Genomic DNA, 112,343 nt, shown 5'->3' on the forward strand with positions numbered 1-112,343 from the left:
GTGCAGGGCCTGCACGGCGCGGGCGATCTCGGCACGGTCGGGCACGCGGCCGCCCAGGGCCTCCAGCGCGGCGTCGTCCACGCGCACCAGCAGCAGCGGCAGCTCGGCGCCCGGCGCCAGCGGCCCGCGCCAGCCCATCTGCCAGTCCAGCTGCCATTGGTCGGGCCGTTCCAGGACGGGCATGTCGGCCCGCCCCGCCAGCATGGCGAAGCCGAGCAGCGCGGCCGCAAGGCCGATCAGCAGATAGCCCAAGCCTGCTGCGCGTCTCAATCCAGAGACCCCAGGCGCTGTTCAAGGCGCTGCACCTTGTCGGCCGTCCAGGCCACGGCGGAAACGCACTGGCTGGCGTCGCAACGGGTGCCGTTGAGGGCCTTCTGCAGACGCACCGGGTAGCGCGGCTTGATGCCCCGCGTCTGCGGGCCGGCGGGCTCGACATCGACCTCGCCGGTCTTCACATGCACGGCGGTGGCGCGGTCATCGCCGACCTCGACGCTGAACTCGGTGCCGCGCACGGCCGTCACGGCGGTCGGCGTGCGGACCCGCCAATTGCCACCGACGGACGGCGTCACACGCTGGCCGATGAGGCCGGTTTCCAGCAGGAATTCGGCGGTGCGCGGTTGACCGGCGGAGGCGCTGAAGACCTCGATGCGCAACTGGCTCTTGTCGGCCAGCACGAGGACGGAACCGTCGGTGAACTTCAGCCGCACGCGGCCGGCGGCGCCGGTGCGCAGCGTGGTGCCGACGTCGAGCTTGTCGCCCACCGCCAGCGCCTTGCCGTCGACTCGTTGCGCCTCGCCACTGACGGCCAGCACCTCGCAGGCCTGCTGGGCAAAGGCCGCTGAACTCAGCAGGGAAAGACACAAGACCAGGGCACGCATTTCAAGACTCCTATCGACTCGGATCACCAAACAGGGCGTATCCGGCCCAGTAGAACGGATGCGTCCAACGGCCGCCACCGAGAGTTCCCTCGATCATCCCCATTTGAGCCATGCGCAGGGCCTCGGCGCGCGGGGCCTTCGCGGAGAAGGTGGCTGACGTCAGCGCCGCGGCCGACGAGGTCTCGACGGCCCAATGCGTGGCCAGCACGGAACGGCTGCCGGCGAAGAAGAAGCCGCGAACCAGGCCCGACATGGCCGCCCCGCCCTGCTCGCCGGCGGCGGTGTTGCAGGCCGACAGCAGCACGGCCTGGGCGTTCAGGCGCAGCGTCAGCACATCGTCGAGTTCCAGCAGCGGCGACGCGCCCGCGTCCTTGCCTGGAGCCAGGGCCAGCGCCGGCTTGGACACACCGGGCAGCTCGCCCGGCATCAACCCGTGCGTGGCGAAGGCGACCATGCGGCGGTCGGCCAGCGGCGCGGCCAGCACGGCCTCACGCGTGGCGGCGGCGCCGAGCAGCAGATCGGCCTGGGCGTTCGCGCCCAGAGCCTTGGCCAACGCTGTCAGCTCGGCGCGAGTCTCGGGCAGGGGCGGGATGTCGCCATAGCTGAAACCCCAGGCGGCGTCGTACTTGGTGGCGCCGCTTCCCAATGCCGCGCGACCGGGCTTGGCGCTGGACTTGAACTGCGGGTCGCCGACGCCGAACAGCGGCTTGGCCGCCGACGCCGGTGCAGCCGCACGGCGCAGCGCGAACAAGGCGCCGGCCGAAGGCAGCTGGGTGACGGCCATGCGGCGGGCGACGAAGGCAGCGGGCTCGGCCGAGGTCAGCGCGGCGGCAAACGGCATCGCGGCCAGCGCGCCGTCGGCCGCGACAAGCAGGCTTTTCACGTCGGCGCCGGGCTGCAGCGGCGCGACGAGTTCGCGCCAGACCTCCTGCAGTCCCGCCACCGGCAAGGTCGGCGACCGTCCGGTGCTGAGGTCCAGTGCCGCGCGGATCTGTGCCACCTTGTCGGCCCAGCCGGCCGCGCCGATGCTGGAGGCCGCGAAGCGTGTCGGCGCGCCGGGCGTGACCCACCAGGCCAGCGTCGCGCCCTCCAGCGGCTGCAGGACGAGCAGGGCCTCGCCGGGCGACATCAGCTTCTGCAGCGTGGCCGGCCCCGGCAAGGTGGGCGTGACGAGATCGGCGTAGGCCGGGTAGGCCTTGGCGACGCGCTCGCGCTGCGCGTTCAGCGCCTCGCGCGCGGCCTGGGCCTGCTCACGCCCCGCCGTCACCTGCTCGCGCAGCGCAGCAAGCTCGTCGGCCATGGCCTTCTGCCTCTTCTTGCGCTCGGCATCCGGCAAGGCCTTCAACTCGGCCTTGGTCTCCTCGCTGCCGTTGCGGCGACGCAGGCGGTCTTCCTCGCTCAACTGGGTGGCCAGGGCGCCGTTGCGCGAGCTGGCGGCGGCGCGCAGATTGGCCTCCTCTTCCAGCAGGCCGCGCAGGGCCGGCGTGGCGGCCAGCAGGCGAGCGGTCGCATCGGTCAGCGCGCGGTGGGCGGCGCCGGCCTGCAGGCGGTCGGCCACCTGCATGGCGCGGTCGGTCCACGCGGGCTCCAAGGTCTCGCCACGCAAGGCCCGGGCGCCGACTTCACGCAGGAACTCGTCGAAGGCCAGGCCCAGCACGAAGCCGCGGGCGCCGTTGAGGTCCAGGTCCTGCCAGCCGCCGGGGCTGTCGAGCAAGGCCGTGAACAGCGGCTGGTAGTCGCTCCACGCGCCGGCCATGTCACCCTTGAGCAGGCGCACGAGGGCGCGCACGCCGCTGGCCTCCTGCGTCTGCGGGTGGGCCTCGCCGTAGAGACGCTGGCGGTAGCGCAGGATGCGCTCGACGGCGTCCATGGCCTCGTCGAAACGGCCGTTCTTGGCGGCCAGCAGCGCGCGCAGCCGCCAGTCGCTGGCGCGGTCCCTGGCCAGGCTGTCGGCCGGCAAGCTGGCCAGGAAGTCGCGGTAGAAGGCATCGGCCTCGGGCCAGCGGCGCAGGCCGATCAGCGCCCTCACCTGCTCCTGGCGCGCCAGCCAGCGCGTGTGGCTGGCAGCACTGGCGCCGGAGCGCTGCAGCATGTCGTCGGCCCGCTGCGCGTTCTCCAGCGCCGCAGCGTATTGGCGGGCGGCCACCTGGGCCTGGCCGAGGCGGTAGCTCCAGCGCGCACCCAGCGCCTCGCTCAACTGGCCGGCCCGCCACAGCGCGAGATTGCCCTGCGCCACCTGGATGGCCTCGGGCGCGCGGCCGTGGCGCACCAGGGCATAGACCAGCATGCCCTGCGAGCCGTCATACCAGCCATAGGCATCCTGCACGGCCGGGTCGCGTGGCGGGCGCTGGCCACCGCCGGGAAGCTTGCGTGCGTCCTCCACGCCCTTCTGCGCCAGGCGCACGGCCTCGCGCATCGTCGCCACGGCATCACCCAGTCGCCCCTCCCAGCGTTCGATCTCGGAGCGCACCTGCAGGTGGTCGACGCGCAGCCGCAGCGTCGCCGCCGGGTCGCGGTCTCCGAGTGCTTCCTGCGCCTGCTTGACCAGGCTCTGCGCGCGCGACCACATGCGCTCCATGACCGCGCGGTCGCGCGCCTGAGCCAGCGCGTAGACGTGGCGCAACGCGGCCGCCGCCCTCGTGGGCAGGCTCAGTGTCGTGTCGCTGGCGAAGGCGTCCGCCGCCACCATGGACTGGCCCGAGCTGCCCCAGATGAACTCGGCGCTGAGGTATTGGCGGATCCAGATCTCGCCGCCGGGCTGGCTGCGGCCCAGCGTGGCGAGTTCGCGCAGCAGCTCTACATATTTGCCGCGCTGCTCCAGCGCCTGCGCCGCGCGGGCCTGGCGCTGCAGCAGCGCATAGCGGGCCGCGGGCTCGGCGGGCAGCGGCTGGTTCAGCAGGGCCTGGGCTTCGGCCGCGGCCATGGCGACAGGGGCCTCGCCGTCGTCCTCGTCTTCCACCTGGGCAAGGGCCAAGGACGCCGCGGCCAGCAGCAGGCCGCCCAGCCAGAACTTGTAAATCCTCATGCCCCCACCTCCTGCGAAGGAATGCTAGGGCTTCAGCGGAAGCGGCGGCAGGCGGTCTGCCCGGATACTCGCGCCGCAAAAAAATACTTCAGGGAGTTCCCATGACGCTTTCCGACTTGGCACGCCGGCTGCGCAGCTGCGCCCTGCTGCTGCTCGTCACGGCCTGCGGCGGTGGCGGTGGCGGTGGCGGCGGCACGCCACCCCCTCCGCCTGTGCAGGCCACCGCGCCCAGCATCACCACCGCGCCTGCGGCACTGACCGTCGACGATGGCGCCGTCGCGAGCTTCAGCGTGTCGGCCCAGGGCACGGGCACGCTGAGCTACCAGTGGTCGCGCAACGGCGCGCCCATCGCCGGCGCCACATCGGCCACGCTGTCCCTGTCGACCGCGCAACTGGCCGACCATGGCGCGCAGTTCAGCGTCACCGTCAGCAATGCTGCCGGCAGCACGACGAGCACGGCCGTCACGCTGAGCGTGCGGGCCATCGCGATCAGCCTGCAGACCGACCTGCCCGCCACCACGCAGGCCGAGGCGGGCGCCAGCCGCAGCTTCAGCATCGAGGTGCGCGGTTCGCAGCCGCTGACCGTGCAGTGGCTGCGCGACGGCGCCCCCATCACAGGCGCCACGGCGTCCAGCTATACGATGGCCGCCCTGCATTACGGCGACGACGGCGCGCGCATCTCGGCCCAGATCAGCAACGCCGCCGGCTCGGTGCAGAGCCAGGCCAGCCGCATCACCATCGCCGCCAAGTCGCCCAAGCTGATCACGAGCTGCCAGGAGATCACGCAGCCCGGCAGCTACACGCTGGACCGCGACATCGCCGCGATGCGCGACGACGGCAAACCCTGCATCGACATCCACGACACCAGCGATGTGCTGCTGGACTGCGCCGACCATGAGATTGCCAACACGATCCACGCGCTCGGCGTCCACGCGCTGCACATCACCAACGCGGACCGCGTCGCGCTGCGGCATTGCCGTATCCGCGCGGGCTGGAACGACATCCGCAAGAGCCGCGACCTCAGCATCACCGACAACGCCATCTCGCCCGGTGACCTGGCGCAGCCAAGCATCTTCAACGTGCAGAACGTCGAACGCCTGCGCTTCGACGGCAACCAGCTGACGGGCTCCTACCAGCACTACTACGCGAGCAATTCCACGATCTCCAACAACAAGGTGAAGACGGTGCCCAACGAGGTCGTGGCCGCGCTGCTGGTGCTCAATATGGGCAGCAACAACCGCGTGATCGGCAATCAGCTAGACGGCAGCTGGGACTCCAAGGTGGCCAGCTGGAATGGCGCCGACGATGGCATCGTGCTGGGCGACGAAGCGTCGGCCGTGGTCAGGAACAACCAGATCACCGACGTCTGGGATTGCGGCATCGAATGGGTCGGCGACATGAACAACGCCGTCATCCAGGGCAACCGCATCACGCACGCGGCCTATTGCGGCATCGGCGGCTGGTATTTCTCCAGCCTGCACGACACCCAGTTCCTCGACAACGTCGTCGAGCGCAGCGGCCAGCTCTTCGCCTTCTTCCGCGCCTACTGCCTGCGGCCGGCCGGCTGGGACCAGGACAAGATCTTCCCCGCCGACACCGCGGTGCGCCTGGAGAACAACCGCTTCGAGAACAACAGCATGCGCGATGCCATCTCCGGGCCGCAGGCCTGGGCGGCCTACTTCAACCTCAGCTTCGCCTTCGGCGTGAAGGAGGCTTGCAGCCAGGGCATGCACGACCAGTTGCCCCAGCCGGCCGACTTCCACCTGACCAACAACATCTTCAAGAACAACGACTTCGGCACGGCACAGAAGCCGCCCTACTTCGACCCCTCGCTGCGCAACGCCATCGTGGACGGCGGCGGCAACATCTGCAGCCCGTCCAGCGAGGCCGGCTTCCCGCTCAAGTGCAACCCGGCGCCGAAGAACTAGCCCTGGCGCAGATGCCTGGCCGGCAGCTGCGCCACCAGCAGCAACGACGCCATCAACCACATCGGCGCGACCAGGGCCGTGGCGGCGGCGAGGATGCCAAAGCCGGCGGGCATCGCGACCGTCGCGCCGTTGACGGTCAGCATGCGCAGGCCCAGGGCCTGGCCGTGACGGTCGGGCGGCGTCACGTGATGCAGCATGGCCAGGATCATGGGCTGCACCGAGCCCAGCGCGACGCCGAGCACCGCCGAGCCCAGCATCAGGCCGCCCGTGCCGGGCAGCCAGGCATAGGCCATGAAGGTCAGCATCGCGACGACCATGGCCGTGCGCAGGGCCTTGACCTCGTCGAGGTCGTCGGCAAAGCGCACGATGGCCAGGCGCACGCAGGTGGCCGCGGCCGCGAAGCTGCCCAGCACGATGCCGATGCTGACCGCCGACAGGCCGCGCGCATGGCCCACCACGGGCACGACGAAGCTGTGCGCATCCCAACAGGCCGACAGCACCAGGTTGACGAGGATCAGCCGCCGGAAGGCGGGCAGCCGGAACAGTTGCCAGGCGGCGCGCTCGCGAAAGCTCTTGGTCAGCGGCTCCGGCAGATGGCGCGGCACCTTCTGGGCCAGGCCCCAGGCCAGCAGCGGCAGCAGCGCCGCAAAGCCAAACGCGGCCGTCATGCCGGCATGGTCGATCAGCAGGCCCGCGATGACGGGGGCCAGCGCGTTGGACAGGGCCGGGCCCAGGGCCATCCAGCTGAAGATGCGCTTGAGCTCGCCCGGTTCGTCGGCCATCAGGCCGGCCTCGCGCTGCATGGCCACGGCCGCCACCGCGACCGCACCGCCGCACAGCAGGCAGCCGGTGGCAATGGCCCAGAGCTGCTGCACCGTCAGCGCCAGCAAGGCGCCCACGCCGGCCATGATGACGCCCATGCCGACCGGGCGATGAAAGCCGTGCCGGTCCGCCAGGCGGCCGGCCCACAGCGACAGGCCGATGGGCGCCACGGCAAAGAGGCTGAGCAGCAGGCCGACCGAGGCCTCGCCGTAGCCGCGGTTGAGCACCCACAGGCTGGCCGTCACGCGCGTGACGGCCATGCAGGCATGCACGCAGATCAGCGTGGCGATCAGCCACACGAAGGCATGGCGCAGGCTCTTGGGGTTGGGCGTGCCACCGCTGCTTGCAGTCACTCGGCGTCCTCGCCGAGGCTGAGCTGCAGCAACTGCTGGGCCGCGTCATCCGGCAGGGCTTCCACGCCCTTGAGCTTGCGCGTCATCGCCCGCGTGCGCACCTCGGCGTCGTTCAGCGTGTTGCCCGCTTCATCGAGTTTCTTCTTCACCTTGGACAGCACGTCGCCGAACTTGCCGAACTCGGTCTTGACGGCACCCAGCACTTCCCAGACCTCGGCCGAGCGCTTCTCCAGCGCCAGCGTGCGGAATCCCATCTGCAGGCTGGTCAGCGTGGCCAGCAGCGTGGTCGGGCCGCAGAGCATGACCTTGTGTTCGCGCTGCAGGGCCTCCATCAGGCCGGGGCGGCGCAGCGCCTCGGCATAGAGGCCCTCGGTGGGCACGAACAGGATGGCGAAGTCGGTCGTGTGCGGCGGGCCGATGTATTTCTCGCGAATGGTCCTGGCCTCCAGCCGCAGCCGGCCCTCGATGGCCTTGCCCGCGGCGTCGGCAGCGGGGGCGTCGGCGCGCTCCTGGGCATCGAGCAGGCGCTCGTAGTCCTCGCGCGGGAACTTCGCATCGATCGGCAGCCAAAGCGGCTGGCCGTCGTCGCGCTGGCCGGGCAGCTTGACCGCGAACTCGACCCGCGCACTGGAGCCGGGCAGCACCGCCACATTGGCCGCGTACTGCTCGGCCGTGAAGACCTGGTCCAGCAGGCCTGCCAACTGCACCTCGCCGAAGACACCGCGCGTCTTCACATTGGTCAGCACGCGGTTCAGCGAGCCGACATCGCGCGCCAGGTTCTGCATCTCGCCCAGGCCCTTGTGCACCTGCTCCAGGCGATCCGCCACCTGCTTGAAGCTCTCGCCCAGGCGCTGCTCCAGCGTCGCGTGCAGCTTCTCGTCAACGGTGGCGCGCATCTGCTCGAGCTTTTTCTCGTTGTCCTGCTGGATGCTGGTCAGGCGCAGCTCGACGGTGTGGCGCAGCTCGGCCATGCGCTGCTCGTTGTTCGTCGACATGGCCTTGAGCTGCTCGCGCATCGCCTCGGTCAGGCGCTGCATGGCCTCGGTCTGGGCCTGGGCACTGCGCAAGGCGGCGGCGTCCTGGGCCTCGCGGGCGGCCAGCGCCTGCTGGGCCTGCGAGTTGCTGTTGCCCTGCAGGCCTTGCGCCAGCACCTGCTGGAACTGGGCCAGGCCCTGCACCAGCTCCTGGCGCGTGCCGCTGGCGCTGCGGCCCAGCTCGTCGCGCAGCTCGCGCTCCAGCCTTTCGTTGCTCTGCAGCAGCTCCGGTGCCACGCCGGTTTGCGGTTTCTGGCGAGCCCAGATCAACACCAGCAACACCAAAACCAGGGCCATCAGGCCCAGCAGCAACACGTCGAACAGGCTCATGCGGCCCATTGTCGCCCGGTCCGCAATCGCTTTCATTGGTATGTTATTGGTATCACGTAAAGTCGACCATCTGGTATTTCATTGGCATCTTGAGGCGACGATGGAAAGACGGCGTTTTGTTTTGGGCCTGGGTGGTGCAGCGACCTTGAGCGGCTGCGGAGGCGGTGGCAGCCCTGCACCGGCGCCCTCCCCCGCACCGGCACCGGCACCGGCACCACCCGCCGGGCCGGATTGGGACAGCCTTTCGCGGCAGATGCAGGGCCAGCTGCTGCTGCCGGCGCAAAACGATTTCGACCGCCTGCGTCGCGGCGCCAACRCCCGCTACGACGCCCAACTGCCACTGGCCGTGGCGCGCTGCGCGAGCGCGACCGACGTCGCCAGCGCCCTCGCCTTCGCCAAACAGCAGAAGCTCGCCTTTGCCGCCCGCAGCGGCGGCCACAGCTATCTCGGCGCCAGCATCGCCAGCAATGGCCTGCTGCTCGACGTGGGCGCCATGGACGGCGTGCAACTGGACGGCGAACGCGCCACCGTCGGCGCCGGCGCCAAGCTGTCCGACGTCTACGAAACGCTGATCACGGCCGGCCGCTGCATCCCCTCGGGCAGTTGCGTCAGCGTCGGCATCGCCGGCATCACGTTGGGCGGCGGCATCGGCGTGCTGGATCGCGCCCACGGCCTGTCCTGCGATGCGCTGCTGTCGGCCCGCGTCGTCACCGCCGACGGCCAGCAGCTCGAATGCAGCGACACGCAGCGGCCCGACCTCTTCTGGGCGCTGCGCGGCGGTGGCGGCGGCCAGGTGGCCCTCGTCACGTCGCTGACCTTCCAGACCCATGCCGTCGCGCCGCTGACGCAGTTCGGTGCCAGCTTCGCGCTGAGCGAGCTGCCCGCCGTCATGGCGGCCTGGCAGGCCTGGCCGCAGAGCTTGCCGGACACGGTCTGGTCCCAGCTCGCGCTGTCGGGCCAGGGCGCCTATCTGTGGGGCATCGCCATCGGTGATGCGGCCGGCGTGCAGCCGCACTGGAGCGGCCTGCTGGCCCGCATCGGCCGCACGCCGCCGGATGCCACGTTGCAGGCGCGCACGTATCGCGACGTCATGCTCGGCAGTTGCGCCGCGCTGAGCCGCGCCCAATGCCATCTGCCCAGCCAGAACGCCAGCGGCCGGCTGGGCCGCGTCGCCATGGCCGCCAGTTCCGACTACTTCGACACGCCGCTGGACGCCGCCGGCATCGCCGCCCTGGGCACAGCCCTGCAGCAACGCCGCGACAGCGGCCGCGCTGGTGCGGTGCTGCTGAACCTGATGGGCGGAGCGATCGCCCGCGTCGCGCCCGATGCCACGGCCTTCGCGCACCGCCGCGCCCTCTTCAGCGCCCAATACCTGGCCGAGTTCCCGGTGACGGCAGCGGCGGCGACGCTGGACGAGGCCGCGACCTGGACCCACGGCATGCGCACGACGATGCAGGCCTGGAGCAGCCGCGGCGCCTATGTGAACTATCTGGACGGCCTGCTGGCCAGGCCGTCCGAGGCCTGCTACGGCGCCAACCTCGCGCGGCTGCGCCAGATCAAGCAGGCCTGGGACCCGGCGGGCCTGTTCAAGGCCCTGCCCGAGCTAGTTTGAGACCAGCGGCAACACCACGCGCGGCAGCTCGGCCTCGATCAAGGCCTCCAGCGCCTTCACGCGCTGCTCGGTCGTCGTCGCGGCCCAGGGGTTGGCAGCCGCCTCGGCGGCCACCGCCAGGCGGCTGGCCACGGCGAGCGACTGCTCGCGCTTGAGCTTGAGGTCGCTGAGGTCGATGAGGGCGACGCGGATGGACACATAGGGCGCGAACACCGGCTGGCCCGGCTGTCCATCGAAGCCGATCTGGGCACCGGGGCGCTGATCCAGCACAAAGCCCGGGCCTTCCAGCGTCGCGAGGATGCGCGCCGGCAGCGCAGCGGCCAGCGCCGGCTCCTGGCGGCTGCGGGTGACGAGCAGCAGCTTGGCCGCGCCGCTCTGGCGTACCGCCTCGCCCAGCTTGCCGGGCAGGCTGAGCTTGCCATCGACGAAGAGGTTGGCCGGATCACCGAAGAGGCTGCGCGTGCCCGAGGTGTAGAGCTTGACCTCGCGGTCCTTGCCCGAGGCCGTGATGGCGCCGTTCAGGGCCTGCAGCACCGCGTTGTCCAGGCCGCCCGCGGGCGAGGCCGTCCAATCGCCCGACTGCACCGTGTCGCCGCGCGCCGGGCTCAGGGAGATGAGCTGCACGTTGTCGCCGAGCAGGGACAGCACCGCGAACTTGTTGGGGTCGCGCGGCGTCTTGTCTTCGACGACGGGCTGGGTCGGCAGCGGGGGCTGCTTGTTCTTCAGCGACTGGCCGAAGGCCAGTGCGGGCAACAGGGACAGCAGGCAGATCAGGCGGCGGTTCATGCAGGAATGACTTGGGGGTTCAGCGGCGTCAGCGGCGCGGCGCCAGTGAGGGCCGCGACAAGATTGTCGGCGGCCAGCATGGCCATCGCATTTCGCGTGGGCATGGTGGCGCTGGCGATATGGGGTGTCAGCACGACATTGGGCAGGGTCAGCAGGGCCGGGTTGACCTGGGGCTCGCCCTCGAAGACATCGAGGCCGGCGGCGGCAATGCGGTTCTCGCGCAGCGCCTCGGCCAGTGCGTTCTCGTCGACGATGCCGCCACGGGCGATGTTGACGAGGGTGGCCGTCGGCTTCATCAGCGCGATCTCGGCCGCGGCGATGCAGTGGTGGGACTCGGCCGAGTACGGCAGCACGAGGATGAGGTGGTCGGCCTGGCGCAGCAACTCGTCCTTGGACAGGTAGCGCGCACCGAGTTCGGCCTCGGTCTCTGCCGGCAGCCGCGAACGGTTGTGATAGACGACCTTCATGCCGAAGCCGAAGCGGCCGCGCCGCGCAATGGCCTGGCCGATGCGGCCCATGCCGAGGATGCCCAGCGTCGAGTTATAGACGTCGGAGCCGGCCAGGAAGTCCCAGGCCCAGCTCTTCCAGCGCCCATCGCGCAGCAGGCGCTCGCCCTCGCTCATGCGGCGCGCGGTGGCCATCAGCAGCGCGAAGCCGAAGTCGGCCGTCGTCTCGGTCAGCACGTCGGGCGTGTTGGTGACGAGCACGCCGCGCGCCGTGCAGGCGGCCAGGTCGATGTGGTTGTAGCCGACGCTCATCGTGCAGACGACCTTCAGCCCAGGGCAGGCGTCGAGCAACTCGGCCGTGATGCGCTCGGTACCGGTGATGTAGGCGCCGGCCTTGCTTGCCAAGCGTGCGCGCAGCTCGTCCGGGCTCAACGGCGCCTCGCCCTGATGGAAGTCCACATCGAAACGAGCCGACAGCTTCTGCACCACATCCGCGGGTGCCCGCCGGGCAATCAAGACCTTCAATGCATCCATATCCACGCCATCACGCAAAGTAGCGGCAGCAGCACCGCGCCCGACCAGAGCAGATAGCCGCCGAAGCTCGGCATCTTGACACCTCGCTCCTCGGCGATCGCCTTGACCATGAAATTGGGCGCGTTGCCGATATAGGTCATGGCGCCCATGAAGACGGCGCCGCCGGAGATGGCAGCCAGCACTTCTGCGCCCTCGCCCATCAATGTCTGGGCGTTGCCGCCAGCGAGGTTGAAGAAGGCGAGATAGGTCGGCGCGTTGTCCAGCACCGAGGACAGGCCGCCGGTCAGCCAGAAATAGGCGGTGGGCGAATCCAGCATGGCGGCCAGCGGGGCGAACACGCCGGCCGGGCCGGCCTTGAGCATGGCGATGACGGGCACCATGGTCAGGAAGATGGCGATGAAGAGCTTGGCCACTTCTTCCATCGGCGCCCAGCTGAAACGGTTCTTCTCGCGCACGCCGGCAGGCGTGATCCACAACGAGAGCACCGTCACGCCGGCCAGGCCCAGGTCGCGCACCAGGGCCTGCAGCGGCAAAGGCGTACCCCAGAGGTCGAAGACGATGCCGGGCTTCCAGGTGCCGCTCATCAGCACCAGGCCGACGGCTGCAGCCAGCGGCAGCAGGTTGATGGTGCCTTCCAGGCCAAGCTTCGGCGCATCGGGCGTCGGGTCGGCCGGCGTGATGCCTTCCTTGCGGTAGAGCCAGGCATCGATGACCCAGAACACCGCCAGCAGGCTGGCCAGCAGGAACAAGGTCTCGGGCAGCAGCTGGCCGGCCGTCCAGAAGAAGCTGACGCCCTGCAGGAAGCCGAGGAAGAGTGGCGGATCGCCCAGCGGCGTCAGCGAGCCGCCGACATTGCTGACGATGAAGATGAAGAAGACGACGACATGGGCGTTGTGGCGGCGGTTGTCGTTGGCGCGGATCAGAGGCCGGATCAGCAGCATGGACGCGCCGGTCGTGCCCATGAAGCTGGCCAGCACGGCGCCAAGCAGCATCAGGCCCGAGTTCAGCGCCGGGCTGCCATGCAGATTGCCGCGGATGAAGATGCCGCCAGCCGTCGTGTACAGCGCGCCGAGCAGGATGGTGAAAGGCAGGTATTCCTCGACCAGCGTGTGCACCAGCACCCCGCCTGTCTCCCCCAGTCCAAAGCTGAGCGAAAACGGGACCAGCAGGGCCAGCGTCCACGCCCCGGCGATCTTGCCGAAGTGGTGGTGCCAGAAGGCCGGCGCCGCCAATGGCATGACGGCAATCGACAGCAGCAGGCCAGCGAACGGCGTGGCCCAGGCCAGGCCGAGTTCAGCACCTGACAGCGCCATCAGTCTTCCAGGAAACGGGTGAACTCGGCCACCGGCGCACGCTCGGTGACGAGGCTGTTCTCGACAGCGTCCGGGTCGGCATAGCCCATGGACATGCCGCAGACCACCATCTGCTCATCGCTCAGCTGCAGCTCCTCGGCAATGACGCGGTGGAACTGCGTGAAGGCCGCCTGCGGGCAGGTGTGCAGGCCGCGCGCGCGCGCCGCGACCATGATGTTCTGCAGGAACATGCCGTAGTCCAGCCAGGAGCCCTGCTGCATGACGCGGTCGATGGTGAACATCAGGCCCACCGGTGCGTCGAAGAAGATGAAGTTGCGGCCATGCTGGTGCTGCATGCGCGCCTTGTCGGTCTTGGCAATGCCCAGCAGGCCGTACAGATCCCAACCCACCTTGCGGCGGCGGTCGATGTAGGGGCTGCGCCACTCGGTGGGGTAGTAGGCGTACTCCTCCTTGTGGGCGGCGTTCTGCGCGGCGTCGAGATAGGTGGCCTGGATGCGGCCGGCCGTGCGTTTGAGGGCCTCACCGGTCAGCACATGCACCTGCCAGGGCTGGGTGTTGGTGCCCGAGGGCGCCCAGGACGCGACCTCGAGGATGTCCTCGACGGTCTGGCGCGGCACCGGCGTCGGCAGGAAGGCGCGCAGCGAGTGCCGGGTCTTGATGGCGGCATCGACCGCGGCGGTCTGCTCGGGAGTCGGCTGGACAAAACGGCTCATGGCGTCAGGGTCTTCAAGGCAGTGAGGTAGGAAGCGGGCAACTCGGCCACCGGGCGGCGGTTGTCGCGGTCGACATAGACATGCACGAAATGACCCCGCGCCGCGCAGGTGGCGGAGCCTTCGGCGAACAGGCCGATCTCATAGCGCACGCTGGAGCGGCCCTGCTGGGCCACGCGCACGCCGGCCTCGATGCGCTGCGGGAAGGCCAGCGACTCGAAGAAGTTGCAATGCGTCTCGACGACGAGGCCGATGACCGCGCCGCCGTGGATGTCCAGCGCGCCGGCCTCGATCAGCAAGCTGTTCACGGCCGTGTCGAAGAGGCTGTAGTAGACGACGTTGTTCAGGTGACCGTAGACGTCGTTGTCCATCCACCGGGTGGTCAGGGAGACGAAGCGCGGGTAGGCGTCGCGCGCGTCGGGCTGGGGGCGGGTCGTCATGGGGGGCATTCTTCCATGCACGTCCGCGGGCTCTGCTTTACTGGGCCGATTGCGGCTTATGCACTTGCACGATGTGAATTTCCGGAGCGACACTGGGCCGTTAGACAACGATTTCACAACGGCTGGCAAGGAGCTCGCATGAACCGATTCCGAGTAGTGGGTTTTGCATTTGCACTGGCGGCCGTTTTCGGCGCCCAGTCCGCGCTGGCCGACAACGCGACCAAGGACGACGCGGTGGCCACCGTCAAGAAGGCTGTGACCTTCATCAAGGCCAACGGCAAGGACAAGGCCTATGCCGCGATCACCGCCAAGGACCCGCAGTTCGTCAAGGCCGACCTTTACATCGTCGTCTACGGCATGGACGGCAAATGCCTGGCCCATGGTGCGAACGAGAAGCAGGTCGGGCGCGACCTGATCGACCTCAAGGACATCGACGGCAAGGCCTTCATCCGCGAGCGCGTCGAACTCGGCAAGTCCAGCCCCAAGGGCTTCTGGCAGGACTACAAGTTCACCAACCCCGCAACGAAGAAGATCGAGCCCAAGCAGATGTACTGCGAGCGACTGGACGAGACCATCGTCTGCGGCGGCATCTACAAGTAAAGCGCGCCGCATGGCCGGCCATTGCTGCCCTGCCGCCGGGCCCGCCCCGGCGGCCATTGACTAAGGCTGAAGATGAAGCTGGCTTCAAAGATGTTGCTGCCGCCGATGGCGGCGCTCGCCGTGGTGCTGGCCATCGGCCTGGGCAACAGCATGCTGTCCCTGCGCGAGGTCGTCGCCTCCAACGAAGCCGGCCAGCAGCGCAATGACGTCTTCATGACCACGGTGGCCGTGCAGACCCAGGTGGGCGAGATGCACGGCGGTGTCTATCGCACCATCGCACTGATCGCCTCGCTGGACGATGCCAAGGTCAAGGTGCTGCGCGCCCAGCTGAAGACCCAGGTCGACGGCCTCACCCGCACGCTGACCACGCTGGCCGAGATGGAGGCCACGCCTCCCGAAACCGACGTCCACATCAACGCGACGCTGCCGCTGCTGAAGGCCTATCTGGCCAAGGCCGATGCCGCCATCGACCTGGCCTCGGTCGACCCCAACACCGGCGTCGCCGCGATGCAGGACGCCGAGGCGCGCTACAAGGAAGTGGCGGCGCTGACCGCCAAGATCGTGCAGAGCATGGGGGCCGACCAGCAGACCGCCGCCGATGCCCAGCAGGCCTACGCCAATAAACGCGCCTGGCTGTTTGCCCTCGTCTCGCTGCTGGCCGCCGGCATGGGCATGGGCCTGCTCCTCGTCAACCAGCGCAAGATCGCGGCCGACGTCAACGCCTCGCTGGCATTGGCCGAAGCCGTCGCGGCGGGTGATCTGACGCAGCGCGCCACACCGCAGGGCAAGGACGAACTGGCCGGCCTGATGCGGGCGCTGAACCAGATGTGCGAACAGCTGGGCAGCACGGTCGGCGAGGTCATGCTGGTGGCCGACTCCATCCGCACCGCATCGGCCGAGATTGCCTCAGGCAACCAGGACCTGAGCCAGCGCACCGAGCAGACGGCCTCCAGCCTGGAGATCACCAGCTCCTCCATGACCCAGCTGACCGGCACGGTGCGCCAGAGCGCCGACAGCGCCCAAACCGCCAACCAGCTCGCCACCAGTGCCGCGACGGTGGCCCATCGCGGCGGCAGCGTCGTGCAGCAGGTGGTGGACACGATGAACGACATCACCGCCTCCAGCAAACGCATCGGCGACATCATCGGCGTCATCGACGACATCGCCTTCCAGACCAATATCCTGGCGCTGAACGCGGCCGTGGAAGCCGCGCGCGCCGGCGAGCAGGGCCGCGGCTTCGCGGTCGTGGCCGGCGAGGTGCGCAGCCTGGCAGGCCGCAGCGCCGCGGCGGCCAAGGAGATCAAGACGCTGATCGGCGCGAGCGTGGAGCGCGTGGAGTCCGGCGCCCGCCTCGTGCAGGACGCGGGCTCGACGATGACGGACATCGTCGGCGCCGTGCAGCGCGTGAGCGACATCATCGGCGAGATCAGCAGCAGCGCCGTGGCCCAGAGCCGAGGCATCGACGACGTCACCCAGGCGGTGACCAAGGTCGACGACATGACGCAGCAGAATGCCGCCCTCGTCGAAGAAAGCGCCGCGGCGGCCGAGTCGCTGCGTGAACAGGCCCAGCGCCTGGCGCAGGTGGTCAGCCGCTTCCGCGTGCGCTGAGCCAGCTTGCCCAGGACTGGGCGGCCAGATTCAAGGTGTTCACCTGCACGGCGACCGTCGTCGCCAGGTCGTGGCCATAGCCTCCCGCCATGCTCAAGGCGACCGGAACGCGGCGCTCGCGCAGCGCGTCCAGCACGCGGCTATCGCGCTCGGCCAGGCCYGCGTAGCTCAGCTTCAAGCGCCCCAGCCGGTCACCCTCGTGGGGGTCGGCCCCAGCGAGGTAGAAGGCCAGGTCCGGCCGGATGCGGCACCAGACCTCGTCCAGGGCGGTGTCCAGCGCGGCGAGGTAGTCGGCGTCGCCGCAGCCGTCGGCCAAGTCCACGTCCAGGTCGCTCGCCTCCTTGCGGAAGGGGAAGTTGCGCGCGCCATGCATGGAGAAGGTGAACACCGTGTCGTCGTCGCGGAAGATGGCCGCCGTACCATTGCCCTGGTGCACGTCCAGGTCGATGACGAGGACGCGCAGCAGGCTGCGATGCCCCCTCGCCCATTCGGCCTGCATCAGCCGCGCCGCCACGGCGACGTCGTTGAAGACGCAATAGCCCGAGCCCTTGTCGGCATAGGCATGGTGGGTGCCGCCGGCCATGTTGGCAGCGACGCCCTCCTGCAGCGCCGTCCGCGCCGCGGCGATGCTGGCACCGACCGAGCGGCGGGAGCGTTCGGCCATGGATTCGGACCAGGGGAAGCCGATCTCGCGCTGCTGGGCGGCGCTGAGGCGGCCGAGCAGCACCGCGTCGACATAGTCGGGCGTGTGGGCCAGGGCCAACTCGCCCTCGGTGGCGGCCGGCGCCGGCTGCATCCTCAGCAGCCCCGGCTCGCGCTCGAAATGCTCCCGCAACAGGCGGTACTTCGATTGCGGGAAACGATGCCCAGGTGGCAGCGCCAGGCTGTGGGCGTCGGAATGAAAGGCCAGCATGTCCGCCACGATAGCCCGGGGCCTTTGTCACAGGTCGACACCCCTAATTTGCTGCACTGCACAAAATAGTTCTTGCAATCTGGCGCCGGACCCCTATCATTCAGTTCATGTTGCAGTGCAGCAAAAGAAGCACAGCAAACGGTTCAACCACCTGAAATCGGAGTAACACCATGCTGACCGCTGAACAAGTCCTCGCCGCCCACAAGGCCAATGTCGAAACCCTCTTCGGCCTGACCAACAAGGCTTTTGAAGGTGTCGAGAAGCTCGTCGAGCTGAACCTGCAAGTCGCCCGCACCGCCCTGAGCGAAGCCGCCGACACCACCGCTGCCGCCCTGTCCGTCAAGGACGCCCAAGAGCTGCTGTCCCTGCAAGCCGCCCTGCTGCAGCCGACCGCCGAGAAGGCCGCTTCCTACAGCCGCCACATCTACGACATCGCTTCCAGCACCGGCGCCGAAGTCGCCAAGGCTGCTGAAGCCAAGTTCGCCGATGTGCAGAAGAGCTTCACCGCCGTCGTCGACAACGCCGCCAAGAACGCCCCGGCCGGCACCGAGAACGCCGTCGCCCTGGTGAAGTCGGCCGTCGCCGCTGCCAACAACGCTTTCGAGTCGGTCCAGAAGGCCACCAAGCAAGCCGTTGAAGTGGCCGAGTCCAACTTCCAGGCCGCCACGTCGCAAGCCGTCAAGGCCACGCAGACCGCGACCCGCGCCAGCAAGCGCGCCGCCTAAGCCACAGGCTTCTGCCTCCCGAAAGCCCGGTGCACACGCACCGGGCTTTTTCTTTTTGGCGTGCCGTTCACGAACGGGCCTGTCGATTCGTCGGCGGCCGGCGTCGATTCACCGATTCGCGGCCGCGACCGCCCGCAAGCCGAGGTCTACTGACGCCCAGTTCAAAGACAAGACCGGGAACCGCCTCATGCACGCCCAACGCATCCGCAGCCGTCATCACCACGCTGGCCACCGCATCGTCTTCGGCGTCGCCGTCGTCGGCGTTGGCATCCTGGCACTGCTGGACAACTTGCACTTCTTCGACCTGCCGCTGCTGAAGACCTTCTGGCCGCTGGCCTTGTCGCTGTTCGGCTTGGGCCGCATGGTGTCGGGCCGCCACGCCGGGCAGTGGTTGTTCGGCCTGGCGCTGGTCGTGTTCGGCGTCGTGATGACGGCCAACCACCTCGGCTATATGCAGTTCCGCCCACGCGACTGGTGGCCCGTCATCATCATCCTGGCCGGCCTGTCCATCCTCATGCGCGGCCTGTTCCCGCGCTATCGTCGCCAGGCAGCCGACACGCCCGACACCTCCTCGCTGGAGCATGGCGACCGCGTCAACATCGACGCCAGCTTCAGCGGCGTCACCCAGCAGAACGACTCCCGCAGCTTCAAGGGCGGCCGCATCGACGTGCACTTCGGTGGCGTGGAGCTGGACCTGCGCCAGGCGGTCATGGATGGCCCCGAGGCCGTGCTGGAGATCTCGGCCCGCTTCAGCGGCGTCGAGCTGCGCGTGCCGCGCGACTGGCAGGTCGTCGTCGACATCGCTCCCACGCTGGGTGGCGTCGAGGACAAGACCGTGCCGCCGATGAACCCGACCCAGCGCCTGGTGGTGCGCGGCGAAGCGACCTTCGGCGCCGTCGAGATCAAGAACTGACGCGCACCGCGTGCACCCTCTGCTGACCCACTGGCGCGGCCTGGCCACCTATCTGGTGGCCGCAATGCTGGCCGGCCTGGCGCTGGCCGGCCTGCTCGCGGCCACGGACCGGGCACCGCTGGGCTGGGCACTGGTGTGGGCGCTGCCGCTTACCGTCCTGCTCGCCTTTGCGGCGCTGTCGCTCTATTACGTCTGCCGCGCCCAGGCTTTCGGGCCGGGCCGTTGGCCGGGGGCCATCGCATCGCGCGCGGCCGCCATGCTGCTGCTGGCCGGTGCCGCGGTGGCRCTGGCCGCGGGCTGGAATGCAACGGGCCTGGCCCTGGGTCGCGATGCCGGCCTGGTCGCCCTGCCCCCCATCGGCTGGGTGATGACCTTCGTCGCCTGCCTGGGCTGGTTCCTGCTGGCCATGCTCGCCCACGATGTGCTGCTCGCCGTCGAAGCCACGCAGGCGGCGACGCTGCGCGAGACCGAGGCGCGGTTGCTGGCGCGCGACATGGAGCTGCAGCTGCTGCGCCTGCAGATCGACCCGCATTTCCTGTTCAACAGCCTGAACTCCATCAGCGCGCTGACGAGCTTCGACCCCGCGTCCGCAAGGCAGATGGCCATAGCTCTGGCTCACTTCTTCCGCCAGACCCTGGCCCTGGCCGGCCAGGAGCGCATCCGCCTGGAAGACGAACTGGGCCTGATCGAGCACTACCTCGCCATCGAGCGCCAGCGCCTGGGCGACAAGCTGCGCAGCGCCGTCGATGCCGCGCCCGACACGCTGGCCGCGCTGCTGCCGCCGCTGACGCTGCAGCCCCTCGTCGAGAACGCCTTGAAGCACGGCCTGCGGGCGCTCAGCGACGGTGGCTTGGTGCAGATCCAGGCCCTGGTGCGCGATGGCTGGCTGCACCTGGCCGTGCGCAACCCGGTGCCCGCCGAACCCACTCGCGAGCCCGGCCTCGGCCACGGCCTGCGCCATCTGCGCGAACGCCTGGCCGCGCAGTACCGCGACCGCGCCCGCGTCAGCTGGGGCCCGACACCCGAGGGCTTCGCGGTAGAAATCAGCATCCCCTTCGAGAGCCAGACCCCATGACGCTGCAAGTCCTGATCGCCGACGACGAACCCCTGGCCCGCCGTCTGCTGCGCGAGTTTCTGAAGTCCCATGCCGACATCGCCATTGCCACCGAGGCCGACAACGGCCTGGACGCGGCACGCGCCATTACGGAACTCAAGCCCGACCTCGTCTTCCTCGACATCCAGATGCCACGCCTGACCGGCCTGGAGGTGCTGGAGCTGACCGGCCGCCGCGATGGCGTCATCTTCACGACGGCGCACGACCAGCATGCGATGCGCGCCTTCGAGCTGCACGCGGTGGACTATCTGCTCAAGCCCTTCACGCAAGCCCGCTTCGACGCCGCGCTGGAGCGCGCCCGCCTGCTGCGCGGCCAGCCGCAGCCGGGGCTGGAAGCGCTTGTCGCGCCGCAACCGCTGGCCCGCGTGCTGGTGCGCGATACCGAACGTGAGGGGGGCATGCAGGTGCTGGCCGTCGAGGCCATCGACTACATCGAGGCCCAGGCCGACAACGTCGCCTTCCACAGCGCCGGCCACGAGCATCTGAAGGCACAGCGCATCTCGGAGCTGGAAGAGCGGCTGGACCCGACGCGCTTCGTGCGCGTGCATCGCTCCTTCATCATCAACCTGGGCGCGCTGCAAGGCCTGGAGAAGACCGACAGCGACGCCCATGTTGCACGCATGAAGAACGGCAAGCGCATTCCCGTCAGCCGCAGCGGCTACGACAAACTGCGCGGGGTGCTCTGAAGGCTGCGGCGGGAAAACACGGAGCTGATCCGGAGGGTCTTCGCAGTAGGATAGCGCTATCCAAAAGTCCTGAATCCGCCCGCGTTCCGCCTCCCCATGACTCACTTTGCGCCCGCTTCCCTCGTCTTCATGGGCGTCGCCGGCAGCGGCAAATCCACGCTGGGCGCTGCCGTCGCTGCGCAACTGAGCCGCGTCTGGCTGGAGGGCGACGATTTCCATGGTGAGGCCAACCGCCGCAAGATGGCCGAGGGTCTGCCGCTGAACGACCAGGACCGCGCCGCCTGGCTGGCCAGCCTGTGCGAGCAACTGCGCCACCACAGCGACGGCGCCATGGCGGCCTGCTCGGCCCTCAAGCGCAGCTACCGCGACCAGCTCCGCCAGGCCTCGCCCGGCCTGCGCTTCGCCTTCCTGGACATCGACAAGGCCGAGGCCAGGCGCCGCATCGAGACACGCGGCGGCCACTTCTTCTCGGTCACCCTCGTCGACAGCCAGTTCGACACGCTGGAATCGCCCGTCGGCGAGCCGGGAGTGCTGCACCTGGACGCGCTCGCGCCGCTGAGCGAGTTGCAGATCCAGGTCTGCCAATGGCTGCAGACATGAATGCCAAGCCGCTCACCCGCCGCGAGATCGTCGGCTACGGCCTGGGCGACATGGGGTTCAACTTCTACTGGACCAACATCTCGACCTTCCTGCTGATCTTCTACACCGACACCTTCGGCATCACGGCGGCGGCCGCCGCGACCATGCTCTTCGTCGTGAAGATCTTCAACGCCTTCACCGACCCCATGATCGGCGCGCTGGCCGACCGCACGCAGACGCGCTGGGGCAAGTTCCGGCCCTTCCTGCTCTTCATGCCGCTGCCGCTGGCCGTGGTGGGCGTGCTGACCTATTCCACGCCCGACTTCGGTCCCACGGGCAAGCTGGCCTGGGCCTATCTGACCTATCTGCTGCTGATGACGCTCTACACCAGCGTCAACCTGCCCTACAGCGCGCTGTCGGGCGTGCTGTCGGGCGACGCGAAGGAGCGCAACGCCATCAACGCCTCGCGCTTCGTCGCCGGCTTCGCGGGCGGCACCATCGTCACGGCCGCGTCGCCGCGCCTGGTGCATTGGCTCGGCGGTGGCGACAACGCCCTGGGCTGGTCGCTGACCATGGTGTTCTGGGGCCTCGCAGCGGCCATCATCTTCGCCATCACCTTCAGCGCCACCACCGAGCGCGTGCAGCCGACGCAGGCCGAGCCCTCCAGCGTGCGCCAGGACCTGGCCGACCTGCGCAGCAACCGGCCCTGGATCCTGCTGTTCTTCCTGGCGTTGATCATCATGGGCGGCATCACGCTGCGCATGACCAGCGCGGCCTACTACTTCAAATACGTGGTCAACCGGCCTGAGCTGCTCGCCACCTTCGTGCCGGCCTATCTGCTGGCTGCGGCCGCCGGGACGGCCTGCACGCCGCTGCTGACGCGCTTCATCGACAAGCGCCGGCTGATGATCGGGCTGATGTTCGCCTCCACCGTGCTGTCGGCCGCCTTCCTGTTCGTCGACGCCGACCAGATAGCTCTGATGTACGCGCTGCAGATTGCGCTCGGCCTGGTGCTGGGCCCCAAGTCGCCGCTGTCCTTCTCCATGCTGGCCGATTCGGCCGACTACAACGAATGGCGCAATGGCCGCCGCGCGACGGGCATGACCTTCGCGGCCAGCTCCTTCGCGCAAAAGCTCGGCACGGCCGTCGCCGTCGGCGTCATCGGGACGCTGTTCACGACCCTGGGCTATGTGCCCAATGCCGCGCAGTCCGCCGACTCCCAGGCCGGCATCGTCTGGCTGATGTCCGTCATCCCGGCCAGCTTCACGCTGCTGGCCGCCGTCATCATGATGTTCTACACGCTGGACAACCCGACCATGGCGCGCATCCAGGCCGACCTGGCCGCCCGCAAAACCATCACCGCCTGACCCATGCTTGGCCCCATCGACAACGGCGAGCGCTACCAGCTCACCAGCCCCACTGCCCTGCCCCAGGCCGCCGGCTTCCTGTGGAACCGCCGCATGATGATCCAGGTGACCTGCCGCGGCTATGCCGTCGCGCAGTTCATGCAGCCCGAGCCGGCCAAGTACGCGCATGCCCCCAACCTGGAGGCCAAGACCTTCATGCAGCCGGAGCAGGCCTACTACGCCCACCACCCCGGCCGCTTCGTCTACGTGAAGGACGAGGACAGTGGCGAGCTGTTCTCGGCGCCCTACGAACCGGTGCGCGCGCCCGTCGCGTCGTTCGCCTTCCGCGCCGGCCGCCACGACCTGGGCTGGACGGTGGAGCATCTGGGCCTGCGCGTTGAAATGAGCTTGAACCTGCCGACGGATGACGTCGCCGAGCTGTGGGAGCTGCGCGTCACCAACCTGTCCGGCCGCCGGCGGCGCATCAGCGTCGTGCCCTATTTCCCCATCGGCTATATGTCGTGGATGAACCAGTCGGCCCAGTGGCGGGCCGACCTCGGCGGCATCGTCGCCAGCAGCGTGACGCCCTACCAGAAGGTGGCGGACCACTTCAAGAACCTGCACCTCAAGGACAAGACCCACTTCCTCTGCGAGCGTGCGCCGGATGCCTGGGAGGCCAGGCAGGCGGCCTTCGAGGGCGAAGGCGGGCTGCACAACCCGAGCGCCCTGCAGGCCGGGGAGCTCGCAGGCGGTGATGCGCGCTACGAGACGCCGGCGGCCTGCGTGCAGTACCGCCTCACGCTGCAGCCCAACGGCAGCGAGACCTACCGCTTCCTCTTCGGCCCGGCCCTGGACGACGCCGAGATCGCCCGGATGCGAGCGGACTATCTGAGCGAAGCCGGCTTCGCCCGCACGCGCGAGGCCTATGCCGCCTACGTCGATGGCGGCCGGGGTTGCCTGCGCATCAAGACGCCCGACGCCGAGTTCGACAACTTCGTCAACCACTGGCTGCCGCGCCAGGTTTTCTATCACGGCGACGTCAACCGCCTCTGCACCGATCCGCAGACCCGCAACTATCTGCAGGACAACCTCGGCATGGCCTATATCGCGCCGGCTGTCACGCGTGGCGCGCTGCTGCATGCGCTCAGCCAGCAGGCCGCCAACGGCTCCATGCCCGACGGCATCCTGCTCATCGAAGGCGCCGAGCTGAAGTACATCAACCAGGTGCCGCACACCGACCACTGCGTGTGGCTGCCGGTCTGCCTGCGGGCCTATCTCGACGAGACCGCCGACTTCGCTCTGCTCGAAGTTGAAGTGGCCGGCATGACCGTGGCCGAGCGGCTCGATGCCGCCATGGCCTGGCTGCAGCAGGACCGCGATACGCGCGGCCTGAGCTTCATCGCCCAGGGCGACTGGTGCGACCCGATGAATATGGTGGGCTACAAGGGCCGCGGCGTGTCGGGCTGGCTGACCGTGGCGGCCGCTTACGCGATGCGGCTGTGGAGCGGCATATGCCGCGATGCCGGCCGCATCGGGCAGGCCCCACGCTGGCAGGCCGCCGCGGACGAACTCAATGCCGCCGCCAACCGCCATCTGTGGGACCGCGACTGGTTCGCCCGCGGCATCACCGATGACGGCGTCGTCTTCGGCGTGCAGAGCGACACCGAAGGCCGCATCTACCTGAACCCGCAATCCTGGGCCATGCTGAGCGGCGCGGCCAGCGCCGAGCAGCGCGCCAAGATGCTTGTCGCCATCGATGCCCAGCTCGAGACGCCGCATGGCGTGGCGATGTTCAACCCACCCTACTCCGGCATGCGCGACGACGTCGGCCGCGTGACGCAGAAGCACCCGGGCTCGGCCGAGAACGGCGCCGTCTACAACCATGCGGCCAGCTTCTATGTGCACGCCCTGTACGACGCCGGCGAGGGCGACCGTGCCTACAGCGCACTGCGCCGCATGATTCCGGGGCCGGATCGGGGCGACTATCTGCAGCGCGGCCAGTTGCCCGTCTTCATCCCCAACTACTACCGCGGCGCCCACCGCGAGGTCCCGCGCACGGCGGGTCGCTCCAGCCAGCTCTTCAACACCGGCACCGCGGCCTGGGCCTATCGCTCGGTCATCGAAGGCCTGTGCGGCTTGCAAGGCGATGCCATGGGCTTGCGTGTGAAGCCGCAACTGCCCTCGGGCTGGAACGAACTGAGCGCCGAGCGCGAGTTCCGCGGCGCGCGCTTTTATCTGCAGGTGCGCCGCAGTGGCCAGAGCCGCGTGCTGCTGGATGGCCGGCCCTTGCCCGACGGCCTCGTGCGCGACATCGAAGCCGGTCGCGAGTACCGGCTGGAGGTCGAACTAGCTTGAGCCCCGCTGCAGGATCTGGAAGCCCAGGTCCAGATGCGGCTGCTCCACCGCCTGGTTGCGCATCAGCGCCATCAGCATCTGCGCCGCCTGCTCGCCGATCTCCACGCGCGGCGTGGCCACGGTGGTCAGCGGCGGCAGCATCTGGTCGCTGCCCGGCAGGTTGTTGAAGCCGGCCACCGCCACGCGCTCGGGCACCTTCACGCCCAGGCGCAGCGCCGCCAGCAAGGCGCCCTGGGCCAGGTCGTCGTTGCAGAAGAAGATGGCGTCGGTGTCGGGCGCTTCCGCCAGCAGCTTCTCCAGCAGCGCGCCGCCCAGCGCCATCGACGACGGCTCGGGGCTCAGCAGCTTGCGCACCTGCGCGCCCAGCCCCGCCTGCTGCATCGCCAGCTCATAGCCTTCGCCGCGTTGCAGCGTGCGCGGGTCGAGCTGGGCGGCCACATAGGCCACGCGGCGCCGGCCGCTGTCCAGCAGATGCTGGGTGATGGCCCGGCCGGCCTCGCGCTGCGAGAAGCCGACGCTGTAACTGCCGGGCTCCGAGGCCAGCTCCATCACATGCACGCAGGGCACGCCGCTGCCATGTATCAGGGCCGCCGCGGCGGGGCTACGGTCCAGGCCCGTGACGATGAGCCCGGCCGGCCGGTGCGCCAGGAAGCTGCGCAGCACGGCCTCCTCTTCGGCCGGGTCGTAATGGGTGACACCGATCAGCGTCTGGTAGCCGGCCAGCATCAGGCTGCGCTGCAGCGCGTCCAGCAACTCGACGAACAGCGTGTTGCTGAGCTTGGGGATGAGCACCGCCACATGCGAGCTGCGACTCGAAGCCAGGGCCCGTGCGGCCGGGTCGGGCACATAGCCCAGCGCCGTCGCGGCGGCGTGCACGCGCTCGCAGAGTTCGGCCGCCACGGCCCGTTCGCCGCGCAATGCGCGCGACACCGTGATGGGGCTGACGCCGGCCTCGCGGGCCACATCCGCGAGGGTCACGCGGCCGGTGGCGCGGGGGCGGCGGGCGGGTTCCTCGGAAGTCGGCTTCGAGTTGGGCATGGCTACATGTTATCCCCCATATCAAGCCTTCCGATCGGCGCCTAGGATAGCGCAATCCACCCATGAAATACCTGTTGAACCGACAGGCGATTGCAGCGGTGGATTGCCCGTTGTCTCACGGACCTGGGGGGAGCCATCTCCCCCCTTTTTTAGCTCGACGGGACAGCGCTATCCAGATTTGTTTTTCACCACCACCGGCCCCGACCAGAGCCGTCCCACGACAAGCAGCGGATCAAGCTGCAACAACAGGAGACCTTCATGCACAGCCCCGGCCATAAGACCCTGATCCACCTCGCCGTCCTGGGCGTCTGCGCCAGCATTGCGCTGCCAGCCCACGCGCAAGCCGCCGACGCGACCACGCCGCCGGCTGCCGGCCAGCAGAACGCGCCCGCCAGCACCGACAGCAATGTGCTGAACACGGTCGTCGTCACCGGCTCGCGCATCTCGCAGCGCGGCTTCACCCAGCCCACGCCCACCACGACGCTGACGGCGGTCGACCTGGAGAAGTCGGCCCAGCCCAACCTGTTCAACACGCTGATCGAGCTGCCCGCACTGCAAGGCAGCACGGGTCGCACCACCTCCACCTTCAGCACCAGCAGCGGCGTGCAGGGCCTCAGTTCCCTGAGCCTGCGCGGCCTCAGCCCCATCCGCACGCTGACGCTGCTGGACGGCCAGCGCGTCGTGCCTGCCAACGTCACGGGCGTGACTGACGTGAGCCAGTTCCCGCAACTGCTCATCACGCAGGTGGATGTGGTGACCGGCGGCGCCGGTGCCTCCTACGGCTCCGACGCGGTGGGCGGCGTGGTCAACTTCATCACCGACAAGCGCTTCACCGGCTTCAAGGCCAATATCGAAGGCGGCCAGACGAACTACGGCGACGACCAGAACGCCACCCTTCAGGCTGCGTGGGGCCGCGGCTTCCTGAACGACCGTGCCCACCTGATCGTCAGCGCCGAATACGTGCGCGAGAAGGGCGTGCCTTCGCCCCGCTTCGGCGGCGCTGGCGCCAATGGCCGCAGCTGGTTCCAGAACCCGGCCTTCCAGGTCCGCAGCCTCGGCAGCACGACTGACGGCAAGCCGCAGATCTACGACATTCGCAACGCCCAGCAGTTCCAGTACGCCAAGTACGGCCTCATCACCAACGGCCCGCTGCAAGGCACGGCCTTCGGCAAGGACGGCGTGCCCTACAAGTTCAACTATGGCTCGACCGGCGTGCCCACCGGCACCGGTGCCGTCACCGGCTGCATCACGCCCTTCTGCGTGGGCGGCGACCTGGCCGGCACCGTCGGCGGCGGCACGTCCATGGGCATGGACCTCAAGCGGCAAGTCTTCTACTCGCGCGGCAGCCTGGACATCAGCGACGACGCCGAGATCTATTTCACCGTCAATCTCGCCAAGGTCAACGCGCGCTTCAACCCCAACCCCGGCGCCGCCAAGAACGACAACCTGACGATCCAGTGCGACAACCCCTATCTGCCGGCCTCCATCGCCACGGCCTGCGCGGCCAACAACATCACCAGCTTCAAGTACGGCACGGCCAACGGCAACTTCGAGAAGGACATCGAGGTCAATCCCGTGCGCGAGCAGAAGCGCTTCGTGCTCGGCACCAACGGCAAGGTCGACGCCCTGGGCACGGGCTGGACCTATGACGCCTATTTCGAGCACGGCATCAACGACATTGAGATCAATGTCGCCAACATGATGCTGAACCCGCGCTACAACGCCGCCATCGACGCGGTGCGCAATGCGTCCGGCCAGATCGTCTGCCGCAACGCGGCGGCCGCGGCTGCGGGCTGCGTGCCGCTCAACATCATTGGCGACGTCAAGCAGGACCCGGCCGCCCTGGCCTATGTGTTGCCCGCCAACGGCCCGCGCCAGCTTTCGCGCCAACGCCAGACGGTGGCCAGCTTCAGCGTCAACGGCCAGCCCTTCTCCAACTGGGCCGGCCCGGTGGCCGTCGCCTTCGGCGCCGAGGCCCGCAAGGAAGGCTATTGGGTCACCGGCGATCCCTACGGCAATGGCGTCTACCCCGCCACGCCCAACACCACCGCCTACCCAGCTGATCCGGTGCTGAACACCACCGTGGGCAACAACTGGTTTGCCGGCAACTACCACGCAGCCGCGGGCGCCTACAACGTCAAGGAAGGCTTCGTCGAGCTGAACGCCCCGCTGTTCAAGTCCGCCAGCTTGGGCGAGGCCAACCTCAACGTCGCCGGTCGCCACACCCAGTACAGCACCTCGGGCGGCATCAACAGCTGGAAGGTCGGCTCGACCTGGAAGACCGGCATCGACGGCCTGCGCCTGCGTGCCGTCACCTCGCGCGATGTGCGCGCCCCGAACCTGTCGGAGCTCTACGCCGCGCCGGTGGTCATCAACCAGAACGTCAACTACCTGGGCAGCACCTTCACCGCCCAGCAGCGCACCGTGGGCAACACCGCCCTGCGCCCCGAACTGGCCAACAACAAGGTCGTCGGCATGACGCTGAGCCAGCCCAGCTGGGCGCCTGGCTTCAGCGCCTCCATCGACTACTTCGACATCAAGGTCAAGGACGTGATCTCCACGTTCTCGATCCAGCAGGAAGTCGATCTCTGCGTCGCGGGAAACCAGGTGTTCTGCGCTGCCATGGACCTCGTCAGCCCGACGAAGTTCGTGACGCTGCAGGCGTTCAACCTCGCCAAGATGCGCAACAAGGGCGTGGACATGGAGGCGCTCTACCGCTTCAACCTCGCCGGCATCAACCTGCCCGGCAAGCTCACGCTGCGCGGTCTGGCCACCTACACCCAGAGCTTCCTGACGGAATCCGGCGTCGTCGGCACCATCCCGGTCGAAAGCGCGGGCGTCAATCTCGGCAACACGCCGAAGTGGAAGACCCAGTTCTCGCAGACCTGGGAGTCCGACAGCGCCAGCTTCTTCATCGGCCAGCGTTGGATCAGTGACGGTGTCTACAGCAAGGAGTACATCGAGTGCCAGACCGGCTGCCCGGTCTCGACGTCGATCCACCAGACCATCGACAACAACAAGATGAAGGGCGCGCTGTACTGGGATCTGGGCGGAACCTACAAGCTCAACAAGGACGTCAGCCTGTACTTGAAGGTCGACAACGTCACCGATGTCGCTCCGCCCGCTGCGCCGTCCACCAACACCAGCTATGGCGTCAACCCCGCGCTGTTCGACGTGCTGGGCCGCCAATACCGCATCGGAGCGCGCATGACGTTCTGAGGCCGGCCGCGTCCTACAGCGGCGGCCAGCGCAGGCCGCGAGACTTCGCGACATGCGCTGGCTTGATCAGATCCGCCCGCTGGGCCGCGTGCTGCAGCTGACCTTCGATGGCTTCCTGGCCGACCGCGGCCCGCGCATGGGCGCCGCCCTGGCCTACTACACGCTGTTCTCGCTGGCGCCGCTGCTGCTCATCGTCGTGTCGGTGGCCGGCCTGGTCTGGGGTGGCGAGGCGGTGCGCGGCGAACTCTTCGACCAGCTCACCGAGCTGCTGGGCAGCAGCGCGGCCACGACAGTGGAGAGCATGCTGAAGACGGTCTCCTGGCCGGTCGGGGGCTGGCTCAGCACCGTCATTGGCCTCGGTCTGATGTTGGTCGGTGCGACAACGATGTTCGCCGAACTGCAGGACGCGCTGGACACCATCTGGCGCGTGCCGGCCCGACCCGTTCAGGGCTGGCTGAACTGGCTGCGCGCCCGGCTGCTGAGCTTCGGCCTCATCTTCGGCCTGAGCTTTTTGCTGCTGGTGTCGCTGCTGCTGGACGCGACCATGGCCGCCGCGCAGGCCTGGTGGCAGCCCTGGTTCGGCGACTGGCTGCGCGTCGCCGCGCTCGCCAACACCGTCTTCAGCCAGGGCCTGGTCGTCGCCGTCTTCGCGCTCATCTTCAAGCTGATGCCGCGGGTTCACGTCGCCTGGCGCGACGTGCTGCTCGGCGCCTTCGTCACAGCGGGCCTGTTCGCGCTCGGCCGCTACGGCATCGGCAGCTATCTGCAGCGCAGCGGCGTGGCCTCGGGCTTCGGCGCGGCGGCCTCGGTCGTCGCCCTGCTGGTCTGGGTGTACTTCTCGGCCCAGATCCTGCTGATCGGCGCCGAGTTCACCTGGGCCTACGCAAGAGTGTTGGGTTCGCGGCGGGATTCGGAGGCGGCTGGGGCAAACTTGCGCCCCGACGCCACCTCCCCACCACCGACGCGATGACGACCACGACCACCGACGACGGCCTCAAGCTCCATCTCCGCCACTGGCCCGCCCCGGCGGCTTCACGCGGGCAGGTCCTGATCTGCCACGGTCTGGGCGAACACATCGAGCGCTATGCCCATGTCGCGGCCGCGCTGAACGCCGCTGGCTGGGACGTGCACGGCTGGGATCACCGCGGCCATGGCCACAGCGAGGGCCGCAAGGGCGACATCCCCGACCACGACGCGCTGCTGCGCGACACGGCTCGCGTCATCGACGCCGTGCGCCAGCCGGGCAAACGCTTCGTGCTGCTCGGCCACAGCATGGGCGGCCTCGTCGCCGCGCGCTTCGCGGCCGAGGCGCTGACCGGCCAGCCCGCCGCCTGGAGCCGGCCGCTGGACGGGCTGGTGCTGTCCTCGCCGGCACTGGACCCGGGCCTGTCGGGTTTCCAGAAACTGCTGCTGGCCGTGGCCGGCTCGCTCTTCCCGGGCCTGGCCGTCAGCAACGGCCTCAAGCCGGCCTGGATCAGTCGCGACCCCGCCGTCGTCAAGGCCTATGCCAGCGACCCACTGGTGCACGACCGCATCACCGCCCGGCTGACGCGCTTCATCGTCGACGGCGGCGCCCGAGCGATTGGCGATGCGCCGCGCTGGCAGCTGCGCACGCTGCTGATGTGGGCCGGCGCCGACCGCTGCGTCACGCCGCGCGGCAGCGAGGCCTTCGCGGCCGCCGCGCCCGCCAACGTCGTCGCCACCCAGCCCTGGCCGGGCTTTTTCCATGAGATCTTCAACGAGCCCGAGAAGGCCGAGGTGTTGAAGACGCTTACGGATTGGCTGAACGCGTGAGCGCGTCGAGCCGATCGACGATCAGCTCCAGCCTGAGCAGCGGGTTGTCCATCGCCATCAGCCGCTGACGCGCTTCGACCGGCATGGGCAGCAGTTCGGCCCAGCGATTGGCCAGCCAGCCGGCGTCTTCCCATTGATAGGGCGGCTGCAGAGGCAGATCTTCAGCGGGGGCGCGCGCCTTCCAGCCGGCCAGCAGGTCCTGCAGTTGCTTCGCGGCCTGGCGCAGGTCGTCGGGTACCGGCACGATCTGGTCGTCGGGCAACAGTTCCAGCTCGCCGACCCACAGGCCATGGCTGAGGCAGCGTGGGCCCCTCACCTTGAAGCGCTGCGTGCCACGCGTGCGGATGCTGATGAGGCCCGCCTGGGCGTGCTCGAAATGCTCGATGCGTGCCAGCGTGCCGACGTCGTGAAACGCTTCCGCCTGGAAGCCCTCACCTTCGCGCCGCCGCACCTCGTCGCCCGAGGTCAGCGCGACGATGCCGAAGGGCTCGCCACGCGCATGGCAGCGCTGCACCATGTCCAGATAGCGCGGCTCGAAGATGCGCAGCGCCAGATGACCGCCCGGAAAGAACACCGAGCGCAGCGGGAACAGCGGCGTTTCGGTCGTGTTCATGGCTTCAGTTGCCCAATCCGAGACAGGACCCCGCGGGCCGAGCGCCGGGCCGCTCCCTAGCCGGCCCGCTCTGGCGATGTGCTTGCCGGTCACGCCGGCAAGCATCGCCGTCCCCGCGGGGGACCGGCCAAGGTACTCCTTGGACGAGGGGTTTCATTTTCAGCGGGTTTTTTCTGCGATGCGCTGGCGCAGGATGGGCAGGATGGCCTGCGCCGCTTCGCGCCCGGCCTGCACCGCGCGGCGCCGTGCCGTGAAGTCGGCACTGCCGACGCCGTCCAGCTTGGGCCGGATGACGACGTCCGCATCCCTCAGCTCGAACATGTTGATGCTGCGGCCCATGATGGAGAAGGTCTGCATCAGCATGCGGAAGGCATCGCCGGGCGGGTCCTTCTCGGGCGGCGAGGTGATGTCCACCGCCACGACGAGCTGAGCACCCATCTCCTTGGCAAAGCGCACGGGCACCGGCGACACCAGGCCGCCGTCGACGAACTCGCGCTGGCCAATGCGCACCGGCTGGAACACGGCCGGCACGGCGCTGGACGCCCGCACGGCCGTGCCGGTGTCGCCGCTGCGGAACAGGATGGACGAGCCATCGGACAGGTCGGTGGCGACGATGCCCAGGGGCAGGGCCATCTGTTCGATGTTCTTGCCGCCGGTCTTGTCGCGGATGAAGCGCGCCAGCGCCTCGCCGCGGATCAGGCCGCGCAAGGGGAAGGACCAGTCGGTGATGGCCCCCTCGTCCATGGTTTCGGCCAGGGTCTGCATCTCCTTGCCGCTCTTGCCAGAGGCGTAGAGGGCCGCGACCAGGCTGCCGGCCGAGGTGCCGGCGACGAAGTCGACCTTGATGCCGTTCTCCTCGAACACCTGGATGACGCCGATGTGGGCAAAGCCACGCGCGGCGCCGCCGCCCAGGGCCAGGCCGATGCGGGGCGGCTTGGGCGCCGGCCGGATGACGGGCGGCGGATCGGGTGGCGGCGTGGGCACGACGACGACCGGGGGCTGAGGCGGCTGCGTCGGCAGCACGGAGCAGCCGGCAAGAACCGTGACCAGGGCGGCAAGCCCGGCGCGGCGGATGAGAGYAGGAGTCATGTCGTAAGCGGGAAAGCGCGGCGCACGATAACCGAGGGCGTTCACCCGAGCTTGTAGCTTTGCAGATGTATGGAGGTCTCGGTGCCGGCAATGCCCTTGATGAGGCGCACCCGCTCCAGCACATCGGCCAGCTCCTGCAGGCTGGAGCTGCGGATCTCGGCCAGCAGGTCCCAGCGGCCATTGGTGTCGAACAGGCCGGTGATGCCGGGCTCTCCCAACAGCATGGACACCACCTCCCGCGTGCGGTTGCCCTCCACCGTGATGCTCATCCAGGCGGTGATCTGGTCGGGCACCGAGTCCGGCCGCAGCCGCACCGTATAGCCGGTGATGACGCCGCCGTCCTCCAGGCGCGCGATGCGGTTTGTGACGGTGCCGCGCGACACCTTGAGCTTGGCCGCAAGCAGGGCGACGCTGGCCCGGGCATCGGTGCGCAGCAGGGCGAGGAGTTGCTGGTCGAGAGCATCCATTTTTGATCAAAACGTCAATTTCAATTGCCATTCTGCCAAATGGCGATGCATTACGTGGCAAGAGTTGCGCTTCTGTTTGGCAGGCCGCCCCGGAAGAATCCACTTCAAGAACTCCGGAGACCCTCATGACCACCGTCCTCACCACCCAAGACGTCGCCCGAATCGTGCAGCGCGTGGGACTTCCCGATTTACTTCGCCGCCTCGTCGCCTACCTCGAAGCCGACTACCTGCGCTGGGCCGAATTCGACAAGACGCCCCGCGTCGCCGCCCACTCACCGGACGGCGTCATCGAGCTGATGCCCATCGCCGACGCCAACCTCTACAGCTTCAAATACGTCAACGGCCACCCCAAAAACCACCGCTTCGGCCTGCCGACGGTGATGGCTTTCGGCGTGCTCGCCGACGTGTCGACCGGCGCCCCCGCCCTGCTCTCCGAGCTGACCCTGACGACCGCGATGCGCACCGCCGCCACCTCCGTGATGGTGGCCAAACGCCTGGCCCGCCCCGACAGCCGCGTCATGGCCCTGATCGGCAACGGCGCCCAGAGCGAGTTCCAGGCCCTGGCCTTCCACCACCTGCTCGGCATCCGCGAGCTGCGCCTCTACGACATCGACCCCGCCGCCACGGCCAAGCTGGTGCGCCACCTCGGCAGCACGCCGGGCCTGACACTGACCGTCTGCGCGTCCACCGCCGAGGCCGTCAAGGGCGCCGACATCGTCACCACCGTCACCGCCGACAAGACCAACGCCACCATCCTGACGCCGGACATGATCGAGCCCGGCATGCACATCAATGGCGTCGGCGGCGACTGCCCCGGCAAGACCGAACTGCACCGCGGCGTGCTGGAGATGGCGCGCGTGATCTGCGAATTCGAGCCGCAGTCGCGCATCGAAGGCGACATGCAGCAGATGCCGGCCGACTTCCCCGTCACCGAGTTCTGGCGCGTGCTCGCCGGCCAGGCCGCAGGCCGCGAAGCGGACAGCCAGGTCACCGTCTTCGACTCGGTCGGCTTTGCGCTGGAGGACTACTCCGCGCTGCGCCTGCTCAGCGACATGGCCCAGCAGCTCGGCCTGGGCGCGCCGCTGAGCCTGATCCCGCAGATGGATGACCCCAAGGATCTGTTCGGCGAACTGCATCTGACCCACCAGCTTCAGGCGGCCTGACGTCCGCAACTTTCACGACGCTCTGCGGCAGCAGCAGCCACCAGAATCGGTGGCACACGCTGACGGAGGGCTCGCATGGGATCTGCCGCTCGACTGACCCGCCGCCTCTGGCCGCTGGGTCTGCTGCCCGCCCTGGCCTGGGCGGAGCCCCTGCCCGCCGACCCATTGGAGCGCCAGTGCTGGCTGGCACACACCGCCCAGCGCACGGCCGTCGACGTGCGCGAGCCGGTCTCGGTGCACTTCAGCAACCTCAAGAGCGGCTACCGCGTGCGCACGCCCTTCTGGGTCGAATTCGGCATCCGCGGCATGGGCGTCATCCCGGCCGGCAATGCCAACGAGAAGGCCGGCCACCACCACATCCTCATCGACACGCCGCTGCCGCGCGACCACACGGCGCCCATCCCCTTCTCGAACACGCACAAGCACTTCGGCAAGGCCCAGACCGGCACCGAGATCGACCTGCCGCCGGGCCGGCACACGCTGCGCCTGCTGTTCGCCGACCACGCCCACAAACCGTATTTCGTCTTCAGCAACGAGATCGCCATCGAGGTCGTGGGCAAGCGCGCCAGCGACCCTGCACCCAGGATCGTTGCGGGCGATCGCGACAGCTGCGAGGCCTGGTACGCAGACCTGCGCGCGGCACCGCGCACCGCGGCCGGCCGCGAGGTCTATGTGAAGAACCTGCGCGACGAGGAGGCCGTGTCCAGCCCCTTCACGCTGTCACTCGGCGTGCTCGGTGCCGGCCTGGGCGTGGCGCCAGCCGGCACCAGCATCAAGGACACCGGCCACTTCCGCCTGAGCTTCACTCCCAAGGGGGGCGGCAACACGGTGCGCCAGAACCTCGTCGATGGCCGCAGCGAGGCCATCGTCGATCTGCCGCTGGGCGAGTTCGAGGTCGTCGTGGCCCTGCATGACGGCGCGGGCGAGCCACTGCTCAAGGCCGCCCCGATCCGCTTCAGCGTCACCCGTCATGACAGGTAGGCGCTGACGTCCTCCACATCGATCAACGGCGCCGCCATGAAGCGCCGCGCATAGGCCAGGCAGACACCCGAGCGCAGGAAGAGATCGAACAGCGCCGGGTCGAGGTGGCCCTCGCCCACCATGCGCTTCATGATGGACAGCGCCTCGGACAGGCGCTTGCCCGGCTTGTAGGGCCGGTCGTCGGCCGTCAGCGCCTCGAAGACGTCGRCAATCGCCATCATGCGGGCCTGCGGGCTCATCTGCTCGCCGGTCAGGCCACGCGGATAGCCCTTGCCGTCCATGCGCTCATGGTGGCCGCCGGCGATCTCGGGCACATCCTGCAGATGCCTCGGGAAGGGCAGCTCGTGCAGCATCTTCAGCGTCTGCACGATGTGGTCGTTGATCTTGTAGCGCTCTTCCTCCGTCAGCGTGCCGCGCGCGATGGCGAGGTTGTGCAGTTCGCCGCGGTGATAGAGGTGTTCGGGCTGCCTGAGCTTGAAGCCCCAGCGGTTGTCGCCGGCCAGCTGATCCGTCGGCGGGCGCGGCAGGATGTGCTCGGGCCGGTCCTGCAGCAGGCGCTCGGTGGCTGGCAGCGAAGGGCGCGGCTTGGGCAGACGGCGCAGTTCCTCGATGGACAGGCCCAGCGTGTCGTCCAGCGTGCGCGACCAGCGTTTTTCGCCCACGCGGCGCAGCCGTGCGACGGCTTCGGGGTCCAGGGTCTCGCCGCCCACATTGCTGGTCGCGACGAAGGCGTAATCGGCGTCCAGCTCGGCCTGGGGCCCGGCCGCCGCCGCGCGGGCGCGCTGCACGCCGGCCTCGCCCAGTTCGGCCTCCAGATTCTCGATCAGCGCATCGCGCTTGAGCACCTCGAAGCGGCTGCGGATCTCGTGGATGCGGTTGTAGATGGTCTCGAGCTTGGTGGCCTTGTCGACGACGTACTCCGGCGTCGTCACCTTGCCGCAGTCGTGCAGCCAGGCGGCGATATGCAAGGCCTCCCACTGCTCGGCATCCATCGTGAAGCCGGCGAAGCGGCCCTCGGTCGCGTCGCATGCGGCCTGGGCCAGCATCTTGGTCAGCTCCGGCACGCGCTGGCAGTGGCCACCGGTGTAGGGGCTCTTGGCGTCGATGGCGCCGGCGACGAGCTGGATGAAGGCCTCCAGCAGCTCCTTGCGCGCGCGCAGCAGCAGCTGGTTGTCGATGGCAATGGCGGCCGTGCCCGACAGCGCGCTGACAAAGGCCACGCGGGCAGCGCCCAGGGGCTCGAACGGCCGCTCGGCGGAGCGCGGGAAAGTCAGCGTCAGCGTGCCTATGGTGTCGTGCTGGCTGTTCTTCAGCGGCACGGACAGCAGGCGCATGCGCGAAGCGCCGAGGGCGGCGAACAGCCGCTCATAGGCTGCCAGGTGGGCGGGGTCGTCCCAGCTCAGGTCGACTTCCACCGGCCCGTTGGCACGCAATGCATGCACCGGCGCGGCCACGCTGTCGGGCGCGTTCACCTGCCAGGTCATGCCACGGCGCGCCGACGTCTCGCCGCCGACGCGCGAGGCCGCCGGCTCCAGCGTCAGGCCATCGGCCGACAGCAGGTGGACGGAGCCACCGCTGGCGCCGGCCACGGCGATGGTCTCGCGCAGGATCAGGTCCAGCAAGGTGTCGAAATCGCGCTCGGCGCTCAGCGCGTCGCTGATGTCGAGGAAGCGCCGCAGCGAATGCTTCATCGCCGTCATCGCGATGGCCAGGCGGTCGACCTCGCGGATCAGGCTGCGCTTGGGGTCGGCGCCGTCGAACTCGAAGCGCTCGATGGCCTCGGCCTGGCGCGCGAGATTGCGCAGCGGGCGCGACACCCGGTCGGCCAGCAGATGCACCAGCGGCAGCAGCAACAGCATCAGCGCCAGCGAGATGTAGAAGCTGTGGCGGCGGCTTTCGAGCTGGAAGGCCTGCAGCTCCTCGCGCGGCGCGGCCATCAGCAGCAGCAGCGGCGCGCCGGCCTCCACGGTACCCGTCAGCGGCAGCGCATGGCTGACCCACTCGCGGCCGTCTATCGTCTGCACCGACGTGAGATGACCCTCGCCATCGCGGCGCTGCCACAGCTCGCGCATCAGCGGCGACGCCGACTCACCCACGCGCGGCAGGCTCTGGCCATCCTTCAGCGCCGGGCCGCGCTCGCGCCGGGCCTCGGCCAGCATCTCGCCTTCCTGCGTCGCGATGAGCAGCTCGGCCGAACGGCTGATCTGCGGCCGCATCAGCATTTCGCTCAAGGCCTTCAGGCTGACGTCGGCACCAACGATGGCGCCGCCATGGGCCTGGGCCAGCGTCACGCCAGGCTCGCCCGTCGTGAAGAAGCGGTAGGGCGCCGACTGCACGAGCTGACCCTCGCCGGCCTTGCGGGCCAGCGCATACCAGGGCCGTGTGCGCGGGTCGAAGTCGTACTCGGCGCGGTCGCGCTGCTGCAGCTCTCGCAAGGCCTCGTCGTAGAAGCGGTAGCTGCCCCGCGGGGCGGCGCCGCCGTCGCGGTTGACGCTCTGCAGCCCGAAGGCCGCCTCGGCCGGGGCATCCATGCGCTTGCGCGTCGCCGCGTCGCTGAGGCGGCGCAGCAGCACGAAGGAGCCGCCCGAGTTGCCGGCATAGACGGCCGACACCGAGGCATTGACGCGCAGGGCCGCCGCCATCTGCGGAAGGGCCGCCAGGCGCTCGGCTTCATTGCCCGCGCGACCCAGGGCGCCGGTCGCCAGCAGGGCCACGCTGACGCGCGCCGGCCTCAGCTCGGTCTCGACGGCTGCCGCCGCCTCGCGCCCGATGCGCTTGGCCGCCGCGCTGGCCTGTTGAAGCATCAGCGCGTCGCTGCGCGAGCGCTCGTGCAGCAGCAGCACGCCGTACACCAGGGCCACCAGGCCCACCATCAGAAAGCTCAGCGTGATGTAAAGCGTCTTGGGCTTGAGAAGCGGCATGGAACCCGTGAGGCAGCAGCGTTGCAGCAGTATCCCCGTGTCACGGCTACTTTGCCTGCGGTTACCGGTTGGAGTGGCCGGGGGCGCCAAGTCCTACAAGTTCGCGCCCAGTCGACAACCAGGATGGCCTGGCGACGACCGGTCGCAACTCGTCGCAGGCCCCACCCGGCGCCTGCGCTGCCATGGATGAAGTAGGAAAGCAGTCCCATGAAAAAGATCGCACTCAGTCTTGCCGTTCTCGCCCTGGCCGCCAGTGCCCAGGCCCAATCCACACGACCGAGCGGCAGCATCACCGCCGCTCACACCTATGGCCTGGTGTCCCTGGGCCAAAGCCATCTGAATACCGATTGCACAGGCGGGCACGCGTGCGACCGCAACGCCCTCGGCGGCAAGGCCGTGTTCGGCTATGGCTTCGGCAACGGCCTGTCGCTGGAAGGTGGCTACACCAACTTCGGCAAGTTCCATGCCTCGCGGGGCCTGCTGGGCTTGAGCGCCAGGCCCGAGGCCCTGCACTTCGGCGGCGCCTACACGGCCAACCTGACACCGGATTGGGGCGTGGTCGGCCGTCTGGGCGTCGCCCGCGTGCGCACCAAGCTCGATGCCGAGGCCGGCACGATGAGCGGCTCGGACAGTCAGAGCAAGACCCAGCCCATCGTCGGCGTCGGCGTCAACTACGCGGTGACGCCATCGACCCGCGTCGAACTCGGCGTGGACACCACCCGCGCCCACTACCTGGGCGAACGCCACAACGTGCGCATGGTGTCGCTGGGCGCGCGCATGGCCTTCTGATGGACATATTCACCTGAGCCTGATTCCCGTGACAAGGGCACCCGGATGACACGCATGTCGTAGTTAGCATGCGGGCCGCCTCAACCGGGCCGGGCCGGTCATACGGCCGGCCCCTCCAAGTCACAGGGAATCTCTCATGAAGACACATGCCTTCGTTCTTGCCGCACTGTTCGCAGCGACCGCCGCCCAGGCCGCGGAGCCCGCTCCCAGTCCGTTCTATGTCACAGCTGCAGCGGGCTCGACCCGCCTGAGCGCTGACTGCTCCGGCACCACGTCCTGTGACAACAGCGGTACCGGCGGCAAGCTGGTCTTCGGCTACAGCTTCGGCAATGGCTTCAGCCTGGAAGGCAGCTACATCAACTTCGGCAAGGCCCACGCCGGCATTGCCAGCATCGCCGGCACCCCCGCCGGCACCGTCACGCTCAAGCCCTCGGCCCTCGTGTTCGGTGGCGCCTACGCGCTGCCCCTGGGCAGCGACTGGGGCATGACRGTTCGCCTCGGCGTGGCGCAGGTGAAGACTCGCACCAACTTCTCCTTCGGCGCCCAGAGTGGGGATGCGGCCGAGAGCGAGACCAGGCCGGTGGCGGGCCTCGCCGTCAGCTACGCACTCAACAGCAGCGTCAAGCTCGAACTCGGCGTGGACGCCAGCCAAGCACAGATGAGCGGACAGAAGGGCAGCGTGCGCCTCGTGTCGCTCGGCGCGACCTTCTCTTTCTGATCCTTCCGCGCGAGTCATTTCCCAGGCCGCCTTGTGCGGCCTTTGTCGTTCCTACACTCGCGCCATGAACTACGCCCCGCTGATCAAGGAACTGGGCCGCGGCGCCCGGGGAGCGCGCGACCTGAGCCGCGAACAGGCCGAAGAACTCTTCGGCGAGATGCTGGACGGCCAGGTGCCCGACATGGAGCTGGGCGCCATGCTGATCGCGCTGCGCGTGAAGGGCGAGAGCGCCGACGAGGTGGCGGGCTTCCTGGCCGCCATGCAGGCCCGCACGGCCTCGCTGGCCGCGCCCCCAGGGCCACGCACCGTGCTGCTGCCCAGCTTCAACGGCGCCCGCAAGCAGGCCAATCTGATGCCGCTGGTGGCCCAACTGCTGGCCCGCGAAGGCGTGCCGGTGCTGATCTTCGGCCGGCATGACTTCGACAGCCGCCACAGCCCCTTCGAGTTGCTGGACGCCCTGGGCTTGTCCGCCAGCGGATCGCTGGCGGACGCCGAGGCGAGGCTAACAAGCGACAGACTGGCCGTCCTGCCTTTGCAGATGCTCAACCCTGGCTTGAACGCGCTGATGGCCCTGCGCCCCCGGTTGGGCGTACGCAACAGCTCGCACAGCCTGGCCAAGCTGCTGGACCCCTTCCCCGCCGGCCGCGGCGTGCGGGTCGTGGCGGTGACGCATCCGGAGTACCTGGACAGCATGGGCAACGCCCTGCCCGGCCTGACGGCGGGGGGCGGCCGGGCCCTCTTGATGCGCGCCAGCGAGGGCGAGGCTTATGCCCATCTGCGCCGCAAGGCCCATCTGATCGGTTTCCAGGACGGCCAGACCGCCCCGCTGCACCCGGCCGACACCACCGATCTGGACTGGCCGCTGTCGCCGGCCTGCGCGCCGGCCGAGAACGCCGCCCTGATCCGCGCCATGCTGGAAGGCACCGAAATGGTGCCTCCACGCATCGCCGAACAGGTCGCCGCCCTGCGGGTTTTGGCCACAAACTGAGGTTGCTTATTCACCTTGGGCATATGGCCCGAAAAAGAATGTAGTTCTGCGGCACTGCAACATTCCCTAGAGTCGCGCCCTCGGGTGGCATGGGGCCGCTCCTGGAGCGTGTGTGCTGGACGGAATTGCGATTGCGAGCGGATTGGCCGTCGGCCTCATCGTCGGGATTACCGGCGTGGGCGGCGGCTCGCTGATGACGCCGCTGCTGCTGTCCGTCTTCAAGCTCAGCCCGGCCGTCGCCATCGGCACCGACCTGTGGTTTGCCTCCCTGACCAAGATGAGCGGCTCGGTCGCCCATGCCCGCCACGGCCATGTGAACTGGGCCATCGTGCGCCGCATGCTGATGGGCTCCATCCCGGCCTCCATCGCAACCATCGCGCTGATGCACCTGACCGGCGTCACCAAGGGCTGGGCCTCGGCGCTGACGTTTTCGCTGGGCATCGCCCTGCTGTTGACGGCTGTCGTCGTCGCCTTCAAGCAGAGCTGGCAGCCCCTGGGCCTGAAGCTGGAGCGCTGGATTCCCGAATCGCGCAAGCCGACGCTGATGGTGGCCCTGGGCCTCATCCTCGGCGTGCTGGTGTCGCTGTCCTCCATCGGCGCCGGCGCCATCGGCGCGACGCTGATCCTGCTGATCTACCCCCGCATGAAGGCCCGCGACATCGTGGGCACCGACATTGCCCATGCCGTCCCGTTGACGCTGGTGGCGGGCCTGGGCCACGCCAGCCTCGGCAATGTGAACTGGGAACTGCTCGTGTCCCTGCTCATCGGCTCTTTACCTGGCATCTGGCTGGGTGCCCAATTGACCCGTCGGCTGCCCGACGGCGTCGTGCGCAGCCTGCTCTGCGTTTCTCTTCTGATGGCCGGCTGGAAGGTCATCCACTAATCATGTATCGCTACACCGACTTCGACCGCCGCTTCGTCCACGCCCGCGCCGCGCAGTACCGCGACCAGCTCGAGCGCCACCTCGCCGGCACCCTCGGCACCGACGAGTTCCGCGCGCTGCGCCTGCAAAACGGCTGGTACATCCAGCGCCACGCGCCCATGCTGCGCGTTGCCGTGCCCTATGGCGAGCTGTCCTCGCGCCAGCTGCGCCAGTTGGCGCGCATCGCCCGCGACTACGACCGCCAGCCCGACGGCCCGTTTGCCGGCCAGGGTGGTTATGGCCATTTCACGACGCGCCAGAACCTGCAATACAACTGGATCCCGCTGGTGGACAGCGCCACGGTGATGGAGCTGCTGGCCGAGGTCGACATGCACGGCATCCAGACCAGCGGCAACTGCATCCGCAACATCACCAGTGACGCCTTCGTCGGCATCGCGCCGGACGACATCGTCGACGCCCGCCCCTACTGCGAGATCCTGCGCCAGTGGAGCACCCTGCACCCCGAGTTCGCCCACCTGCCGCGCAAGTTCAAGATCGCCGTCTCGGGCGCCAAGGAAGACCGCGCGGCCATCGGCTGGCATGACATCGGCCTGCAGCTGAAGAAGAACGAAGCGGGCGAGGTCGGCTTCCAGGTGCTGGTGGGTGGCGGCATGGGCCGCACGCCGATTCCGGGCGTCGAGATCAACGCCTTCGTGCCCTGGCAACAGATCCTCGTCTACATCGAGGCCATCGTGCGCTGCTACAACCTGGCCGGCCGGCGCGACAACCTCTACAAGGCCCGCATCAAGATCCTCGTCAAGGCCGAAGGCCAGAAGTTCTTCGACGCGGTCAACGAGGAATACCGCCGCATCCTGGCCGACGACAACGGCGGCCACGAGCACATCATTCCCCAGGCCGAGCTGGACCGCGTGGCGGCCTGCTTTGTCGACCCTGAGGGCGTCGCACTGGTCGCCGAGCCGACGCTCGATACCAGCGATCCGGCCTTCGCACGCTGGCTGGCGCGCAATGTCGACGGCCACCGCGTCGCTGGCTACCGCGCCGTGACACTGAGCCTCAAGCGCGTCGGCATCGCGCCCGGCGACACCAGCGCCGACGTGATGGACACCGCCGCGGCCCTGGCCGACCAGTTCAGCCACGGCGAGCTGCGCGTCACGCACCGGCAGAACCTCGTGCTGCCCTGGGTCAAGGCTTCGGACCTGCCCGAGCTCTTCCAGGCCGCCCGCGCCGCCGGCTTCGCCACGCCCAATGCCCGCCTGCTGACCGACCAGATCGCCTGCCCCGGCGGCGATTTCTGCGCGCTGGCCAATGCCCGCTCGCTGCCGCTGGCCGCCGAGATCGCCGAGCGTTATCAAGACCAGGACGAGCTCGAAGATCTCGGCGAGATCGACCTGCACATCAGCGGCTGCATCAACTCCTGCGGCCACCACCACAGCGGCCACATCGGCATCCTCGGCGTCGACAAGGACGGCGACGAGTGGTACCAGCTGACGCTGGGCGGCAGCGACGGCACCAAACTGTCGGGCACGACCGTGGCCGGCAAGGTCATCGGCCCCAGCTTTGCGGCCGACGAAATCGCCGACGCCATCGACGCCGTCATCGAGACCTTCAAGCGCGAGCGCCAGGCCGGCGAGCATTTCGTCGACGCGGTGAAGCGCCTCGGCCTCGACCCCTTCAAGACCGCGGCGAATGCCGTTCGCGTCTCGACCGCGAAGGCTTGATCGATATGAAATTCATCAACGCCACCACCTGCCCATGGAAGCACGCCATCGGCGAAGACGGCCCCAAGCCCGATCCCGATCCGGCGCCCAACCGCCTGCTGTCGCTGGAGCAATGGCATGCCGTGAAGACGCGCTGGCCGGCCGGCACGCCGGTCGCCATCGAGTTCCCGAACGACGCCGACATCAACCAGCTGGTGCCCGACCTGGGCCGCATCGCCCTCGTCGTGCTCGACTTCCCCAAGTGGACCGACGGCCGCGCCTACAGCCAGGCCCACATCCTGCGCAGCCGCTTCAAGTTCAAGGGCGCCATCCGCGCCCGCGGCGAAGTGCTGGTCGACATGATGCAGTTGCTGGCCCGCACCGGCTTCGACGAGGCCGTCATGCGCGGCGACCAGTCCCAGGCTGCCGCGCAGAAGGCGCTGGACCTGTTCGCGCCGGTGGGCTTCTACCAGGGCGACGTCGGCGAGACGCGACCCTGGTTCCAACGGAGCGCAGCGTGAGCACCGAAGTCAGCAGCCTGCCCTGGGCCGCCGCGCCTGCGGCTGGCAACGCCATCGGCCTCTACGCCAAATGGACGCCGGCGCTGGACGCCAAGATCGAGGCCGCGCTGCAGCGCCTGCGCGACGCCAGCATCGAGCATGGCGACGGCCTGGTGCAGAGCAGCAGCCTGGGCGTGGAAGACATGGTCATCACCGACCTGATCGCCCGCACCCAGCTGCCCATCGCCATCGCCACGCTGGACACGGGCAAGCTGCATCCCGAGACGCTGGCGCTGATCCCGCGCATCCACGAGCGCTACGGCCGCGAGGTCGAGGTCTTCAAGCCGGTGGCCGACGCCGTCATCCAATTCGTCCGCAAGGAGGGCGAGGAGGCGATGTACAAGAGCATCGAGCTGCGCAAGGCCTGCTGCGGCCTGCGCAAGATGGAGCCGCTGGGCCGCATGCTGAAGGGTCGTTCGGCCTGGATCACCGGCCTGCGCCGCGAGCAGAGCGGTGCCCGTGGCGACGTGGCCTTTGACGAAGACGACGGCAACAACCGCCGCAAGATCAGCCCCATCGCCGACTGGACCTGGGCCGAGGTCTGGGCCTATGTCGAGAAATACGCCGTGCCCTACAACCCGCTGCATGACCAGTTCATGCCGAGCATCGGCTGCGCGCCATGCACCCGAGCGATTGCCGTGGGAGAAGACTTCCGCGCCGGACGCTGGTGGTGGGAGGACTCTACGAAAGAATGCGGCCTGCACGCCAAATCATGAATGCTGCTGTGAAACCCGAACAACTCATCGCCGACGTCGACCACGCCCACCTGGATGCGCTGGAAGAGGAAGCCATCTTCATCCTGCGCGAGGTCGCAGCCACCTTCGAGCGCCCCGCCCTGCTCTTCTCCGGTGGCAAGGACAGCTGCGTCGTGCTGCGCCTGGCCGAGAAGGCCTTCAAGATGAAGAACGCGGCGCACCCGAGTGGCTACTCGGGCCAGCTGCCCTTCCCGCTGGTGCATATCGACACCGGCCACAACTTCCCCGAGGTCATCACCTTCCGTGACCAGCGCGTGGCGGACATGGGCGAGCGCCTCGTCGTCGGCCATCTGGAAGCCAGCATGGCCAAGGGCACGATTCGGCTCTCCCACCCGCTGGAAAGCCGCAACGGCCACCAGACGGTGACGCTGCTGGAGACCATCGAGGAGCACAAGTTCGACTGCCTGATCGGCGGCGCCCGCCGCGACGAGGAGAAGGCGCGCGCCAAGGAGCGCATCTTCAGCCACCGCGACAGCTTCGGCCAATGGCAGCCCAAGGAGCAGCGCCCCGAGCTGTGGACGCTGTTCAACACGCGCATCCGCCCGGGCGAGCATTTCCGCTGCTTTCCCATCAGCAACTGGACCGAGCTGGACGTGTGGCTCTACATCGCCCGCGAGAACATCCCGCTGCCGCAGATGTACTTCGCGCATGAGCGCCAGGTGATCCGCCGCAAAGGCCTGCTGGTGCCGCTGACCGAGGTGACGCCGCCGGAAGCAGGCGAGACCGTCGAGACCGCCACCGTGCGTTTCCGCACCGTGGGCGACATGACCTGCACCTGCCCGGTCGAGAGCCCCGCCGCCAATGCGAGCGAGGTCGTGGCCGAGACGTTGACCGTCACCGTCAGCGAGCGCGGCGCTACGCGCATGGACGACCGCACCAGTGAAGCTTCGATGGAGAAGCGCAAGAAGGAAGGGTATTTCTGATGAAGGCGCTGCGATTCCTCACGGCGGGCTCCGTTGACGACGGCAAGTCCACGCTGATCGGCCGCCTGCTGTTCGACGGCCAGGCCATCCTGGCCGACCAGCTCGACACGCTCGAACGCCGCGCCGCCGGCCGCCCCATCGACCTGAGCCTGCTGACCGACGGCCTCGAAGCCGAGCGCGAGCAGGGCATCACCATCGACGTGGCCTACCGCTACTTCGCCACCAAGACGCGCAAGTTCATCATTGCCGATGCCCCTGGCCATGAGCAGTACACCCGCAATATGGTCACGGCCGCAGCCGGCAGCGATGCCGCCGTCGTGCTTGTGGACATCACCAAGCTGGACCTGACGGAAGCCGAAGTCACGCTGCTGCCGCAGACGCGCCGCCACTCGCTGCTGGCCCAGCTGCTGCGCGTGCCCAGCATCGTCTTCGCGATCAACAAGATCGACGCACTGGACGACGCCGGCGCCGGCTTCGCCAAGGTCAAGACGGCGCTGGACAAGTTCGCCGCCGCGGCGGGCCTGAACGTGGCCGCCACCGTGCCCGTCAGCGCCCTGCGCGGCGACAACGTGACCCAGCCGCTGGACGCACCCTGGTGGAACGGCGAGAGCCTGCTGCAGGTGCTGGAGCGCCTGCCCACGCTGAGCGAGCGCGCCGACGCGCCGCTGTCCCTGCCCGTGCAATACGTGCAGAAGGACGCCTACCAGTCCAAGGGCACCGGCGTGCAGCCGCGCGTGCTGTGGGGCCGCATCGCCCACGGCGCCGTCAAGGCCGGCGACACCATCGAGGTGCTGCCGTCCAGGCAGACCGCCGTCGTGTCCGAGGTGCGCCTGGCCGGCGAGACCGTGCCCAGCGCCGAAGCCGGCGACTCGGCCGGCCTGGTGCTGGACCGCCAGCTCGACGTCAGCCGCGGCGACTGGATCGTCACGCCCGGCTCGGCCGCGTCGACCAAGACCTTCCCGGCGACGCTGGCCTGGCTGGACACCGAAGCTGCCAAGCCCGGCCGCAAATACTGGGTGCGCCACGGCAACCGCTGGGTGCAGGCGCGCATCTCGGCCATCGACTCGGTGCTGGACATCAACACCCTGCAGCCCCAGGACGCCCACGAGCTGCCGGTCAACACCATCGGCCGCGTGCAGATGGAAGTGCAGCACGAGCTGCCGGTCGAGCCCTTCGTGGACAACCGCGTCGGCGGCGCGCTGATCGTCGTCGACCCGGCCAGCCACCGCACCAGCGGCGCCCTGCTGGTGGACGTGCAAGCCGCCACGCCGGCGGAAGAGGCCTGGTGATGAGCGGCCGTGTGATCTTCGTCAGCGCCGGCCCCGGCGCGGCCGACCTGATCACGCTACGCGGCGCGCGCGCGCTGTCGCGGGCCGACGTCGTGCTGGCCGATGCGCTGGCCGACCCAGGCCTGCGCGAGCTGGCGCCGCAAGCCCGCTGGATTTCTGTGGGCAAGCGCGGCTTCGAGCATTCGGCCAAGCAGACCGAGATCAACGCCCTGCTCGTCAAGGCGGCGCAGGAACACGCCCTCGTCGTGCGCCTGAAGGGCGGCGACGCCAGCGTCTTCGGCCGTCTGGAAGAAGAACTCATCGCCCTGGCTGAGGCCGGCATCGCCAGTGAAGTGGTGCCCGGCGTGACCGCGGCTCTTGCCGCCGCCGCCCAGGCGCAACGCCCGCTGACGCGCCGTGGCCGAGGCCGCAGCGTGTCGCTGACGACGGCCATGACCGAGGCGGGTGAACTGCGCGCCGCGCAGAGCGCCGACACCGAAGTCTTCTACATGGCCGGCCGCCAGTTGGCCGCCCTTGGCCGCCAGTTGCTGGCCGCTGGCTGGGCGCCGGACACGCCGACGCTGGTCGTCAGCCGTGCCGGCTGTGCCGATGCCATCACCAGCGAGCACGCGCTGGCCGACCTCGCTCACGCGGCCCTGCTGCACCGCGGCCGCCCCACGGTCGTCACGGTCGGGACAGGAGCCAGCCGCGTCCGCGCGCAGGATCAAAACCACGCCGACCTTAAAATCGTCGTTTCGCCCGAATCATTGCCCATCGGGGCGCCCCTTACTTCCCAGAGCCGCTCATGACCCACGTCGTCACCGAAGCCTGCATCCGCTGCAAATACACCGACTGCGTCGACGTCTGCCCGGTCGACTGCTTCCGCGAAGGCCCGAACTTCCTCACCATCGATCCCGATGAGTGCATCGACTGCGCGGTCTGCATCCCCGAATGCCCGGTCAACGCGATCCTGCCGGAGGAGGATGTGCCGGGAGATCAGATCCACATGATCAAGATCAACGCCGACCTCGCCAAGGGCTGGCCCAGCATCACCAAGCGCAAGCCCGCGCTGCCGGACGCCGACGAGTGGAAAGACAAGACGGGCAAGCTGCCCGAGCTGATCCGCTGAACTTTCCTTCCCTCTCCTCATGCAGGCAGTAGAGATCAGGCCCGACGCCATCCACACCGACGCCGTCATCGTCGGTGCCGGCCCGGTCGGCCTCTTCCAGGTCTTCGAGCTGGGCCTGCTGGAGATCAAGGCCCACATCATCGACAGCCTGGCCTACCCCGGTGGCCAGTGCATCGAGCTCTATCCCGACAAGCCCATCTACGACATCCCGGCCGTGCCCGTGTGCACCGGCAAGGAGCTGACCGACAACCTGCTCAGGCAGATCGAGCCCTTCGGCGCGACCTTCCACCTGGGCCAGGAAGTCACGGTCGTGCAAAAGCTTGAGGATGGCCGCTTCATCGTCGAGACCAGCAAGGGCACGCAGCTCGTCGCCAAGACCGTCTTCATCGCTGGCGGTGTCGGCAGCTTCCAGCCGCGCACGCTGAAGGTCGAAGGCGTCGAGAAGTACGAAGGCACGCAGGTCCACTACCGCGTCAAGGGCCCGACCCAGTTCGCCGGCAAGAACCTGCTCATCATCGGCGGCGGTGACTCGGCGCTGGATTGGGCGCTGAATTTCTGCGCCGCCAACCCCGACGGCAATCCGCACAAGGCCGAGAGCGTCATCCTCGTACACCGCCGCGACGGCTTCCGCGCCGCGCCCGCCAGCGTCGCCAAGATGCACGAGCTCTGCGACGCCCACGAGATGCAGTTCATCGTCGGCCAGGCCACCGGCATCGACGAGCGGGATGGTCAGCTCACCGGCGTCAAGATCACCGGCAACGACGGCATCACCCGCGTCGTGCCCTGCGACCAGGTGCTGGCCTTCTTCGGCCTCAGCCCCAAGCTTGGGCCCATTGCCGAATGGGGCCTGGCCCTGGAACGCAAGCAGATCGTAGTCGACACCGAGAAGTTCGAGACCAGCGTGCCGGGCATCTTTGCCGTCGGCGACGTGAACACCTACCCGGGCAAGAAGAAGCTCATCCTCAGCGGCTTCCACGAAACCGCGCTGGCTGCGTTTGGCGCCGCGCCCTATGTGTTCCCCGACAAGCGCGTGCATCTGCAATACACGACGACCAGCCCGAAGCTGCACAAGGTGCTGGGCGTGGAGTCGCCGGTGTTCGACTGAGCCGAGCGGCCCTCACTGGCCGTAGGCCAGGCCCGACTGCCAGACCTCCCGCATGCGCGACAGCAGCTCGCGCGGGATGCGGTCATCCGACTCCGCTTCAGCCAATGCCCGTTGCATGCCCTGGGCCAGGCGTTGCAGCACCGCCGCTGGTGCCTTCACATTGCACACCTTGGTACCGAAAACGAGCAGCTCCTGCGTCGTCGGATAGGCCTTGCTCGTGTGCTTGCCGGCAAACAGCTTGAGGGCCAGCGTCCGGTCCTCGAGCTCGGGGCCGCCGGCGTACTGCGTGTAGCGGTAGATGGCCGTCGTGACGACATCGAACATCGGTGCCAGCCAGATGTCGCTCGGTGAGCGGTAGAGCAGGCCGAAGTTCTTCAGATGCGCATCGCCATTGCGAACCATGATGGAGAACGAGACCTGCTCGAAGAACCGGTCAAGGTCGGCTTGCGGCAGTTGCAGTTGCCTCAGCAGCCCCGCGATGCGCTCGTAGCTGCCGTGGTATTTGCGGTCGGAAAGCGTGTCGCGAACGCGCTGCCCGGACAGTGCCGCAATGTCTTCGAAGCCGAGGCGCTCCACCGTGCCATCCGGCTTCAGGACGGTGTCGAAGCGCTCTAGCACCAGCATCTGGCCGTCATGCGACAGGTCGAACACCGGCGTCGCGATGCCGGCCAGGTTGGCTGCGCGCAGGCACAGGTATTCGTTGGCCGCCAGACCGGGATAGGCCTCGCTCGCCGCCTTCACGATGAGGGTGGGAATGGGCACCGCGATCCGCAACTCGGGCACCATGATTTTGGGCTGCATGCCGGCAATGCCGGCACCGGTGCTCAGATAGGCCGCCACCAGGTCGTTGAACACTTCAGGCGAGTAAGCGGTGCTGAGCAGGCCCTCCTTGCTCAGCGGTACCGCGGCCTGCGGCGCGTCGGCACCGGGGATGCGATAGCCCAGCCGGCCGATGCCGTTGTCGCCGATGAGGGCCAGCATGTGCATGGCCGTCGTCTGCTGCTTGGGGAACAAGGCCCGGATGCGCATGAACAGATCGCCCTCGGGCAGGTTCTGGTCCATGGGCGCAAAGAGGTCGCCATCCGTCCACGTGAGCCGGGCCGCCGCAGGCATCAGCAGCGCGACCGAGGGCTGCTCGGCAGAGGCCTCCAGGTACCGGAACTCATAGGTCGACGCCTTGAGCAATTGGCCCGCACTCAGGCGCGGCCCAATGGACACGTCGAGCTGGGCGATGCGCTCAGGCAGCATCGTCATCCTTGTTGAAGGCCGCAGCCACTTCCTCCATCGTCGGCAGGCCCACCGGCTCCAGGCGCATGGCCATATTCAGGGCGCGAAGCACGTCGAACAGCGACGACACGGACGCCTCCTCGCCCCCCTCCAGGCGGTAGACCACCTCACGCACCCGCCCGGCCCGCTCGGCCACCGCCTTCTTGCTGAGGCCCAACGCTTCGCGCCGCTGCTGAAGCAGCTCGCCGAGTTCGGCAGGGAGCCTGATATTGCCAGTCATGGCTTGCATTTTCTACAAATATCCTCGATTTGCAAGCCATGACTTGCATATATCAGCAGCATGACTGCCTCTGCGAGTGAGAAGGCTGCACCGGGCAAACAGACGAGGCTTTTGCTCCGGGTGGGCTGTCCAGTAACCTGCGATATGAGCGAAAAGCCGGCTGACGTATGGTTCCAGACCTTTCGCCCTTCAGACGGAAAGATGCTTAGCACCAAGCTGGTCTTCAGCAGCAGTGCCAAACCTTGACCCCGAGCGCCCCTCGCAAGGCAGGGGCAGCCTTCACCGTGCGATGAGCTGAGCGCCCTTGCTTTCCACACCCGAGCTTGGATGTCGAGAAATCAACTACTTAGCCAGTTAAACCTCGGCCCATCAAGATAAACAGCGAGTGCGGCTGCGGCCCTCGCCTTCTGATGTCGCCAGCGCGTGGTCACTGCTGGCCAGTCAGCTGCCTCGTAAACTGAGCTGCGCGAAGCCACGTCGGCCGACTTTGATGTGCGGCAACGGTAGGACAAGACATACACGAGCAAGCATCTAGGCGTATCAATGGCGGATCTTTCATTTGGCACAACGGTTGCTGTCGAGCCGGCATGCGCCGTGTCAGTTGATTCGGTCGATGCGGTCCAAAGCGCTTTAGGCGCTGTGACTGACGACGCCGATTGCCTATGGATTTCGTACGAAAACTCCTGGCTGCGTCACTGGGCGTCTCTGCTGCCGAGGGCCTACGACGCCCCTAGAGTCGCGCATCTCTGCGAGGACTTCAGCGTTATTCGGCCGGATCAGGTGCCGCCTCTGGCGTCTGAAATTGAGGCCGTGATAGAGAAGTTTCAGCGAGAGCCGTTTGCCCTCTTGTCTCTTCTAGCCGATCCAGGCGACTACACGGTTGAATACGTCGACGACTATCGAAAAGAGATTGCTCAGGTCATCAGTCGTCAACCGGAATTGCCGCACGTACAGGTCTACCTTGACGGACGTGAATGTGCCGACACGCTTGCCAGCTTCCTCGTAGCTCACCTGGCGGTACTGCGGCGGGCCCAAGCGCAAGGATTCGCCGCGCTGCACGCATGGTTCGGGAACTAAGCCGCCCTTGCGTTAAGCTGACTGTCCCTGCTTCCCGCACCGAGCTTCGCTGCTGGGAAATCAACTACTTAGCCAGTTAATCCTCGGCCCACCAAGATAAACACCAAGCGGACGATGGAAGTACTCGGTTCCAAGGAGACCTTCGCATTCGTCATCGGCCCTGACGCCACGCGCGGCACAAGAGTTGAAATCTGGGCAGGGGACGAATGCTTAACACCTGTCGATGTTTGGCCGCACATCCCGGCCTTCCTTCATCATCTGGAGCTAGGCGCAAAGCGTCTTCGTGCACCAGCCTCATTTGCGAGGCACGAGGATGAACTGCAAGGCTTATCAGCTGAAGGCGCGTTCAATCTCCTCACCAGCGACGGCGCCCCAGGGCTTCAGGCGGCGCTGCGTGTGCTTGATTGGGGGCCGACGACAGATGACGTGGTTTGCTTCCTTGTTCCTTCAGCCGGTCAGCTGTGCCTAACGTGGAAACTGAACGCAGGGCCGGTGATCCGGTCATTGCCGATTGAACCGAGTGAACTCGCTTACCGCTTCGATYAGGCGCGAGAGCGGCTCTCGACGCCGTGAAGGCGCAAGTCGCTTCGTCGCTAGAATCGCTACCGCTTTGAGGCGCATGCCTTGAAGCTTCGCTAGGGGTGCTGGTCCTTGATTGGATCGGCTGAGACAGTCCCTTTGAACCTGATCGGCGGCTTCGGCCGCCCCCTCGATCCGAAAGGGTCCAGGGGAGTTAATCCTCGCGCAGGGAAGCAGCCGATCAGCAGGGCCTCCTTTCTCTCGTCTCCGGAGCCCTCCGCGTCCTCGTTTGCCGACCTGCCATCGCTTTGCATTCCGATGGCACGACTCTCTTTCTCCCTCTCCGTTCTTGGTGCCGCTACGGCGCTGCTCGTCACCAGCCTCGCCGCCGCCCAGACCCTGCCCCAGGTCAGCGTGACCGGCAAGGCCGTCGAGGCCGCGCCGGGCCTGTCCGGCTTCAGCGACCCGCCGGCCAAGCTGCCGATGCAGGCCGTCAGCCTGTCGGCCGAGCGCCTCACCGATCTCGGCATCGGCCAGCTGTCGGGCCTGACCAAGCTCGACGCTTCCGTCTCCGATGGCTACAACGCCGTCGGCTACTGGTCGCAGCTCAAGGTGCGCGGCTTCGATCTCGACAACCGCTTCAACCTGCGCCGCGACGGCCTGCCCATCAGTGGCGAGACCTCGCTGTCGCTGGCCAACAAGGCCTCGGTCGAGGTGCTCAAGGGCAGCTCAGGCATGCAGGCCGGCACCAGCGCGCCGGCCGGCCTCGTCAACCTCGTCGTCAAGCGGCCGCTGGCCGAGGATGCGACGGCCTTGATGCTGGGTGCCATCCAGGGCGGCAGCGTGGAAGCCAGCCTCGACCATTCGCAGCGCTTCGGCACCCAGCGTGAGTTCGGCCTGCGCATCAACCTCGCCGCGGCCCGCCTCGACCCGACGCTGCGCAACAGCAAGGGCAATGCACGCACCGCCGCGCTGGCCGCCGACTGGCGCGTCAGCCCCGACACCCTCGTCGAGGCCGAGGTCGAGTTCAACCGCCAGAGCCAGCCCAGCCAGCAGGGCTTCAGCCTGCTCGGTGACCGCCTGCCTGATCCGAAAAGCATCGACCCCAATCTGAACCTGAACAACCAGCCCTGGAGCCTGCCTGTCGTCTTCGACAACACGCACGCCTCGCTGCGCGTGCAGCAGAAGCTCTCCGGCGAGTGGCGCGCCCAGGCGGCCCTCGGCATCCAGCGCCTGCGCACCGATGACCGCCTGGCCTACGCCTACGGCTGCAGCGCCGCCAATGGCGACTACTACGCCGACCGTTTCTGTCCCGACGGCAGCTACGACCTCTACGATTTCCGCAGCGAGAACGAGCACCGCGACACGACGTCGCTGGACGTCTCCGCCAGCGGCCCCGTGYAGCTGGCCGGCATGCGCCATGACGTCACCGTCGGTGGACTGACGAGCCAGTTCAAGAGCCACTTCCAGCGCCAGGCCTACAACTACGCCGGCACCGGCAACATCGACGGCAGCGCCGTGACCGCGGCTCAGCCCGACCTGACCGACGAGAACACCAACCGCGACGAGCGCAGCAACGAGCTCTACCTGCGCGACCGTGTGGCGCTCAGTGCCGACACCAGCGCCTGGCTGGGCGTGCGCCACACCCGCCTGCACCGCGAGAGCGTGCGCACCGACGGCTCGCGCGCGACGGACTACTCGCAGAGCGTCACGACGCCCTGGGTCGCGCTCAGCCATGCCATCGCGAGCGACTGGCTGGTCTACGCGAGCTGGGGCCAGGGCGTCGAAAGCGAAGTCACGCCCAACCGCTCGCGCTACAAGAACGCCGGCCAGGCCCTGCCCGCGCTGAAGAGCCGCCAGACCGAGATCGGCCTGAAGACCGGCACCCAGCGCGTCGAAGGCTCGCTGGCTGCCTTCGACATCCGCCGCCCGCTATGGCGCGACATCGGCAGCTGCGACGTCGCCCTGAGCTGCGAGCACATCACCGACGGCTACGCCCGCCACCGCGGCATCGAAGCCAGCGCCGACCTGAAGTGGAGCGGCGGCGGCCTGTTTGCCAGCGCCACCCGCCTGCACGCCCGCCGCGAAGGCAGCAGCGACGCCGCCCTCAACGGCCTGCTGCCACCCAATGTGCCGCAGACCACCCTCAAGGCCCAGCTACGCCAGGACCTGTTGCCCGGACTGCAGGCCCAGGCCGGCCTGCGCTTTGAGGGCAGCCGCTTCGCGACGCCCGACAACAGCATCGCCGTGCCTGCGTGGACTGTCGTCGACGCTGGCCTGCGCTACACACAGAGCGTGGGCAACCAGACCTGGGTCTGGCGCGCCGCAGTCGACAACCTGACCAACCGCCGCGCCTGGCGCGAGTCGCCCTGGCAGTACGAGCACAGCTATCTCTACCCCCTGGCCGCTCGGACTTTCCGCACGAGTCTCGAGATCCGCCTCTGAGGCCGCACAAAAAACTGCTATAGTCACGGGCTCTGTTCCTCGATAGCTCAGTCGGTAGAGCGCCGGACTGTTAATCCGTAGGTCCCTGGTTCGAGCCCAGGTCGGGGAGCCAACAGAATTTGAAGTTGCCGCGCGAGCGGCAACGGATGAAAACAAGAGCCCGCTGCAACCGAACGGCGGGCCGACAGACAGGAAGCCCGTCGCAAGCGGGTTTCAACCGAACGATTCCTCGATAGCTCAGTCGGTAGAGCGCCGGACTGTTAATCCGTAGGTCCCTGGTTCGAGCCCAGGTCGGGGAGCCAAATCAAGCCTCATTCGCGAAAGCGGATGGGGCTTTTTCTTTGGCCGGCTGCAGCCGCCGCAACCCTGCCTGATTAGAAGCGCTCCAGGTGCGCCCCCTAACTCCGCACTACGTTGAAGGCCGCGGATGTCACTTGCATCGCCTAGATTCGGTTGCCCCTCAGCAAGTCACCCTGCGATTGGAGCTGAACATGTACCGACTCTCCCACTTAACCGGTGCCCTGTTGCTGGGGTGCTGCCTGCAACTCGCCGGGACCAACGCCTTGGCAGCGACCTGCGACGGTTCGAGCGACCCGTGCAGCATTGACCTCGGTCGCACCACCGCCAATTTCGCAACCGGCGCCGCGTCGTACTACGCCGAAGCGGTGCTGGTGAACGGCACAGACGCCTACTACGGAGTGAACCCGCAGTTCCTGCCGACGTTGCAAGTCACGCACTCGGCCAGCAGCGATGGCTTCACCTTCCAGCCGCAGATGTACGCCAGCGTGGGCGGCAGTGGCATCCAAGGGTTGTTTGAAGTCGCAGCCATGCTGCAGTTCACCGGCCTGTCCTTTGTTGCCGAACCGGGCTACCAGATCACCGGCCTCCAGGCCGTGGTGAAGGGGAGCTTCTCCTTGGTGGGCAATGGCTACGGGGGACTGTCCTTGCCCGGCCCGCTCCAGTGGGTTGACCAGAACTTCACCGCCATGGTCTCGCTCGATCCGGCCGCTGCTGACTTCCAGACCGGCTTCACGGTCGCGGCCAGCTACGTCGAGGGAGAAGACGGCACGGCGCTGTCGTACGGGACAGGCAGTGCCAGCATAGATAGCGTGGCTTTCATCGTCAGCGTGTCACCCGTGCCCGAGCCAGGTTCGTGGACCCTGCTGGGGAGTGGCATTGCACTGCTGCCTTGGCTGGCGAAGCGTCGTTCACGGCATTCTCGTTAGAAGAAAAAGCGCCGGGTTCCCACCCGGCGTCTCTGATTCAAAGCCTCACAGCGATTTCAGGAACGCCAGCACCGCCTCCCGATCCGCCTTGCTCATCGCCTCGAACCGCTGACGCGACTTCTCCCCTTCCCCGCCGTGCCAAAGAATGGCCTCGGTCAGGTTGCGGGCGCGGCCGTCGTGCAGATAGCCGACGCGGGCGGCGTTGCCCATGACCTTGTCGGTGTAGCCGATGCCCCAGAGCGGCGCGGTGCGCCACAGGCCGCCGCTGGCCTGGCCTTCGACATAGTTGTCCGCCAGGCCCGCGCCCATGTCGTGCAGCAGCAGGTCGGTGAAGGGCTTGATGTTCTGGTTGCGCAGTTCCGCGAACAGATGGCCTGGGCCGGTCTTCAGCGTCGCCGCGTGGCAGGCCGTGCAGCGGGCCTGGTCGAACAGGCGGCTGCCGGCCGTGACCTGCAGCGGGTCGACGCGGTGCTCGTCCAGCGGCGCCACGCCCTTGGGGAAGCCGCTGGCCAGGCTGCGCTGGGCCGGCACCCCCACGAGGGCCAGGTAGCGCGACACCTGCTGCAGATCGGCCTCGGAGATGCCCGGCTGCGCCGCGCCCGCCGCGCAGGCCACAGGGCCGTTGTTGCACGCACGGCTGGGGTAAACGGGCGAGGTGACGGCCATGTCCTGCAGCAGCGCGGCGGCGGCCTGGTGGCGCAGCGACACCTTGGAGGCCTTCCAGCCGAAGCGGCCCAGGCGCACGGCGCCGGTCTCGGGGTCGAAGACGTAGTTGGGCACGCCCTTCACGCCGTCGGCATCCGGCGTCGCGCGGGCCAGGGCGAGGATGTCGGCCTCGGGCACGGCTTCGAGCAGGCCGGTGCCGATCATGGGCTGGGCCGCGCGCAGCGACACGACCGCGGGCACCGGGCCGTCGAAGGCGAGCTGCGGCTTGCGCAGCTCGACCGTCGTGCCATCGGCCAGCTTGACGCTCTTCGTCTCGAAGCCGGCCACGCGCACGCCATTGCCCCAGTCCTGCGGCGCGCCATTGGCGCCTTGCGCATTCATCTGGATGGACGTGCCATAGCGCGAGTGCGGCACCTGCTGGCCGTTCGCGTCCAGCATCGCGGCGCGTACCGACATCGCATCCAGCCGCTGGTTCACGGCCAGGGGCGCGGGGCTGCGGCCGTTGTTGACGTGGCAGCCGATGCAGGCCGACTGGTTGAAGCGCGTGCCCTGCAGGCCCACGGCGCCCAGGTAGCGGTCGTTGCCCGCTTCGTTGTGGTCACCCGTCGTGAAGTTGGTGTGCACCAGGCGGCGGCCCTCGACGAAGCGCTGCACGTTCTGCATGCCGGTGTGGTTGTGCGGCTGCTGGAACATGAAGAGGCCGTTGTCGGAATAGTTGTACGACACCGAGCCGTCGCCACCCGACAGCGTCGCCACCGGCAGCGGCGCGTTCATCAGCCGCGGCTGCACGCCGTAGGACGGGCGCAGGCCCACGCCGACGACATAGGTCCACTCGCCGGCGTAGTAGCGGATACCGCCGTTGTCGCCGATGGCCTGCATGGCCTGGGTCGTCGAGAAGAAGGACGGCGAGACCTCGATGACGTCGCCGACGACCAGCGGCCGGCCCGGCACGCTCCTGCCGTTGGGCATGCCGTCGGCGCCGATATCGCCGTGGCCGGGATAGCCGTTCACTGTCAGGCTGCAGCCGTTGTTCAGCACATTGGCGTTGAGCAACTTGCCATTGGGCGGATAGGCCACGGGCGGGCAGATGGTGATGTTCTGGTCGGCCAGTTGGCCGGGGTTCATCCAGCCATAGCCGGTCACGCCCACGCGATCGAAGGCGCGGAACCAGGCCACGCCACCGGGCAGCTGCGGCTGCGGGAAGTATTGGTTGACCCGCAGCGTCGGCTTGGTGACGCCGGCCACGCGGCTGTTGTCGACGACCTCGAAGCCCCAGGTGCGGTTCTTGAAGTACTGGGGCACAAACGTCAGGAAGTTGCCGGGGCCCTTGTCGACGGGGTTGCCCAGCGCATCGACCGTCTCGTTGGGGCCGTAGCCGATCTCGTTCCAGTCCTCGCCGCGCTCGCGCCCGTGGCGGGCCAGGCCGCGCACGCCGAAGCGCGTGACGAGCGTCCCATCGGGCAGCGTGAACTGCAGCGACTCCAGCGGCTCGGTGCTGGTGGGCAGGGGCACCAGGCCCGTGCCGTTGGCCGGGAATCTGATGGCGGAAGTGGCGACGTCGGCAATGGTGTTGTCACTGCCCGGCGACTTGAACTCGACCTCGAACAGCGAGTAGCCATAGGCCGTGGCCCGCGCCACGCCCTGCAGGCGGATGAAGCGCGCATTGGCATTGAGGTTGAAGAACTCCTCCGTGCCGCCGCGGCCGTTGCCGACGTTGCGCAGCTCCGTCCAGTTCTGGCCGTCGTCGGACACGCGCAGCGAATAGGCCCTGCCGTAGGCGTTCTCCCAGACCAGCTTCATGTAGCCGACGGGCGTCTTGGCGCCGAAGTCGAACTGGATCCAGGCGCCGTCTTCGAAGGTGCTGGCCCAGCGCGTGCCGGGCTTGCCGTCGATGGCCTGCAGCGCGTTGTTGCCCTGGTTCTCCACGGCCGACGAGGTGGCCGTCACCGGCTTGACGGCAACGCCGGGCTTGCTTAGGTCGGGGCCCGGGCCAGGGGCAGGTGCCGGGCTGGGCGCGGGCACAGGTGATGGCGCCGGGGCGGGCGAAGGTGCAGGCGCGGGCGCCACGCCCGAGAAGGCCTGGATCTCGAAGAGGGAATAGCCATAACCCGAAGAGCGCTGGATGCCCTTCATGCGCAGATAGCGACCCTGGCCGTTCAAGCCGGTCCAGTCCTCGCTGCCGCCCTGGCTGTTGGGAATGGACTTGATCGTCGTCCAGTTGCTGCCGTCGCTGGAAACCTGCAGCTCGTACTGGTTGGCGTGCGCGCGCTCCCAATCGATGTGCACGCGGCTGATGGTCACCGTGCGGCCGTAGTCCAGCACCAGGAACTGGTCGTCGCTGAAGCCGCTGCTCCAGCGCGAGTTGTCGTCATGGTCGATGGCCTTGGCCGGGCCGAGGTCGGCGCGCTCGGACGAGCTCGCCGTCACGCTCACCGGCGTCAGCGCTGCCTCGGATTCGCCGGCGCTGGCCGCCAGGGCCCGGGCCGTCGGGCCGGCCTCGCTGCTCTGCGCCGACGGCTGGGCTGGGTCGCCAGAACCGCCGCCGCAGGCCGACACCAGCAGGCTCACGGCGAAGGGCAGGCCGAGGGTTGAAAGATTGCGTAAACCGTGTGGCTTCATTGATCCCTCTTGATCGTGTTTGAGATGACCCGCCTAAGATGACATCGTCGTCATCCGCGGCCGAACAGCCCGTGGAATGACGCGCATGCTGCCCACCCCCTAGTCCGCAGTCGCGGGCCAATTCAGCTGTCACACACCAAACCAATTCGAGTGCCGCATGCGTCGCGCCGCTGAACATTCGCTGGCCCTCGGCCCTCGGCCGATCGGCGTCACGCTGCAGCAATGGCTGTACGCGGCCCTTTGTGAAGCGATACGCGATGGCCGCCTCCCGCCCGGCAGCCGCCTGCCCACTTCGCGCGGCCTGGCCCGCGACCACGGCTGCTCCCGCTCCACCGTCACCGCAGTCTTTGAGCGGCTTCTTGCTGACGGTTACATCTCAGCCCATGTCGGCCGCGGCAGCTTTGTCGCGCCGCAGCCTCCGCCGGCGTCTGTTGTCGAAGTGGCAGTGCCGCCCCAGGCCCCTGCGCTGTCCCGCCGTGGCCGCCAGATGAGCGCGGCCGGTGTCGTCGTCATGAGCCGCAACGGCCCGCTGCCGCGCACCTTCGAGGCCGACCGCATCGATGCCGGCCTGTTCCCGGCCGCCGTCTGGGCCAGGCTCGCCGCCAGGCGTGCGCGCTGGCACGAGACCCGCATCGTGCAGGGCGTCGAATGGCAAGGCCTGGCACCGCTGCGCGAATTGCTGGCCCAGCAGCTGCTGCTGACGCGCGGCATCCGCTGCGACGCCGACCAGATCGTCATCGTGCCCGGCACGCGCCAGGCCCTGGACCTGCTCGCCCGGCTGCTGCTCAACCCCGGCGAGCAGGCCTGGGTGGAAGACCCCGGCTCCCCCGCCGTGCAGGCCCTGCTGGCGGCGGCCGGCGCGCGCGTCGTGCCGGTGCCGGTAGACGAACAGGGCCTGCAGGTCGACGCGGCCCTGCGCATGGCGCCGCGCGCCCGCCTGGCTTGCACGACGTCCGCCGCGCAGATGCCGCTGGGCCACGCCATGTCGGYGCCGCGCCGCCAGGCCCTGCTCGCCTGGGCGCGCGGTGCCTGCGCCTACGTCATCGACGAGGACCGCGACGGCGACTTCGTCTTCGACGGCAGCGGCGCCCACGCACTGAAGGCCGAGGACGACGGCGACTGCGTCATCCACCTCGGCAGCCTGGCCTTCAGCATGGCACCCTGCTTGCGCCTGGCCTACCTGGTGCTGCCGCGCCGCCTCGTCGAGCCGGTGTGCACGGCGCTGGCACTGACCCAGGCCCAGCCGGCGCTGCTGGACCAGGCCGTGCTGCACGACTTCATCGCCGACGGCCACTGGGCCCGGCATCTGCGCGAGCTGCGCCAGGTCTACGGCGCCCGCGCCGAGGCCCTGCGCCACGAGCTGGACAAGCATTTCGGCCGCTGGCTGCAACTCGCGCCCGCGCGCCGCGGCCTGAACCTGACGGCCTGGCTGCCCGGTTCGGCCCGCGATGCCGACCTGGCCGGCCGTGCGGCCGCCGCGGGCGTGACGGTCGCGCCGCTGACGGCCTACCGGCTGCAACACCCCGCACCGGCCGGCCTGCGCTTCGGCTTCGCGGCCTTCAGCGAGGCCAGCATCCGCAGCGGGGTGCAGAAACTCGCCGCGGCCTTGGACTAGGGATGCCTTGAACCTGCCGGCCTCCGGCCGGCACCCACGCCTCAACTCCAACTTGAGGGGAAGGCGTGCTCTCCATCCTGGTCGGCCACAGCTTCTTTCTGCGCTTCGACGCCAAACAGTTCGACCGCGCCAAGCCCTACCCGCCCCTGGCCACGCTGCAGGTCGCCGAACTGCTGCGCCGCCAGGGCCATGAGGTCGCCCTCTTCGACGCGATGCTGGCCGCCGGCACGCAGGACTTCGACCAGCAGCTCGCCGCCGCGCGACCGCGCGTCGTGCTGCTCTACGAGGACAACTACAACTACCTGAGCAAGATGTGCCTGGCCAAGATGCGCGAGGCCGCCTGCACCATGATCGCCAGCGCCGCCCGGGCCGGCGCGCGCGTCATCGTGGCCGGCTCGGACGCCAGCGACGCCCCCGAGATCTATCTGCGTGCCGGTGCCGACGTCGCCCTGCGCGGCGAAGGCCTGGACGTGCTGCCCGCCCTGCTGCGCCGCCTGGAGGCCGAGCCCGCACGGCCTGGCCGCGAACTGCTCGCCGGCCTGGAGCAGCCCGTCACGCTGCAGCCGCGTGGCGACCACGCCGAGCTCGAAGCCCCTGCGGCCTGGGACCTCGTCGACATACCGCGCTACCGCGCCACCTGGACGGCGGCCCACGGCTACTTCAGCCTCAACATGGCGGCCTCCAAGGGCTGCTCATTTCGCTGCAACTGGTGCGCCAAGCCCATCTGGGGCCAGCGCTACCAGCAGCGCAGCGCGGCGGCCGTGGCGGCAGAGATGGCCGAGCTGAAGCGCCGCTTCGCGGCCGACCACGTCTGGTTCGCGGACGACATCTTCGGCTTCCGCGCCGACTGGGTGCAGCGCTTCGCCGCCGAGCTCGATGCGCGGGGCGGCGGCGTGCCCTTCACCATCCAGGCCCGCGCCGACCTCATCAGCGACGCGATGGCCCAGGCGCTGGCCGACGCCGGGTGCCGCGAGGTCTGGATAGGCGCCGAGAGCGGCAGCCAGCAGGTGCTGGACGCGATGAACAAGGGCACGACGGTGGAAGAGATCCACCAGGCCAGAGAGCGCCTGCAGGCGGTGGGCGTGCGCGTGGGCTTCTTCATCCAGCTCGGCTATCTGGGCGAAGGCCTGGACGAACTGCTGCAGACGCGCCGCCTCATCGAGGAGGCGCGGCCTGACGACATCGGTGTCAGCGTGTCCTACCCGCTGCCGGGCACGCGCTTTCACGAGCAGGTCAAGGCCCAGCTCGGCGCCAAGACGCATTGGGACGACAGCGGCGACCTCGCCATGATGTTCCGCGGCACCTTCGGCAGCGAGGTCTACCGCGCGGTGCGCGACCTGCTGCACGCGCAGGTGGACCTGGGCGCCGCCGACACGCCCGCGCGCCGCCGCGCCGGCGACGAGTTGAAGCAGCGCTGGGCCCGGCTGATCGCCAGCCTGAGCCCCGCCACCGCCCTCACGCCATGAGCAGGCCCTTCAGCGCCAGGGCGCCCGCGCGCGGCTGGCTGCCGCGGCGCAGTTCCCAGCCATGAAGCCCGCCGCAGCCTTCGACAAAGTCGGCCCAGCCCGGCTGGCCGGCGGCATAGGGCTGGCTGATGTGCAGGCGCTGCATCATCTCGGCGGCGTCCAGCGGCCGCAGCAGCACATCGTCCGCCGCTGGCTCGGGCGAGGCAAAAACAAGATGGGCGAGATGCTGCGGTTTGGCCGCCAGCGGCGCCCAGCCGCCGCGCAGGTCCAGCTCATGCTTCTCGACGCCGCTGCGCCGGCGAATGACCGGCGTCGCCGCGATGCGTGCCCGCAGTGCCACGTCGTCCACCCAGCGCAGCGCATCGAAGCGCAGGTGCAGGAAGTTCGCGACGCCCGTCACCCGGCGCGTCAGCGGGTCGACAAAACTGGCGTCCTCGGTCAGGAAGTCCAGCCCCTGCAGCATCGCGTGCAGGGCCAGCGTCGACTTGCCGGCACCGCTGGCGCCCAGCAGCAGCGCGCCGACACCCTGCAGGCCCACGCAGCCGGCATGCAGGGGCACCAGTCCACGAGCACGGCAGGCCAGCGAGTAGGCCGCGAACTCGATGAGCTCGTAGCGCAGGTGATAGGGAAAGGCCAGCAGCTCGCGCGAGACCTGCACCACGGCGCGGCCGGCGGCCACGTTGACCAGGGCCAGGTTGCAGGCGTCCATCGCCGCGCCCAGCAGGCCGGCGCCACCGAGCATGCGCGGCAGCGGCGGCTCGGCGCCGAAGCTGCCGCTGCCCTCCACCAACTTCAGCTCGATGCACAGCGTGGGCCCGCCCACGGCCTGCGGCGGCAAGCCGAAGTAGGCCGCGTCGGCCAGCGCCAGCAGCTCGGTGCTGTCGCTGCGGAACTCGACGCGCGCGCCCATCAGCTGGTGGCTGCGGCTCAAGGCCAGCGGGGCCCGCTCGCCAAAGGGATCGGCGGTCTGCCGGGGATCGGCCTGCCAGGTCGTGGTGCTCATGAAAGGGAAGCAGTGTGAAAGAGTTGGAGTTGCCCAAGGCCGCGGTGCTGCAGAGGGCGCTGCGGTCGACGACGGACCGGCTGGCGGCCGAACTGGCCGCCCCCCTGCCCATCGCGCCGGCCTGGAACGATTTCGAATGGCGGGCCGCGATGGCCGTGTCCGTCATGCACGGCATCAGCGGCCTGCTCGCCGCCCGCCTGATCTGGGCAGGCCCCGCGCCTTGGCAGGCCTTCCTGGCCGAGCAGGCCGCGCAGGGCCGCCGGCGCGAGGCCCGCATCCGGGAGCTGCTGGCCCGCCTGCAAGGCGCCGCCGTTGCGGCCGGCCTGCCGCTGCTGGGCCTCAAGGGCGCCAGCCTGCTGCGGCTCGATGTCTACGCGCCGGGCGAGCGGCCGATGAGCGACGTGGACCTGCTGGCCCGCCCCGGCGACCTGGATGCCGCCGACCGCCTCGTCACGGCCCTCGGCTACCGGGCGGGCGCCGCCAAACGTCGCCACATCGCCTACGAACCCCTGCAGCAGCGCGCCGACCGCGCCTTCGGCGAGCATGAGGACGACCCGATCAAGATCGAACTGCACCAGGCCGTCAGCGAGCCGCTGCCGCTGCATGAGATAGCCATCACGGCCGGCCTTCTGGCAGCCGATGCCGGCCCGGGGCTGAATGCCTACCCAAGCCAGGCCGCGCTGATGCGCCATCTGCTGCTGCACACGGCCGGCAATCTCTGCAGCCGCAGCGTGCGGCTGATCCAGTTGCATGACATCGCCGCGCTGGGCGCCCGCCTGGATGCAGCCGACTGGGCGCAAGCCCTGGCACCCGCCTCCGATGGCCGGCCGGCCTGGTGGGCCGTGCCGCCGCTGCGGCTGGCGCAGCGCCTCTTCCCCGGCCGGTTGGCGCCCATCCCGGCCACGGCGCTGGCCGCCTGCCCGCCACGGTTGCGCCGCGCCAGTGCCGCCCAGGGCCTGGCCGATCTGTCGCTGTCCCACCTCGGCATTCCCGTGCTGCCCGGCATCGCCTGGGCACGCGGCCCGGCGGAAGTCCTGGGCCTGGCCTGGCAGCGCCTGCGCCCCGCGGAGCAGGCCGCCACCGCGCAGATCGTGCAGCGCCAGCATTCGCTGGCCGGCTCCACCTGGACCCGCCGGCCGACGTGGCTCAAGGCGCTGGGCTTCCTGCTCGGCGCGCCACCACGGGCGCAGACGCTGTACTGCGTGCATCGCGCCCTCGCCTACCGGCCCACCAACTCGGCATGAAGCTGCTCGAACTGCGCGCAACAGAAGTCCGCGTCCTCGGCCAGGGCGCGGCGCTGGGCTTCGCGCGCCAGCCGCAGCCGCAACGCTTCGTCGCCCTCCAGGCGGGCGATCAAGGTCGCCAAGCCGCGGGCATCGCCGGGCTCGACAACCAGGGCCGCCTGCGGCGCCCATTCGGCCAGATGCCCGACCGCCGTGCCGACGCTGGGCACGCCCAGCACGGCCGCCTCCAGCACGGCCAGCGGGCCGGCCTCGTGGCGCGAGGTGATGACATGCAGATGCGCGCGCACCAGCAGTGGCTGCAGCTCGGCCTGGGTCATGAAGCCGTGGAAGCGAACGCGGTGGCTCACGCCCAGGCGCGCCGCCAGGGCCTGCACTTCACCGCGCAGCGTGTCCTCGCCGACGAGGTCCAGCTCGGCCGTGGGCAGACGGGCAACGGCCTGCAGCAGGCAGGCCTGATCCTTCACGCGGTTGAGGCTGGCGACCTGCACGAGCCGCAGCGGCGCGCCGGCCTCGCGGCGCAGCGGCTCGCGCGGCGGCCAGGCTTGCAGGTCCACGCCCAGCGGCAGGCGTTGCGCGCTGCGGCCCAAGGCGGCCAATTGATCCAGCACGGGGCGGCTGGCCGCCGTCAGTGCATCGGCGCCGCGCAGCACCCAGGCCTCGCGCAAGCGGCCGCGCCAGCCCTGGCGACCGCCGTAGGCGATGTCATGCAAGGCCACCAGCTCGCCACCGGCCACGTGCACCGCGCTGCGCAGCTTCAGCCACCGCGCGGCCGCGACGGCCACCACGCCGCAGCTGCTCGACCAGATGGACTGCACCAGGTCGAAGCGGCCGCGGCCGTGCTCTCTGACGATGGCCCGCACTGCCCGCGGCACGGTGGCGCGCCCGCCGATGTTGTGCACGCGCGCGCCGCACAGCCACCACTCGCCCGGCTCGGCCTCCTGCCTGAGCGCGAACACATGCACCTCGTGCCGCATGGCCAGGCGCTTGAGCAGGGCCAGCAGCGCCGGCACCACCTTCACCTCGCCCGAGCGGTCCACGCCGCCGGGCACGACGACCGCGATCTTCAAACCCGGACCTCCGCATGAACACCCAGACCCGTCTGCTTGATACCCAAGAGGCCTTCGACAGCGTCGCCGCCGACTACGACGGCCCGCGCGGCAACAACCTCGCCATCCAGGACATGCGCGACGAGATGTGGCGCTGGCTGGACAAGAGTTTTTCGCCCGGCAGCCGGCTCATCGACCTGGGCTGCGGCACCGGGCTGGACGCCGTGCACCTGGCGAGCCAAGGCCATCACGTGACGGCGACGGACTGGTCCGAGCGCATGGTCGAGCGCACGCGCGACCGGGCGCGTGAGGCCGGCCTCGCCGTCGATGCGCTCGCCATCGGCGCGCACGAGCTGAACCGCCTGGAGGGCAGCTTCGACGGCGCCTATTCCAACCTCGGCCCGCTGAACTGCGTACCCGACCTCGGCGCCGTGGCGGCCGAATGCGCCCGCCTCATCAAGCCCGGCGGCCGCCTCGTCTTCACCGTCATCGGCCGCTACTGCCCCTGGGAGCTGGCCCACTATCTGCGCCAGCGCCGCTGGAAGCGCGCCGGCATCCGCTTCGCGAAGGGCACCGTGGCCGTCGGCATGAATGGCCGCACGATCTGGACGCGCTACTACACGCCGGCCGAGTTCCACGCCGCCTTCGCCGAGCATTTCGAGCTGGAGGTGCAGCGCGGCCTGTGCGTCTTCGTGCCGCCGCCCTATCTGACCTGGCTGGCCGAGCGCCACCCGCGCTGGCATGAGCGTCTGTGGGCCCTGGACCGGCGCGTGGCTGGCTGGCCGCTGATCAATCGACTGGGCGATCATTTCCTGCTCGTCATGCGCCGGCGCATGAGCTGACCCAGCTCATCCAGCATGGGGTGGCGGCACCAGCGCCAGGCCGCCACGCAGGCGATGGGCGCGAGCGTCAGCGGCACGGCCAGCACCGCGACGGCCGCGAGTGCGCTGCCGCCCAGGGCCGCCCACAGCGCCCGCGGTGACTGGCCGAGATGGCGGGCCGCCAGCCAGAGCTGCACCGGCAGGGCCAGGCAGGCCGCCGCGCACAGGGCCCAGGCGAAGGAGGCCAGGCTGCCATCGAAGATCGCCACGCCCAGCACCAGGCGTGCGCCCAGCGTCACGCCCGTGGGCCAGGCCGCCAGTGCGGGCCGGCCCACGGCGGCCAAGGCGGCGCCGAGTTGCGAGAACGCCAGGCCGAGGGCCGCCGTCAGCGCGAGGGGCAGCACCGCGGGCGTGCAGTCGCCCCAAGCCGGACCGTAGAGCAGGCGCACCAGCGGCTCGCGATAGGCCACGGTCAGGGCGAGCAGCGGCCAGCCCAGCCCCGTCAGCAAGGCCGTGGCGCGGCGCAAGGCGGGCTCGAGTGCTTCGGCGCGTGCATGCCGCCCGGCCAGCAGCGGCAGCGCGCCAAAGCTCAGGGCCTGGCCGGCCACGGCCTGCAGCAGGCTCACCGCGCCCTGGGCACGGCCGAGCAAGCCGACGAGGTGGGCCGAGCCCAGCCGCCCCAGCCACAGATCGGGCAGCACGCCATTGACGCCTCCCAGCAGGCCGACGAGCAGCGCACCGACACCAAAGCCCAGCACCTCGGCCCAGCCCCGCGAGGACGGCCACCAGCTGCGGCCCGTGGGCATGCAGGCGTAGGCCAGGCCGCAGACGAGGATGCTGGCCACTTGCGCCCACGCCAGGCCGAGCGCGCCCCAACCCTCCATGGACAGCAGCAGCGCCACGCCCGCATGGGCCAGCGTGCCCATGCGTGACACGAAAGCGATGCGCGACGCGGACAGCGCCCGCAACTGCAGCGCAGCCATGACGCTGCCATAGGCCGACAGCAGCAGCCCCAGGGCCAGCACCTGCAGCAGCACCGTCAAGCCGGGTTGGCCGAAGTGCCGGGCCAGGGGATCGGCCAGCACCAGCAGCGCCGTCGTGGCCAGCAGCGTCGTGCAGGCCAGCAGCCCCAGGCAGGCCGAGAAGCGCGCCGGCGTCAACTCGGGCTCGCGCTGCAGATAGGCCGACACGCCGGCATCGCGCAACAGCTGGGCGACACTGAAGACACCCAGGCCCAGCGCATACAGGCCCAGCTCGGCCGGCTGCAGCAGTCGCGCCAGCAGCAGGCCCAGCACGAAGCGCGTGGCGACGCCGCCGGTGGCCGAGGCCAGATTGACGAGGAAGGCGCGCCGGAAGTCGAGCGCCGCGGGCGCGAGGACGAAGCTGTTCATGCCGCCAGCAGGTCGTCATAGGCCGCGACGAGGCAGCGGCCCAGGGCTTCGGTGGAGCAGTGCGACTCGAAGCGGGCGCGCGCCAGTGAGCGCCGCTGCGTCGAAGGCAAGGCGGCCAGCGCCACGATGGCGTCGGCCAGCCGCGCCGCATCGCCCGCCGGCCACAGCCGCGCGGCCGGGCAACCGGAGGCCAGCGCACGGAAGGACGGGATGTCGGTCACCGCCAGCCCCAGCCCGCAGGCCAGGGCCTCGACGACGCTGTAGCCCGTGGCTTCGCGGTGGCTGCCCTGCACGAGGATGTCGGCGGCCGCCATCAGCGTTTCGATGCGCGCATGCGGCTGGGCGCCGAGCAGGTGCACGCGGCCGGCCAGCAGCGGATCGCGCATGCGCTCGCGCACGGCCTCGAACAGCGGCGCGCGGCTGTAGCAGAGCCAGAGCTGCAGGCCGGGCAGGCGCTGTGCCGCCAGGGCCACGCCGTCGAGCACGGTCAGCGGGTCCTTGTTGGCGTCGAGGTGGGCCACCCACAGCAGGCAGGGGTCGCCGGCCAGCCCGGTCGCGGCGCGGGCAGCGGCCGGGTCACGGGTCGCAAAGCCACAACTCGAACCGGGCACTTCGTAGACGCGCGTTGCGGCGGTGATGAGGCCGCGGCGGCGGAAGGGCAGCGCCTGTTCACGGGCACAGAACATCAGGCCACGCGCCGTCGTCGTCAGCGCGCGCCGCCAGGCCGGCCAATGCCAGGGGCGCGGCGGCGCATCGGCGCGGTCCTGCAGCACGATGGGCCGGCCCGGCGCCAGGGCCGCCAGCGCCCTTACCTGCTGCACAAAACCCAGGCCCTGCACATGCACCAACTCCGGCCGCAGGCGGTCGAACAACTCGATGAGTCGCTCGGGCTGGCTGTCGCAGGGCAGGAAGTGGTAGCCGATGCCGCCCCGGCCGACGTATTCCACGTCGGCACAGGCCTGCACGACGCTCACAGCGGCCCCGGCGCCCGCTGCGGCCTCGGCGAGCTGGGTGACGGTAGGCCAGTCCTGCAGCAGTCGCTCGGGCGCACGACCCTGGGGGTCGCGGTGGAAGCTGATCTGCACGACGCGGGCCATGTCAGAGCGAATGCAGTTGCGGGTCCCACAGCTTCACGGCGCGCTCCAGCCAGCGCAGCTCGCGCGGCTGGTCATAACGCGCCAGCCGGTAGCGCCAGGCGGAGGCGGCGCGCAGGGCGGCCTTCTGCCAGGCCGGCGCGCGGATGTCGGTCAGCGTCGGGAAGCGGCAACCCAGCACGGTGCGGAAGTCGCGGATGCGCTGGCGCAGCGCGGGGTTCAGCCAGGGCGCGTCCTTGTGGCACCAGTAGTCCACCCATTCCTTCTGCGCCCAGGCATCGGCGCTGTCGGGGAAGGTGAAGCCCTTGGGCAGGGCCGGATCGCGCGGCGTCCAGCGGCCTTCTCCACTACCTCCGAGGCGGCGCGGCGGCAGCGGCGTGTGGATGTGCAGCATGATCTCCGCGCCCGGGTGCAGGCGCTTGACCTGGCGGATGAAATCGAAGGTCCTCTCCGTCTCGCCCTCGGGGTCCTGCGGCGGCGCCAGCATGAAGGACAGCTCGGGCACGATGCCGTTGGCGCGGCAGGTCTCGACGACGGCCAGCGTCTGGTCGGAGCGCGTGCCCTTGCGCATGTCGCGCAGCAGGCTGTCGTTGGGCGACTCGGCGCCGATATAGGCCATGCGCAGCCGGCTGCGGCGCACCAGGGCCCATGACGCCGCGGACAGGCCCTGCAACGCGTCGGCGCGGGCATAGCACCACCAGGGCATCTGCAGGCGGGCCAGCACTTCGAGCAGGGGCTGCATGTCGACTTCGCGGTCGAAGAAATTGTGGTCGTAGAACTGCACCGAGTCCGCACCGAAGCGCGTCTGCAGGCCGCGCAGGTCATGCTCCAGCCGCTGCGCTTCGGGCAGGGCCGTCTTGCCGCGGAACATGGCGGCCACGCCGCAGAAGCTGCAGCGGTAGCGGCAGCCCAGCGCCGCCTGATAGCCCGTCGTGCGGCGGCCGAGATAGGTCGGGCCGAGATAGCGCTGCGGGTCGTCGACCTCTTCGTAAGTGACGTCCATCTGCAGCGGCGCGGTCGAGAAGGCACGGTCGGCGTTGTGCACGACGACCCCGCCACCCTCGCGGCGCCAGGACAGGCCACCCACTTCGTCCAGCGGCTTGCCTTCGGTCAACGCATCCAGCAGCTCCATGAAGCCCTGCTCGCCCTGGCCGCGCAGCGCGTAGTCCACGCAGTCGCTGTTCAGGGCCGCATCGGTACAAAGCGTCGGGAAATAGCCGCCCCAGACGATGGGCAGCCCGGGCGCCACGGCGCGGATGGCACGCGACACAGCCAGCGCCGCCGGCAGTTGCGGCCCGCCCATGACGGACAGGCCGACGGCCGCGTAGCCGCCCTCGCGCACGGCCGCTGCTGCCGTCTCGGGCAGATGGCGGTCCAGGTTGCCATCGAGGATGCGAGCTTCGTAGCGGCCCTTCAGCGCTGCGGCCAGATGCATCACGGCCAGCGGGAAGCGCGCATTGGACGTGATGCGAGGGTTGATCAGCAGCACGCGCTTCATGCGAGGGCCTCTTCGGTCATCAGTTCAAGCCCGGGCTCCGCGACAAGTAGATGCGGGGCAATGGCCTTGGCACGACCATCCACCCGCACCGGCAGCAGGCCGAGCAATTCGCCCAGATCAGGGTCGGCATACAGCGGCCGCCCCCCCACGACGACGAGGCGCAGGTCGGTCCGCGTCGCGCGGGACAGCGGCAGGCCGGGTGGCAGCGCAATCAGGTCGGCGCGCAGGCCGGGCTCCAGCCGCCCGCGGTCGTGCAAACCCAGCAACCGAGCGGCATCCTCCGTGACCCACGCTTCCAGGCCCTCCTCGCTCCAGCCGGTCAGCTCGCGCACCAGCGCCAGCTCGGCCAACAGGTCGCGGCCACCGCTGATGCGTGAGTCGCTGCCCAATGCCAGGCGGCCTTGGGCACGCAGCCATTCGGGGTCCAGCGTGCGGCCGAAGAGATGCAGATTGGAGCCGGGGCACCAGACGACGCCGGCGCCGGCATCGACGGCGCGCCGCTGCTGCGCCGTGCTCAAGCCCAGGCCGTGGATGAGCAGGGTTCCCGGGGCAACGCAGCCCAGCGCCTCGAGGCGATCAAACTCCAGCGCCGCCGCGGTGTCGACGCCTTCGGCCGCGTGGATGATCCACAGCCGGCCGGTCGGGCTCGCCCGGCGCGAGTCACGCACCGCCGCTTCACCATCCAGCGCGAGCGAGTGCGACCAGCCGCCAGGCTCGGGCACGTCGACCGGGAAGCCGGGCGCGTCCAGCACGGCGTCGCGCGGGTCGTGGTGCAGCACCGTCGTGACGCCGCTCAGCAGGTTCTTCAGCCCACCGGCCAGCAGGCGTTGCGCGCGCGGCTGGGCCCGGTGCGCGACAAGCTCGGGCGCTGTCGAAAGCCGCGGTGTGATGTCGGTGATCCACTCGCTGGCGTTGCGATAGCCGGCGCGGAACTTCAGCCGCGGCAGGGCGCCGTTGAGATGCAGATGGTCGTGGGCGTTGATGAGGCCGGGCAGCAGGCGGGCACCCTTGAGGTTCACGCGCAAGCCGCCGCATGCGCCAGCGATGCGATCACCCTCCGTGCTCAGGCTCAGGCCATCCGCCGCATTGAAGAAGTGAAAGCTCATGGCTTCACCAAGCTCAGCGCGAGGACGACGGCCAGGCCGTTCCAGCGCGCGTAAAAATCCTCGGAACCGGTGAAGGCTTCCGTCAGCTCGCATCCGACGCGCACCTCGCGCTGTGCCTCCAGCACCAGACCGGCGCGCCAGGCTGCGGCGAGGTGGGCATCGGGATCGTGCAGGGCATGCAGCAGCTCGTGGCGCTGGCCACTGGCGTCGGTGAAGCTGCGCGTCATGCCGGCGCGCGCGGCGTCGGGGTGGAAGTCGGAATAGACCAGGGCCCCGCCCGGCGCCAGCACGCGCGCCACCTCGGTCATCCAGGCATCGAGGCTGGGCGCATGGCCGACGGCGAGGCCACTGATGACGAGGTCGAAACTCGCCGGCGCAAAGGGCAGGCGCGACATGTCGGCCCTGACGCGATGGGCCAGCGGCGCGCGCGCCAGCATGCCGGCGGACAGGTCGCTGCCGACGACGAAGCGCGCACCCTGCTGCTGCAACAGCAGGCCATAGCGCCCGCTGCCGCAAGCCAGATCCAGCACGCGCTTTCCCGCCATGCCGGGGCAAAGTGCCAGCAGCGCCGCCTGCTCGGCGCGCATCAACGGGTTGTGCGGCAGCGGCGGGTAGGCCTCGGCCCAGAGGTCGTAGGCCGCTTCGTTGGCCAGCTTGGTCATGAGGCAAACCATTTGGAGCACACGCAATGCGCGCATTCGGGACGACGGCCCGCGCTGACGAGGGCGCGCAGGCGGCGCTGGGCGGGCGAGTTCAGCGCCGCCACCAAGCCGGGCTCGCCCAGGCGGCCGGTGCCGGCGATGAAGAAGCAGGGGCGCACGCCGCCGTCCGCTTCGATGACGGCCGAATGTTCGGGCGCGTTGCAGCGGACTGGCGGCGGGTCACCCAGGCCGAGGCGCGCGCGGTAGTGGGCTTCGATGCGGCGCAGCTTGGCCGGCGACTCGGCGATGAAGCCGGTTGCAAAGTCATCCGCCGCCAGCGCACCGAGGCTGCGGGCCAGCACCGGCAGGTCCTCTGGCTGCAGCGCGACGCCGTCGGCAACCTCGCCGTGCCGGCCAAAGGCCTCGGCATGGCTGACGTCGGCGGCGAGAAAGGAGATGTGGGCCACGCCGAGCCGGTGCGCGAGCGCGACGAGCTCTGCCAGTTCGCCGGCATTGCGGCGCTGCACCGTCACGCGCAGCCCGACCTCCATGCCCTGGCGCACCGCGGCGCGGATGCCGGCGCAGACGATCTCGAAAGCGTCCAGCCCACGGATGGCCGCATAACTCGCCGCCGTGCTGCCGTCCAACGACACGGCCACCTGCTCGAACAGCCGCGCGACCTCTTGTGCATGTTTGGCCAGCGCCAGCCCCGCCGTCAGCAGCCAGAGCTTGTGGCCCTGGCCGCGCAGCAGGGCCGCGATCTCGGCCCATTGCGGATGCAGCAGCGGCTCGCCGCCGGAGACCAGCACGGTCTGGGTGCCGAGTTCGCGCAGGCCCGGCAGCAGGCGCTCCACCGTCTCGATGTCGATGTCCCGCCGCCCGTGGCGCCAGTAGTCGCAGCTGACACAGCGCGAGTTGCAGCGCTCCGTCAGGTAGAGCGTCGCCAGCGGCAGGCGCGTGATGGCCGGCGCCAGCGCGATCGGCGGGTCGATGACGCTAGAACAGTCCATGCAGCTCGACAAAACTCTGCCGCCGGTTGTCGATGGCGTTCTGCGGGATGCCGCCGAATTTGCGATAGCCGGCGCGCAACTGCATGAAGGCAATGGGCGTGTACTCGTAGACCAGGCTGTAGCGCACCTTGTTGTCGTGTGCCACGCGGCGGTCGGGGTCGAGGTATTCGCCGGTGAGCTTGAGGTTGTGGCCCTGCTGCACCAGCCAATTGGCCTCCAGCAGCGTCGCGTATTGCTTGCGCTTGCCTTCGGGGTAACCGGCGTCGCTGACCATGTCGATCTCGGCCAGCCAAGCCACCGGCCCCGTCGTCGTGCCGGCGAAGAGACCATAGGCCTGGCGATCACCCGCCGTCGACTTGACCTGGGCGGCCGCGGCGCCCACGCGGCCCCAGGGCTGCATCCAGATGGCCTGCGCCGTCGTCTGGTGGCCCGTCGTGCCGCCCTTGTTGCCAGGGCCGTTGCTGCGCACCAGCTGGACGGACCACTCGTCGCCCTCGTGGCCCAGCTCCAGGCCCTTGTCGGGCACCGTCATGCTGACGCCGCTCAACTGGCGCACGAAGGCGAGGCTGTCCTGCAGCCGCCAGCCGAAGGGCAGGTAGAACTGGCCAGCCTTGGCATACCAGCCCAGGCCCGGCGTCGACAGGCGCACATAGGCCTCCTGGCGCTCGGACTTGCCGGGTGCGACCTGCTGGTCGAGGTAGGCGCCGAGGTAGTCCTTGATGAGCTGCACATCGGCATACAGCCTTGTCTGCTCGGTACCGCCGACGCTGCGCGTGGGCTGGCCCGAGACCGAAGTGCGCGTCGTCGCCGTGCGCAGGTCGCCGCCCAGGCGCAGGCGATCGTCGAAGAGCGAGCCGTTCCAGCCCTGCAGGGCCTCGGGCAAGGCATTGGCCGGGATGACGTTCTGCGCAAAGGTGTTGCCCACCGCATTGCGCAGGCCGCCACCGCTGGGGTTCACATGGCAAGCCACGCACTTCAACCCGGCACGGATGGCGAGATAGGGCTCGGCCTGCGCCAGCGACATCAGGGCCATCAAAGCCAGGCCGAGGAGGATTCGCACGGCCTTCATTTCAGAGCTCCGTTGTCGATCCACTGGCGGATCAGGTTGATGGTCTGGGCGTCCAGATAAGGTCCGCCAAACGGCATGCGCGCACCGACGGACTGGTGGCCTTCGAGCTTGTGGATCAGATAGCTGTTGGCCGCATCGCCCGGCGCCACGCGCTTGAGCCCTGCGACCTCTGCGCTCGATACGCCGACCAGCATCGTGAAGCTGTTGGCCGCATCCAGCCTCAGGCCCTGCGGTGCCGCACCACCGGCATGGCAGGCCGTGCACACGGGTGTGAAGACATGGGACTGGATGGAGCTGAAAGTCGCCGTCATTGGCCCGCTGGGGTCATCGCCCTCGCCGAGCGGTCGACCGTTGGCATCCAGCCCTGCGCCGCTGCCACCGCCACAACCGGCGACCAGCGCGGCTGTGGTGCCCAGTGCAGCCCAAAGCAATCTCGACAATCTCATCAACCTCTCCTGCTACTCACTGCGCCGTGAGTGCCAGCCCGCCTCGGGCGGGTTCAAGAGAAGCTAGGGAGGGCCTGCCAATGCCATGGCAATGGGCCTTCCCGAAGGGCTGTGGCCAGAAAGGCCGCATGCTGTGTTGCAGATCCTCGCTGGGTMGRMACCCAGCTTGCGGTCTGCTGTYGTGCCTGCGGCCTTTCTGGCCACAACGCGACCCRTTGCCATGGCGTTGGCAGGCCCTAGAAAGCGACCGTCAGGCCGAGCACGAGCGCGCGGCGGCGTGTCGCATCGGTCCACGTGTAAGGCCCACCGCGGCCGGCCGCCGTCCATGCGAGTTGCAGATCGCTGCTGGCGCCCAGTTGCCAGGACGCGCCCAGGCGCAGATCCGCACGCGTCGCACCGCGCGGCTCGGCATAGGGCGAGACCTGCCCTCCCCAGCCATGTAGCAGGCCAACATGGCCTAACGCAGCGATACCTGGCACGAGCGGCCAGCGCAGGTTGAACTCGGTGTAGAGGCTGCGCTGGCCGACACCGTAGTAGTCGGGCGAGACATAGGCGCGCAGATTCCAGCGTTCGCCCAGCAGGCCGGCGTAGACCTCCTGGTAGTCGTACTTGGACACGTCCTCGTAGGCATGGGCGACGATGCCGGCCTCGCCGTCCAGACCCGGCGCCAGGCCGAAGACACGGCCACCGTAGAGCTGCAGCGTGGCACCTCGCCGCTGCGAAAAGCGGGCATGCGCCAGCTGCGCACCGCCATACCAGCCGGCCTCGCCGTCCCAGGCCAGCCCGAGCTGGGCGCTCGGACGGTTGGCGCTGTAGGACATGCCCCGCTCGCGCGCATCCGTCTGCAGCGACAGCGTGCCGCCGACATCGGCCCAGGCTCCGCCCGCGCAGGCCAGCAGCGTGGCGACCAGCGTCGTCAGTCGGGCCAGGTGCGCGGGCGGCATCAGTCGGGAGTTTGCTCCATCGCCTTGCAGCTGGGCCCGCGGGTGCCGGCATGGCGGGCCAGCGTTGCGCAGCTGTCGATGCGGCCCTGACCGGCCGTGACGAGGGCCGTCTTCAGGGCCAGCGTGCCACGCGTGCCGTCGAGCTCGCGCACCAGCGCGAGCAGGCCGGCCGCATGCGCGGCTGCGAAGGACGAACCCGACACCAGCGACCAGCCGCCGCCCACCGCCGTGCTGGGCACATCACGCCCCGGCGCAATGACTGCACCGGCCGGCAGCGGTTGCGCGAGGCCGACGACGAGCACGCCCGGGTGGTTGGCCGGGAAGGGTCCGTTCTCGCCCGGCATGGCCGCGACGATGGTGGCGCCACGCGCCTGGGCCTGGTCGATCAGCAGGGCCAGCAGGCGGTCATCGGGCCCGCCCAGGCTCATGTTGATGATGTGGGCCCCCTGCTGGATGGCCGCGTACAAGGCCTTGGCCAGGCCCAGGCTGGTGCACAGGGTCTGGGTGCCTGCCGCCTGCCAGCAGGCGCGCAGCGCCAGCAGCCGGGCCTGCGGTGCGATGCCGGCGATGCCCAGGCCGTTGTCGGCGCGGGCCGCGATGATGCCGGCGACCGCCGTGCCATGACCCTCGGCCGGCGGCGCCTTGTCGTCGACGAAGTTCTGGTTGACGTCCAGCTGGCCGATGAGGTCGGGATGGCTGGCTTCCACGCCGCTGTCGACGACGGCCACGCGCACGCCGCGGCCGGTGGCCAACTGGTGCAGTTCGGCCAGATGCCATTGGCGCGCGGCCGGCTGGGCGGGATAGAGCGGCTCCTGCTGGCTGCCCTGGGCGCGGTAGAGGCTGACGGGCTGAGCCCAGGCGACACGCCTGTCTTCGGCCACGGCCTCGGCGACCTTGGCCGGCGAGCGCGTGTCGCCTTCGGGCAGGCGCATGACGAAGCAGTCCACCCCGGCCAGTGGCATGGCCCATTCGCTGCGCATTTCCAGCTTGTGGGCCTGGGCCAGGGCCTGGGCAACCTGCTGGCGCGATTGCCGCCCCACACCCTCGCCATAGGTGCCGGCATAGCTGCCGTCGGGCCGGTAATGGGCCTTGGGCAGCTGCAGCATGACGAGGACCTGGCGCTGGGCCTCTTCGGCCTGGGCGTGCGCCGGACTGCCAAGGCAGCTCAGCAACAGCGCGAACAGGCTGAGCCAGAGTTTCATCGCGTCGGCCCCGGTTGCAGCGGTTCTGCCAATTGCACGATGGGCGCCGTGCGCAGGGCCGCCAGACCCCGGGCATCGACGCGCAGCAGCCAGGCGCCGGTCTCGGTCGGCCCGGCAACCACGCCGGCACCTTGGGCCTGCAGCAACTGGCGCACCGCCTTCTCGGTGGTGCCCGGCTTGAACATGACCAGGGCGTCGGCCACGACCGGCGCCGTGCCGGCGGCAGACAAGCCCTGATAGGCCGCCGGGTCATCCTGGCGCGGTGTCAGCACCAGCACCAGCAGCAGCGCGACGGCAGCCCCCTGCAAACCCAGCACCCAGGGCATCCAACGCACCGCGCGGGCGGGTTTCGCGGGTTTCGGCTGGGCCGCTTGCATCAGCGCATGCATCTTCGCGAGGCCCGCGTCCACGTCGCCGCCCTGCGCCGGGGCGCCCGCCACGCTCAGCAGCGTCTGCATGGGCTGCTCGGCCGCCAGCTCGTTGCGGCAGCCCTGGCAGTGCAGCAGATGGCGCTGCACCTGGCCCGTTTCGTCCTCGCCGAGCTGGCCACGCGCATACCAGGGCAGCAGGGCCTGCATGGCAGCGTGCTCGTCATGTTCCATGGGGATCACCACACTCATCATTGTTCTCCTTGCTCCAGCCCCGCCAGGTCATCCAGCAGGAGCCGCAGCCGGCGCCGGGCATAAAACATCCGCGTCTTCACGGTTTCGGCGGGGCAGCCGACGACGTCGGCAATCTCGGCATAGGCCATGTCATGGAAATAGCAGAGTTCGACGACGGCGCGGTGCTCCGGCGACAGCTCCGCCATGGCGCTCCGCAGCCGGCCGCGCAACTGCGCCAGGCCCAGGCGCTGCTCCGGCCCGGGCCCGGGGTCGGCTGGCTCGTCCACGGCGTCGCCATCGACCGGCAGGTCCTGGCGGCTCAGCGCCTTCAGCGCCTTGCGGTAGGCGATGCCGAAAATCCAGGTCGACAGCTTGCTGCGCCCGTCGAAGCTGTCCGAGCGCTGCCAGACCACCATCAGGGTGTCGTTCAGCACCTCCTCGATGGCCTCGGGCTGGCGCATCAGATGCGACAGGAAACGCCACAGCCGGGGGTGATAAATCCGGTAGAGGGCGTCGAATTCCGCCCGCTGGCCGCGCCTGATGCCCTCCAGCAGGGCCAGCTCCAACGCCTCGGCGGCCGGGCCACGAACCGAGCTCGCAGGCGTCGTCGGCGCGTCATCGCGCTTTTTCCTGATGCTGGGCCACTTCAACATGCTCGCCTGCGGGGTTCCATTGCCCATGAGTCCCGGCGGAGTGCCCGGAGGTTCAAAAGCGATGGTAGCGAGCCCCCTCTACCCAGGGGATTCCGTCACGAAAAGTAGGCCAGTGTCATCTCGCGCAGCCAGCGGGATTCGGCAAAACCCTTGGTGTCATAGAGCTTTTTCAGGCGCGGCGTGGGCACCGCCACCCGGCAGGCGGCCAGCGTGAAGTTCTGCTCCCCCTTGCCTTCCTTCCAGGCCGACTGCCAGACCGTGGCCAGCGTGACGGCGCCGTCGGCCATGCGGTTCAGCGTGCGCGCGCCCAGCGCCGACCACATCGCCGCCGCCTGGCCACGGCCGTGCACGCGCTCGAAGACCTCCAGGATCTCCTGGGGTGGCAGCTCCGTGATGGTGCGGTGCATCAGCTGCACGATGGCGTCGGCCGCCGCCATGGCGCCCTTGAACAGCGGCCGGGCCGGCGCGTCGGTCACGCGCTGCTTGACGCCGGCCACCACTTCCTCGGCGGCCTGGTCCAGCATGTCGTCCTCGTAGACGGCATGCACCTTGTCGTCGTCCGGGTCGTCCGACTGGCCGTGGTGAAGGTGGGAGAGGTGCAAGGGCTGGCAGGCATCGCCGATGTAGTGGGCCAGCACGCCGGCGGCGCAGACATAGGCATCCAGCTGCCTGGCGGCCGCGGCCTGCACCATGACCTTGTAGAGCTCGGCGACGCGAAAGGGCAGCGCGCCGCGGTACTGGGGTTTGCGGTCGGGATCGATGCTGCTGTAGAACTGGTCCCAGACCTGGGGGTCGCGCGTGGCCGGGGCCTGCTGCCAGAGCTGCATCAGCGTCTTGCCGGCGAAGGGGCCGCTGCCGGCCTCGTCCATGTCGGCGAAGTGATTGGCCTTGTCCTTGCCGCGGGTGCGGCGCCAGACCAGGTCGGGCACATCGGCCAGCGCGATGAACTGGCTCGTCTGCGTGGCACCCGGCAGATTGCCGGCGACGATGTCCTCGTCGCTGACACCGATGGCCGCCGCGTTGGCCTTGAAGACGGCCTTGGCCTTGTTCGTCTGCAGTGCGAAGCAGGCCGCGAAGCCGACGTTGTAGTGGCCGACCTTGCCCCAGTAGCGGCTCTGGCCCGTGCGCCAGTCCTGCACCAGCTCGACGTTCAGCGCCTTGCACAGCGAGCTGAATCCGCTGGCCAGTGCGAACTCGGTGGCGCGGCTGGAATTCAGCGCGCCAAAACCGTGGCCACCCCATTGGACGGCCAATGGCCGGAACTGCGTGGGCGGCGGCAGGTCCTTGTCCTTGGCCGTGCGGTCGGCCATCTCGTCCCAGAACCAGGTGACACCCGAGTCGCCCGGCCGCGACTGCACGGTATCGCGGGGGCGGCGCGGGCCGATCAGGAATTCAGACAGCGAATCCACCCCGCCCATGCTGGCATGGCGGTAGAACAGGCCGTGCACGCGGCCCTCGGTGCGGATGCCACCCGGCAGCACCGTGAACAGCGGGCAACCGATGAGGTTGAGGCTCATCTTGTCGGAGCTGAGGTCGATGACCGGGCCGAAGCTGCCGACGCCGAGGTACTGGGAGTTCGTCGCCCCGACGCTGTCGAGCTTGACCAGGGCGGCGTCCAGCGTCAGGCGTGCATCGCGGCCGGCGAAACCGGGATAGATGTCGGCCAGCGGCAGCGCATCGACGCCATGCGCCGTGATGTGGCCGATACCGACCTTCTTGCCGCGCGGCAGCGCGAACACCGGCGCGCCGGGCTCGGTGCCCGAGGTCACGTGGCGGCTGACCAGGGCGAAGGCACAGGCGCCGTCCTCGACGATGGCCGAGGCGACGCCCATGCGGGTGGCGCCCTGGTCGGCCACATGGACCTGAAAGTTGGGGCCGAACTTGTCGGCCGCATAGAGGGCCGTGTCGGCCGGCGGCAGGTTGGTCACGCGCGGCTTCACCAGCACGGGGCAGGTGCGCACCTGGCGGCCGTCGGGCAGGTAGAGCACCGGCGGCACCGCCAGCTCGGGATGGCGGGACAGCTTGCTGCGGTCCAGCCATTCGCTGACGAAGACGAGGATGCAGGGCCAGGACCAGGGCCGGAAATCGCTGTTGTCCAGCGTGCGGGCGCCGAGTTCCTTGCCGGTCTGCTCGGCATGCTCGTCGGCGTAGTTGGGGTCGTCCAGCCGGATGCGGTAGCGCCCGATGGCGGTACCGATGACGGTGGGCAGGTTGGCGATGTGGACGTGGTACTGGTCGCGCGCCTCCAGCAGGTCGCGCACGCTGAGGGTGCGGGGGTCGGCGCGGCGGATGAAACGGTCCATGAAATCTCCGGATGCAACGGCAGGACGCTATCAAGCCCCAGAACACATCGCTTCATCAAGCCTGAGTAAGCGCTATCGTTGCGCCATGAGCGAAGCCGGCGCCCTGCCCCTGGACACCCAGACCTCGGTCTGGGCCGGTGGCGCCGCCGATGCCGAGCCCCAATTGCAATGCGGCGGCGGCGCCGTGGGCACGGCCCGCGAATGGCGCGTCAGTGGCGACTGGACGGTGCTGGCGCTGCGCGAACGCTACGAGGAGTTCCGCCAGCGCGTGGCCACCGCCGTGAAAGAGACGCCCGACGCGCTGTGGGACCTGCGCGAGCTGGGACGGCTGGACACGGCGGGCGCGCTGACGCTTTGGCAGGGCTGGGGCCGCAAGCCGCCACGGCGGCTGCTGTGGCTGCCCGAGCATGTGACGCTGTTCTCGCAGTTCATGCAGCCCGGCGCCCTGCCCAGACGCAAGCGCAGCCTCGGCCCCGGCATCGCGCTGGCCAACCTCAGGCTGATGGCCTTTGCCCGCCATGCGGTCGACCTGGTCACCCTCGTCGGCCGCCTGCTGCTGGACTTCGTGCAGATGCTGCGCCACCCCTCGCTGATCGGCTGGCGCGAGATCTCGGCCAATGTCTATCGCACCGGGGCCCAGGCGCTGCCGATCACGGCCCTGGTGGGCTTTCTCGTCGGGCTGACGCTGTCCTATCTGATCTCGCGGCAGCTGAAGGCCTATGGCGCCGACATCTTCGTCATCAACATCCTCGGCCTGGCCGTGCTGCGCGAGCTGGGGCCGCTGCTGGCGGCCATCATCGTGGCGGGCCGCTCGGGCTCGGCGATGACGGCCCAGATCGGCGTCATGCGCGTCACGCAGGAACTGGACGCGCTGTCGGTGATGGGCATCTCGCACACGGTGCGCCTGGTGGCCCCCAAGGTCATCGCGCTGGCCATCTCGCTGCCGCTGGTGGCCGTGTGGACGAGCGCCCTGATGCTGCTCGGCGGCATGGCGGCGGCCAGTGCCCAGCTCAAACTGGACCCGATGCAGTTCGTGCACACCCTGCCCAGCGTCGTCGAGCCGGTGAACCTGTGGCTGGGCTGGGTCAAGTCCATCCTCTTCGGCGGCCTCATCGCGCTCTTGGCCTGCCATTTCGGCCTGCGCGTGAAGCCCAATACCGAGAGCCTGGGCCAGAGCGTCACGCAGTCGGTCGTCACGGCCATCACGCTGGTCATCGTCGTCGATGCGATCTTCGCGGTGCTGTTTTCAAACATGGGAGTTTGAGTGGCCGACACCGAACCCATCATCGAAGTCGACAACGTGACGACGGCCTATGGCGGCCATGTCATCCACCGCAACCTCAGCCTGACCGTGCACCGCGGCGAAGTCGTCGCGCTGATCGGCGGCTCGGGCTCGGGCAAGACGACGCTGCTGCGCCTGCTGCTGGGCCTGGAGGTGCCACGGGCCGGCACCGTGAAGATCTTCGGCCATCCGCTGGGCCGCTGCGCGGTGCGCGACCTGGAGCGGGTGCGCTACCGCTGGGGCGTGCTGTTCCAGGCCGGCGCGCTGTTCTCGGCGCTGAGCGTCTACGACAACGTCGCGCTGCCGCTGCGCGAGCTCAAGAGCGTGCCCGCCGACCTCGTCACACCCCTCGTCATGCTCAAGCTGGCCCAGGTCGGCCTCAAGCCCGAGGACGCGCTGAAGCGCCCGTCGGAGCTGTCGGGCGGCATGGTCAAGCGCGTGTCGCTGGCGCGGGCCCTCATCCTCGACCCGCAGTTGCTCTTCCTGGACGAACCCACCGCCGGCCTGGACCCCGACAGCGCCAAGCAGTTCGTCAAGCTGCTGCGGCGCCTGCGCCAGGAGCTGGGCCTGACCGTCGTCATGGTCACGCACGACGTGGACACGCTGTTCGCCGTCGTCGACCGCGTCGCCGTGCTGGCCGACCAGCACATCATCGCCAGCGGCCCGCTGTCCGAAGTCGCCCGCCTGCCGCATTCCTTCGTGCGCAACTTCTTCCTCGGCCATGTCGAGCGCTGCGCCGAAGAGGACGTGAGGCGCTTCCGCCTCAGCCTGGACGACACCAGCGACGATGGCGGCGTGCCCGCCGTGCTGCGAGAAGAAGCCAACGTCTAGAGACCATGGAAAACAAAGCCCACGCCCTGGCCGCCGGCCTCTTTCTGCTGCTGCTCGGCCTCGCGCTGGCCGCCAGCGTCGCCTGGTTCCAGGGCGACCGCACGGAGCGTGTGCGCTACACCGTCGTCGCCCGCAGCGGCGTGCCGGGGCTGAATCTGAAGGCGCCCGTCAAGCTGCGCGGCGTGGAGGTCGGCTATGTCGAAACGATAGGCTTCGACCCCGCCGACCCGCGCCAGATCCTCGTCGGCATCGCCGTCGACGCGGCCGCCCCGGTGTCCAAGCAGACCTATGCCCAGCTCGGCCTGCAGGGTGTCACCGGCCTGTCCTTCGTCGGCCTGGAGGAAGCCGACACCCAGGCCGCGCTGCAACGCGCAACGCCGGGTGCGCGCCTGCCGCTGCGGCCCACGCTGCTGGACCGCCTGGCCGAAAGCGGCCCTGGCCTTATTGCCGGTTTTGCCGAGACGGCCACGCGCCTGAACGCCCTGCTCAGCGAAGACAACCGCGCCCAGCTCGGCAAGACCCTCGCCGGGCTGCAGCAGGCCGCCGATGACACCAGCAGGCTGATGGCTGCGCTGCAGCCGAGCGCCCGCGAGCTGCCGGCGCTGCTGAAGGACTCGGACGCCACCGCCAGACGCGCCCAGGCCGCGCTGACCCGCATCGAGGCGCTCGCCGTCGACGGCCAGTTGCTGGCCCAGTACCTCAAGACACGCGCCAAGGCGCTGGACGAGCTGCAGGCGGCCGCCGTGCAGGTGCAGGCCACCAGCCGCAACCTCGAACTCGCCCTGGTGGGCGAGACCTCGCCGCGCACCCGCCCCGTGCTGGCCGACGTCTCGGCCGCCAGCCGCAGCATCGAACGCGCCGCCGACGCCCTCGGCGAGCAGCCGCAGAGCCTGATCTTCGGCCGCGGCGCTCAGCCGCCCGGGCCGGGTGAGGCCGGCTTTGCGGAACGTCTGAAGAAATGAAAACAACCTTCGTCCTGCTCACCGCCGCCCTCGCGCTGAGTGCCTGCTCGCTGACACCGACGGCCTCGCCCAAGGCCGTCTACGACCTCGGCCCCGCGCCCACGACCACGGCGGCCGGCGGCGCGCTGGCCTGGCGCATTGCCGACGTGACCGCACCGCCGCAGCTGGCCGGTGAAGGCATCGCCTACCGCCTCGCCTTCCAGCAGGCCCAGCGCCTGGAGCATTACCGCGACAGCCTGTGGGCCGCGCCGCCGGCCGCGCTGCTGACGCAGAGGCTGCGCGAGCAACTGGCCGGCGCACCGGGCTGCAGCGGCAAGCCCGCCGCGCTGTTGACCGTCAACCTCGACGAGTTCGAGCAGGTCTTCAGCAGCCCCACCAGCAGCCAGGTCGTGCTGCGCCTGCATGCCACGCTGTGGCCGGCCGGCACGGCCAGCACGCCGCTGCAGCAGCACTGGCGCCTCGAGCGCGCAGCGGCCTCGCCCGATGCGCCCGGCGCCGTGCGCGGCCTGGCCCAGGCCGTGGACGACTGGCTGCCGCAATTGGCGGCCTGGCTAGCAGCGTCGGCATGCCGCTGAGACCGGACCGAGGACAGCGCCTGCGCGCTGTCCGACGCCTGACGAAGGCCTGCCGGCATGCAAGCCGGCTGGCATGAATCCGAGCGGCGGCGGCGCGCGTAGCTAGGCCATGAGTCAACTCGGTCAGCTGCTGCGCGTCGGCCTGCAACGCGCCCGCCAGGAGGCCAGCTCGCGCTGGAGTGCCGAACGCCTGCAACGCCACCAGCAGCAGGGCCTCGCCGCACTGCGCCGCCTGGCCCGCGAGCGCTCGCCCTTCTATCGGCGCTTCCACTACGGGCTGGACGACGCGCCACTCGACGCCCTGCCCATCCTCGACAAGGCCACGTTGATGGCCGAGTTCGACCGCGTCGTGACCGACCCGGCCATCCGCCTGGCCGATGTCGAGGCCCACCTGGCCGCGCCCGACCCGGGCCGGCCCTATCTGGGCCGCTACACGGCGCTGTCGACGTCGGGCTCCACGGGCCTGCGCGGCGTCTTCCTGTTCGACGCCGACGAATGGCGTGCCAGCCTCGCGGCCATCATGCGGCCGCTGATGTGGTCGGGGGCACCGTCGCCACTGGCCAGGCCACGCACGGCGCTGATCGCCTCGGGTGCGGCTTGGCATTACTCGGCCCGCGTCGGCGCGTCACTCTCGACGCCGCTGCTGCGTGGCTTGAAGCTGGACGCCGGCCTGCCGCTGGCCGAACTCGTCGCGCGGCTGAACGACTGGCAGCCGGTGTCGATGGCCCTCTACCCGTCCATCCTGCGCCAGCTGGCCGACGAGCAGCTCGCCGGGCGGCTGCACATCCCGCTGCGCCACGTCGGCACCAGCGCCGAGCTGCTGCCCGAGGCGACGCGCGCGCGGGTAGCAGCCGCCTGGGGCATTCCCGTCTTCAACACCTATGGCGCGACCGAATACGCCCCCATCGCGACCGAGTGCCGCGAAGGCAGCCTGCACCTGCTGGAAGACCGCGCGATCTTCGAGATCGTCGACGCCGACGGCCGCGCCGTGCCGCCGGGCGAATCCGGCGCGCGCCTGCTCGTCACCGTGCTGGACCGCCACACCCAACCGCTGATCCGCTACGAGATCAGCGACGGCCTGCGCGAGCTGCCGGGCCGCTGCCGCTGCGGCCGTCCCTTCAGGCGCCTGGCGCGCGTCGAGGGCCGTGTCGAGGAGGCCCTGCATCTGCCGGCGGCCAACGGCGGCGCGGCCGTCGACATCCACCCCAACCTCGTGCACCAGTTGCTGGAGCAGGTGCCCGCCACCGGCTGGCAGCTGCGCCAGGAGTCGGCCGACGCGATCACCGTGCTGCTGACCGGCCAGCCCAGCGACCGCGATGCCAGCACGCTGCGGCACCGCCTGGCCGATCTGCTGCAAAGCCGCGGCGCCGCACCGCAGCGCCTGGACCTGCGCTGGGTGGCCGAACTGCCCCGTGGCGCCAGTGGCAAGGCGCCCCTCATCGTCGCCCTGCCCTCATGACGCGCCCGACGCGCCGCCGCTGGACCCGCCTCGCGCTGGCCGCCGTGCTGCTGCCCGGCTTCGCCTGGTCGGCGGCGACGGCGGCGCTGTGGTTCAAGCAGGAGAGCCTGCTCTTCCATGCCGAGCCGCTGCCCGCCGCAACGCGTCTGGCCGACGCGCCGGATGTGCACGAACGTTTTGTCGACGTGCCCGGCGCGCGGCTGTCGGTGCTGGAGCTGCGCCTGCCCGAGCCGCGCGGCGTCGTCTTCTTCCTGCACGGCAACGCGGGCAATCTGCAGAGCTGGTTCACCGACACCGACTTCTACCGCCGCGCCGGCTTCGATCTCGTCATGCCTGACTACCGCGGCTTCGGCAAGAGCACGGGCCGCATCGAGAGCGAAGCCCAGCTGCACGCCGACGTGATGGCCGTCTGGCGCGAGGTGGCGGCCCGCTATGCCGGCAAGCGCATCGTCATCTATGGCCGCTCGCTGGGCACCGGCTTGGCGGCGACGCTGGCGGCGACGGTGCAACCTGACCTGACGGTGCTGGTCTCGCCCTATGCCAGCATCGCCGGCCTGGCCAGTGAGCACTTCCCCTGGCTGCCACCGCAGGCCCTGCGCTACCCGCTGCGCACCGACCAGGCGGTGCAGCGCCTGCGCGGCCCGCTGATGCTGGTGCATGGCGACCGGGACGAAGTCATCCCGTTTGCGCAAAGCCTCAAGCTGCAGGCGCTGGCGCCGCAAGCTCGGCTCGTCCGCATCGCGGGCGGTGGGCACAACGACCTGCAGCAGTGGCCGGACTACCCGCAGCAGATGACGGCGGCACTCGCTGCGCTGGCCGCGCCGGCGCAACGCTGACACCTCCGGCCGCGAAGGCTGGACGGGGGGCGCTCATGACCAAAGGCAGAGGGGGCCTCCAAGCCCATCATCCCGGGCATGGAAGTTCTGCCAGGCCCGTGTCCCGCCGTGCGCACGCTCGTCGTCGCCCCGTCGGACAGTCCGGCCTGTGCCCTGGCCCAGCGCCTGATCGACGGCGCCGCGCTGAAGGTGCTGGATCAGGCCCATACGGCCACCGAGGCGCTGACGATGGCGCTGGCCATGCAACCCGAGCTGATGCTGCTGGACCCCGGCCTCAAACCCGTGGGCGCGGCCGAGCTGGCCGCCTCGCTGCACGACCCCGCACCCCAGATCGTCTGGCTCACGCTGGAAGTCGTGCGGCGCTGCCTGGCTGCCGATGACCCGCAGCGCGTCAACGCCGCGCTGCGCGGCCTGCCGCGGCGCCGGCTGGGCGTGGAGGTGCGCCATCTCATCGTGCTCGAGCACGGTCGCTTCACGACGCTGGACCTCGCCGACATCCGTTGGCTGGAGCTGCCCGACGCCCGCCACGCGACCGTGCTGCTGCACGGCTTTGGTGAACACCATGTACTGCATCGCCGTCTCGGCGGGCTGCTGGACGATCTGCCGCCCGGCGCCATGCTGCGCTGCCAGAACCGCGTTGCCGTGGCGCCGGCTCATGTGCTGGAAGTGCTGCTTCACGACAAGCGCCGCGCAACGCTGCTGCTGGACAACGGCACCCGGCTGGCCTGCGGTCCGCAGTTCCGGCCGGCGCTGGAAGCAGCGCTTCAGGCGCTGGACACACCGGGGGCGTCGGCCGACCAGCCGCCCACTCCCAGCCGCTGGAGCGCACCATGGCGTCTGGACGATCCGAGGGGCCCCGGCGACGGCTCTGCTTGATGACCGAGGGATGATTCACCTCCGCTGAGCTGCCCAGGCAGGCCCCGATGCGCTACCTTCGTGACAGAGCGCATGACGCGCCACGGGGTGAGACATGGACTTGGGCTTTGCGGAGCTTCCCGAATCCGCCGTCCGGCGCCGGCTGATGGCCGCCGCGCTGCTGGGCTTGGCCGCGCCTCGGTCCTATGCACTGGAGACCCTGGTCATCACCGCCGTCAACAAGACCGGCGCGAGCGCCGTGGCCGCACGGCTGCTGGCCGAGATCTACCGCCGCGCCGGCCTGGGCCTGCAGATCGACGTGCTGCCGCCGTCGCGCGCCAGCCTGGTGACCTTGAGCGAGAAGGCGGACGGCGAGCTGGTCCGCATCGCGAGCTATGGCCAGACCTACCCGCAATTGCTGCGCGTGGACCCGCCCTACTACCGGGTCAGCGTGCGCGCCTACTCCATGCCTTCGCGCGCCGCCAGCGTGCAGACGCGCGACGACCTGAAGCATTACTCGGTGGGCTCCATCCGCGGCATGGCCTACGCGCAGGAGCTGACCGAGAACCACCCGGCGCTGACCCTGACGCAGAACCCACCGCAACTGTTCCGCATGCTGACAGCCGGCCGGGTCGACCTGGCGATCTGCACGACGCTGTCGGCCCAATCGGCGATGACGAGCCTGAGCATCAAGGACCTGGACGCCTCACCCGATCTGGCCCGCTTCGATCTGCATCACTACCTGCATGTCCGCCGCAAGGACCTGGCACCGCGCCTGGCCGAGCTCATCCGCCGCCTGCGCGACAGCGGCGAGCTGGAGCAGCTGACCGCGCAGCACGAGGCGGCCGCTCTGCGCGAGCAGGCCTAGTCTCCTTCAGCCGCGGCGATGCACTCGATCTCGACGCGGGCGCCCAGCGCCAGGCCGTTGCAGCCCAGCGCGCTGCGTGCCGGCAACGGCGTGCTGCCGAAGAACTCGCGGTAGACCTCGTTGAAGGCCGGCCAGTCGGCCATGTCGGCCAGCATCACCGTGCAGCGCACCAGGTGCTGCAGGTCCAGCCCCTGGCCGCGCAGCACGCTGCGGATGTTCTCCAGCGTCTGCCGCGCCTCGGCGCGCAGGCCGCCTTCGACGAGCTTGAGCTGGCCGGGTACGTTGCCGAGCTGGCCGGACAGATAGAGCATGGAGCCGACGCGCACGCCTTCGGGAAAGGGCACGGTCGCAGGTACGACCTGACCGCTGTTGAATCGTTCGATCTTCATCGTGGGCTCATCCCCATGGCTTGTTCGAGGGCGGCGGGGTCATGGACCTGGCCGCCCTTGATGGTGCGGTAGACGCGGCGGATGTCGCCCATGTTGGTGAGCGGGTCGCCGTCGACGAGGATCATGTCGGCCAGCTTGCCCGGCGTGATCGTGCCGCGGTCTTTCTCGACGCCGAGCACGCGGGCGGGCGTGAGCGTCGCGATGCGCAGCACCTCGGCGTTGGCGATGCCGGCCTGGGCATAGAGCTCCAGTTCACGGTGCAGGCTGTAGCCGGAGAAGCCATCGCTGCCCGGCATGATGGTCACGCCGCCGTCGTGCAGGCGCTTGAGCATGCGCAGCAGGCCCGGCAGGGCCTGGGCGTAGACGGCTTCCTTGCCAGCCGGCACGGCGACGGCGCCGGACAGCTGGCGGCGCCTCACCACCGTCGGGAAACGCTGCACCACCGGCCGCAGCGCCGGCGCGGCGCGCGCCGGTTCGCCCGAGAACAGCCCTTCCAGCACCACCATGGTCGGGTCCAGCACGGTGTGGTGCTGGCGCAGGAAGGCGACGAAGTCATTGAAGCGACCGTCGTTGAAATCGAACTGTGCGAGGCGGTCGGCCAGCACCGTGTAGCGGTCGCGGCTGCGCGTGTCCTTCACGTCGGGGAAGAAGTTCAGCAGGATGAAGTTCAGGTGCTGGATCTCGTCGGCACCGGCCTCGACGAAGGCGCGCGCATGGGTGAAGGCAGGCACATGGCCGCTGACGCGCAGGCCGCGCTCGTGGGCGCGGTCGGCCACGGTGGCCACCAGGGCCGGGCTGAAGGACGAATAGATCTTGACCTGGGCATAGCCGTGGTCGGCATACCAGTCCACCGCGGCGCGCGCCTTCTCGGCCGTGTCGACCTTCACGTCGGTCGGTCCGGCCAGGGGGCCCATGCCTTCGATGATGCCGGCCAGCGTCACGCGCGGGCCCAGCTCGGTGCCGGCATCGAAGCGCTTCACGCGGGCCAGCATCGGCAGGTTGTCGTTGGCCATGTCGCGCGCACTCGTCACGCCGGCGATGAGGTCGAAGACGCCATCGACATTGCTGAAGTGCTGGTGCACATCCCACAGCCCCGGCATCAGCAAGCGGCCATTGGCGGCGATGACTTCGGCACCGGGTGGCACCTCGAGATCGGCATCGGGCTCGACGCGGACGATGCGCTCGCCGCGCACGAGCACGCTCATGCCGGGGCGCACGCTGAGGCTGGCGGGATCGAACAGCCTGGCGTTGCGGATCAGCAGCGCGCCCTGAGGTTTGTGAGTGTGCTGCTGCGCCAGGCCCGCATGCCAGGCCTGGTCGGCGGCCTGCTGGGCGCGCTGCAGTTCGGCCAGCGCCGGCAGCAGCGGGGCCTCCAGCACCTCGAACCAGTCGTCGATGACGCCCGCGGTATCACCCCGGTCGTCCAGCCAGACGGGCAGGGGCGTGAACTCGATGCCGCCGATGCGGTAGAGCGTCAGCTTGCGGCCGGCGGCGTCGACGTCGGCCCCACCCTCCAGCCAGGCTTCGCCGGCCGGCAGCAGCTTCAGCCGTCGCCCGGGGGCCTTCAGCAGCGCGCGGGCCAGCACGCCCATGAACTCGGGCGGCGGGTTGGCCGGCAGGTAGAAGCCGGCCGCGCGGGTTTCGCCCGTTTCGATGCGGTTCTTCCAGCGCGCCAGACCCGTGGCGTCGCGCTCGAAATGCTCGCTGAACTCGACCTTCCAGTAGTCGTTGCCCTTGGCGTCGTAGTGCGTCGGCAGGCCGCGCGCGTCGAGGCGCCAGCGCGCCTCGATGACGTCGCCGCGGCCGCGGTCGTTGAAGCGGTAGTTGGCAGCGGTGACACCGGGTTCGGGCGTCGTCAGCGTCTGCGTGCCGGCGGCGTTGCCGTGGATCTGCACCTGGTCTTCGCGCGCGCAGACGGCGCCGCTGAGCAAGGCCAGAGCAAGGATGAGCAGCTTCATTGCCAGGCCTCCTGCATCACGCGGCGGAAATTGCCGCCCAGGATTTTGGCTATGCGCGCCGCCGGGTGGCCGCGCGCCGCGAGCAACTCGGCCAGCTCGATGAACTGCGTCGGCCCGCAGAGGTCGGGCAGGAAGAGGCTGACGTCAGGCGTCTCGCCCGGTGCGCCTATGCCCATGCTGCGCCGCAGCTCGGTCTCGGCCGCGAGCATGGCGCGGTAGGCCGCCATGTCGTCGATGGCCGTGGTGCCGCCATCGGTGCCCAGGCCGACATGGTCTTCGCCGCAGACGTCCAGCGCGTGCTCCAGATGCATGACCAGGTCGGAGGCCAGCGGCTGGCCGGCCAGGCGCAGATAGGGCATGAAGTAGAGGCCGACGACGCCGCCCTTGTCGGCCAGCAGGCGCAGCTCGGCGTCGCTCTTGTTGCGCGGGTGGTCGGCCACGGCGCGGCAGCCGCTGTGCGTGATGGCCACGGGCCGGCGCGCCAGACGCAGCGTGTCCAGGCAGGTCTGCTCGCTGCTGTGGCTGAGGTCCACCAGCACGCTCTCGGCCTGCAGGCGCTCGACGACCTCGGCACCGAAGGCGCTCAGGCCGGTGTCGTCGGCCACCGTGGCGCCGCAGCCGACGGCGTTGCGGCCGTTGTAGGTGAGCTGGATGACGCGTACGCCGAGGTTGACGAACAGCGCGATCCGGTCGCTGCTGCGGCCCAGCATCTCGGTGTTCTGGAAGCCGTAGATGACGCCGATCTGGCCCGCGGCGCGCGCCGCGTCGATGTCGCTCGCGGTCAGCACTTTGCGCAGCGCCATGGGGCGGGCGCGGATGAAGGCGTCCCAGCCCGCGATATCGGCCACCGTCGCTTCGAAGGGCTCGGCACTGCCTGCCACATGGCCGAGCGTGATGTTGACGGCCGTGAGGCCCGCCGCGCGCGCGTCGCCCAGCGAGCGGTCGTCGACGCTCTGGCCGGTGCTGGTGTAGGCCATGGCGCTGCGGTCACCGGCGCTGGGCTGGATGCGGATGTTGGGGTTGTCGAGGACGCCCAGGGCGTTGATGACGAGATTCATGGGGTCTTGGTCCGCAACAGCGGCAATAGAAGAAGACAGCTCAAGCCGACCAGGGCATCCAGGCCCAGCGTCATGGCATAGCCCCAATGCTGGACCGCATAGCCCTGCCAGACCACGCTGTAGGTGATGGAGAGATTGGTCAGCGCCATGTAGGCGGCGAACTGCGTGGCGGCCACGGCCGGCTGGGTGATGCCGATGAAGAGGGCCACGCGCGCGCCGTAGATGAAGCCGAACAGCAACTGGTAGATGACGACGGCGGCCATGAAGGCGGTGACCAGGCTGGCCGATGCCGCCTGGCCGGGCGCCCAGCCCTGGCGCTGCAGCTCGAACATCAGGGCCAGGCCCGGCAGGCTGAGCACGCTGACGTAGACAGCCATCGCACGGCGCAGGTTGACGCGGTCCGACAGCCAGCCGCCGACGATGCAGGTGACGGCGGTGGCCGCCTGCGAGGCCGTGGCGAGCCAGCCGATCTGACCGTTGCTGAGGCCGAGGTCGACCGCCAGATTGGATTGCAGCCCGCGCGCCAAAGCCATGGCCGAGATGGGCAGGACGGCGAACAGCAGGCCGGCCACGGCCAGGCGCGAACCGAGCAGGGCCTGCAGGGCCTGGCGCAGGAAAGCGAGCACCTCGCTGCCCGCTGCGGCCACGCCGGCCGAAGCGGGCTCATCGGCAGCGGCCGGCGTCGCCTCGCGCATGGGCAGCACGACGACGCCCATGACGGTCGCGATGATCAGCGCCAGCACGACGATGCAGAGGTTGAAGCCGATGCTGCCGATCAACAGCAATGCGCCGCCGCCGCCCACCAGCACGCCCAGGGACTGGCCGCCGAACATCATGCCGCTGGCGAAGGCACGCTCGTCTTCGCGCAGCGTCGTCACCGCGAGCGCGTCGACGGCCACGTCCTGCACCGCGCCGAACAGGTTGTGCACGACGAGCAGGGCCGTGAAGAGACCGAGCTGGGTGGTCAGGTCCAAGCTGGCCAGCGGCAGCAGCGTCAGCACCATCATTCCCTGCGCGCCGAGGATCCAGCCGCGGCGCGGCCCCAGGCGCCTGGAGGCGATCAGGTCGATGAAGGGGCCGTAGACCCATTTGAAGGCCCAGGGCAGCAGCACCAGGCCGAGGAAGCCGCCGATTTCGGCCGTGCCCACGCCCTGGCGGCGCAGTTGGGTCGCAACGGTCGTCATCGCAAAGCCGATGGGCAGGCCTTCGGTCAGGTACATCAGGAAGAACGCCGCAATACGCCCCTTGGGGGACGCCAGCAGATTCGGCAGTCGCATCGCCTCAACCTTCTTCGCGTGGTCGCCGAACGATTCTAGAATATTGTTCTAATGAAGATGCCCCGAGGTTCCACCAGCCGTCTTGAAGCGGTCCTGGCGCTCGCTTCGCCCGGTGAGCGCGGCGCCAGCCGGCGCGCGGTGCTGGCGCACGCCCTGCCCTGCTTCAATGCCCGCGGCATCGAGGCCGCCACCATCGAGGACCTGCGCCGGCGCAGTGGCCAGAGCGTGGGCACGATCTACCACCACTTCCGCAACAAGGAGGGCGTGGCCGCCGCCCTCTTCTTCGCCGGTTTCGACGACCAGAGCCGCGCCATCGCGGCGCGCACCGAAGCTGCGCCCGACGCACATGCCGTCGTGGCCGAACTGGTGGTCGCCTATGTCGACTGGGTGACGGCCCTGCCCGAACTGGCGGCCTTTCTCTTCATGGCGCGCGAGACCGTGGCGCAGGGGCCGTATGGCGCCGAGCTGGTGGCGCGCCTGGAAGCGCGCTATGCGCCCATCGACGCGCGCCTGGCCGAGGGCGTGCGCGCCGGCCTCATCACCGAGCTGCCGGCCGATCTGATCCCAGCCCTGGTGCTTGGCGGTGCCGAGTCCTACTGCCGCGGCTGGCTGGCCGGGCGCCGCGCGGCCAGGCCGACGACCTATGCCGGGCTGCTGGCCGAGGCGGCCTGGCGGGGCATTGCGGCCTAGGAGCCCGCCGCCGCCGGCGCGTCTTCCGCCACGGGCAGGCCCTGCTTGCGCACCTCGTCGTCAATGCGGCGCCTTTGCTTGCGCGCGGCCTCCAGGTCGCGCCGGGCGGCGTCCTCGTTGCCCAGCCGGCGTTGCGCCAGGGCGCGGCCGTAGAGGGCCATGGGCAGGGGCTTGATCTCGATGGCCGCATCGAAGGCCTTGAGGGCGCGCGACGCGTCGTCCAGGCGCAGATAGGCCCAGCCCAGGCTCGCGCGGGCCGACACGGCGCCGCCGTCCAGGCTCACGGACTCCTTGCAATCGTCCAGGGCCAGTTTCAGGTCCAGGGCCAGGCGCACGCGCAGCCAGCAGCGGTTGTTGAGCACGCGGGCCATGCTGGTGTCCGAGCGATGGCTGGGCATCCACAGCTCCCACTGGCGCAGGGCTTCGGGCACGAGCTCCAGGCTGGCGTAGACGTCGCCCATGCCGGCACGCAGATGCGAAGACGGTGGCAGCGCGGCGTCCAGGGCCCTCAAGTCGGCCAGCGCGCCGTCGCGCTCGCCCTTGGACACGCGCAACGATGCGCGCAGGGCCAGGGCCTCGTCCAGCGCAGGGTGCAGGCGCAGGGCTTCGTCGAGGTCGGCCTGGGCCTTGGCGAACTGGCGCATGGAGAGATGCACCCGCGCCCGCGCCAGGAAGTGAGCCTCGACAAGGGGTTCGAGTTCGCAGGCGCGGTTCAGGTCCTCCAGCGCGCGCTCGTACTCACCGCGGGCCGCCGAGGCCTCGCCGCGCCGCGCAAGGGCGACCGCGTCGTCGGCCGAGATCTCATCAGGCCGCGCCGCATAGCGCGCGTCGTACTGGCCGGACGTGGTGCGTGCAAACACCGCGCCGCCGTTCCAGGTCGCGTAGAGCTTGCGCTGCAGGCGCGACACATAGATGCGATGCGACAGGAAATAGTCCAGGCCCAGCAGCATGTCCTGGTCGGCCCCGCTGGCCTCATCGATGACGAACTGGCTGTTGTGGATCTTCTCGCCGCCGAACTCGAAGGTCTCGATCGGCCCGGTCCACGCCTTTGCCTTGCCCGAGCCGGCGCCGCCGACTCGGCCGATTTCCGTGAGGTCGGACTCCTTCACGCCGGCATTCTTGGCCGTGCGCAGCTTCAGCGAGGTGCGCGGCGCGCCGGTGTCCAGCAGCGCCCTCACCTCCCGGTCGTTGACCCGGGCGGTCACCTGGATGGCTGTGTCATTGCCACGCACGCCCCCCTCCAGCGGCAGCACGATGATGGGCGCCTCGCCGGCCCAATAGGCAAAGTTGGTCTTGTCGCAATCGCCCTTGGGGAACATCAGCCTCACGACGCCGTGGGCCAGGTCATATTCAGCGTCGGCCATGGACAGGAAATTGCGCCCCAGGACGCCCTGGATGCCCGAACCCAGCTCGTTGCCGCCGACGATGAACTCGACGTTGTTGAGTGTGGTGCCCTGGAAAATCACCTTTTCCACGCGCGTCGCCCGCGCTTCGACGGCGCCGGTATAGCCCCAGATGCGCAGGCCGGCGGGCAGGCTCCTCAGCCGCAGATTGAGCTGGGCCGCCACCGACGGCGTCAGGAAGCTGTAGAAGGCGCCACTGTCGATCAGCATGGGCACTTCGGTGCCGTTCAGGTTCAGCGTGCCGATCGGGCGATGGTTGACGATGCGGACCGGGATCTCCAGCTTGCTGAGCTTGCAATCACCCCAAGCCGGCGCGGCGGTCAAGGCCGCAGCCAACAGCGCTCATGCAGCGCGCACTCGGTTCATCTTCATCTGCTCCCCCTGGATTCTCGATCTCGCACGCCTTTCAGCGCGCGGCGCGCACTCTAAGGCAGGCCGGGCGAGGTCGGGGCGACCGCAGCGCCAGCCGGGGTAAACCATGTGGCCCGAAATGAACCGGGTAAGCTATCTTTATTGAACCGCTGTTTCATTTTTCATCCGTGAACACATTTCCCTCGGTCGCCGCCCGGCCGGTGTCCATCGCCGCGCTGGGCGAATGCATGCTGGAACTGCAGGGCCAGGCTTTCGGCCAACTGCGCCAGAGCTTTGGCGGCGACACGCTGAACACCGCCGTCTACCTGGCCCGTTGCGGCGGCGACAACCTGCGCGTTCACTATGCGACGGCCCTCGGCGACGACTCCTTGAGCAGCGGCCTGCTGGAGCGCTGGGCCGCGGAAGGCGTGCTGACCGGCCTCGTGCAGCGGCTGCCGGGTCGCGTGCCGGGCCTTTACCTGATCGAGTTGGACGAGGGCGGCGAGCGGCGCTTCCACTACTGGCGCGGCCAGGCGGCGGCACGCGCCTATTTCGACGCGGGGACCACGGCGCTGGAGGAGCAGGCCGATGGCCTGGACGCTCTTTATCTGTCGGGCATCAGCCTGGCCATCCTGCCGCAGGCCGGCCGTGAACGCGTGCTGGCGCTGATGGCCCGTATGCGCGCGCGCGGCGCGCTGGTGGCCTTCGACAACAACTTCCGGCCGCGGCTGTGGGACTCGGTCGCCGATGCGCGCTACTGGTACCAGCGCGCCTTCGCGGCCGCCAGCGTGGCCCTCATCACCGCCGACGATCACCAGGCCCTGCATGGACTGGGTGACCTCGACGCCGCGGTGGCCCAGGCCCAGGCGCTGCCGGTGGCCGAGATCGCGATCAAGCGGGGTGCGCTGTCGACGCGCGTCGGCCTCAACCAGGTCTGGCAGGACGTGGCCACCGAGGCCGTGCCACGCGTCGTCGACACGACGGCTGCCGGCGACTCCTTCGCGGCCGGCTATCTGAGCCAGCGCCTGCGCGGCGCCACGCCGGTGGAAGGCGCGGCCTTCGGCAACCGGCTCGCGGCCCGCGTCATCCAACACCCGGGCGCCCTGATCCCTCGTGAAGCCATGCAAGACCTGATCGGAAGCTGATGCGACTCCTCTTGACCCTGGCCCTGCCCTTGGCCACGCTCCCGGGCCTCTGCCACGCGCAGACCGCCACGCCTCCCCTGCACCCCGCCACCTATGTGCACGCCGGCTGGGCGCAGACCACCGGCGGCCAGGGCGGCAAGATCATCCGCGTGACGACGCTGGCTGCAGAAGGCCCAGGCAGCCTGACAGCGGCCCTGGAGACGCGCGGCCCGCGCATCGTCGTCTTCGAGGTCGGCGGCGTCATCGACCTGGGCGGCAAGAGCGTGAAGCTGCGCGAAGGCAAGATCACCATCGCCGGGCAGACCGCACCCGATCCGGGCATCACCCTCGTCAAGGGCGAGCTGGAGGTGTTCGCCAAGGACGTCATCCTGCAGCACATCAGCATCCGCCCCGGCGCCTTCGGCCGTGCCAAGCGCAGCGGCAACGACCATGACGGCTTCTCCACCGGCGACGGCGCCGAGCGCGTCATCGTCGACCACTGCAGCTTCTCGTGGGCGACCGACGAGAACCTCTCCGTGGGTGGACACCGCTTCGAGGGCGCCACGCCCGACGATTGGCGCGCCCACACCTCGCATGCCATCACCTACAGCCACAACCTCATCTACGAGGGCCTGAACGAAGCCGTGCACATCAAGGGCGAGCACAGCAAGGGTTCGCTGATCCACGACAACGCGACGCAGATCCTGCTGCTGGGCAATGTCTACGCCTCCAACCGCGAGCGCAATGCGCTGTTCAAGGGCGGTGTCTGGGGCGCCATGGTCAACAACCTGATCTACAACCCCGGCTGGCGCGCCGTCCACTACAACCTCATCGCCCACGAGTGGGTGGGCCGCCCCTACCAGGTCGGCAAGATCACGCTGGCCGGCAACGTCTACCGCGCCGGCCCGGGAACCGAGCGCAACCTGCCGATGTTCACGCTCGGYGGCGTGGGCGATGTGCAGCTCTACGAACAGGACAACATCGCCGTCGACCGCCAGGGTCAGCCGCTGCCGCTGACAGGCCGCTACACGACCAGCGCCGAGATCGTGCCGGTGCGCCAGCCCTATCTGCCCGCCGGCCTGAGCTGGGTGCCGCCGCGCGAGCTGGAGAAGCTGCTGCCGCTGTACGTCGGCTCGCGCCCCTGGGCGCGCGACCCGCTGGACTTCAAGCAGCTCTCCGACGTCGCCGAAGACCGCGGCCAGCTCATCGACGACGAGACCCAGAACAACCCCGACGGCCTGCCCAAGCGCAAGCCCACGCAGCGCGCCTTTGTCGAGGCCGACTGGAATCTCGCCGACATGGCGCCGAAGGCGGGCTGGCCCTCGCTGTTCACACAGGTCTCGAAGTGAGCTCCGCACGGCCGCCCGAAGGAGCTCAGCTCCCGCTCGGCGGGACAGCGCGCAGCGCGAAGGGTGCCCGATGACCCTGCTACGCCGCGAGCTGCTTGCACTGCTTGCGGCGCCACCCGCATTCGCCACCGACTGCGCCGACGCGCCTGGCCAGCCCTATCTGCCGCCGTGCACGCCCTGGCCCAAGGGCGTGGAAGGCCAGCGCAGGGCCGACCTGGGTGACAACCGCTTCCTGAACCCCGTGCTCGCCGGCGACCGGCCCGATCCCTCGGTACTGAAGGACGGCGATGACTACTACCTGACCCATTCCAGCTTCGAGGCCGTGCCCGGCCTGCTGGTCTGGCATTCGCACGACCTCGTCAACTGGCAGCCGGTGGCCAACGCCCTGCACGAGGCGGTGGGCAGCGTCTGGGCGCCGGACCTGTGCAAGCACGGCGATCGCTATTACCTCTATCTGCCGGTCAAGGCGGCGCCGAACGACATCCTCGTCAGCTGGGCCGATCGCATCGAGGGGCCGTGGTCCAAGCCGGTGCCGCTCGGGCTGAGCAAGCACATCGATCCCACTCATGTTGCCGACGAGAAGGGGCAGCGCTGGCTGTTCCTGTCCGGCGGCGACCGCGTGCGCCTCAGCGACGACGGCCTGAAGCTGGCCGGCCCCATCGAGCATGTCTACGACCCCTGGCGCTATCCGGACGACTGGGACGTGGAGAGCTTTTCGCCCGAAGGGCCCAAGATGCTGCGCCACGGCGGCTGGTGGCATATGTTGCTGGCCGTCGGCGGCACGGCCGGGCCACCCACCGGCCACATGGTCATCGCCGCGCGCAGCCGCACGCTCGCCGGCCCCTGGGAACAGGCGCCGCACAACCCGCTGATGCGCACCCGCTCCACCCGCGAGCGCTGGTGGTCGCGCGGCCACGGCAGCCTGGTGCAGGGGCCCGCAGGCGACTGGTGGATGCTGTATCACGGCTACGAGAACGGCTTCCATACCCTGGGCCGGCAGATGCTGCTGGCGCCGGCGCGCTTCAGCGCCGATGGCTGGTTCCATGTCGACGCCGACGATGGCCTGCCGCTGGCCAAGCCCAAGGGCGGCAGCGCCGTGCCGCATGGCCTGCCGCTGTCAGATGACTTTGCCGGCAACTCGCTTAAGCCCCACTGGCAGTTCCTCAGCGGCAGCGGCCAGGCAGCACGCGCCCGCGTGGCCGACGGCAGGCTGTACCTGCGCGCCACGCCGGGCAAGGGCCCGGGCGACAGCGCGCCGCTCGGCTTCATCCAGGGCGACCCGGCCTTCGAAGTCGAATTCGATCTCGATTTCGACGAAGGCGTGCAGGCCGGCCTCGTCATGTTCTACAGCCCGCGCCTGTACGCCGGCATGGGCGCCAACGCCAAGAGCTTTCAGCTGCACCGCTACGGCCAGGACATCCGCGCCGTCCCGAAGCCCGTAGGCATGGCGCGCAGGATGCAGCTCAAGCTGCGCTGCGTGCGCCATGTGCTGACGCTGTTCAGCCGCGCCGACGCGACCCAGCCCTGGACCAAGTTCCCGGTGCAGATGGACGTGACCGGCTACCACCACAACACCGCGGGCGGCTTCGCCAGCCTGCGGCCAGCGATCTACGCGGCCGGCAGCGGCGAAGCCCGCTTCTCGAACCTGCGCTACCGCGCCCTCGACTAGGAGACAAGACATGAAGTTCCTCCCCCTCATCGCGGCCCTGCTCGCCATGCCTGCCGCGCAGGCCCTGGAGCTCAAGTCCGCCGACGTGCACAACAGCGACGACTACCCCACCGTTGCCGCCGTCAAGCACCTCGGCCAGTTGCTGGCCAAGAGCAGCGGCGGCACGCTGACGGTCAAGGTCTTCAACAAGGGCGCCCTGGGCAGCGAGAAGGAGACCATCGACCAGGTCAAGCTCGGCGCACTGGCGATGACGCGCGTCAACCTCGCGCCGCTGGCTGCCATGTGCCCCAAGACGCTGGTGCCGTCCCTGCCCTTCCTGTTCCGCGACACGGCCCATATGCGCAAGGCCTACGACGGCGCGCCCGGCGAGGAGATCCTCAAGGCCTGCGAGCACCAGGGCATGGTGGGCTTGGCGCTGTACGACTCCGGCTCGCGCTCCATCTACGCGCGCAAGCCCGTCAGGACGCTGGCAGACACCAAGGGCCTGAAGATCCGCGTGCAGCAGAGCGACCTGTCGGTCGCCGCGATGACGGCCCTCGGTGCGAACCCCTCGCCCATGCCGCCAGGCGAGGTCTACACCGGCCTGAAGACCGGCCTCATCGACGCGGCCGAGAACAACATCCCCAGCTACGAAGGCTTCCGCCACTTCGAGGCGGCCAAGTTCTACAGCCGCACCGAGCACGCGATGACGCCCGACGCCCTCTTCATCAGCAAGAAGGTCTGGGACAAGCTCAAGCCCGAGCAGCAGGCCCAGTTGCGCGACGCCGCCAAGGCGTCGGTCGCCGTGCAGCGCCAGTTGTGGGATGCACAGGAGGCCAAGGCGCTGGCCGCCGTCAAGGCCGCCGGCACCGAGATCGTCACCGTCGACCGCGAACCCTTCCGCCAGGCCATGCAGCCGGTGCTCGCCAAGTTCGTCAACACGCCGGATCTGCAAAAGCTGGTCAAGGCTGTTCAAGACATCAAATGACGGCGTACACCAAGCTTTGCGCGGCGCTGTCGCGCTGGTCGCTGCGCCTGGCCGTGCTGGGCCTCGTCGTGCTCATCGTCTGCGTGCAATGGCAGGTGATCGGCCGCTACCTGCTCAACGACTCGCCGACGTGGACCGAGCCCTTCGCGCTCATGCTGGTGCTCTACATCACGGCGCTGGCCGTGGCGGTGGGCGTGCGCGATGCGGGCCACCTCGGCATGGAGTCCATCGTCGTGCTGCTGCCCAAGGCCGCGCAGCGCGTCGCCGAGGGGCTCATCCATGTCTGCGTGCTCGCCTTCGCCATCCTGATGGCCGTGGCCGGTTGGGAGTGGCTGACGCTGAAATGGGCCGAACCCAAGCCCATGCTGGGCGTGTCCGAAGGGCTGGACTATCTGCCGCTGGTCATCTCCGGCGTGCTCATCGTGTTGTTCTGCATCGAGCACCTGATCGCGCTGTGGCGCGGCCATGCCGTCGAAGAAGCTGGGGTCTGACGTGGAGGGTTACGAACTTTGGGTCATGTGCGGCAGCTTCGTGCTGCTGCTTCTGCTGGGCGTGCCGGTGGCCTTTGCCATCGGGCTGTCGTCCATCGCCACTGCGTTTGCGGCCGATCTGCCGATGGCCATCGTCTTCCAGAAGATGGTGGGCGGCATGCAGATCTTCTCCTTCCTCGCGATCCCCTTCTTCATCTTTGCCGGCGAGCTGATGCTGCACGGGGGCATCGCCGAGCGCATCGTCAACTTCGCCAACCGGCTGGTGGGCCATGTGCGCGGCGGCTTGGGCATGAGCAATGTGCTGGGCTGCACGCTGTTCGGCGGTGTGGCCGGCTCGCCGCTGGCCGATGTGTCGGCGATGGGCTCCGTGATGATCCCGCTGATGAAGCGCGAGGGCTATGACGCCGACTACGCGGTCAACGTCACCACCCATGCGGCGCTGGTGGGTGCGTTGATGCCGACCTCGCACAACCTCATCATCTATGTGCTGGCCACGGCCGGCATCGCGGCGGTCAGCGTCTTCAACCTCATCCTCGCCTGCCTGATCCCGGCGCTGCTGCTGACGCTGTCCAACCTCGTCGCCGCCTACGCCGTCGCCCGCAAGCGCGGCTACCCGACGCATGGCGCCTTCCCGGGCTGGGCGGCGGTGTTCTCCGCCTTCATGGCGGCGCTGCCCGGGCTGCTGGTCATCGTCATCATCCTGGGTGGCATCCTCAGCGGCGTATTTACGGCCACCGAGTCGGCGGCCACGGCCGTCTGCTGGGCGCTGCTGGTCACCGGTGTCGTCTACCGGTCCTTGAGCTGGAAGGGCTTCCTGGCCGCCTGCGCCAAGGCCTGCAAGACGACCGGCGTCGTGCTGCTGCTGATCGGCATCTCGTCCGCCTTCGGCTACTTCATGGCTTTGTACGAGGTGCCGCAGAAGACTGGCGAATGGCTGGAGCAGATGAGCGGCAACAACGCCTGGCTGATCTTCCTGTGGGTGAACGTGCTGCTGTTCGTGCTCGGCACCTTCCTGGACATGGCGGCCACCATCCTGATCTGCACGCCCATCTTCCTGCCCATCTGCATGAAGGCCGGCATGGACCCGACGCAGTTCGGCGTCGTCATGCTGCTGAACTGCGCACTCGGCCTGAACACGCCGCCGGTGGGCAGCGTGCAGTTCGTCGGCTGCGCGATCGGCGGCGTCAGCGTCGGCCAGGTCATGCGGTCCATCGCGCCCTTCTACGGCGCGCTGCTGGTCACGCTGCTGGCGGCGACCTACATCCCGCTCCTGTCGATGGCGTTGCCGAAATGGGTGGGCGGCTGAAGCGGCTAAAGCGGCTAAAGCCCGGGATAGCGGCTCATGATCTGCGCCCGTTCCGCAGACTGGCGCGCGCGCTGCAGGCCCAGGTTGAGATGCTGCATCACCTCCGGCCTTTGCTCCAGTGTGCGCCGCGACACCAACAGATGCACGGGGCTGACCACCAGCTCCAGCGCGATAACGATGTCCTCGCCCGGCGCGTTGGCCGCGCGGTAGAGCACGGTGACCGGGTCGTCAATGACGTAGTCAACCCGCCGCCCGCGCAGCGCCGACAGCGACAGGTCGTTGGCATGCAGGGGCACGAGCAGGCGCTGCAGCTCGGGGTCGTCCAGCTCGCGCTGCACTGCCGCCGGGAAGACGACGCCGCGGATGGTGCCGATGCGCACGCCCCGGCCCTTGAGCTCCGCCAGCCGCGCCGGTGCCGGCGCCGCGCCGGCCAGGGCCATCAGCGCCACGCGTTCCTGGCGGTAGGGGTGCGTGTACTCGGCAAAGCTCAATCGGTCCGACGTGTAGGTGGCCGAAGTCATCAGGTCCAGCTCTCCCAAGGCCAGGTCGGCCAGCTGGCGCGCCCAGGGCATGCGCAGCCAGTCGAGACGCTCGCCGCACAGGCGCGCCATCAATGTCAGCAGCTCCACATCCAGCCCCACGGGGCCGGTGGGACCGACACGCTGGAAAGGTGGATAGTCACCCCAGCCGATGCGCAGCGGCGCTGCTGCCCAAGCCGAAGCCAGGCCGCCGGCCGATGGCAGCAGAATCAGGGCATCACGGCGGCTCAGGCGCATCTTGTTGTCGTTCTGGACGAATACCGTGCGTCGACTCTGGCACAGCCGCCGCGCGCCCGCATCCCCTGTGACCATGAGCGTTAACCGCCGCCAACTCCTCGCCGCCCTCGCACCGACCCCGCTGATCGCGCGAGCCGGTGGCCTGGACGCGACCCTGGACCGCCTGCGACAGCGCTGGCAGCCGCGCCTGGCCTGGCGGCCCGACCCCGGCTGGCACCGCGAGGCCCTGGCCACGGCGCGCCGCCTCATGCTGCTGCCCGGCGACGACGGCGGCGGCTTTGCGACCGAGGTGCTGGCCGAGCAGGACCGCGGCGGCCACGTCGCCCAGGCGCTGACCCTGCGCGGCGCCCTTGGCGAACGCCTGCCCGCCCTCTTCCTGCGCCCGCACGGCCGCGGCCCGCACCCCGCCGTGCTCGTGATGCACGACCACGGCGCGCGCTTTGACATCGGCAAGGAAAAGCTGATCCGGCCTCTGCATCCCAGCCCGTCGGCCGAGGCCTGGGTGCAGCGCTACTACGGCGGCCAGTTTGTTGGCGACACGCTGGTGGACGCCGGCTTCGCGGTGCTGGCCATCGACGCTCTGGGCTGGGGCGATCGCAGCCGCCCCGGCTTCGCCCGCGACGACCAGCAGGCCCTGGCCAACCACCTGCTGCAGCTCGGCCACAGCTGGGCGGGCGTCATCGCCAGCGATGACCTCAGGTCGCACCGCTGGCTGCGCGAGAGGCCCGAGGTCGATGCGAAGCGTGTCGCGGTGCTGGGTTTCTCGATGGGCGCCTTCCGCGCTTGGCAGCTCGCGGCCGTCAGCGATGAAGTGTCGGCCTGCGTCGCCGCGCATTGGATGTGCACACGCGAGGGCCTGCTGCGGCCGGGCGAGCACACGCTGGTCGGGCAGTCGGCCTTCAGCATGGCGCATCCCGGCTTGGCGGCTGAACTGGATCACCCGGACGTGGCGGCGCTGATTGCTCCGCGACCGTTGATGCTGTTCGGGTCACCGGAGGACAAGCTGTTTCCGTGGGATGCGGTGCAGCAGGCCTGGGGGCGTCTGGCCGCGGCGCGAGGGCGCGCCGAAGGCCTGCAAGCGCGAGTGACGGCGGGCGGGCACCGGTTCGATGTAGAGCAGCAGCGAATGGCGTCGGCGTGGCTGGCGGGTCTGAGCCGGTGACGGACAGCACGGCCCGGGCGCACACCGACAAGGCGAGTTTTCACCTCGACGGCCAGCAATCAGCGCTGGCTTTGTTGGCATAGTCCTTCCAGCGCAACCGCGAACGTCGGCGTCATGAAGCACTTGAACCATCGAGGGTCGGCCCTATTGCTTGTCTTGACCCTGCTGTTGGCAGCACTGCTCATCTTGTCAGCTCTGGGCATCAACGGAGACTGGAAGCCGAAGACCACGCCGTGGCGGCTGGCGAACGACCCCTTTGCCGGTTGGTCACTGCTCGTCGTCCTCGGCGCCGGCCTGGCGTTGATTCGCGTAGGCACTGAGGTGGTTCAGTGCGTGAGTGCGTTGGTCTTCGTCGGCGTGCTCTTGGGTCTCGGGTTTGCAAGCGCGCTCTTTTGGGACCCGTGGCTTCCGAACGCCCTTTTGTGGCCCGCCCTGCTCATTGCGCGATCGGCGAGACAGACACTCATGTCGTTTGCGCCGCCGGGACGGCCTGCCAGAGTGAAGCGAAGGGAAAGCCGTCCCGGGCGCCCAGCATGAGGTCCAGTCCTCGCCACAACAGGCATTGAATGCACGTATCCCACGACCCCCAAACCCCGCTTGCCGATCAACCTGGTGGCCTCTGGATTCAGCGTGCCATAGGGGCGATGACCCTGCTCCTGGGCATCATGCTCGGGGCGGTATTTGCCGCCGGAGCATTCAAGCTGGTGGCCCGCGGTGCCACGATGCAAGCGCCAGTGCTGATCGTTGGCGCGGTCATCGGGCTCCTGGCCGCTTTCCTTGTGTCGGCGGGCGGGCGGATGACGTTCAACCGGCCCAATCGACACGGTTCGCTGCTGACGCCGGCGTTGTGGTTCGCCATCGCGGCCCTGTTCTTCACCTGCGCTGTTTTCATCGCCAGCACGTTGTTGGCCACGAGGCAGTTCGCCAAGCTCGAAGTGGCCGGCTACGCCTTCGCCTTTGCCGCGCTTGCCGTCATGGCTGGCCGGCGCGCCATGAAGAAACGCGGCCGCGTCTCGTGAGGCAACGCCTCTCGCATCGATGAGGCCCTCATGGGTACTTGCCGCGGCATTTGCCTTGTTGCAGGCGCCTGCGCCGGCTGCCGCCAGCCAGTGCTACGGCAGCGTCAGCCAGGGCCACCTGGAAGCTGGCGTCGCCCTGCCCCGCAGCGGCCCCAATTTCTCGCCCTACAGCCAGGTCGGCGTTTCTCTCGGGCGCACCCATGTGCACGCCAAGGTCGCCGAGATCGTGGCCGAGGCCTATGCCGAACTCGCGAAGCAGACGCCCGAGGTTCACTACGTCTACGGCGAGACGGGCTGGCCGTCGGGTGGCCGCTTCAGGCCGCATCGCTCCCATCAGAACGGCTTGTCGGTGGACTTCTTCGTCCCGGTGCGCGACGCCCAAGGCCAGTCGGTGCCCTTGCCGACCGCGGTCAGCGACAAGTTCGGCTATGACATCGAATTCGACGGCCAGGCCCGCTGGCACGACTACCGGATCGACTTCAACGCCCTCGCCGAACACCTCTACCAACTGCATCGCGCCGCCGCGGCCCGCGGCCTGGGCATCAGCCAGGTCATCTTCGACCGACCCTATCTGCCCCGCCTGTTCGCGACGCCCCGCGGCGCCTGGCTGGAACGGCACGTCACTTTCATGAAGGGCAAGCCCTGGGTGAGGCATGACGAGCACTACCACGTCGACTTCGCGGTGCCCTGCAAACCGTGACGGCGCCAGCAGCGCGCTTCGGGGCGCCGCACCCGCCCATTCCGGCCCCCGACCTGCAGGGGTGGATCCATAGAAGCGCGATGGCGCTCCCCCAGCCGCGGCCCCACACTCCAGCTATCCGCGCCCCTTACCGTTGTCACCATGAACGAACTGCTCGCCGCCTACCGCTACACGACCAACAACTACGCCCAGATCGAGAAGAGCAAGCGCTGCGGCTGCTGCAATTGCGTACAGATCTTCAAGCCCGATGCCATCGTCGGCTGGACGGGACTGACGGTGCAGAACATGGACGACCCCAAGGCCATCGACGAGCAGACCGCCATGTGCCCGCACTGTGGCAGCGAGGCCGTGATCGGGGATGGCTGCGGTTTCCTGATCACGCCCGACTTCCTGTCGCGCATGAACGAGGCCTGGTTCCAGAGGACGATGATCCACAGGCCGGCGGCCAAGAAGTGACGCTAACGTCGCAGCCCTCGGCACGGGGTTGACGGCCCATCATGAGCTTTGGCTACAAGACGGCATGGTTCGCCATCCACAACCCAAACACCGAAGCGGTGGCCCGTGCCCTGGGGCTCAGGCAGCTCGAGCCCGCAACCGCCGAGGCCGGTATCGCGGCCGGCTACGGCGATCGCGGCAAGGTGTTCATCACGCCCCCCATCAACGGCTGGACGCTGGCCATGAGCAGCGGCTTCCTCAATCTGGCGGATGGCAACCCACCGGTCTTCGCCAGCAAGCTGCCCCAGTTGTCGGTCGAACTGGGCGTCGAGGTGCAGTTTTTCGCCAGTCACCGGGTCGTGGAGGCTCATGCGTGGGCGCGTGCGGCGCATGGTGAGCTGAACCGCGCCTACACCTACAACGGCTGTAGCGGCGAGGTCCAGATCGACTTGGGCGGCCAAACGCCAGAGGAGATGGCTCTCGGGCATCGCTTCTTCAACCCTGACGCCCCCGAGGCTGGCAATGACAGCTACTGGGAGCGCAACGACCTGCGCTACGCCCATGAAGAAGACGTGATGGAGGTGGTCGGTGCCWGGAGCGTCAACCCGCAAAGCCTGGAGACCCTGCGCGAGGGGTTTCTCGCAGATGGCGGCGCTTCAACCGTCGCGTCGCCGGCCCACAAGCGCTGGTGGAAGATCTGGTGATGGACACCGGGGACACCGACCTGGTGGCCGTCTTCACCACCGTCGCCAGCCAAGAGCAGGCCGATGCCCTGGCCCGCGCCGCCGTCGAGCAGCACCTCGCCGCCTGCGTGCAGACCGAGGCCATCCGCAGCATCTACCGCTGGCAGGGCGCCATCGAGTGCGAGGCCGAGGTGCGGCTGATGTTCAAGACGAAACGAGTCCTGTATTCGGCGCTCGAGGCGCTGCTTCTGGAATTGCATCCCTACCAAGTGCCTGCAGTCTTCGCCGTGCCCATAGCAGGCGCTTCGAGCGAATACGCAAGCTGGATCGCAACTTCGCTGACTCATACGCATGCGTCGTAGGCGGCCGCAGTGCCAAGTCAAATTGCCCTGGACAAAAACGTCGGTATGGCGCCATAGGGCTACCAGCGATAACCAGGATCTTCGTCGCCGTCAAACATGTACCAGCAGCTTGCCGCACCGCTGCCGGTTTCTCGGGTGTCTTTCTTGAAATCGTATTCGCCCATGCAGGCCAAACCAAGTTGCAAGGCACCGCGGAGGTCAGGCCAAGCGGCTTGCAGAGCGGCCTCGGCCAGCACCGACGGCGGACTGTTTAGCCGCAGGATTTTTTTGAACGTGAACGACGGGACGCGTCGCCGATCGAGGTCAAATTTCTTGTATTGAATGTCGACGAATTGGTGCGTGATAGGCCCGAGGCTGATGCAGTTGTCCTGCAGCAAGGCCTGCAACTGCGGCGCAAGAGCGTAGACCGCGGTAGTGAAGGACTTCCCTTTGTCAGCAGCGTCATCGACCACCTGCTCGTCTGGCAGCCGAACCAGTCCACGCGCCGCTACAAGACGCTCGACCGTTGGCAACGTCTTGGCAACTACGGCGTCGGAACTCGATCGCTGTGGTTTATTCAGATAGATGCCAAAGCGATAGCGATCGCCGGGAAATACCTTGTCAACGGGCAGCCTTCCTTTACCCGGCAGTACCAGGCAAATCCGTTCCGGACTCAAGGACAGCTTGCCCTCCAGTTCAGATCTCGTTGGGTCCGGCAGATCTGCGTAAGTCTGAGATTTGCGCCTTGCTTCCGGAGTCAGTGAATCGAAGCGCAAGCCCGGCAGTTCGCCCTCATCCTCACTTTTCCATCGACCGTCGCGCCTTTCAAGTCTCATGACGACGCGTTGGCCCTCGAGTTGTCGCGCAATTTGAGGAAAGGCTTGCTGAACGCCTGGATCTCGTGCCCAGCTTGGCAAGGCGTCCGGCCCTGAAAGACCGACACGAACCGACCTTCGGAAGGAACTCTCACCGTCGAGAGAATCCTCTCCGCCAACGAACCCCAGATATGAAGCTTTTCCATACACGAAACAACTGCGGCGATCGTCCAGTTGTGACCAGCCTTTGGCGGTAAGTCGATAGCGCCACGCAGGTTGCGGCAACGAGCCTGCAGCAGCTATGGAAACCTCTTCCTTCTGCAGGAGGCCGACTGCCGCCAGCGTGTCGAGCTCCATGAGCTGCTTGACGCCATCCGGTCCGCGCGCCGCGTCCTTGACATAGTCCGCGTACCAGCCGAATTTGCGGAGCTTGCTCCGCGCCGTGGGTAGTGGATAGTCCGCGGGCAATGCCAAGCAATAGTCGACTCTGGTTGTTTGGTCATGCTTGACCGCTTCGACAAAATCCGCCTCCGCGGGAAGCTGAACTGAAGACTCCGCGGCCCAGCAGTCTGACCAACATCCAATCAACACCAAGCTCAAAACCGCCGACAAGCGCCGTCGCATAGCCGACCTCCTAGTCGGTAGTCTACTGACGCCGGCAACACATGCTCTCGCGACAAAACGAGGAGACGCAGCTCAGGTAGTCGGACTGCGTCTGAAACTACCTCTTGCGCCTACGGCCCCAGCGTCTTTGCGTTCGCCAGTTCCGGCCTGAGCCTGATCAGCCCCTCCATCACCTGCCCCGAGAAAAGGTCCGCTCCTTTCGGCCCGAGATGGGTGCGGTCAAAGCGCGGCGGCGCTTCGGCCAGCGTATCGGCGCCGGCCTGGCCCATGGCGGCCACAGCGGCATGGCTGACCGCGTTCAGGTCCAGCACCTGCACACCCTGCTCCGCGCCCACCTTGAGGATGGACTCGGCCCAGGGGCGCAGGTCGTTGGGGAGTTCGCCGTCCCTGAAGGTGCGGCGCGTGAGCGGCGTGATGAGCAGCACCTCGCCGCCGGCGGCCTTCACGTCCTTCACGTAGCCAGCCATGTTGGGGCTGAACTCGGTGGCGAAGTCGGTCGAGCGGCCGGGTTTGCCGGGCTGGTCGTTGTGGCCGAACTGGATCAGCACCAGGGTCTTCTGCTTCTGGCCGGTCTCGCCGCGCTCGTTCAACAGCGCCAGCACCGTGTCCCACAGGCCCTCGGCGCGAAAGCTCTTGCTGGAACGGCCGCCGCGCGCGAGGTTGATGCAGGCGACCTGCTGGAAACGCGCGCACAGCGCATTGCCATAGCCGCTGCGCGGCGCCATCGTCGAGTCGCCGACGAGGATGAGGCGTGGGCCGGTGGCGACATTGGCCGTGGTCTCGCCACGCGGCGCGGAAGCGGCAGGCGTCTGGGCGACGGCACTGCCAGTCAGCAGCATGGCGAAGAAGAAGAAGGAAGACAGCTTCATGGTTTCGCGGCGGCAGGCCAGCCGGCCTTGGGACTCATGTCGTCGAGGTTCCAGTCCTCGGGCTTGAAAGTGCGCTTCGTCGTCGCGTGGCGCGGGTAGCCGAGGGCATTCTCGACTTCGGAATCGATCAGCTTGCCCTTGCCATTCGCCATGTCGGCCAGCAGCCTCGCATCGAGCGGATCGCGCGCCCAGGGCCGCGCACCGACCAGTGGCGGTAGTTCGCGCGCCAGATCGGCAGCCGATCGGATGGCCAAGCCGGCAGGCAATTCAGGCTTGGCCATGACGATGAGCTTGCCCGTCGTCTGCGCGTTGTTGCCCAGCAGCGGCACCGGTCGGCCTTGCGCGTCGTGGGCGAGGTTGTCGGCCATATGCAGTTCCAGGTCACCCTGGCCCAGCATCGTGAAGAAGGCCGTGCCGGCCACCGTGCTCGGGCCGTGGCGCATCGCATTGCCCACCAGCGTCAGCCGGCCGACCTGCCAGGGCTGGCCGGTCCATTCGTTGGCGAGGAGGTTGTAGTGCACGGCGCGATCGCCCGGGTTGAAGATGTAGTTGTTGACCATGGCCCCCTGCGCACCGCCCTTGAACAAGGCGTTGCGCTGGCGGTTGGAGGCATAGACGTTGGCGTAGATCAGCACGCCGCTGGTGTTGTCGTGGATCAGCGAGCCCTTGCTGTGTTCGCCCTTCTCGTGAACCGAGTTGCCCAGCCCCTCGTAGATGAGGTTGTGGCTGTAGGTAATGCGGTGCGACGTGCCCTTGCGCCAGTCCTCCACCGTCTTGCCCTCGAAGCGCGGGCCGCTGGCGGAGAGGTTCTCGTCCGTCGCCCAGGAGAAGCTGCAGTGGTCGACGATGACGTCATGCGCCCCGCCCAGCGTGGAGATGCCGTCCTGGTCGCCGCCGCCCTTCTTGGGCCGGCCGAATTCACCGGGGCGAAAGCTCAGGTGCTGGACGACGACGTCATGGGTCGAGATCATCGTCTCGGCCTTGATGATGCTGATGCCGGGGTCGGGCGCCGTCTGGCCGGCCAGCGTCAGGAAGGGCTGGGTGATCTTCAGCGGCTGGCCACCCATGTCGATGACGCCGCCGACCTCGAAGACGACGATGCGCGGACCGCTGGCCTCGATGGCTTCCTTCAGGCTGCCGGGGCCGGAGGGCGCCAGCGTCGTGACCTTGACGATGCGCCCGCCGCGGCCGCCCGCGGTCTGTGTCCAGCCCTGGGTGACGATGGCGGCATGGGGCGGCGCGGAGTTCTGTGCGGCGGCCGGCAGCGCGGCAACGGCCAGCAGGCAAGCGAAGAGTCTGTTCATGCTCAGAAGCTGTAGTCCGCCGTGACCTTCCAGGCGCGGCCCAGCACATCCGCCAGGCTGGTGATGTAGCCCGTGTAGATGGTGTTGGACGTGACCGGCGGGTTGGCGTTGGTGAAGTTGTTGACCGCCAGGCCGAGCTTGAGCCCCTTGAAGCCCGAGTAGGCGACGCTGGCCCCGTACTGGCTGTAGGGGCTGACGCGCGTGATGGTGGAGCCGGCGCGCGGCGTGAGGTCGGTCAGCGCGGTGTTGTAGCGCACCGAGAGCAGGCCCGACCACGGGCCGTTGCGCAGGCCCACTGAGGCCGTGTGCTTCCAGCGCGGGTTGATCTGCGGCATGCCGGCCAGGCCGGAGTTGACGCCGGCACCGCCATAGCGGGCGTCGTTGGTGATGATGCCGACGTTGCTCAGCATCTCGCCGCCCTTCTCGGCGCTGAAGCGATAGCTCTCGTAGTAGGTGCCGTCCAGCATGAAGCTGAGTTCGCCGATGGGCGCCGTCACGCGGTAGGCCATGGACAGGTCCAGGCCACGGATGCTGGTGTCGCCGCGGTTGGCCTGGCTGGCGACGATGTAGTCGATGGTGCCGTCGGCCTTGCGGATGATGTTGGTCGCGTACTTGGCCGGCTGCTGCTGCACCTCGGCGATGGCCACGGCGCCCAGCATGTCGGTCAGCTTGATGCCCCAGTAGTCGGCTGTCAGCAGCAGGCCCTTGGTGGGCTCCAGCGCCAGGCCCAGCGTCCAGCCCTTGGACTTCTCGGGCTTGAGGAAGCTGTTGTCGGGCGACTTGGTCCAGTAGTTCATCGTCTGGTTGCAGACCTGGTCGCGCGTGAAGCCGTTGACCGGGTTGCCGGTGTTGGCGACGGTGGGCGTCGCGCTCGGGCACAGCACCGGGTCGTCCATCACCTGGGTGCGAACCTCGGGCGTCGGGTTCTGGATGTCCATGATGGACGGTGCCCGGAAGCCCGTGTTGGCCGAGGCACGCAGCACCAGTTGGTCCAGGGCCTGGTAGCGGGCCGACAGCTTGGGGTTGACCGTCGTCGTCTTGAGGTCGCTGTAGGTGTCGGAGCGCACCGCGGCGTTGAAGCTCAGCCGCTTGGTGACGGGCGCGTCCACCTCGATGACCGCCGACTTGATGTTGCGGCCAAGGTCGCGCGCCACGCCGGTGGGCGTCTCACCGACGAGGTCGTGCTTGGTGACGTTGCCGAAGGCGTCGATGGCATAGCTGCCGTTGGCGTTCTTGGCGACATAGTCCAGCGGAGCGGCTTCGACCTTGGCCGAGTCGCGGCGCACTTCGCCGGTCACCGCCACCACCAACGGGCCGCCGGAGAGCTCCATCAGCGAGCGTGTCAGCGTCGCGTCCACGCTGCGGTTGTAGGCGCGGTTGACGCGGTAGCTGTAGTCGCTGGCCTCGATGCTGCGGAGGTACTCCAGGCCTTCGGCGTCCTGGAGGCCGAAAGGATTCAGGATGCCCTTGGTGAAGCCTTCCTGGGCCTTGGAGTAGAGGATGTAGCCGGCGCCGGCGCGGGTGTCGCGGAGCGACCGGCCGTAGTTCAGGC

Annotated in this window: 102 protein-coding genes and 2 tRNA genes (1 of these 104 running past the window's edge); 60 read left to right on the plus strand and 44 right to left on the minus strand. The window is 69.0% G+C overall.

What is annotated here, in order from left to right; genetic code table 11:
- The 3 genes from AC1DW3_RS15980 to AC1DW3_RS15990 all read right to left on the minus strand — a co-directional run.
- Positions 1-270 (minus strand): hypothetical protein (locus AC1DW3_RS15980; protein WP_477932614.1); only part of this gene is annotated, 270 nt, incomplete at its 3' end.
- Entirely contained in the window at positions 267-878 is a 612-nt protein-coding gene (locus AC1DW3_RS15985) for a FecR family protein (RefSeq protein ID WP_477932616.1), read from the minus strand. The genes AC1DW3_RS15980 and AC1DW3_RS15985, both read right to left, overlap by 4 nt.
- Before the next feature lie 10 nt (positions 879-888).
- Positions 889-3,903 carry a CHAT domain-containing protein gene (locus AC1DW3_RS15990; RefSeq protein ID WP_477932618.1) on the minus strand — a complete coding sequence of 1,005 codons (3,015 nt, stop codon included), beginning with the start codon at positions 3,901-3,903 and terminating at the stop codon, positions 889-891.
- A gap of 101 nt (positions 3,904-4,004) precedes the next feature.
- Between AC1DW3_RS15990 and AC1DW3_RS15995 the strand changes: the two genes are divergently transcribed.
- Positions 4,005-5,831: a right-handed parallel beta-helix repeat-containing protein gene (locus AC1DW3_RS15995; RefSeq protein WP_477932619.1), complete on the plus strand. Its 1,827-nt coding sequence runs from the start codon at positions 4,005-4,007 to the stop codon at positions 5,829-5,831.
- Here AC1DW3_RS15995 and AC1DW3_RS16000 read toward each other — a convergent pair.
- Together AC1DW3_RS16000 and AC1DW3_RS16005 are read right to left on the minus strand one after the other, a co-directional pair.
- The gene (locus AC1DW3_RS16000) at positions 5,828-7,006 is read right to left on the minus strand and encodes an MFS transporter (RefSeq protein ID WP_477932621.1); all 1,179 of its coding nucleotides are present in this window, start codon (positions 7,004-7,006) and stop codon (positions 5,828-5,830) included. The two genes, AC1DW3_RS15995 and AC1DW3_RS16000, sit on opposite strands and share 4 nt — an antisense overlap.
- Positions 7,003-8,370 (minus strand): DNA recombination protein RmuC, encoded by a 1,368-nt coding sequence (locus AC1DW3_RS16005; RefSeq protein WP_477932623.1) that lies wholly within the window; start codon positions 8,368-8,370, stop codon positions 7,003-7,005. Before AC1DW3_RS16005 ends, AC1DW3_RS16000 begins: the two co-directional genes overlap by 4 nt.
- 100 nt (positions 8,371-8,470) lie before the next feature.
- Between AC1DW3_RS16005 and AC1DW3_RS16010 the strand changes: the two genes are divergently transcribed.
- Positions 8,471-9,982 carry an FAD-binding oxidoreductase gene (locus AC1DW3_RS16010; protein WP_477932625.1) on the plus strand — a complete coding sequence of 504 codons (1,512 nt, stop codon included), beginning with the start codon at positions 8,471-8,473 and terminating at the stop codon, positions 9,980-9,982.
- Here AC1DW3_RS16010 and AC1DW3_RS16015 read toward each other — a convergent pair.
- From AC1DW3_RS16015 to AC1DW3_RS16035, 5 genes are read right to left on the minus strand one after another with little or no spacing between them, the layout of a single operon-like run.
- The gene (locus AC1DW3_RS16015; protein WP_477932627.1) at positions 9,974-10,768 is read right to left on the minus strand and encodes a hypothetical protein; all 795 of its coding nucleotides are present in this window, start codon (positions 10,766-10,768) and stop codon (positions 9,974-9,976) included. The two genes, AC1DW3_RS16010 and AC1DW3_RS16015, sit on opposite strands and share 9 nt — an antisense overlap.
- Positions 10,765-11,748 (minus strand): 2-hydroxyacid dehydrogenase, encoded by a 984-nt coding sequence (locus AC1DW3_RS16020; protein WP_477932629.1) that lies wholly within the window; start codon positions 11,746-11,748, stop codon positions 10,765-10,767. The genes AC1DW3_RS16015 and AC1DW3_RS16020 overlap by 4 nt, the downstream gene beginning before the upstream one ends.
- The gene (locus tag AC1DW3_RS16025; protein WP_477932631.1) at positions 11,736-13,061 is read right to left on the minus strand and encodes a sodium:proton antiporter; all 1,326 of its coding nucleotides are present in this window, start codon (positions 13,059-13,061) and stop codon (positions 11,736-11,738) included. Before AC1DW3_RS16025 ends, AC1DW3_RS16020 begins: the two co-directional genes overlap by 13 nt.
- A complete protein-coding gene (locus tag AC1DW3_RS16030; RefSeq protein ID WP_477932633.1) occupies positions 13,061-13,774 on the minus strand; it encodes a nitroreductase in 714 nt (237 codons plus the stop codon). Before AC1DW3_RS16030 ends, AC1DW3_RS16025 begins: the two co-directional genes overlap by 1 nt.
- Positions 13,771-14,211 carry an acyl-CoA thioesterase gene (locus AC1DW3_RS16035; protein ID WP_477932635.1) on the minus strand — a complete coding sequence of 147 codons (441 nt, stop codon included), beginning with the start codon at positions 14,209-14,211 and terminating at the stop codon, positions 13,771-13,773. Before AC1DW3_RS16035 ends, AC1DW3_RS16030 begins: the two co-directional genes overlap by 4 nt.
- Positions 14,212-14,349: 138 nt before the next feature.
- On the opposite strand from AC1DW3_RS16035, the gene AC1DW3_RS16040 reads away from it, so the two are divergent.
- Both AC1DW3_RS16040 and AC1DW3_RS16045 read left to right on the plus strand, forming a co-directional pair.
- Complete coding sequence (locus AC1DW3_RS16040; protein WP_477932637.1) at positions 14,350-14,811, plus strand: cache domain-containing protein; 462 nt, start codon at positions 14,350-14,352, stop codon at positions 14,809-14,811.
- 72 nt (positions 14,812-14,883) lie between these two features.
- Complete coding sequence (locus AC1DW3_RS16045) at positions 14,884-16,419, plus strand: methyl-accepting chemotaxis protein (RefSeq protein ID WP_477932638.1); 1,536 nt, start codon at positions 14,884-14,886, stop codon at positions 16,417-16,419.
- Here AC1DW3_RS16045 and AC1DW3_RS16050 read toward each other — a convergent pair.
- Positions 16,397-17,332: a histone deacetylase family protein gene (locus AC1DW3_RS16050; RefSeq protein WP_477932640.1), complete on the minus strand. Its 936-nt coding sequence runs from the start codon at positions 17,330-17,332 to the stop codon at positions 16,397-16,399. The two genes, AC1DW3_RS16045 and AC1DW3_RS16050, sit on opposite strands and share 23 nt — an antisense overlap.
- 170 nt (positions 17,333-17,502) lie before the next feature.
- Here AC1DW3_RS16050 and AC1DW3_RS16055 point away from each other — a divergent pair, with 170 nt between their 5' ends.
- From AC1DW3_RS16055 to AC1DW3_RS16085, 7 genes are all read left to right on the plus strand, one after another.
- Positions 17,503-18,057 (plus strand): phasin family protein, encoded by a 555-nt coding sequence (locus AC1DW3_RS16055; protein ID WP_477932642.1) that lies wholly within the window; start codon positions 17,503-17,505, stop codon positions 18,055-18,057.
- A gap of 187 nt (positions 18,058-18,244) precedes the next feature.
- Entirely contained in the window at positions 18,245-18,970 is a 726-nt protein-coding gene (locus AC1DW3_RS16060) for a LiaI-LiaF-like domain-containing protein (protein WP_477932643.1), read from the plus strand.
- Between the two features lie 10 nt (positions 18,971-18,980).
- Positions 18,981-20,045: a sensor histidine kinase gene (locus AC1DW3_RS16065; protein WP_477932645.1), complete on the plus strand. Its 1,065-nt coding sequence runs from the start codon at positions 18,981-18,983 to the stop codon at positions 20,043-20,045.
- Positions 20,042-20,770: a LytR/AlgR family response regulator transcription factor gene (locus AC1DW3_RS16070; protein WP_477932647.1), complete on the plus strand. Its 729-nt coding sequence runs from the start codon at positions 20,042-20,044 to the stop codon at positions 20,768-20,770. The genes AC1DW3_RS16065 and AC1DW3_RS16070 overlap by 4 nt, the downstream gene beginning before the upstream one ends.
- A gap of 96 nt (positions 20,771-20,866) precedes the next feature.
- On the plus strand, positions 20,867-21,370 hold the full coding sequence (locus AC1DW3_RS16075; protein ID WP_477932649.1) for a gluconokinase: 504 nt from the start codon (positions 20,867-20,869) through the stop codon (positions 21,368-21,370).
- Positions 21,367-22,716, plus strand: coding sequence for an MFS transporter (locus AC1DW3_RS16080; protein WP_477932651.1), 1,350 nt, complete (start codon positions 21,367-21,369; stop codon positions 22,714-22,716). The genes AC1DW3_RS16075 and AC1DW3_RS16080 overlap by 4 nt, the downstream gene beginning before the upstream one ends.
- Positions 22,717-22,719: 3 nt before the next feature.
- The gene (locus AC1DW3_RS16085) at positions 22,720-25,050 is read left to right on the plus strand and encodes a GH36-type glycosyl hydrolase domain-containing protein (RefSeq protein WP_477932653.1); all 2,331 of its coding nucleotides are present in this window, start codon (positions 22,720-22,722) and stop codon (positions 25,048-25,050) included.
- On the opposite strand, the gene gntR is transcribed toward AC1DW3_RS16085, so the two are convergent.
- The gene (gene gntR / locus AC1DW3_RS16090) at positions 25,042-26,088 is read right to left on the minus strand and encodes an HTH-type transcriptional regulator GntR (RefSeq protein WP_477932654.1); all 1,047 of its coding nucleotides are present in this window, start codon (positions 26,086-26,088) and stop codon (positions 25,042-25,044) included. The two genes, AC1DW3_RS16085 and gntR, sit on opposite strands and share 9 nt — an antisense overlap.
- 258 nt (positions 26,089-26,346) lie before the next feature.
- On the opposite strand from gntR, the gene AC1DW3_RS16095 reads away from it, so the two are divergent.
- Genes AC1DW3_RS16095 through AC1DW3_RS16105 form a run of 3 tightly spaced genes read left to right on the plus strand, consistent with a single transcriptional unit; the run spans position 26,347 to position 31,101 of the window.
- Positions 26,347-29,307, plus strand: coding sequence for a TonB-dependent receptor plug domain-containing protein (locus tag AC1DW3_RS16095; RefSeq protein ID WP_477932656.1), 2,961 nt, complete (start codon positions 26,347-26,349; stop codon positions 29,305-29,307).
- A 52-nt stretch (positions 29,308-29,359) separates the two neighbouring features.
- Positions 29,360-30,277: a YihY/virulence factor BrkB family protein gene (locus AC1DW3_RS16100; RefSeq protein WP_477932658.1), complete on the plus strand. Its 918-nt coding sequence runs from the start codon at positions 29,360-29,362 to the stop codon at positions 30,275-30,277.
- Positions 30,274-31,101: a lysophospholipase gene (locus tag AC1DW3_RS16105; protein ID WP_477932660.1), complete on the plus strand. Its 828-nt coding sequence runs from the start codon at positions 30,274-30,276 to the stop codon at positions 31,099-31,101. Before AC1DW3_RS16100 ends, AC1DW3_RS16105 begins: the two co-directional genes overlap by 4 nt.
- Here AC1DW3_RS16105 and AC1DW3_RS16110 read toward each other — a convergent pair.
- From AC1DW3_RS16110 to AC1DW3_RS16120, 3 genes are all read right to left on the minus strand, one after another.
- Positions 31,079-31,714 (minus strand): LON peptidase substrate-binding domain-containing protein, encoded by a 636-nt coding sequence (locus tag AC1DW3_RS16110; protein ID WP_477932662.1) that lies wholly within the window; start codon positions 31,712-31,714, stop codon positions 31,079-31,081. The genes AC1DW3_RS16105 and AC1DW3_RS16110 overlap by 23 nt on opposite strands.
- A gap of 159 nt (positions 31,715-31,873) precedes the next feature.
- Positions 31,874-32,803, minus strand: a complete 930-nt coding sequence (locus tag AC1DW3_RS16115; protein WP_477932664.1) for a patatin-like phospholipase family protein — start codon at positions 32,801-32,803, stop codon at positions 31,874-31,876.
- A 41-nt stretch (positions 32,804-32,844) separates the two neighbouring features.
- Positions 32,845-33,270: an Lrp/AsnC family transcriptional regulator gene (locus AC1DW3_RS16120; protein WP_477932666.1), complete on the minus strand. Its 426-nt coding sequence runs from the start codon at positions 33,268-33,270 to the stop codon at positions 32,845-32,847.
- 125 nt (positions 33,271-33,395) lie between these two features.
- Here AC1DW3_RS16120 and AC1DW3_RS16125 point away from each other — a divergent pair, with 125 nt between their 5' ends.
- Both AC1DW3_RS16125 and AC1DW3_RS16130 read left to right on the plus strand, forming a co-directional pair.
- On the plus strand, positions 33,396-34,433 hold the full coding sequence (locus AC1DW3_RS16125) for an ornithine cyclodeaminase (protein ID WP_477932668.1): 1,038 nt from the start codon (positions 33,396-33,398) through the stop codon (positions 34,431-34,433).
- A gap of 75 nt (positions 34,434-34,508) precedes the next feature.
- Positions 34,509-35,414 (plus strand): DUF4399 domain-containing protein, encoded by a 906-nt coding sequence (locus AC1DW3_RS16130; protein WP_477932670.1) that lies wholly within the window; start codon positions 34,509-34,511, stop codon positions 35,412-35,414.
- Here AC1DW3_RS16130 and AC1DW3_RS16135 read toward each other — a convergent pair.
- Positions 35,402-38,335: an HD domain-containing phosphohydrolase gene (locus AC1DW3_RS16135; RefSeq protein WP_477932672.1), complete on the minus strand. Its 2,934-nt coding sequence runs from the start codon at positions 38,333-38,335 to the stop codon at positions 35,402-35,404. The two genes, AC1DW3_RS16130 and AC1DW3_RS16135, sit on opposite strands and share 13 nt — an antisense overlap.
- Before the next feature lie 207 nt (positions 38,336-38,542).
- Between AC1DW3_RS16135 and AC1DW3_RS16140 the strand changes: the two genes are divergently transcribed.
- The 12 genes from AC1DW3_RS16140 to AC1DW3_RS16195 all read left to right on the plus strand — a co-directional run bounded on the left by AC1DW3_RS16140 (position 38,543) and on the right by AC1DW3_RS16195 (position 49,150).
- On the plus strand, positions 38,543-39,124 hold the full coding sequence (locus AC1DW3_RS16140; RefSeq protein WP_477932673.1) for an outer membrane beta-barrel protein: 582 nt from the start codon (positions 38,543-38,545) through the stop codon (positions 39,122-39,124).
- Positions 39,125-39,260: 136 nt separating this feature from the next.
- Positions 39,261-39,842, plus strand: coding sequence for an outer membrane beta-barrel protein (locus tag AC1DW3_RS16145; protein ID WP_477932675.1), 582 nt, complete (start codon positions 39,261-39,263; stop codon positions 39,840-39,842).
- 64 nt (positions 39,843-39,906) lie between these two features.
- A complete protein-coding gene (gene ybiB / locus AC1DW3_RS16150; RefSeq protein WP_477932677.1) occupies positions 39,907-40,830 on the plus strand; it encodes a DNA-binding protein YbiB in 924 nt (307 codons plus the stop codon).
- A 115-nt stretch (positions 40,831-40,945) separates the two neighbouring features.
- Positions 40,946-41,713 carry a sulfite exporter TauE/SafE family protein gene (locus AC1DW3_RS16155; RefSeq protein WP_477932814.1) on the plus strand — a complete coding sequence of 256 codons (768 nt, stop codon included), beginning with the start codon at positions 40,946-40,948 and terminating at the stop codon, positions 41,711-41,713.
- A 2-nt stretch (positions 41,714-41,715) separates the two neighbouring features.
- On the plus strand, positions 41,716-43,431 hold the full coding sequence (locus AC1DW3_RS16160; RefSeq protein WP_477932679.1) for a nitrite/sulfite reductase: 1,716 nt from the start codon (positions 41,716-41,718) through the stop codon (positions 43,429-43,431).
- A gap of 5 nt (positions 43,432-43,436) precedes the next feature.
- On the plus strand, positions 43,437-43,931 hold the full coding sequence (locus AC1DW3_RS16165) for a DUF934 domain-containing protein (protein WP_477932681.1): 495 nt from the start codon (positions 43,437-43,439) through the stop codon (positions 43,929-43,931).
- The gene (locus AC1DW3_RS16170) at positions 43,928-44,686 is read left to right on the plus strand and encodes a phosphoadenylyl-sulfate reductase (RefSeq protein WP_477932683.1); all 759 of its coding nucleotides are present in this window, start codon (positions 43,928-43,930) and stop codon (positions 44,684-44,686) included. Before AC1DW3_RS16165 ends, AC1DW3_RS16170 begins: the two co-directional genes overlap by 4 nt.
- On the plus strand, positions 44,683-45,648 hold the full coding sequence (cysD, locus tag AC1DW3_RS16175) for a sulfate adenylyltransferase subunit CysD (RefSeq protein WP_477932685.1): 966 nt from the start codon (positions 44,683-44,685) through the stop codon (positions 45,646-45,648). The genes AC1DW3_RS16170 and cysD overlap by 4 nt, the downstream gene beginning before the upstream one ends.
- On the plus strand, positions 45,648-46,937 hold the full coding sequence (locus AC1DW3_RS16180) for a sulfate adenylyltransferase subunit 1 (protein ID WP_477932687.1): 1,290 nt from the start codon (positions 45,648-45,650) through the stop codon (positions 46,935-46,937). The genes cysD and AC1DW3_RS16180 overlap by 1 nt, the downstream gene beginning before the upstream one ends.
- On the plus strand, positions 46,937-47,725 hold the full coding sequence (gene cobA, locus AC1DW3_RS16185; RefSeq protein ID WP_477932689.1) for a uroporphyrinogen-III C-methyltransferase: 789 nt from the start codon (positions 46,937-46,939) through the stop codon (positions 47,723-47,725). The genes AC1DW3_RS16180 and cobA overlap by 1 nt, the downstream gene beginning before the upstream one ends.
- Positions 47,722-48,045 (plus strand): ferredoxin FdxA, encoded by a 324-nt coding sequence (fdxA, locus tag AC1DW3_RS16190; RefSeq protein WP_056194839.1) that lies wholly within the window; start codon positions 47,722-47,724, stop codon positions 48,043-48,045. The genes cobA and fdxA overlap by 4 nt, the downstream gene beginning before the upstream one ends.
- Positions 48,046-48,064: 19 nt before the next feature.
- Positions 48,065-49,150, plus strand: coding sequence for an NAD(P)/FAD-dependent oxidoreductase (locus AC1DW3_RS16195; protein WP_477932691.1), 1,086 nt, complete (start codon positions 48,065-48,067; stop codon positions 49,148-49,150).
- Between the two features lie 12 nt (positions 49,151-49,162).
- Here AC1DW3_RS16195 and AC1DW3_RS16200 read toward each other — a convergent pair whose 3' ends face one another.
- Both AC1DW3_RS16200 and AC1DW3_RS16205 read right to left on the minus strand, forming a co-directional pair.
- Positions 49,163-50,398, minus strand: a complete 1,236-nt coding sequence (locus tag AC1DW3_RS16200) for a type II toxin-antitoxin system HipA family toxin (protein ID WP_477932692.1) — start codon at positions 50,396-50,398, stop codon at positions 49,163-49,165.
- The gene (locus tag AC1DW3_RS16205; RefSeq protein ID WP_477932694.1) at positions 50,388-50,657 is read right to left on the minus strand and encodes a helix-turn-helix domain-containing protein; all 270 of its coding nucleotides are present in this window, start codon (positions 50,655-50,657) and stop codon (positions 50,388-50,390) included. The genes AC1DW3_RS16200 and AC1DW3_RS16205 overlap by 11 nt, the downstream gene beginning before the upstream one ends.
- A gap of 543 nt (positions 50,658-51,200) precedes the next feature.
- Here AC1DW3_RS16205 and AC1DW3_RS16210 point away from each other — a divergent pair.
- From AC1DW3_RS16210 to AC1DW3_RS16235, 6 genes are all read left to right on the plus strand, one after another.
- Positions 51,201-51,734: a hypothetical protein gene (locus tag AC1DW3_RS16210; RefSeq protein ID WP_477932696.1), complete on the plus strand. Its 534-nt coding sequence runs from the start codon at positions 51,201-51,203 to the stop codon at positions 51,732-51,734.
- Positions 51,735-51,848: 114 nt separating this feature from the next.
- A complete protein-coding gene (locus AC1DW3_RS16215) occupies positions 51,849-52,307 on the plus strand; it encodes a hypothetical protein (protein WP_477932698.1) in 459 nt (152 codons plus the stop codon).
- A 264-nt stretch (positions 52,308-52,571) separates the two neighbouring features.
- Positions 52,572-54,698: a TonB-dependent siderophore receptor gene (locus AC1DW3_RS16220; protein ID WP_477932700.1), complete on the plus strand. Its 2,127-nt coding sequence runs from the start codon at positions 52,572-52,574 to the stop codon at positions 54,696-54,698.
- A 36-nt stretch (positions 54,699-54,734) separates the two neighbouring features.
- Positions 54,735-54,810, plus strand: a tRNA-Asn gene (locus AC1DW3_RS16225).
- Between the two features lie 114 nt (positions 54,811-54,924).
- A tRNA-Asn gene (locus AC1DW3_RS16230) sits at positions 54,925-55,000 on the plus strand.
- A 189-nt stretch (positions 55,001-55,189) separates the two neighbouring features.
- Positions 55,190-55,924, plus strand: coding sequence for a hypothetical protein (locus AC1DW3_RS16235; protein WP_477932702.1), 735 nt, complete (start codon positions 55,190-55,192; stop codon positions 55,922-55,924).
- A 45-nt stretch (positions 55,925-55,969) separates the two neighbouring features.
- Here AC1DW3_RS16235 and AC1DW3_RS16240 read toward each other — a convergent pair whose 3' ends face one another.
- Positions 55,970-59,209, minus strand: coding sequence for a di-heme oxidoredictase family protein (locus tag AC1DW3_RS16240; RefSeq protein WP_477932704.1), 3,240 nt, complete (start codon positions 59,207-59,209; stop codon positions 55,970-55,972).
- Between the two features lie 157 nt (positions 59,210-59,366).
- On the opposite strand from AC1DW3_RS16240, the gene pdxR reads away from it, so the two are divergent.
- Entirely contained in the window at positions 59,367-60,824 is a 1,458-nt protein-coding gene (pdxR, locus tag AC1DW3_RS16245) for a MocR-like pyridoxine biosynthesis transcription factor PdxR (protein WP_477932706.1), read from the plus strand.
- A 65-nt stretch (positions 60,825-60,889) separates the two neighbouring features.
- Positions 60,890-62,290, plus strand: a complete 1,401-nt coding sequence (locus tag AC1DW3_RS16250) for a B12-binding domain-containing radical SAM protein (protein ID WP_477932708.1) — start codon at positions 60,890-60,892, stop codon at positions 62,288-62,290.
- Here the strand turns inward: AC1DW3_RS16250 and AC1DW3_RS16255 are convergent.
- Positions 62,280-63,293, minus strand: a complete 1,014-nt coding sequence (locus AC1DW3_RS16255; protein WP_477932710.1) for a phosphoenolpyruvate carboxykinase (ATP) — start codon at positions 63,291-63,293, stop codon at positions 62,280-62,282. The two genes, AC1DW3_RS16250 and AC1DW3_RS16255, sit on opposite strands and share 11 nt — an antisense overlap.
- 14 nt (positions 63,294-63,307) lie before the next feature.
- On the opposite strand from AC1DW3_RS16255, the gene AC1DW3_RS16260 reads away from it, so the two are divergent.
- Complete coding sequence (locus tag AC1DW3_RS16260) at positions 63,308-64,537, plus strand: nucleotidyltransferase family protein (RefSeq protein WP_477932711.1); 1,230 nt, start codon at positions 63,308-63,310, stop codon at positions 64,535-64,537.
- Here the strand turns inward: AC1DW3_RS16260 and AC1DW3_RS16265 are convergent.
- On the minus strand, positions 64,513-65,604 hold the full coding sequence (locus AC1DW3_RS16265; RefSeq protein WP_477932712.1) for a glycosyltransferase family 4 protein: 1,092 nt from the start codon (positions 65,602-65,604) through the stop codon (positions 64,513-64,515). The genes AC1DW3_RS16260 and AC1DW3_RS16265 overlap by 25 nt on opposite strands.
- A 14-nt stretch (positions 65,605-65,618) precedes the next feature.
- On the opposite strand from AC1DW3_RS16265, the gene AC1DW3_RS16270 reads away from it, so the two are divergent.
- Positions 65,619-66,425 (plus strand): class I SAM-dependent methyltransferase, encoded by an 807-nt coding sequence (locus tag AC1DW3_RS16270; protein ID WP_477932714.1) that lies wholly within the window; start codon positions 65,619-65,621, stop codon positions 66,423-66,425.
- Here AC1DW3_RS16270 and AC1DW3_RS16275 read toward each other — a convergent pair.
- The 13 genes from AC1DW3_RS16275 to AC1DW3_RS16335 form a co-directional block, all read right to left on the minus strand.
- Entirely contained in the window at positions 66,389-67,795 is a 1,407-nt protein-coding gene (locus AC1DW3_RS16275) for an oligosaccharide flippase family protein (protein ID WP_477932716.1), read from the minus strand. The genes AC1DW3_RS16270 and AC1DW3_RS16275 overlap by 37 nt on opposite strands.
- On the minus strand, positions 67,792-68,892 hold the full coding sequence (locus AC1DW3_RS16280) for a glycosyltransferase family 4 protein (RefSeq protein WP_477932718.1): 1,101 nt from the start codon (positions 68,890-68,892) through the stop codon (positions 67,792-67,794). The genes AC1DW3_RS16275 and AC1DW3_RS16280 overlap by 4 nt, the downstream gene beginning before the upstream one ends.
- A gap of 1 nt (position 68,893) precedes the next feature.
- Entirely contained in the window at positions 68,894-70,387 is a 1,494-nt protein-coding gene (locus AC1DW3_RS16285; RefSeq protein WP_477932720.1) for a B12-binding domain-containing radical SAM protein, read from the minus strand.
- On the minus strand, positions 70,384-71,493 hold the full coding sequence (locus tag AC1DW3_RS16290) for an amidohydrolase family protein (RefSeq protein WP_477932722.1): 1,110 nt from the start codon (positions 71,491-71,493) through the stop codon (positions 70,384-70,386). The genes AC1DW3_RS16285 and AC1DW3_RS16290 overlap by 4 nt, the downstream gene beginning before the upstream one ends.
- Positions 71,490-72,155, minus strand: a complete 666-nt coding sequence (locus AC1DW3_RS16295) for a class I SAM-dependent methyltransferase (protein WP_477932724.1) — start codon at positions 72,153-72,155, stop codon at positions 71,490-71,492. Before AC1DW3_RS16295 ends, AC1DW3_RS16290 begins: the two co-directional genes overlap by 4 nt.
- Positions 72,152-73,144 carry a radical SAM protein gene (locus AC1DW3_RS16300; RefSeq protein ID WP_477932726.1) on the minus strand — a complete coding sequence of 331 codons (993 nt, stop codon included), beginning with the start codon at positions 73,142-73,144 and terminating at the stop codon, positions 72,152-72,154. Before AC1DW3_RS16300 ends, AC1DW3_RS16295 begins: the two co-directional genes overlap by 4 nt.
- A complete protein-coding gene (locus tag AC1DW3_RS16305; RefSeq protein ID WP_477932728.1) occupies positions 73,131-74,213 on the minus strand; it encodes a hypothetical protein in 1,083 nt (360 codons plus the stop codon). Before AC1DW3_RS16305 ends, AC1DW3_RS16300 begins: the two co-directional genes overlap by 14 nt.
- Positions 74,210-74,659: a hypothetical protein gene (locus AC1DW3_RS16310; protein WP_477932730.1), complete on the minus strand. Its 450-nt coding sequence runs from the start codon at positions 74,657-74,659 to the stop codon at positions 74,210-74,212. Before AC1DW3_RS16310 ends, AC1DW3_RS16305 begins: the two co-directional genes overlap by 4 nt.
- Positions 74,660-74,895: 236 nt before the next feature.
- Positions 74,896-75,603 (minus strand): TorF family putative porin, encoded by a 708-nt coding sequence (locus AC1DW3_RS16315; protein ID WP_477932732.1) that lies wholly within the window; start codon positions 75,601-75,603, stop codon positions 74,896-74,898.
- On the minus strand, positions 75,603-76,805 hold the full coding sequence (locus AC1DW3_RS16320; RefSeq protein ID WP_477932734.1) for a S8 family peptidase: 1,203 nt from the start codon (positions 76,803-76,805) through the stop codon (positions 75,603-75,605). Before AC1DW3_RS16320 ends, AC1DW3_RS16315 begins: the two co-directional genes overlap by 1 nt.
- The gene (locus tag AC1DW3_RS16325; protein ID WP_477932736.1) at positions 76,802-77,425 is read right to left on the minus strand and encodes a zf-HC2 domain-containing protein; all 624 of its coding nucleotides are present in this window, start codon (positions 77,423-77,425) and stop codon (positions 76,802-76,804) included. The genes AC1DW3_RS16320 and AC1DW3_RS16325 overlap by 4 nt, the downstream gene beginning before the upstream one ends.
- Positions 77,425-78,060: an RNA polymerase sigma factor gene (locus tag AC1DW3_RS16330; protein WP_477932737.1), complete on the minus strand. Its 636-nt coding sequence runs from the start codon at positions 78,058-78,060 to the stop codon at positions 77,425-77,427. The genes AC1DW3_RS16325 and AC1DW3_RS16330 overlap by 1 nt, the downstream gene beginning before the upstream one ends.
- Before the next feature lie 95 nt (positions 78,061-78,155).
- Positions 78,156-80,363 carry a phospholipase C/P1 nuclease family protein gene (locus AC1DW3_RS16335; RefSeq protein ID WP_477932739.1) on the minus strand — a complete coding sequence of 736 codons (2,208 nt, stop codon included), beginning with the start codon at positions 80,361-80,363 and terminating at the stop codon, positions 78,156-78,158.
- Positions 80,364-80,448: 85 nt separating this feature from the next.
- Here AC1DW3_RS16335 and AC1DW3_RS16340 point away from each other — a divergent pair, with 85 nt between their 5' ends.
- The 8 genes from AC1DW3_RS16340 to AC1DW3_RS16375 all read left to right on the plus strand — a co-directional run bounded on the left by AC1DW3_RS16340 (position 80,449) and on the right by AC1DW3_RS16375 (position 88,031).
- Entirely contained in the window at positions 80,449-81,627 is a 1,179-nt protein-coding gene (locus AC1DW3_RS16340; protein ID WP_477932741.1) for an MlaE family ABC transporter permease, read from the plus strand.
- Positions 81,628-82,476, plus strand: a complete 849-nt coding sequence (locus AC1DW3_RS16345) for an ABC transporter ATP-binding protein (protein WP_477932743.1) — start codon at positions 81,628-81,630, stop codon at positions 82,474-82,476.
- Between the two features lie 5 nt (positions 82,477-82,481).
- On the plus strand, positions 82,482-83,438 hold the full coding sequence (locus AC1DW3_RS16350; protein ID WP_477932745.1) for an MlaD family protein: 957 nt from the start codon (positions 82,482-82,484) through the stop codon (positions 83,436-83,438).
- Complete coding sequence (locus AC1DW3_RS16355; RefSeq protein WP_477932747.1) at positions 83,435-84,013, plus strand: ABC-type transport auxiliary lipoprotein family protein; 579 nt, start codon at positions 83,435-83,437, stop codon at positions 84,011-84,013. Before AC1DW3_RS16350 ends, AC1DW3_RS16355 begins: the two co-directional genes overlap by 4 nt.
- Before the next feature lie 109 nt (positions 84,014-84,122).
- The gene (locus AC1DW3_RS16360; protein ID WP_477932749.1) at positions 84,123-85,472 is read left to right on the plus strand and encodes a phenylacetate--CoA ligase family protein; all 1,350 of its coding nucleotides are present in this window, start codon (positions 84,123-84,125) and stop codon (positions 85,470-85,472) included.
- A complete protein-coding gene (locus AC1DW3_RS16365) occupies positions 85,469-86,308 on the plus strand; it encodes an alpha/beta hydrolase (protein WP_477932751.1) in 840 nt (279 codons plus the stop codon). The genes AC1DW3_RS16360 and AC1DW3_RS16365 overlap by 4 nt, the downstream gene beginning before the upstream one ends.
- 78 nt (positions 86,309-86,386) lie before the next feature.
- Positions 86,387-87,184, plus strand: a complete 798-nt coding sequence (locus AC1DW3_RS16370) for a LytTR family transcriptional regulator DNA-binding domain-containing protein (protein WP_477932753.1) — start codon at positions 86,387-86,389, stop codon at positions 87,182-87,184.
- Positions 87,185-87,278: 94 nt separating this feature from the next.
- Positions 87,279-88,031, plus strand: a complete 753-nt coding sequence (locus AC1DW3_RS16375) for a substrate-binding periplasmic protein (RefSeq protein WP_477932755.1) — start codon at positions 87,279-87,281, stop codon at positions 88,029-88,031.
- On the opposite strand, the gene AC1DW3_RS16380 is transcribed toward AC1DW3_RS16375, so the two are convergent.
- The 4 genes from AC1DW3_RS16380 to AC1DW3_RS16395 are packed head-to-tail and all read right to left on the minus strand — an operon-like array spanning position 88,028 to position 92,713.
- Positions 88,028-88,420 carry a RidA family protein gene (locus tag AC1DW3_RS16380; protein WP_477932757.1) on the minus strand — a complete coding sequence of 131 codons (393 nt, stop codon included), beginning with the start codon at positions 88,418-88,420 and terminating at the stop codon, positions 88,028-88,030. The two genes, AC1DW3_RS16375 and AC1DW3_RS16380, sit on opposite strands and share 4 nt — an antisense overlap.
- Positions 88,417-90,378 (minus strand): amidohydrolase family protein, encoded by a 1,962-nt coding sequence (locus AC1DW3_RS16385; RefSeq protein WP_477932759.1) that lies wholly within the window; start codon positions 90,376-90,378, stop codon positions 88,417-88,419. Before AC1DW3_RS16385 ends, AC1DW3_RS16380 begins: the two co-directional genes overlap by 4 nt.
- Positions 90,375-91,436, minus strand: coding sequence for a dipeptidase (locus AC1DW3_RS16390; RefSeq protein ID WP_477932761.1), 1,062 nt, complete (start codon positions 91,434-91,436; stop codon positions 90,375-90,377). Before AC1DW3_RS16390 ends, AC1DW3_RS16385 begins: the two co-directional genes overlap by 4 nt.
- Positions 91,433-92,713, minus strand: coding sequence for an MFS transporter (locus AC1DW3_RS16395; RefSeq protein WP_477932763.1), 1,281 nt, complete (start codon positions 92,711-92,713; stop codon positions 91,433-91,435). Before AC1DW3_RS16395 ends, AC1DW3_RS16390 begins: the two co-directional genes overlap by 4 nt.
- A 51-nt stretch (positions 92,714-92,764) precedes the next feature.
- On the opposite strand from AC1DW3_RS16395, the gene AC1DW3_RS16400 reads away from it, so the two are divergent.
- Entirely contained in the window at positions 92,765-93,403 is a 639-nt protein-coding gene (locus AC1DW3_RS16400; protein ID WP_477932765.1) for a TetR/AcrR family transcriptional regulator, read from the plus strand.
- Here the strand turns inward: AC1DW3_RS16400 and AC1DW3_RS16405 are convergent.
- Positions 93,400-95,142, minus strand: a complete 1,743-nt coding sequence (locus tag AC1DW3_RS16405; RefSeq protein ID WP_477932767.1) for an aspartyl protease family protein — start codon at positions 95,140-95,142, stop codon at positions 93,400-93,402. The genes AC1DW3_RS16400 and AC1DW3_RS16405 overlap by 4 nt on opposite strands.
- A 203-nt stretch (positions 95,143-95,345) precedes the next feature.
- Between AC1DW3_RS16405 and AC1DW3_RS16410 the strand changes: the two genes are divergently transcribed.
- From AC1DW3_RS16410 to AC1DW3_RS16435, 6 genes are all read left to right on the plus strand, one after another.
- Positions 95,346-96,302, plus strand: a complete 957-nt coding sequence (locus AC1DW3_RS16410) for a sugar kinase (RefSeq protein ID WP_477932769.1) — start codon at positions 95,346-95,348, stop codon at positions 96,300-96,302.
- Positions 96,302-97,630, plus strand: coding sequence for a pectate lyase family protein (locus AC1DW3_RS16415; protein ID WP_477932771.1), 1,329 nt, complete (start codon positions 96,302-96,304; stop codon positions 97,628-97,630). Before AC1DW3_RS16410 ends, AC1DW3_RS16415 begins: the two co-directional genes overlap by 1 nt.
- Positions 97,631-97,700: 70 nt before the next feature.
- Entirely contained in the window at positions 97,701-99,299 is a 1,599-nt protein-coding gene (locus AC1DW3_RS16420) for a family 43 glycosylhydrolase (RefSeq protein ID WP_477932773.1), read from the plus strand.
- 10 nt (positions 99,300-99,309) lie between these two features.
- The gene (locus tag AC1DW3_RS16425; protein WP_477932774.1) at positions 99,310-100,266 is read left to right on the plus strand and encodes a TRAP transporter substrate-binding protein; all 957 of its coding nucleotides are present in this window, start codon (positions 99,310-99,312) and stop codon (positions 100,264-100,266) included.
- Positions 100,263-100,757 carry a TRAP transporter small permease gene (locus tag AC1DW3_RS16430; RefSeq protein WP_477932776.1) on the plus strand — a complete coding sequence of 165 codons (495 nt, stop codon included), beginning with the start codon at positions 100,263-100,265 and terminating at the stop codon, positions 100,755-100,757. Before AC1DW3_RS16425 ends, AC1DW3_RS16430 begins: the two co-directional genes overlap by 4 nt.
- A complete protein-coding gene (locus AC1DW3_RS16435; protein WP_477932778.1) occupies positions 100,732-102,063 on the plus strand; it encodes a TRAP transporter large permease in 1,332 nt (443 codons plus the stop codon). The genes AC1DW3_RS16430 and AC1DW3_RS16435 overlap by 26 nt, the downstream gene beginning before the upstream one ends.
- A 14-nt stretch (positions 102,064-102,077) precedes the next feature.
- Here AC1DW3_RS16435 and AC1DW3_RS16440 read toward each other — a convergent pair whose 3' ends face one another.
- Positions 102,078-102,839 carry a substrate-binding periplasmic protein gene (locus tag AC1DW3_RS16440; protein WP_477932780.1) on the minus strand — a complete coding sequence of 254 codons (762 nt, stop codon included), beginning with the start codon at positions 102,837-102,839 and terminating at the stop codon, positions 102,078-102,080.
- Between the two features lie 73 nt (positions 102,840-102,912).
- Here AC1DW3_RS16440 and AC1DW3_RS16445 point away from each other — a divergent pair, with 73 nt between their 5' ends.
- The 7 genes from AC1DW3_RS16445 to cutA all read left to right on the plus strand — a co-directional run bounded on the left by AC1DW3_RS16445 (position 102,913) and on the right by cutA (position 107,200).
- Positions 102,913-104,001 carry a dienelactone hydrolase family protein gene (locus tag AC1DW3_RS16445; protein WP_477932782.1) on the plus strand — a complete coding sequence of 363 codons (1,089 nt, stop codon included), beginning with the start codon at positions 102,913-102,915 and terminating at the stop codon, positions 103,999-104,001.
- A gap of 114 nt (positions 104,002-104,115) precedes the next feature.
- On the plus strand, positions 104,116-104,538 hold the full coding sequence (locus AC1DW3_RS16450) for a hypothetical protein (RefSeq protein WP_477932784.1): 423 nt from the start codon (positions 104,116-104,118) through the stop codon (positions 104,536-104,538).
- Positions 104,539-104,645: 107 nt separating this feature from the next.
- Positions 104,646-105,020, plus strand: a complete 375-nt coding sequence (locus tag AC1DW3_RS16455) for a hypothetical protein (RefSeq protein ID WP_477932786.1) — start codon at positions 104,646-104,648, stop codon at positions 105,018-105,020.
- A gap of 19 nt (positions 105,021-105,039) precedes the next feature.
- Positions 105,040-105,720, plus strand: coding sequence for a penicillin-insensitive murein endopeptidase (locus AC1DW3_RS16460; RefSeq protein ID WP_477932788.1), 681 nt, complete (start codon positions 105,040-105,042; stop codon positions 105,718-105,720).
- A gap of 141 nt (positions 105,721-105,861) precedes the next feature.
- Entirely contained in the window at positions 105,862-106,176 is a 315-nt protein-coding gene (locus AC1DW3_RS16465; RefSeq protein ID WP_457326196.1) for a hypothetical protein, read from the plus strand.
- A 41-nt stretch (positions 106,177-106,217) separates the two neighbouring features.
- Positions 106,218-106,859, plus strand: coding sequence for a hypothetical protein (locus AC1DW3_RS16470; protein ID WP_477932790.1), 642 nt, complete (start codon positions 106,218-106,220; stop codon positions 106,857-106,859).
- Complete coding sequence (gene cutA, locus AC1DW3_RS16475) at positions 106,859-107,200, plus strand: divalent-cation tolerance protein CutA (RefSeq protein WP_457326194.1); 342 nt, start codon at positions 106,859-106,861, stop codon at positions 107,198-107,200. Before AC1DW3_RS16470 ends, cutA begins: the two co-directional genes overlap by 1 nt.
- 59 nt (positions 107,201-107,259) lie before the next feature.
- On the opposite strand, the gene AC1DW3_RS16480 is transcribed toward cutA, so the two are convergent.
- From AC1DW3_RS16480 to AC1DW3_RS16495, 4 genes are all read right to left on the minus strand, one after another.
- Positions 107,260-108,618: a hypothetical protein gene (locus tag AC1DW3_RS16480; RefSeq protein WP_477932792.1), complete on the minus strand. Its 1,359-nt coding sequence runs from the start codon at positions 108,616-108,618 to the stop codon at positions 107,260-107,262.
- Between the two features lie 110 nt (positions 108,619-108,728).
- The gene (locus AC1DW3_RS16485) at positions 108,729-109,487 is read right to left on the minus strand and encodes a rhamnogalacturonan acetylesterase (protein ID WP_477932794.1); all 759 of its coding nucleotides are present in this window, start codon (positions 109,485-109,487) and stop codon (positions 108,729-108,731) included.
- The gene (locus AC1DW3_RS16490; protein WP_457321433.1) at positions 109,484-110,791 is read right to left on the minus strand and encodes a pectate lyase family protein; all 1,308 of its coding nucleotides are present in this window, start codon (positions 110,789-110,791) and stop codon (positions 109,484-109,486) included. Before AC1DW3_RS16490 ends, AC1DW3_RS16485 begins: the two co-directional genes overlap by 4 nt.
- A 2-nt stretch (positions 110,792-110,793) precedes the next feature.
- On the minus strand, positions 110,794-112,343 hold the 3' portion of the coding sequence (locus tag AC1DW3_RS16495; protein ID WP_477932796.1) for a TonB-dependent receptor domain-containing protein. Its footprint extends 1,348 nt past the window's final position; 1,550 of the gene's 2,898 nt are visible here — the last part of the coding sequence; the start codon falls outside the window, past its right edge; its stop codon occupies positions 110,794-110,796.

This window comes from Roseateles sp. P2_H4 (genome assembly GCF_056403315.1).

Excerpts from the sequence above, each read along its gene's own strand:
- AC1DW3_RS15985 (WP_477932616.1), bottom strand. The coding sequence starts at position 878 with ATGCGTGCCCTGGTCTTGTGTCTTTCCCTGCTGAGTTCAGCGGCCTTT.
- AC1DW3_RS15990 (WP_477932618.1), bottom strand. The coding sequence starts at position 3,903 with ATGAGGATTTACAAGTTCTGGCTGGGCGGCCTGCTGCTGGCCGCGGCG.
- AC1DW3_RS15995 (WP_477932619.1), top strand. The coding sequence starts at position 4,005 with ATGACGCTTTCCGACTTGGCACGCCGGCTGCGCAGCTGCGCCCTGCTG.
- AC1DW3_RS16005 (WP_477932623.1), bottom strand. The coding sequence starts at position 8,370 with ATGAGCCTGTTCGACGTGTTGCTGCTGGGCCTGATGGCCCTGGTTTTG.
- AC1DW3_RS16015 (WP_477932627.1), bottom strand. The coding sequence starts at position 10,768 with ATGAACCGCCGCCTGATCTGCCTGCTGTCCCTGTTGCCCGCACTGGCC.
- AC1DW3_RS16020 (WP_477932629.1), bottom strand. The coding sequence starts at position 11,748 with ATGGATGCATTGAAGGTCTTGATTGCCCGGCGGGCACCCGCGGATGTG.
- AC1DW3_RS16025 (WP_477932631.1), bottom strand. The coding sequence starts at position 13,061 with ATGGCGCTGTCAGGTGCTGAACTCGGCCTGGCCTGGGCCACGCCGTTC.
- AC1DW3_RS16030 (WP_477932633.1), bottom strand. The coding sequence starts at position 13,774 with ATGAGCCGTTTTGTCCAGCCGACTCCCGAGCAGACCGCCGCGGTCGAT.
- AC1DW3_RS16035 (WP_477932635.1), bottom strand. The coding sequence starts at position 14,211 with ATGACGACCCGCCCCCAGCCCGACGCGCGCGACGCCTACCCGCGCTTC.
- AC1DW3_RS16040 (WP_477932637.1), top strand. The coding sequence starts at position 14,350 with ATGAACCGATTCCGAGTAGTGGGTTTTGCATTTGCACTGGCGGCCGTT.
- AC1DW3_RS16045 (WP_477932638.1), top strand. The coding sequence starts at position 14,884 with ATGAAGCTGGCTTCAAAGATGTTGCTGCCGCCGATGGCGGCGCTCGCC.
- AC1DW3_RS16055 (WP_477932642.1), top strand. The coding sequence starts at position 17,503 with ATGCTGACCGCTGAACAAGTCCTCGCCGCCCACAAGGCCAATGTCGAA.
- AC1DW3_RS16060 (WP_477932643.1), top strand. The coding sequence starts at position 18,245 with ATGCACGCCCAACGCATCCGCAGCCGTCATCACCACGCTGGCCACCGC.
- AC1DW3_RS16070 (WP_477932647.1), top strand. The coding sequence starts at position 20,042 with ATGACGCTGCAAGTCCTGATCGCCGACGACGAACCCCTGGCCCGCCGT.
- AC1DW3_RS16075 (WP_477932649.1), top strand. The coding sequence starts at position 20,867 with ATGACTCACTTTGCGCCCGCTTCCCTCGTCTTCATGGGCGTCGCCGGC.
- AC1DW3_RS16080 (WP_477932651.1), top strand. The coding sequence starts at position 21,367 with ATGAATGCCAAGCCGCTCACCCGCCGCGAGATCGTCGGCTACGGCCTG.
- AC1DW3_RS16085 (WP_477932653.1), top strand. The coding sequence starts at position 22,720 with ATGCTTGGCCCCATCGACAACGGCGAGCGCTACCAGCTCACCAGCCCC.
- gntR (WP_477932654.1), bottom strand. The coding sequence starts at position 26,088 with ATGCCCAACTCGAAGCCGACTTCCGAGGAACCCGCCCGCCGCCCCCGC.
- AC1DW3_RS16095 (WP_477932656.1), top strand. The coding sequence starts at position 26,347 with ATGCACAGCCCCGGCCATAAGACCCTGATCCACCTCGCCGTCCTGGGC.
- AC1DW3_RS16100 (WP_477932658.1), top strand. The coding sequence starts at position 29,360 with ATGCGCTGGCTTGATCAGATCCGCCCGCTGGGCCGCGTGCTGCAGCTG.
- AC1DW3_RS16105 (WP_477932660.1), top strand. The coding sequence starts at position 30,274 with ATGACGACCACGACCACCGACGACGGCCTCAAGCTCCATCTCCGCCAC.
- AC1DW3_RS16110 (WP_477932662.1), bottom strand. The coding sequence starts at position 31,714 with ATGAACACGACCGAAACGCCGCTGTTCCCGCTGCGCTCGGTGTTCTTT.
- AC1DW3_RS16120 (WP_477932666.1), bottom strand. The coding sequence starts at position 33,270 with ATGGATGCTCTCGACCAGCAACTCCTCGCCCTGCTGCGCACCGATGCC.
- AC1DW3_RS16125 (WP_477932668.1), top strand. The coding sequence starts at position 33,396 with ATGACCACCGTCCTCACCACCCAAGACGTCGCCCGAATCGTGCAGCGC.
- AC1DW3_RS16130 (WP_477932670.1), top strand. The coding sequence starts at position 34,509 with ATGGGATCTGCCGCTCGACTGACCCGCCGCCTCTGGCCGCTGGGTCTG.
- AC1DW3_RS16140 (WP_477932673.1), top strand. The coding sequence starts at position 38,543 with ATGAAAAAGATCGCACTCAGTCTTGCCGTTCTCGCCCTGGCCGCCAGT.
- ybiB (WP_477932677.1), top strand. The coding sequence starts at position 39,907 with ATGAACTACGCCCCGCTGATCAAGGAACTGGGCCGCGGCGCCCGGGGA.
- AC1DW3_RS16160 (WP_477932679.1), top strand. The coding sequence starts at position 41,716 with ATGTATCGCTACACCGACTTCGACCGCCGCTTCGTCCACGCCCGCGCC.
- AC1DW3_RS16165 (WP_477932681.1), top strand. The coding sequence starts at position 43,437 with ATGAAATTCATCAACGCCACCACCTGCCCATGGAAGCACGCCATCGGC.
- cysD (WP_477932685.1), top strand. The coding sequence starts at position 44,683 with ATGAATGCTGCTGTGAAACCCGAACAACTCATCGCCGACGTCGACCAC.
- AC1DW3_RS16180 (WP_477932687.1), top strand. The coding sequence starts at position 45,648 with ATGAAGGCGCTGCGATTCCTCACGGCGGGCTCCGTTGACGACGGCAAG.
- cobA (WP_477932689.1), top strand. The coding sequence starts at position 46,937 with ATGAGCGGCCGTGTGATCTTCGTCAGCGCCGGCCCCGGCGCGGCCGAC.
- fdxA (WP_056194839.1), top strand. The coding sequence starts at position 47,722 with ATGACCCACGTCGTCACCGAAGCCTGCATCCGCTGCAAATACACCGAC.
- AC1DW3_RS16195 (WP_477932691.1), top strand. The coding sequence starts at position 48,065 with ATGCAGGCAGTAGAGATCAGGCCCGACGCCATCCACACCGACGCCGTC.
- AC1DW3_RS16200 (WP_477932692.1), bottom strand. The coding sequence starts at position 50,398 with ATGCTGCCTGAGCGCATCGCCCAGCTCGACGTGTCCATTGGGCCGCGC.
- AC1DW3_RS16205 (WP_477932694.1), bottom strand. The coding sequence starts at position 50,657 with ATGACTGGCAATATCAGGCTCCCTGCCGAACTCGGCGAGCTGCTTCAG.
- AC1DW3_RS16210 (WP_477932696.1), top strand. The coding sequence starts at position 51,201 with ATGGCGGATCTTTCATTTGGCACAACGGTTGCTGTCGAGCCGGCATGC.
- AC1DW3_RS16235 (WP_477932702.1), top strand. The coding sequence starts at position 55,190 with ATGTACCGACTCTCCCACTTAACCGGTGCCCTGTTGCTGGGGTGCTGC.
- AC1DW3_RS16240 (WP_477932704.1), bottom strand. The coding sequence starts at position 59,209 with ATGAAGCCACACGGTTTACGCAATCTTTCAACCCTCGGCCTGCCCTTC.
- AC1DW3_RS16255 (WP_477932710.1), bottom strand. The coding sequence starts at position 63,293 with ATGAGCACCACGACCTGGCAGGCCGATCCCCGGCAGACCGCCGATCCC.
- AC1DW3_RS16270 (WP_477932714.1), top strand. The coding sequence starts at position 65,619 with ATGAACACCCAGACCCGTCTGCTTGATACCCAAGAGGCCTTCGACAGC.
- AC1DW3_RS16275 (WP_477932716.1), bottom strand. The coding sequence starts at position 67,795 with ATGAACAGCTTCGTCCTCGCGCCCGCGGCGCTCGACTTCCGGCGCGCC.
- AC1DW3_RS16280 (WP_477932718.1), bottom strand. The coding sequence starts at position 68,892 with ATGGCCCGCGTCGTGCAGATCAGCTTCCACCGCGACCCCCAGGGTCGT.
- AC1DW3_RS16285 (WP_477932720.1), bottom strand. The coding sequence starts at position 70,387 with ATGAAGCGCGTGCTGCTGATCAACCCTCGCATCACGTCCAATGCGCGC.
- AC1DW3_RS16290 (WP_477932722.1), bottom strand. The coding sequence starts at position 71,493 with ATGAGCTTTCACTTCTTCAATGCGGCGGATGGCCTGAGCCTGAGCACG.
- AC1DW3_RS16295 (WP_477932724.1), bottom strand. The coding sequence starts at position 72,155 with ATGACCAAGCTGGCCAACGAAGCGGCCTACGACCTCTGGGCCGAGGCC.
- AC1DW3_RS16300 (WP_477932726.1), bottom strand. The coding sequence starts at position 73,144 with ATGGACTGTTCTAGCGTCATCGACCCGCCGATCGCGCTGGCGCCGGCC.
- AC1DW3_RS16305 (WP_477932728.1), bottom strand. The coding sequence starts at position 74,213 with ATGAAGGCCGTGCGAATCCTCCTCGGCCTGGCTTTGATGGCCCTGATG.
- AC1DW3_RS16310 (WP_477932730.1), bottom strand. The coding sequence starts at position 74,659 with ATGAGATTGTCGAGATTGCTTTGGGCTGCACTGGGCACCACAGCCGCG.
- AC1DW3_RS16315 (WP_477932732.1), bottom strand. The coding sequence starts at position 75,603 with ATGCCGCCCGCGCACCTGGCCCGACTGACGACGCTGGTCGCCACGCTG.
- AC1DW3_RS16320 (WP_477932734.1), bottom strand. The coding sequence starts at position 76,805 with ATGAAACTCTGGCTCAGCCTGTTCGCGCTGTTGCTGAGCTGCCTTGGC.
- AC1DW3_RS16325 (WP_477932736.1), bottom strand. The coding sequence starts at position 77,425 with ATGAGTGTGGTGATCCCCATGGAACATGACGAGCACGCTGCCATGCAG.
- AC1DW3_RS16330 (WP_477932737.1), bottom strand. The coding sequence starts at position 78,060 with ATGTTGAAGTGGCCCAGCATCAGGAAAAAGCGCGATGACGCGCCGACG.
- AC1DW3_RS16335 (WP_477932739.1), bottom strand. The coding sequence starts at position 80,363 with ATGGACCGTTTCATCCGCCGCGCCGACCCCCGCACCCTCAGCGTGCGC.
- AC1DW3_RS16340 (WP_477932741.1), top strand. The coding sequence starts at position 80,449 with ATGAGCGAAGCCGGCGCCCTGCCCCTGGACACCCAGACCTCGGTCTGG.
- AC1DW3_RS16350 (WP_477932745.1), top strand. The coding sequence starts at position 82,482 with ATGGAAAACAAAGCCCACGCCCTGGCCGCCGGCCTCTTTCTGCTGCTG.
- AC1DW3_RS16355 (WP_477932747.1), top strand. The coding sequence starts at position 83,435 with ATGAAAACAACCTTCGTCCTGCTCACCGCCGCCCTCGCGCTGAGTGCC.
- AC1DW3_RS16360 (WP_477932749.1), top strand. The coding sequence starts at position 84,123 with ATGAGTCAACTCGGTCAGCTGCTGCGCGTCGGCCTGCAACGCGCCCGC.
- AC1DW3_RS16365 (WP_477932751.1), top strand. The coding sequence starts at position 85,469 with ATGACGCGCCCGACGCGCCGCCGCTGGACCCGCCTCGCGCTGGCCGCC.
- AC1DW3_RS16370 (WP_477932753.1), top strand. The coding sequence starts at position 86,387 with ATGGAAGTTCTGCCAGGCCCGTGTCCCGCCGTGCGCACGCTCGTCGTC.
- AC1DW3_RS16375 (WP_477932755.1), top strand. The coding sequence starts at position 87,279 with ATGGACTTGGGCTTTGCGGAGCTTCCCGAATCCGCCGTCCGGCGCCGG.
- AC1DW3_RS16380 (WP_477932757.1), bottom strand. The coding sequence starts at position 88,420 with ATGAAGATCGAACGATTCAACAGCGGTCAGGTCGTACCTGCGACCGTG.
- AC1DW3_RS16385 (WP_477932759.1), bottom strand. The coding sequence starts at position 90,378 with ATGAAGCTGCTCATCCTTGCTCTGGCCTTGCTCAGCGGCGCCGTCTGC.
- AC1DW3_RS16390 (WP_477932761.1), bottom strand. The coding sequence starts at position 91,436 with ATGAATCTCGTCATCAACGCCCTGGGCGTCCTCGACAACCCCAACATC.
- AC1DW3_RS16395 (WP_477932763.1), bottom strand. The coding sequence starts at position 92,713 with ATGCGACTGCCGAATCTGCTGGCGTCCCCCAAGGGGCGTATTGCGGCG.
- AC1DW3_RS16400 (WP_477932765.1), top strand. The coding sequence starts at position 92,765 with ATGAAGATGCCCCGAGGTTCCACCAGCCGTCTTGAAGCGGTCCTGGCG.
- AC1DW3_RS16420 (WP_477932773.1), top strand. The coding sequence starts at position 97,701 with ATGACCCTGCTACGCCGCGAGCTGCTTGCACTGCTTGCGGCGCCACCC.
- AC1DW3_RS16425 (WP_477932774.1), top strand. The coding sequence starts at position 99,310 with ATGAAGTTCCTCCCCCTCATCGCGGCCCTGCTCGCCATGCCTGCCGCG.
- AC1DW3_RS16430 (WP_477932776.1), top strand. The coding sequence starts at position 100,263 with ATGACGGCGTACACCAAGCTTTGCGCGGCGCTGTCGCGCTGGTCGCTG.
- AC1DW3_RS16435 (WP_477932778.1), top strand. The coding sequence starts at position 100,732 with ATGCCGTCGAAGAAGCTGGGGTCTGACGTGGAGGGTTACGAACTTTGG.
- AC1DW3_RS16440 (WP_477932780.1), bottom strand. The coding sequence starts at position 102,839 with ATGCGCCTGAGCCGCCGTGATGCCCTGATTCTGCTGCCATCGGCCGGC.
- AC1DW3_RS16445 (WP_477932782.1), top strand. The coding sequence starts at position 102,913 with ATGAGCGTTAACCGCCGCCAACTCCTCGCCGCCCTCGCACCGACCCCG.
- AC1DW3_RS16450 (WP_477932784.1), top strand. The coding sequence starts at position 104,116 with ATGAAGCACTTGAACCATCGAGGGTCGGCCCTATTGCTTGTCTTGACC.
- AC1DW3_RS16455 (WP_477932786.1), top strand. The coding sequence starts at position 104,646 with ATGACCCTGCTCCTGGGCATCATGCTCGGGGCGGTATTTGCCGCCGGA.
- AC1DW3_RS16460 (WP_477932788.1), top strand. The coding sequence starts at position 105,040 with ATGAGGCCCTCATGGGTACTTGCCGCGGCATTTGCCTTGTTGCAGGCG.
- AC1DW3_RS16465 (WP_457326196.1), top strand. The coding sequence starts at position 105,862 with ATGAACGAACTGCTCGCCGCCTACCGCTACACGACCAACAACTACGCC.
- cutA (WP_457326194.1), top strand. The coding sequence starts at position 106,859 with ATGGACACCGGGGACACCGACCTGGTGGCCGTCTTCACCACCGTCGCC.
- AC1DW3_RS16480 (WP_477932792.1), bottom strand. The coding sequence starts at position 108,618 with ATGCGACGGCGCTTGTCGGCGGTTTTGAGCTTGGTGTTGATTGGATGT.
- AC1DW3_RS16485 (WP_477932794.1), bottom strand. The coding sequence starts at position 109,487 with ATGAAGCTGTCTTCCTTCTTCTTCTTCGCCATGCTGCTGACTGGCAGT.
- AC1DW3_RS16490 (WP_457321433.1), bottom strand. The coding sequence starts at position 110,791 with ATGAACAGACTCTTCGCTTGCCTGCTGGCCGTTGCCGCGCTGCCGGCC.